107 protein-coding genes and 1 tRNA gene (1 of these 108 running past the window's edge) are annotated in these 115,343 nt (G+C 59.1%); 55 read left to right on the plus strand and 53 right to left on the minus strand.

Annotation, left to right across the window (positions count from 1 at the left end):
- Positions 1 to 181: 181 nt before the first annotated feature.
- Positions 182 to 1,405, minus strand: a complete 1,224-nt coding sequence (gene tyrS, locus EA797_RS15700; RefSeq protein ID WP_122167363.1) for a tyrosine--tRNA ligase — start codon at positions 1,403 to 1,405, stop codon at positions 182 to 184.
- 185 nt (positions 1,406 to 1,590) lie between these two features.
- Here tyrS and EA797_RS15705 point away from each other — a divergent pair, with 185 nt between their 5' ends.
- On the plus strand, positions 1,591 to 2,991 hold the full coding sequence (locus EA797_RS15705; protein ID WP_122166896.1) for a peptidoglycan DD-metalloendopeptidase family protein: 1,401 nt from the start codon (positions 1,591 to 1,593) through the stop codon (positions 2,989 to 2,991).
- Positions 2,992 to 4,083 (plus strand): anhydro-N-acetylmuramic acid kinase, encoded by a 1,092-nt coding sequence (locus tag EA797_RS15710; RefSeq protein ID WP_122166898.1) that lies wholly within the window; start codon positions 2,992 to 2,994, stop codon positions 4,081 to 4,083.
- Between the two features lie 77 nt (positions 4,084 to 4,160).
- Here EA797_RS15710 and erpA read toward each other — a convergent pair whose 3' ends face one another.
- Positions 4,161 to 4,511, minus strand: a complete 351-nt coding sequence (gene erpA, locus EA797_RS15715) for an iron-sulfur cluster insertion protein ErpA (RefSeq protein WP_122166900.1) — start codon at positions 4,509 to 4,511, stop codon at positions 4,161 to 4,163.
- A gap of 133 nt (positions 4,512 to 4,644) precedes the next feature.
- A complete protein-coding gene (gene argC / locus EA797_RS15720) occupies positions 4,645 to 5,679 on the minus strand; it encodes an N-acetyl-gamma-glutamyl-phosphate reductase (RefSeq protein WP_122166902.1) in 1,035 nt (344 codons plus the stop codon).
- A 134-nt stretch (positions 5,680 to 5,813) separates the two neighbouring features.
- On the opposite strand from argC, the gene hemJ reads away from it, so the two are divergent.
- From hemJ to EA797_RS15735, 3 genes are all read left to right on the plus strand, one after another.
- Positions 5,814 to 6,242, plus strand: coding sequence for a protoporphyrinogen oxidase HemJ (gene hemJ / locus EA797_RS15725; RefSeq protein WP_122166904.1), 429 nt, complete (start codon positions 5,814 to 5,816; stop codon positions 6,240 to 6,242).
- Between the two features lie 18 nt (positions 6,243 to 6,260).
- Complete coding sequence (locus EA797_RS15730; RefSeq protein ID WP_122166905.1) at positions 6,261 to 7,232, plus strand: NAD(P)H-dependent flavin oxidoreductase; 972 nt, start codon at positions 6,261 to 6,263, stop codon at positions 7,230 to 7,232.
- 111 nt (positions 7,233 to 7,343) lie between these two features.
- The gene (locus EA797_RS15735; RefSeq protein WP_122166907.1) at positions 7,344 to 8,267 is read left to right on the plus strand and encodes a DUF805 domain-containing protein; all 924 of its coding nucleotides are present in this window, start codon (positions 7,344 to 7,346) and stop codon (positions 8,265 to 8,267) included.
- Between the two features lie 7 nt (positions 8,268 to 8,274).
- Here EA797_RS15735 and EA797_RS15740 read toward each other — a convergent pair whose 3' ends face one another.
- Entirely contained in the window at positions 8,275 to 9,750 is a 1,476-nt protein-coding gene (locus EA797_RS15740) for an AAA family ATPase (RefSeq protein WP_122166909.1), read from the minus strand.
- Between the two features lie 78 nt (positions 9,751 to 9,828).
- Here EA797_RS15740 and EA797_RS15745 point away from each other — a divergent pair, with 78 nt between their 5' ends.
- On the plus strand, positions 9,829 to 10,170 hold the full coding sequence (locus tag EA797_RS15745) for a histidine triad nucleotide-binding protein (protein WP_122166910.1): 342 nt from the start codon (positions 9,829 to 9,831) through the stop codon (positions 10,168 to 10,170).
- Positions 10,171 to 10,229: 59 nt separating this feature from the next.
- A complete protein-coding gene (gene coq7, locus EA797_RS15750) occupies positions 10,230 to 10,877 on the plus strand; it encodes a 2-polyprenyl-3-methyl-6-methoxy-1,4-benzoquinone monooxygenase (protein ID WP_122166912.1) in 648 nt (215 codons plus the stop codon).
- A gap of 56 nt (positions 10,878 to 10,933) precedes the next feature.
- On the opposite strand, the gene speD is transcribed toward coq7, so the two are convergent.
- Complete coding sequence (gene speD / locus EA797_RS15755; RefSeq protein ID WP_122167365.1) at positions 10,934 to 11,728, minus strand: adenosylmethionine decarboxylase; 795 nt, start codon at positions 11,726 to 11,728, stop codon at positions 10,934 to 10,936.
- 248 nt (positions 11,729 to 11,976) lie between these two features.
- Positions 11,977 to 12,399, minus strand: a complete 423-nt coding sequence (locus tag EA797_RS15760; protein WP_122166914.1) for an OsmC family protein — start codon at positions 12,397 to 12,399, stop codon at positions 11,977 to 11,979.
- Positions 12,400 to 12,618: 219 nt separating this feature from the next.
- Between EA797_RS15760 and crp the strand changes: the two genes are divergently transcribed.
- The gene (crp, locus tag EA797_RS15765) at positions 12,619 to 13,263 is read left to right on the plus strand and encodes a cAMP-activated global transcriptional regulator CRP (protein WP_045430655.1); all 645 of its coding nucleotides are present in this window, start codon (positions 12,619 to 12,621) and stop codon (positions 13,261 to 13,263) included.
- A 56-nt stretch (positions 13,264 to 13,319) separates the two neighbouring features.
- On the opposite strand, the gene trpC is transcribed toward crp, so the two are convergent.
- From trpC to gabT, 7 genes are all read right to left on the minus strand, one after another.
- Complete coding sequence (gene trpC, locus EA797_RS15770; RefSeq protein WP_122166916.1) at positions 13,320 to 14,153, minus strand: indole-3-glycerol phosphate synthase TrpC; 834 nt, start codon at positions 14,151 to 14,153, stop codon at positions 13,320 to 13,322.
- Positions 14,153 to 15,196 (minus strand): anthranilate phosphoribosyltransferase, encoded by a 1,044-nt coding sequence (gene trpD / locus EA797_RS15775; protein WP_122166918.1) that lies wholly within the window; start codon positions 15,194 to 15,196, stop codon positions 14,153 to 14,155. Before trpD ends, trpC begins: the two co-directional genes overlap by 1 nt.
- Positions 15,196 to 15,789 (minus strand): aminodeoxychorismate/anthranilate synthase component II, encoded by a 594-nt coding sequence (locus EA797_RS15780; RefSeq protein WP_122166920.1) that lies wholly within the window; start codon positions 15,787 to 15,789, stop codon positions 15,196 to 15,198. Before EA797_RS15780 ends, trpD begins: the two co-directional genes overlap by 1 nt.
- 2 nt (positions 15,790 to 15,791) lie before the next feature.
- Entirely contained in the window at positions 15,792 to 17,276 is a 1,485-nt protein-coding gene (gene trpE / locus EA797_RS15785; protein ID WP_122166922.1) for an anthranilate synthase component I, read from the minus strand.
- Between the two features lie 179 nt (positions 17,277 to 17,455).
- Positions 17,456 to 18,157, minus strand: a complete 702-nt coding sequence (locus EA797_RS15790; RefSeq protein WP_122166923.1) for a phosphoglycolate phosphatase — start codon at positions 18,155 to 18,157, stop codon at positions 17,456 to 17,458.
- Entirely contained in the window at positions 18,154 to 18,828 is a 675-nt protein-coding gene (gene rpe, locus EA797_RS15795; RefSeq protein ID WP_122167367.1) for a ribulose-phosphate 3-epimerase, read from the minus strand. Before rpe ends, EA797_RS15790 begins: the two co-directional genes overlap by 4 nt.
- 109 nt (positions 18,829 to 18,937) lie before the next feature.
- Complete coding sequence (gene gabT / locus EA797_RS15800; RefSeq protein ID WP_122166925.1) at positions 18,938 to 20,218, minus strand: 4-aminobutyrate--2-oxoglutarate transaminase; 1,281 nt, start codon at positions 20,216 to 20,218, stop codon at positions 18,938 to 18,940.
- Positions 20,219 to 20,661: 443 nt separating this feature from the next.
- Between gabT and EA797_RS15805 the strand changes: the two genes are divergently transcribed.
- Entirely contained in the window at positions 20,662 to 21,690 is a 1,029-nt protein-coding gene (locus EA797_RS15805) for an alpha/beta hydrolase family protein (RefSeq protein ID WP_122166927.1), read from the plus strand.
- Between the two features lie 23 nt (positions 21,691 to 21,713).
- Here EA797_RS15805 and EA797_RS15810 read toward each other — a convergent pair whose 3' ends face one another.
- From EA797_RS15810 to EA797_RS15820, 3 genes are read right to left on the minus strand one after another with little or no spacing between them, the layout of a single operon-like run.
- The gene (locus tag EA797_RS15810) at positions 21,714 to 22,484 is read right to left on the minus strand and encodes a TerB family tellurite resistance protein (protein ID WP_122166929.1); all 771 of its coding nucleotides are present in this window, start codon (positions 22,482 to 22,484) and stop codon (positions 21,714 to 21,716) included.
- A complete protein-coding gene (gene murU / locus EA797_RS15815; RefSeq protein ID WP_122166930.1) occupies positions 22,485 to 23,150 on the minus strand; it encodes an N-acetylmuramate alpha-1-phosphate uridylyltransferase MurU in 666 nt (221 codons plus the stop codon).
- A complete protein-coding gene (locus EA797_RS15820) occupies positions 23,147 to 24,169 on the minus strand; it encodes an aminoglycoside phosphotransferase family protein (RefSeq protein ID WP_122166932.1) in 1,023 nt (340 codons plus the stop codon). Before EA797_RS15820 ends, murU begins: the two co-directional genes overlap by 4 nt.
- A 131-nt stretch (positions 24,170 to 24,300) precedes the next feature.
- Here EA797_RS15820 and EA797_RS15825 point away from each other — a divergent pair, with 131 nt between their 5' ends.
- The 11 genes from EA797_RS15825 (at position 24,301) to EA797_RS15875 (ending at position 38,474) form a co-directional block, all read left to right on the plus strand.
- The gene (locus EA797_RS15825) at positions 24,301 to 27,054 is read left to right on the plus strand and encodes an LPS-assembly protein LptD (RefSeq protein WP_122166934.1); all 2,754 of its coding nucleotides are present in this window, start codon (positions 24,301 to 24,303) and stop codon (positions 27,052 to 27,054) included.
- Positions 27,035 to 28,342, plus strand: a complete 1,308-nt coding sequence (locus tag EA797_RS15830; RefSeq protein WP_122167368.1) for a peptidylprolyl isomerase — start codon at positions 27,035 to 27,037, stop codon at positions 28,340 to 28,342. Before EA797_RS15825 ends, EA797_RS15830 begins: the two co-directional genes overlap by 20 nt.
- A 93-nt stretch (positions 28,343 to 28,435) precedes the next feature.
- Entirely contained in the window at positions 28,436 to 29,416 is a 981-nt protein-coding gene (gene pdxA / locus EA797_RS15835) for a 4-hydroxythreonine-4-phosphate dehydrogenase PdxA (RefSeq protein ID WP_122166936.1), read from the plus strand.
- Positions 29,417 to 29,648: 232 nt separating this feature from the next.
- The gene (gene rsmA / locus EA797_RS15840; RefSeq protein ID WP_122166937.1) at positions 29,649 to 30,446 is read left to right on the plus strand and encodes a 16S rRNA (adenine(1518)-N(6)/adenine(1519)-N(6))-dimethyltransferase RsmA; all 798 of its coding nucleotides are present in this window, start codon (positions 29,649 to 29,651) and stop codon (positions 30,444 to 30,446) included.
- A gap of 27 nt (positions 30,447 to 30,473) precedes the next feature.
- On the plus strand, positions 30,474 to 30,857 hold the full coding sequence (gene apaG / locus EA797_RS15845) for a Co2+/Mg2+ efflux protein ApaG (RefSeq protein ID WP_122166939.1): 384 nt from the start codon (positions 30,474 to 30,476) through the stop codon (positions 30,855 to 30,857).
- Complete coding sequence (locus EA797_RS15850) at positions 30,854 to 31,675, plus strand: symmetrical bis(5'-nucleosyl)-tetraphosphatase (RefSeq protein ID WP_122166941.1); 822 nt, start codon at positions 30,854 to 30,856, stop codon at positions 31,673 to 31,675. The genes apaG and EA797_RS15850 overlap by 4 nt, the downstream gene beginning before the upstream one ends.
- Complete coding sequence (gene glpE, locus EA797_RS15855) at positions 31,672 to 32,001, plus strand: thiosulfate sulfurtransferase GlpE (protein WP_122166943.1); 330 nt, start codon at positions 31,672 to 31,674, stop codon at positions 31,999 to 32,001. Before EA797_RS15850 ends, glpE begins: the two co-directional genes overlap by 4 nt.
- 273 nt (positions 32,002 to 32,274) lie before the next feature.
- Positions 32,275 to 34,197, plus strand: coding sequence for a PrkA family serine protein kinase (locus tag EA797_RS15860; protein ID WP_122166945.1), 1,923 nt, complete (start codon positions 32,275 to 32,277; stop codon positions 34,195 to 34,197).
- A gap of 145 nt (positions 34,198 to 34,342) precedes the next feature.
- Entirely contained in the window at positions 34,343 to 35,614 is a 1,272-nt protein-coding gene (locus EA797_RS15865) for a YeaH/YhbH family protein (protein WP_122166947.1), read from the plus strand.
- 10 nt (positions 35,615 to 35,624) lie between these two features.
- On the plus strand, positions 35,625 to 37,178 hold the full coding sequence (locus EA797_RS15870) for a SpoVR family protein (protein WP_122166949.1): 1,554 nt from the start codon (positions 35,625 to 35,627) through the stop codon (positions 37,176 to 37,178).
- An 84-nt stretch (positions 37,179 to 37,262) separates the two neighbouring features.
- Positions 37,263 to 38,474 carry a multifunctional CCA addition/repair protein gene (locus tag EA797_RS15875; RefSeq protein ID WP_122166951.1) on the plus strand — a complete coding sequence of 404 codons (1,212 nt, stop codon included), beginning with the start codon at positions 37,263 to 37,265 and terminating at the stop codon, positions 38,472 to 38,474.
- 36 nt (positions 38,475 to 38,510) lie between these two features.
- Here the strand turns inward: EA797_RS15875 and folK are convergent, their stop codons facing one another.
- Both folK and folB read right to left on the minus strand, forming a co-directional pair.
- Positions 38,511 to 39,047 carry a 2-amino-4-hydroxy-6-hydroxymethyldihydropteridine diphosphokinase gene (gene folK, locus EA797_RS15880; protein WP_122166953.1) on the minus strand — a complete coding sequence of 179 codons (537 nt, stop codon included), beginning with the start codon at positions 39,045 to 39,047 and terminating at the stop codon, positions 38,511 to 38,513.
- A complete protein-coding gene (gene folB, locus EA797_RS15885) occupies positions 39,038 to 39,391 on the minus strand; it encodes a dihydroneopterin aldolase (protein WP_122166955.1) in 354 nt (117 codons plus the stop codon). The genes folK and folB overlap by 10 nt, the downstream gene beginning before the upstream one ends.
- A gap of 75 nt (positions 39,392 to 39,466) precedes the next feature.
- On the opposite strand from folB, the gene plsY reads away from it, so the two are divergent.
- Positions 39,467 to 40,036 (plus strand): glycerol-3-phosphate 1-O-acyltransferase PlsY, encoded by a 570-nt coding sequence (gene plsY / locus EA797_RS15890; RefSeq protein ID WP_122167370.1) that lies wholly within the window; start codon positions 39,467 to 39,469, stop codon positions 40,034 to 40,036.
- Positions 40,037 to 40,049: 13 nt separating this feature from the next.
- On the opposite strand, the gene tsaD is transcribed toward plsY, so the two are convergent.
- Positions 40,050 to 41,075, minus strand: coding sequence for a tRNA (adenosine(37)-N6)-threonylcarbamoyltransferase complex transferase subunit TsaD (tsaD, locus tag EA797_RS15895; protein WP_122167372.1), 1,026 nt, complete (start codon positions 41,073 to 41,075; stop codon positions 40,050 to 40,052).
- 196 nt (positions 41,076 to 41,271) lie between these two features.
- Here tsaD and rpsU point away from each other — a divergent pair, with 196 nt between their 5' ends.
- The 26 genes from rpsU (at position 41,272) to EA797_RS16025 (ending at position 65,883) form a co-directional block, all read left to right on the plus strand.
- A complete protein-coding gene (rpsU, locus tag EA797_RS15900) occupies positions 41,272 to 41,487 on the plus strand; it encodes a 30S ribosomal protein S21 (protein WP_003283508.1) in 216 nt (71 codons plus the stop codon).
- 138 nt (positions 41,488 to 41,625) lie between these two features.
- Positions 41,626 to 43,557, plus strand: coding sequence for a DNA primase (gene dnaG / locus EA797_RS15905; RefSeq protein ID WP_122166957.1), 1,932 nt, complete (start codon positions 41,626 to 41,628; stop codon positions 43,555 to 43,557).
- A 67-nt stretch (positions 43,558 to 43,624) separates the two neighbouring features.
- Positions 43,625 to 45,481, plus strand: a complete 1,857-nt coding sequence (gene rpoD, locus EA797_RS15910) for an RNA polymerase sigma factor RpoD (RefSeq protein ID WP_122166959.1) — start codon at positions 43,625 to 43,627, stop codon at positions 45,479 to 45,481.
- A gap of 115 nt (positions 45,482 to 45,596) precedes the next feature.
- Positions 45,597 to 45,673, plus strand: a tRNA-Ile gene (locus EA797_RS15915).
- A gap of 203 nt (positions 45,674 to 45,876) precedes the next feature.
- Positions 45,877 to 47,667 carry an SLC13 family permease gene (locus EA797_RS15920; protein WP_122166961.1) on the plus strand — a complete coding sequence of 597 codons (1,791 nt, stop codon included), beginning with the start codon at positions 45,877 to 45,879 and terminating at the stop codon, positions 47,665 to 47,667.
- Between the two features lie 124 nt (positions 47,668 to 47,791).
- Positions 47,792 to 48,226, plus strand: a complete 435-nt coding sequence (gene trxC, locus EA797_RS15925; protein ID WP_122166963.1) for a thioredoxin TrxC — start codon at positions 47,792 to 47,794, stop codon at positions 48,224 to 48,226.
- Between the two features lie 270 nt (positions 48,227 to 48,496).
- Positions 48,497 to 49,216, plus strand: coding sequence for a beta-ketoacyl synthase chain length factor (locus tag EA797_RS15930; protein ID WP_244214152.1), 720 nt, complete (start codon positions 48,497 to 48,499; stop codon positions 49,214 to 49,216).
- On the plus strand, positions 49,192 to 50,001 hold the full coding sequence (locus EA797_RS15935) for a lysophospholipid acyltransferase family protein (RefSeq protein ID WP_122166966.1): 810 nt from the start codon (positions 49,192 to 49,194) through the stop codon (positions 49,999 to 50,001). The genes EA797_RS15930 and EA797_RS15935 overlap by 25 nt, the downstream gene beginning before the upstream one ends.
- Positions 49,982 to 50,245: a phosphopantetheine-binding protein gene (locus EA797_RS15940; RefSeq protein WP_122166968.1), complete on the plus strand. Its 264-nt coding sequence runs from the start codon at positions 49,982 to 49,984 to the stop codon at positions 50,243 to 50,245. Before EA797_RS15935 ends, EA797_RS15940 begins: the two co-directional genes overlap by 20 nt.
- 11 nt (positions 50,246 to 50,256) lie before the next feature.
- Positions 50,257 to 50,514, plus strand: coding sequence for an acyl carrier protein (locus EA797_RS15945; protein ID WP_122166970.1), 258 nt, complete (start codon positions 50,257 to 50,259; stop codon positions 50,512 to 50,514).
- Between the two features lie 81 nt (positions 50,515 to 50,595).
- Positions 50,596 to 51,174: a COG4648 family protein gene (locus EA797_RS15950; protein WP_122166972.1), complete on the plus strand. Its 579-nt coding sequence runs from the start codon at positions 50,596 to 50,598 to the stop codon at positions 51,172 to 51,174.
- Positions 51,171 to 52,850 carry an acyl-CoA synthetase family protein gene (locus EA797_RS15955; RefSeq protein ID WP_122166973.1) on the plus strand — a complete coding sequence of 560 codons (1,680 nt, stop codon included), beginning with the start codon at positions 51,171 to 51,173 and terminating at the stop codon, positions 52,848 to 52,850. The genes EA797_RS15950 and EA797_RS15955 overlap by 4 nt, the downstream gene beginning before the upstream one ends.
- A gap of 77 nt (positions 52,851 to 52,927) precedes the next feature.
- The gene (locus tag EA797_RS15960; RefSeq protein ID WP_122167374.1) at positions 52,928 to 53,674 is read left to right on the plus strand and encodes a glycosyltransferase family 2 protein; all 747 of its coding nucleotides are present in this window, start codon (positions 52,928 to 52,930) and stop codon (positions 53,672 to 53,674) included.
- Positions 53,671 to 54,612, plus strand: a complete 942-nt coding sequence (locus tag EA797_RS15965; RefSeq protein ID WP_122166975.1) for an LpxL/LpxP family acyltransferase — start codon at positions 53,671 to 53,673, stop codon at positions 54,610 to 54,612. The genes EA797_RS15960 and EA797_RS15965 overlap by 4 nt, the downstream gene beginning before the upstream one ends.
- The gene (locus tag EA797_RS15970; RefSeq protein WP_122166977.1) at positions 54,599 to 56,137 is read left to right on the plus strand and encodes an HAL/PAL/TAL family ammonia-lyase; all 1,539 of its coding nucleotides are present in this window, start codon (positions 54,599 to 54,601) and stop codon (positions 56,135 to 56,137) included. Before EA797_RS15965 ends, EA797_RS15970 begins: the two co-directional genes overlap by 14 nt.
- Positions 56,130 to 56,555: an acyl-CoA thioesterase gene (locus EA797_RS15975; protein ID WP_122166979.1), complete on the plus strand. Its 426-nt coding sequence runs from the start codon at positions 56,130 to 56,132 to the stop codon at positions 56,553 to 56,555. Before EA797_RS15970 ends, EA797_RS15975 begins: the two co-directional genes overlap by 8 nt.
- Positions 56,552 to 57,172 carry an outer membrane lipoprotein carrier protein LolA gene (locus EA797_RS15980; RefSeq protein ID WP_425275582.1) on the plus strand — a complete coding sequence of 207 codons (621 nt, stop codon included), beginning with the start codon at positions 56,552 to 56,554 and terminating at the stop codon, positions 57,170 to 57,172. The genes EA797_RS15975 and EA797_RS15980 overlap by 4 nt, the downstream gene beginning before the upstream one ends.
- Entirely contained in the window at positions 57,156 to 59,495 is a 2,340-nt protein-coding gene (locus EA797_RS15985; protein WP_122166981.1) for an MMPL family transporter, read from the plus strand. Before EA797_RS15980 ends, EA797_RS15985 begins: the two co-directional genes overlap by 17 nt.
- Positions 59,496 to 59,608: 113 nt before the next feature.
- Positions 59,609 to 60,862 (plus strand): NAD(P)/FAD-dependent oxidoreductase, encoded by a 1,254-nt coding sequence (locus tag EA797_RS15990; RefSeq protein ID WP_122166983.1) that lies wholly within the window; start codon positions 59,609 to 59,611, stop codon positions 60,860 to 60,862.
- Between the two features lie 10 nt (positions 60,863 to 60,872).
- Positions 60,873 to 61,394 carry a DUF3261 domain-containing protein gene (locus tag EA797_RS15995; protein WP_122166985.1) on the plus strand — a complete coding sequence of 174 codons (522 nt, stop codon included), beginning with the start codon at positions 60,873 to 60,875 and terminating at the stop codon, positions 61,392 to 61,394.
- On the plus strand, positions 61,394 to 62,581 hold the full coding sequence (locus EA797_RS16000) for a beta-ketoacyl-[acyl-carrier-protein] synthase family protein (protein WP_122166987.1): 1,188 nt from the start codon (positions 61,394 to 61,396) through the stop codon (positions 62,579 to 62,581). Before EA797_RS15995 ends, EA797_RS16000 begins: the two co-directional genes overlap by 1 nt.
- On the plus strand, positions 62,578 to 63,030 hold the full coding sequence (locus EA797_RS16005; RefSeq protein WP_122166989.1) for a hotdog family protein: 453 nt from the start codon (positions 62,578 to 62,580) through the stop codon (positions 63,028 to 63,030). The genes EA797_RS16000 and EA797_RS16005 overlap by 4 nt, the downstream gene beginning before the upstream one ends.
- Positions 63,027 to 63,755 (plus strand): 3-oxoacyl-ACP reductase FabG, encoded by a 729-nt coding sequence (gene fabG, locus EA797_RS16010; RefSeq protein ID WP_122166991.1) that lies wholly within the window; start codon positions 63,027 to 63,029, stop codon positions 63,753 to 63,755. Before EA797_RS16005 ends, fabG begins: the two co-directional genes overlap by 4 nt.
- Positions 63,755 to 64,981 (plus strand): beta-ketoacyl-ACP synthase, encoded by a 1,227-nt coding sequence (locus EA797_RS16015; RefSeq protein ID WP_122166992.1) that lies wholly within the window; start codon positions 63,755 to 63,757, stop codon positions 64,979 to 64,981. Before fabG ends, EA797_RS16015 begins: the two co-directional genes overlap by 1 nt.
- A 34-nt stretch (positions 64,982 to 65,015) precedes the next feature.
- Positions 65,016 to 65,456, plus strand: coding sequence for an excinuclease (locus EA797_RS16020; RefSeq protein WP_122166994.1), 441 nt, complete (start codon positions 65,016 to 65,018; stop codon positions 65,454 to 65,456).
- 133 nt (positions 65,457 to 65,589) lie between these two features.
- Positions 65,590 to 65,883, plus strand: coding sequence for a hypothetical protein (locus EA797_RS16025; RefSeq protein ID WP_122166996.1), 294 nt, complete (start codon positions 65,590 to 65,592; stop codon positions 65,881 to 65,883).
- 43 nt (positions 65,884 to 65,926) lie between these two features.
- On the opposite strand, the gene hemE is transcribed toward EA797_RS16025, so the two are convergent.
- The 11 genes from hemE to EA797_RS16080 all read right to left on the minus strand — a co-directional run bounded on the left by hemE (position 65,927) and on the right by EA797_RS16080 (position 81,369).
- Entirely contained in the window at positions 65,927 to 66,991 is a 1,065-nt protein-coding gene (gene hemE / locus EA797_RS16030; RefSeq protein WP_122166998.1) for a uroporphyrinogen decarboxylase, read from the minus strand.
- A 143-nt stretch (positions 66,992 to 67,134) separates the two neighbouring features.
- Positions 67,135 to 68,553 carry an FAD-dependent oxidoreductase gene (locus EA797_RS16035; RefSeq protein ID WP_122167000.1) on the minus strand — a complete coding sequence of 473 codons (1,419 nt, stop codon included), beginning with the start codon at positions 68,551 to 68,553 and terminating at the stop codon, positions 67,135 to 67,137.
- A 111-nt stretch (positions 68,554 to 68,664) separates the two neighbouring features.
- Positions 68,665 to 73,113, minus strand: a complete 4,449-nt coding sequence (gene gltB / locus EA797_RS16040; protein WP_122167002.1) for a glutamate synthase large subunit — start codon at positions 73,111 to 73,113, stop codon at positions 68,665 to 68,667.
- A gap of 174 nt (positions 73,114 to 73,287) precedes the next feature.
- Positions 73,288 to 74,775: an SPOR domain-containing protein gene (locus EA797_RS16045; RefSeq protein ID WP_122167004.1), complete on the minus strand. Its 1,488-nt coding sequence runs from the start codon at positions 74,773 to 74,775 to the stop codon at positions 73,288 to 73,290.
- Entirely contained in the window at positions 74,772 to 75,887 is a 1,116-nt protein-coding gene (gene aroB / locus EA797_RS16050; RefSeq protein ID WP_122167006.1) for a 3-dehydroquinate synthase, read from the minus strand. The genes EA797_RS16045 and aroB overlap by 4 nt, the downstream gene beginning before the upstream one ends.
- A 23-nt stretch (positions 75,888 to 75,910) precedes the next feature.
- Entirely contained in the window at positions 75,911 to 76,456 is a 546-nt protein-coding gene (aroK, locus tag EA797_RS16055) for a shikimate kinase AroK (protein WP_122167008.1), read from the minus strand.
- Positions 76,457 to 76,461: 5 nt separating this feature from the next.
- Complete coding sequence (locus EA797_RS16060) at positions 76,462 to 78,537, minus strand: type IV pilus secretin PilQ (RefSeq protein WP_122167010.1); 2,076 nt, start codon at positions 78,535 to 78,537, stop codon at positions 76,462 to 76,464.
- A gap of 51 nt (positions 78,538 to 78,588) precedes the next feature.
- Positions 78,589 to 79,116, minus strand: a complete 528-nt coding sequence (pilP, locus tag EA797_RS16065) for a type 4a pilus biogenesis lipoprotein PilP (protein WP_122167012.1) — start codon at positions 79,114 to 79,116, stop codon at positions 78,589 to 78,591.
- Positions 79,113 to 79,736, minus strand: a complete 624-nt coding sequence (gene pilO, locus EA797_RS16070) for a type 4a pilus biogenesis protein PilO (RefSeq protein WP_122167014.1) — start codon at positions 79,734 to 79,736, stop codon at positions 79,113 to 79,115. Before pilO ends, pilP begins: the two co-directional genes overlap by 4 nt.
- Entirely contained in the window at positions 79,733 to 80,305 is a 573-nt protein-coding gene (gene pilN, locus EA797_RS16075; protein WP_122167015.1) for a type 4a pilus biogenesis protein PilN, read from the minus strand. Before pilN ends, pilO begins: the two co-directional genes overlap by 4 nt.
- Positions 80,305 to 81,369: a pilus assembly protein PilM gene (locus EA797_RS16080; RefSeq protein WP_122167017.1), complete on the minus strand. Its 1,065-nt coding sequence runs from the start codon at positions 81,367 to 81,369 to the stop codon at positions 80,305 to 80,307. The genes pilN and EA797_RS16080 overlap by 1 nt, the downstream gene beginning before the upstream one ends.
- Positions 81,370 to 81,552: 183 nt before the next feature.
- On the opposite strand from EA797_RS16080, the gene EA797_RS16085 reads away from it, so the two are divergent.
- Entirely contained in the window at positions 81,553 to 84,000 is a 2,448-nt protein-coding gene (locus EA797_RS16085) for a penicillin-binding protein 1A (RefSeq protein ID WP_122167019.1), read from the plus strand.
- Positions 84,001 to 84,190: 190 nt separating this feature from the next.
- Here EA797_RS16085 and EA797_RS16090 read toward each other — a convergent pair whose 3' ends face one another.
- From EA797_RS16090 to rpmE, 3 genes are all read right to left on the minus strand, one after another.
- Positions 84,191 to 85,459, minus strand: coding sequence for a malic enzyme-like NAD(P)-binding protein (locus tag EA797_RS16090; RefSeq protein WP_122167021.1), 1,269 nt, complete (start codon positions 85,457 to 85,459; stop codon positions 84,191 to 84,193).
- A gap of 169 nt (positions 85,460 to 85,628) precedes the next feature.
- Complete coding sequence (locus EA797_RS16095; protein ID WP_122167023.1) at positions 85,629 to 86,423, minus strand: thermonuclease family protein; 795 nt, start codon at positions 86,421 to 86,423, stop codon at positions 85,629 to 85,631.
- Between the two features lie 23 nt (positions 86,424 to 86,446).
- Entirely contained in the window at positions 86,447 to 86,659 is a 213-nt protein-coding gene (rpmE, locus tag EA797_RS16100; protein WP_122167025.1) for a 50S ribosomal protein L31, read from the minus strand.
- Between the two features lie 222 nt (positions 86,660 to 86,881).
- Here rpmE and EA797_RS16105 point away from each other — a divergent pair, with 222 nt between their 5' ends.
- The 3 genes from EA797_RS16105 to EA797_RS16115 all read left to right on the plus strand — a co-directional run bounded on the left by EA797_RS16105 (position 86,882) and on the right by EA797_RS16115 (position 91,620).
- Entirely contained in the window at positions 86,882 to 89,104 is a 2,223-nt protein-coding gene (locus EA797_RS16105; protein WP_122167378.1) for a primosomal protein N', read from the plus strand.
- A gap of 116 nt (positions 89,105 to 89,220) precedes the next feature.
- Complete coding sequence (gene argS / locus EA797_RS16110) at positions 89,221 to 90,960, plus strand: arginine--tRNA ligase (RefSeq protein WP_122167027.1); 1,740 nt, start codon at positions 89,221 to 89,223, stop codon at positions 90,958 to 90,960.
- A complete protein-coding gene (locus EA797_RS16115) occupies positions 90,961 to 91,620 on the plus strand; it encodes an SPOR domain-containing protein (protein ID WP_122167029.1) in 660 nt (219 codons plus the stop codon). It abuts the gene before it with no gap.
- 280 nt (positions 91,621 to 91,900) lie between these two features.
- On the opposite strand, the gene EA797_RS16120 is transcribed toward EA797_RS16115, so the two are convergent.
- From EA797_RS16120 to trxA, 4 genes are all read right to left on the minus strand, one after another.
- On the minus strand, positions 91,901 to 92,872 hold the full coding sequence (locus EA797_RS16120) for a CDP-6-deoxy-delta-3,4-glucoseen reductase (protein ID WP_122167031.1): 972 nt from the start codon (positions 92,870 to 92,872) through the stop codon (positions 91,901 to 91,903).
- Positions 92,873 to 92,905: 33 nt separating this feature from the next.
- Positions 92,906 to 94,372 (minus strand): 4-hydroxy-3-polyprenylbenzoate decarboxylase, encoded by a 1,467-nt coding sequence (gene ubiD / locus EA797_RS16125; protein ID WP_122167033.1) that lies wholly within the window; start codon positions 94,370 to 94,372, stop codon positions 92,906 to 92,908.
- 123 nt (positions 94,373 to 94,495) lie between these two features.
- Complete coding sequence (gene rho / locus EA797_RS16130) at positions 94,496 to 95,755, minus strand: transcription termination factor Rho (RefSeq protein WP_122167035.1); 1,260 nt, start codon at positions 95,753 to 95,755, stop codon at positions 94,496 to 94,498.
- Between the two features lie 232 nt (positions 95,756 to 95,987).
- Positions 95,988 to 96,314 carry a thioredoxin TrxA gene (gene trxA / locus EA797_RS16135; protein ID WP_122167037.1) on the minus strand — a complete coding sequence of 109 codons (327 nt, stop codon included), beginning with the start codon at positions 96,312 to 96,314 and terminating at the stop codon, positions 95,988 to 95,990.
- A gap of 210 nt (positions 96,315 to 96,524) precedes the next feature.
- On the opposite strand from trxA, the gene ppx reads away from it, so the two are divergent.
- Positions 96,525 to 98,027, plus strand: coding sequence for an exopolyphosphatase (gene ppx, locus EA797_RS16140; protein ID WP_122167039.1), 1,503 nt, complete (start codon positions 96,525 to 96,527; stop codon positions 98,025 to 98,027).
- A 43-nt stretch (positions 98,028 to 98,070) separates the two neighbouring features.
- On the opposite strand, the gene ppk1 is transcribed toward ppx, so the two are convergent.
- Entirely contained in the window at positions 98,071 to 100,275 is a 2,205-nt protein-coding gene (gene ppk1, locus EA797_RS16145) for a polyphosphate kinase 1 (protein ID WP_122167041.1), read from the minus strand.
- A 19-nt stretch (positions 100,276 to 100,294) separates the two neighbouring features.
- Positions 100,295 to 101,308, minus strand: a complete 1,014-nt coding sequence (hemB, locus tag EA797_RS16150) for a porphobilinogen synthase (protein ID WP_122167042.1) — start codon at positions 101,306 to 101,308, stop codon at positions 100,295 to 100,297.
- Between the two features lie 308 nt (positions 101,309 to 101,616).
- Here hemB and elbB point away from each other — a divergent pair, with 308 nt between their 5' ends.
- Both elbB and EA797_RS16165 read left to right on the plus strand, forming a co-directional pair.
- Positions 101,617 to 102,279, plus strand: a complete 663-nt coding sequence (elbB, locus tag EA797_RS16160; protein ID WP_122167046.1) for an isoprenoid biosynthesis glyoxalase ElbB — start codon at positions 101,617 to 101,619, stop codon at positions 102,277 to 102,279.
- Positions 102,280 to 102,428: 149 nt separating this feature from the next.
- A complete protein-coding gene (locus EA797_RS16165; RefSeq protein ID WP_122167048.1) occupies positions 102,429 to 102,899 on the plus strand; it encodes a thioesterase family protein in 471 nt (156 codons plus the stop codon).
- A 37-nt stretch (positions 102,900 to 102,936) separates the two neighbouring features.
- On the opposite strand, the gene EA797_RS16170 is transcribed toward EA797_RS16165, so the two are convergent.
- From EA797_RS16170 to EA797_RS16190, 5 genes are read right to left on the minus strand one after another with little or no spacing between them, the layout of a single operon-like run.
- Positions 102,937 to 103,398, minus strand: a complete 462-nt coding sequence (locus EA797_RS16170; RefSeq protein ID WP_122167050.1) for a YaiI/YqxD family protein — start codon at positions 103,396 to 103,398, stop codon at positions 102,937 to 102,939.
- Between the two features lie 14 nt (positions 103,399 to 103,412).
- Positions 103,413 to 104,045 carry a LysE family transporter gene (locus EA797_RS16175; protein ID WP_122167052.1) on the minus strand — a complete coding sequence of 211 codons (633 nt, stop codon included), beginning with the start codon at positions 104,043 to 104,045 and terminating at the stop codon, positions 103,413 to 103,415.
- 50 nt (positions 104,046 to 104,095) lie between these two features.
- Entirely contained in the window at positions 104,096 to 104,857 is a 762-nt protein-coding gene (locus EA797_RS16180) for a TerC family protein (protein ID WP_122167054.1), read from the minus strand.
- A gap of 5 nt (positions 104,858 to 104,862) precedes the next feature.
- Complete coding sequence (locus EA797_RS16185) at positions 104,863 to 105,444, minus strand: mechanosensitive ion channel family protein (protein WP_244214139.1); 582 nt, start codon at positions 105,442 to 105,444, stop codon at positions 104,863 to 104,865.
- The gene (locus EA797_RS16190) at positions 105,441 to 107,351 is read right to left on the minus strand and encodes an ATP-binding cassette domain-containing protein (RefSeq protein WP_122167056.1); all 1,911 of its coding nucleotides are present in this window, start codon (positions 107,349 to 107,351) and stop codon (positions 105,441 to 105,443) included. The genes EA797_RS16185 and EA797_RS16190 overlap by 4 nt, the downstream gene beginning before the upstream one ends.
- 64 nt (positions 107,352 to 107,415) lie before the next feature.
- Between EA797_RS16190 and EA797_RS16195 the strand changes: the two genes are divergently transcribed.
- Positions 107,416 to 107,886 carry a TIGR02444 family protein gene (locus EA797_RS16195; RefSeq protein WP_122167058.1) on the plus strand — a complete coding sequence of 157 codons (471 nt, stop codon included), beginning with the start codon at positions 107,416 to 107,418 and terminating at the stop codon, positions 107,884 to 107,886.
- On the opposite strand, the gene EA797_RS16200 is transcribed toward EA797_RS16195, so the two are convergent.
- From EA797_RS16200 to EA797_RS16240, 9 genes are all read right to left on the minus strand, one after another.
- On the minus strand, positions 107,865 to 108,614 hold the full coding sequence (locus EA797_RS16200; protein ID WP_122167060.1) for an AlgP family protein: 750 nt from the start codon (positions 108,612 to 108,614) through the stop codon (positions 107,865 to 107,867). The two genes, EA797_RS16195 and EA797_RS16200, sit on opposite strands and share 22 nt — an antisense overlap.
- Positions 108,615 to 108,726: 112 nt before the next feature.
- Positions 108,727 to 109,191, minus strand: a complete 465-nt coding sequence (gene rsd, locus EA797_RS16205; protein WP_122167062.1) for a sigma D regulator — start codon at positions 109,189 to 109,191, stop codon at positions 108,727 to 108,729.
- A gap of 248 nt (positions 109,192 to 109,439) precedes the next feature.
- On the minus strand, positions 109,440 to 109,931 hold the full coding sequence (locus EA797_RS16210) for a disulfide bond formation protein B (RefSeq protein WP_122167064.1): 492 nt from the start codon (positions 109,929 to 109,931) through the stop codon (positions 109,440 to 109,442).
- Positions 109,932 to 110,048: 117 nt separating this feature from the next.
- Positions 110,049 to 111,287 (minus strand): heme biosynthesis HemY N-terminal domain-containing protein, encoded by a 1,239-nt coding sequence (locus tag EA797_RS16215; RefSeq protein ID WP_122167066.1) that lies wholly within the window; start codon positions 111,285 to 111,287, stop codon positions 110,049 to 110,051.
- On the minus strand, positions 111,284 to 112,570 hold the full coding sequence (locus tag EA797_RS16220) for a uroporphyrinogen-III C-methyltransferase (protein WP_122167068.1): 1,287 nt from the start codon (positions 112,568 to 112,570) through the stop codon (positions 111,284 to 111,286). The genes EA797_RS16215 and EA797_RS16220 overlap by 4 nt, the downstream gene beginning before the upstream one ends.
- 16 nt (positions 112,571 to 112,586) lie before the next feature.
- Positions 112,587 to 113,357 (minus strand): uroporphyrinogen-III synthase, encoded by a 771-nt coding sequence (locus EA797_RS16225; RefSeq protein ID WP_122167070.1) that lies wholly within the window; start codon positions 113,355 to 113,357, stop codon positions 112,587 to 112,589.
- Complete coding sequence (hemC, locus tag EA797_RS16230; protein WP_122167072.1) at positions 113,354 to 114,292, minus strand: hydroxymethylbilane synthase; 939 nt, start codon at positions 114,290 to 114,292, stop codon at positions 113,354 to 113,356. Before hemC ends, EA797_RS16225 begins: the two co-directional genes overlap by 4 nt.
- A gap of 157 nt (positions 114,293 to 114,449) precedes the next feature.
- Positions 114,450 to 115,196, minus strand: a complete 747-nt coding sequence (locus EA797_RS16235) for a LytR/AlgR family response regulator transcription factor (protein ID WP_122167074.1) — start codon at positions 115,194 to 115,196, stop codon at positions 114,450 to 114,452.
- Positions 115,197 to 115,216: 20 nt separating this feature from the next.
- Positions 115,217 to 115,343, minus strand: the 3' portion of a protein-coding gene (locus EA797_RS16240) for a sensor histidine kinase (protein ID WP_122167076.1). 932 nt of this gene lie beyond the right edge of the window; only the last 127 of its 1,059 coding nucleotides appear in the window; the start codon falls outside the window, past its right edge — the gene reads right to left on this strand; the stop codon is at positions 115,217 to 115,219.

A 115,343-nucleotide genomic window follows, 5' to 3' on the forward strand; every position in this document is an offset into this window, starting at 1 on the left:
ACCGCTTCCGATCAACCTGACCGAAGCTGCCAACAAAGCTCAACCACTACCTGTCAGCCCGGCGCATTCTACTCGAATTCGCCACCCGTGCAAGCCTTAAATTTCGCTAACTTCTTGATTTACAAGAGATTTCGCTAAAGGCCTGCGCCGGAGAAGGTGCGCATTATAGGCACTGCAATTCTCACGTCAACGGTTGTTTGACGTTTTCTTCCGGAATGAGCGAAACCCGTCCAAAAGACTTCTTCCCAGCCTGGCAGACGTGACTGGCGCCGAGCTTGAAAACAAAGGTTCGGTCTACCACCTCCCCGTCAACCCGGACGCCTCCTGACGCGAGAAGATCGCGGGCCACTGCTGCATTCCTCACCAAGCCTGAGCGATTCAATACCGAAGCGATAAGCAGGTCTTCGGCAGAAGACACATCGACCTGAGGGATGTCAGCCGGTAGCTCACCATCCTTCATTCTGTTGCCAGCAGAGCGATGCGCCGTCGCAGCCGCTTCCTCGCCATGGAATCGAGCAACGATCTCCTCAGCGAGTTTGATCTTGATGTCCCGGGGGTTGGCGCCGCGAACCACGTCGGCCTGAAACTCTTCGATTTCGGCCATCTCGCGAAAACTAAGCAATTCGAAATAACGCCACATCAACGCGTCGGGTATCGAAACCAGCTTGCTATACATGACACCCGGTGCTTCCTGAATGCCGACATAGTTTCCAAGCGACTTGGACATCTTCTTGACGCCGTCAAGCCCCTCAAGGAGCGGCATGGTGACTATGCACTGGGACTCTTGCCCATAGGAACGCTGCAATTCGCGCCCCATAAGGAGATTAAACTTCTGATCAGTCCCTCCCAGCTCGATATCTGCTTTCAATGCGACTGAGTCGTACCCTTGAACCAGCGGGTACAGGAACTCATGTATCGCGATTGGCTGGTTGGTGGAGTAACGCTTGCTGAAGTCGTCCCGCTCGAGCATCCGCGCCACCGTGTACTGCGACGCCAGCCGAATGAAATCTGACGGCTTCAGCTGATCCATCCAAGAAGAGTTGAAGGCGACCTCTGTTCTAGCAGGATCAAGAATCTTGAACACCTGAGCTTTGTAGGTTTCCGCGTTCTCCAAAACCTGGTCGCGGGTTAGAGGCGGGCGCGTGGCGCTCTTGCCGCTAGGGTCACCAATCATCCCAGTGAAGTCACCTATGAGGAAGATCACCTGGTGACCCAGGTCTTGAAACTGTCGCAGCTTATTAATAAGTACAGTGTGGCCGAGATGCAGATCCGGGGCAGTCGGATCAAAGCCTGCCTTGATCCTAAGCGGGAGGCTGCGCCCCAGCTTTTGTATCAACTCAGCCTCTACCAGCACTTCGTCAGCGCCTCGCTTGATCACTGACAATTGCTCTTGAACCGACTTCATTTGAGGCCCCGTAGCTGAAATAAAGGCGGCCAACCTTACAAGAAAGCTAGGAAAATTCAACGCTATCAAACGCCAACCAACACGCGAACAGCGGAACTCAAGGGTTGCCTCAGCTGGCCTTTGGTTATATTTTAGACAGATATTTTCTCTGTACAAAATATCGCCAGTCATTTTCAAGATATCTAATGATCAAATCCAAATCGAAAGCACCTCTCTACCCGAAGAGCCATCTCTTGGCTGCCAGCGGTGTAGCTGCGCTTCTGAGCCTGGCACTCCTTGTATTTCCATCCCGTGAAGTTGAGGCGAAGAAGACCTTTCTAGACCTTCGTCTCGACACTGCAGCAGAGCTAGCAGCCGTTCAAGAATTGCCGTTGACAAATTCTCAATCTGAAATCCCCTTCGAGCTGATACAGCCTACCGAAGAGGCGCAGGCACAATTCAACGAGCCTGTTGATGTGGATTCAGTTGAAGTCGAAGCGAAGTCTCTCGTGAAAGAGGTGGTTGTCGCCAATGGGGATACCCTATCAACGGTATTTGCTAAAGTCGGTCTTCCTCAAGCAACCGTGCACGATGTGCTCGCTAGCAGCAAGGAAGCAAAACAGCTAGCGCGCCTCAAGGTGGGTCAGCGCTTCGAGTTTGAACTGGACGATCAAGGCGATCTGGCTAAGTTGCGTAGCCCGTTGAACAAACTGGAAAATGTCCAGCTTGAGCGATCCGATGCGGGCTATGTATTCAAAAAAGAGCAGCTGAAGCCTGACGTCAACACTGCCTATGCCTACGGCCGAATCGACAGCAGCTTGTTTCTCGCCGCCAAGCGCGCAGGCCTCACCCATAACCTGACCATGGACCTAGCGAACGTCTTCGGCTACGACATCGACTTCGCCATGGATATACGCAAAGGCGATACCTTCGAGGTGGTTTACGAGCAAAAAACCATCGCTGGGGAGATGGTGGGAACCGGCAATATCCTCGCTGCTCGCTTCACCAACCGCGGCAAGAGCTACACCGCGGTTCGCTATACAAATAAGCAAGGCACCAGCAGCTATTACACCGCTGATGGACAGAGCATGCGCAAGGCGTTCATCCGCACGCCGGTGGACTTTGCCCGAATCAGCTCTCGATTCTCCAACGGTCGCAAACACCCGATACTTAATAAGATACGGGCCCATAAAGGTGTTGACTACGCAGCGCCACACGGGACCCCCATCAAGAGTGCTGGAGATGGGAAGGTTCTTCTTGCAGGCCGTAAGGGCGGATATGGAAACACGGTGGTCATCCAACACGGTAACCGCTATCGCACCCTTTATGCTCACATGCAGGGCTTCGCGAAAGGTGTGCGCAATGGAGCTTCAGTCAAACAAGGGCAGATCATCGGTTATATTGGCACCACCGGCCTGTCAACCGGTCCGCACTTGCATTATGAGTTCCAGGTAGATGGCGTACATGTCGACCCCCTTGGGCTGAAGCTGCCTATGGCTGACCCTATCGCAAAAAGCGAAACCCAACGCTTCCTCCAACTGAGCAAGCCCTTGATGGCTCGCATGGATGAAGAACGAGCCACAATGCTGGCGATGAAAGCTGAATAGATGCCGCTATACATCGGTGTAATGTCGGGTACCAGTCTGGACGGTCTGGATTTTGCTCTGATTGATCAGAATGACCGGACAAACCTGCTAGCCACACACTATGAGCCCATGCCCAAGGAGCTCCAACAGGATCTCCTTGGGTTGTGCTCCAGCGGCCCTGATGAGCTGGCCCGTGCAGCACTGGCGGAGCAGACTTGGGCGAGACTCGCAGCTGGGGGTATACGCAACCTCCTTCATAACGCCGCTATCGACGCAACGTCGATCCGAGCAATCGGCAGCCACGGCCAGACAGTGAGGCATGAGCCTCAGCGAGCCTTTACCATTCAGATTGGCAATCCGGCCCTTCTTGCGGAACTGACCGGTATTAGCGTCGTGGCTGATTTTCGTCGACGCGACGTAGCGGCGGGAGGCCAAGGTGCTCCGCTGGTTCCCGCCTTCCACGAAGCCATCTTCGGTGACGAGAGCCGTATTCGCGCAGTCCTGAACATTGGCGGATTCAGCAATCTCACCCTTCTTACCCCTCGCGAAGCGGCTCGAGGCTTCGATTGCGGCCCTGGTAATGTCCTCATGGACTCATGGATTCAGCGCCAGCAAGGGCAATCTTATGACCGGGAAGGCTCCTGGGCAGCCATTGGCCGGGCTAATGACTTGCTGCTTGATCAGCTGATAAGCGACAGTTTTTTCGCCGCACAAGGACCGAAGAGTACCGGGCGTGAACTGTTCAACTTGCCTTGGCTGGAAGCGCACCTTGCATCATTCCCGACTATCGAACCTGAGGATGTGCAAGCAACGTTACTTGAGCTGACCGCCCGGAGCATTTGCGAGTCACTCGTCGCAAGCCAGCCGGAGACGCAAGACGTACTTGTCTGCGGAGGCGGAGCGCACAACACCGTACTGATGCGCCGCCTGGCGACGCTACTGCCCAGCTGCGATGTGACAAGCACCAGCGCCTTCGGCATAGATGCGGACTGGATGGAGGCTATGGCGTTTGCCTGGTTAGCCCATTGCTGTGTAGAGGGAATACCGGCCAACCGGCCAGCCGTGACGGGTGCGCGCGGGTTGCGCGTACTCGGGGCAATCTACCCTGCCTGACCTCACAATGACGATCACGCAATCGCTACACGAAAAAACACCGCGCCTAGGCGCGGTGTTCTAGGCGCATAAAGTACCTAGATCGAGAAAGACTGACCGCAACCACAGGTCGTCGTGGCGTTTGGATTCTTGATGATGAAACGAGAGCCTTCCAAACCTTCTTGGTAATCGACTTCAGCGCCGGCGAGATACTGGTAACTCATCGGATCGACTACCAGACTCACGCCCTCGCGCTCGATGATGGTGTCGTCCTCTGCCAGATCCTCATCGAAGGTGAAACCATACTGGAAACCTGAGCAACCTCCGCCGGTGACGAATACACGCAGTTTCAACCGCGGATTGCCCTCTTCATCGACCAGACTCTTCACCTTGCTCGCGGCACCCTGACTGAACTGAATCGCGGTGGGCGTGAAGGATTCGACACTCATTTGGTTCTCCTGGCGCGGGAGCGCACATTACAGCGTTGACGCTGCATTATCGGCTTGTCCTACAAAATCGGTCAACTATTCATAACCACCCTGTCAGATGCCGGCCCACTCAGCAGCGGGCCGACATCTACGTTCACGGCAACAAGGCGGCGTTGCCGAGCCCAAGACGCTCGTCCATCCCAAAAACTATGTTCATGTTTTGCAGCGCCTGGCCCGAAGCGCCCTTAACAAGGTTGTCGATGACCGATAGCACGACCACTAGATCGCCGCCTTGAGGACGATGTACCGCAATACGACACACGTTGGCACCACGCACGCTGCGTGTTTCCGGATGGCTACCTGCCGGCATGACGTCGACGAATGGCTCATTTGCGTAGCGCTGCTCGTACAGGGCCTGCAGATCTAGAGATGTATCAGCGACCGTTGCGTATAGCGTGGCGTGAATGCCGCGGATCATAGGTGTGAGATGTGGCACGAACGTCAGCCCAACCTCGGTACCGGCCGCACGGCGTAGGCCCTGGGTGATCTCCGGCAAATGGCGATGCCCTTTGACGGCATAAGCCATCATGCTTTCGCCCGCTTCGGTGAAGAGCGACCCAATCTTCGCTGCCCGACCTGCGCCGCTCACCCCTGATTTGCAGTCTGCAATCAGCCTGGAAGCATCAGCCAGGCCTTTTTCCAAAAGAGGAATGTAGCCAAGCTGCGTGGCTGTCGGATAACAACCCGGCACGGCGATAAGCCTTGCGCGCTTGATCTGCTCGCGGTTCACCTCTGGCAGCCCGTATACAGCCTCAGGCAGCAGCGCCGGCGCACCATGAGGCTGGCCGTACCACTTCGCCCACTCATCGGCATCCTGCAAACGGAAATCGGCGGAAAGGTCGATAACCCGGGTCCCGGCATCAAGGAGCTCAGCTGCCAGTGCGTGAGCAACACCATGTGGCGTCGCGAAAAAAACCACATCACATGCGCCTAGCGCTGCGGTATCCGGATCGCTGAAAGCCAGCCCATCGTAATGGCCGCGCAGATTCGGGTACATGTCCGTGACTTTGACCCCCTTCTCAGAGCGAGAGGTGATCACAGCCACCTCGGCCTGGGGGTGCTGCGCCAAAAGGCGCAGCAATTCGACACCGGTGTAGCCTGTGCCGCCAACAATTCCGACCTTGACCATGAGCTGCCTCGCGCGTGGAACGATGATGACCGCCGATGATAAAGGCGCTGGCCCCTTAGGGCCAACCTCTCAGATGACGCGCGGATGTCCGTGCCACTACTATCATCTCCTACCCTGCCAACAAGGAACTTCGAATGCTCTATCTCTGGCTCAAAGCACTACACATCGTTGCGATAGTCTGCTGGTTCGCCGGGCTGTTCTACTTGCCGAGGCTTTTCGTCTATCACGCCATGAGCGAAGACTCTGTTAGCCGAGAGCGATTCCAGACCATGGAGCGCAAACTGTACCGAGGGATCATGATGCCTTCGATGATTGCCACGCTGATTTTCGGCATCGGCATGATCGCGATGAACCCAGGATTGTTCAGTACCGGGGGCTGGCTTCACGCCAAGCTCGCACTTGTTGTGCTGCTAATCGGTTATCACCATGTTTGCGGCGCGCAGATGAAGCGTTTCGCGCGTAATGAAAACAAGCGCAGCCACGTGTTTTACCGTTGGTTCAATGAAGTGCCGGTCCTGCTGCTATTGGCTATCGTCATCCTGGTAGTCGTCAAACCGTTCTGATGACATAAGGAACCGCTCATGCCATTACCTGCACTTCTCGCAGATCGATTGCGCCTGCCGCTAGTCGCGGCGCCCATGTTTCTAGTGTCGAACCCGGACCTTGTAGCAGCGTGCTGTCGCGACGGCATAGTGGGCAGCCTTCCTGCTCTCAATCAGCGTGAGAGTAGTGGTTTCAAGACCTGGCTAGAGGAAATAGAACAGCTTCTTTGCACTGTCGAGGCGCCTGCACCTTACGCAGTGAATTTGATCGTTCATCAGAGCAACCCACGGTTGCAGGCAGATTTAGCAATATGTGTGGAGCAGCGAGTTCCGATCATCATCACCAGTCTGGGCGCAGTGAAGGAAGTGGTCGATGCCGTCCATAGCTATGGCGGTCTCGTTTTTCACGATGTAACGACTCGACGCCACGCGGAAAAGGCCGCTGATGCGGGCGTCGATGGCCTCATTGCCGTAGCGGCAGGTGCCGGGGGACATGCCGGTACATGGAGCCCTTTTGCGCTGATCGCCGAGATTCGACAGTTCTTCGACAAGACCTTGCTATTGTCAGGCTGCATAAACCATGGTCGCGAAATACTTGCAGCACAACTGCTAGGTGCGGACCTCGCGTATATGGGCACCCGTTTCATTGCCACTCGAGAGAGTCAGGCGTCGGACGATTACAAACAGATGTTGCTCGATGCGCATGCTGCGGACATCGTCCATACAGCAGCCGTTTCTGGCGTACCGGCTAGTTTTCTGCGGCAAAGCCTGCAGAGGGCTGGCTATGATGAAGATCGGCTGAAAGCTAAAGGCGAGATGAACTACGGCGAAAAGCTAAAGCCTGTGAGCGAGGAGGCAAAAGCCTGGAAGACAGTCTGGTCGGCAGGTCAAGGTGTGGGTGAAATAAACGACCTGCCCAGCGTTCACGAATTGGTCACACGTCTCGACGGCGAGTACCGAGCCGCTCACACGCAGGTGGCACACGTATCGCAGCGATGGCTCAGGCAATAGTGATGCGGATCTCAGTTCGTAGCGATCCGGGGCTTGGCGCCCGGGCACCGCTTGTTGGCGTCACGGCGGGCCATTACCCTCGGAGCTCACCCTGCTAACAAGGATGTTTTAATGAGCGCCGAGCAATACAGAGTCGTCTTCGACGGCGAGCTCGTTCCTGGAATGTCTGTCGATGCGGTCAGAAGCAATCTGGCCAAGTTATTCAAAAGCGACTCCTCGAAGGTCGACCAGCTTTTCAACAATGGCCCCGTTAACATCAAGCGTGACCTCGGCGCAGCAGAAGCTGACCGGTACATTCAAGCGTTGGAGCGTGCGGGCGCAAGGGCGCGTAAAGAATTGGAAGCACCTCAAGGTATCGTTCTGACGCTTGTCGAGGAGGAGCCTAGCCAGATCAACACCGGCATTGCTCAAATGGAGTGTCCCAAGTGTGGCCACCTGCAGGCACCGTCCATCCAGTGCACCAGCTGCGGGGTCGTGATTGAAAAGTACCTGGCAAGACAGGCGCTGCAGGCGAATGAATCGGCACTAGCAGTAGATACTCTATCTGCGGGGCAACCTTATGCCCCACCTCGCGCGCAAGTCGGGGAGCCAATCTCCGAACATGGCGACCTGAAGGTATTCACCACCCAAGGCAGGATCGGGCGTCTACGCTACCTGGCATGGTCCATAAGCTTGATGACTGCGGCGCTGGGCCTGTGGATGATCGCCAGCATGACATTGGCTGTCTCCGTTGTAGCCGGCGCCATACTCATCGGAATTTTCGGCCTGGGCTTTCTTGTCGTAAGCGTGCAGATCGGCGTGCAGCGGCTTCACGATCTTGGGTGGTCCGGCTGGTTCATGCTGCTCAATCTAGTACCAGTCGTGGGAACGCTTTTTCCGTTAGTCATGCTGCTGATGCCAGGCAATCAGGGGCCTAACCGCTTTGGTGCGCCCCAACCGCCGAACAGCCGAGCGGTGAAGGTACTGGCCGCGCTCTGGCTGCTCGTGCCGGTCGGCGGCATTGTGGCCGCTATTGCCCTACCAGCACTTTCCTAGACTCAGGTCAGGCCGAGACTGTCCGCCCTGAAGCCCACTGGCGCAGGGCATCTAGCTTCTCGGCCATGACTACTGACAGCGGAGCGGTTGCGCGGATGCAATCCAATAACATGGACTGGTCGGGATCACGGGATTGCGCCTGCCCCGCATAGACAGCTGACACTACGACCTGCTCGATCTCAGCTCCAGAGAAACCATCGGCAGCACTTGCCAAGACTGCAAAATCGAAACCGTCGACCTTCAGCTCGCGACGCATCAGGTGAATACGGAAGATCTCGGCACGGGTAGGGCCGTCAGGCAGATCAACGAAAAACAGCTCGTCGAAGCGCCCCTTACGTAAAAGCTCTGGCGGTAGACGGTCCACGGCGTTGGCGGTTGCTACCATGAATACAGGTGCGTCACGCTCAGCCATCCAGGTAAGCAAGGTGCCCAGAACGCGCTGACTGACGCCGCCATCCATCTCCCCGGTCGCCAGGCCCTTCTCCAGCTCGTCCATCCACAAGACACAAGGCGCCATCTGTTCGGCAAGTTTCAGCGCTTCGCGCAAATTGCGCTCGGTCTCACCGAAGAACTTGTTGTACAAGCATGCGAAATCCAATCGCAGCAGAGGCAAACCCCAAAGTCCTGCCACCGCTTTGGCCGCCATGCTCTTGCCGCCGCCCTGTACACCCACGAGCATCACGCCACGTGGTTTATCTGCAGTACCAGCAGCCAGAAAGGCGGCCTGCCGCTCACTCAGCCAACGCCGGAAATTCTGCAGCCCTCCGACGTCCGCGAAGCGCGCCGTTTCGTACTCGAAACCAAGCACCCCCTGCATGTCCAGTAATTCGAACTTCTTGCGGTTAAGCTCCGGCAGATCGTCCTGCGTGATGGCGCCGTCATCGCAGATCAGGTTATGGGCCATACTGCGCGCCTCGGCATGGCTGAGACCTCGCAGATTTTTCACCACCTGCTGCAGCGTCCGGTTGTCGGTACGCACCCGCGATCCACGGTTCCGCTCGCTCCACACCGTCGCCTCTTCGCGCACGATGCTCAGCAACTCCTCCTCACTCGGCAAGCTCACGCTGAACCGCGCCGCATAGCGTTGAACCTCCGGCGGCAACTTGAATGCATGCGAAACCAGCACCAGCGTGGGTGCGGATAGGCCCTGCGCCATCGCGATTTCCTTTAGCAGTCGCACCAAGGTCGGGCTCTCAAGAAAAGGATGCAAATCGCAGAACACATAGAGGCTGCCAAGCGGATCATGTTTGACCCGCTTTAACGCGATTTCCGCAGAACAACTCTCGCCCGCATCCAACGCCTCGCCGCCAAACGCCAGATGCCTGAGGCCCTCAGTGACGGACCAGACGTGAAGCGTCAGACCTCGACTGACAGCCATGCCGGTCAACGTTTCCAGTACTCGTCCCTCATCCCAAGACTCGATCACTACCAATCGCGTCCTCGACTCGAGCACCAGGCCCAAGTCACGGATATCGTTCTTCATTGCTATGTCCTGTGCTAGCTGACCAGCCGGAAAATGGCCTGTTACACTGTTTAATCGTTCCAATGCTGGAGAAACGCCATGGATTGTCTGTTCTGCAAGATCGTGGCCGGGGAGATCCCTGCGCACAAGATTTATGAAGACGATCAGGTCATCGCCTTCAACGACATTGCGCCTCAGGCACCGGTGCATTTCCTCGTCATACCCAAGAAGCACATCGCAACTCTTCACGACCTGAGTGAAAATGACGACAAGGTGCTGGCGGGCCATATCCTCTTTACCGCTCAACGCCTCGCCGAAGCGCAAGGCTGCCAGGAAGGCTTCCGTGTCGTAATGAACTGCAACGACCTCGGAGGCCAGACGGTCTACCACATACATATGCACGTGCTCGGACAGCGTCAGTTGCATTGGCCTCCGGGCTGATCCCGACCATCCACGCCAACCTGTACATTATCGGCCGCTCCGCATCACCTGGAGGCGACATGCCCAATCAACGCGAATATTCACCTGCCGATCGGCTGCTGATGCAAGCCGATGCTGCACTGAGAACGCTGCTGCCCTTTAGCGGCCAACCCCATCGACCGACACCCGCAGTATTGAAGAACGAGACTGAGCTGAGTGACCGCGAAGCACGTCACGTTGCAGGTCTCATGCGTATCAATCACACCGGAGAGGTTTGCGCCCAGGCGTTGTATCAGGGGCAAGCGCTGACGGCACGACTGCCCAGGGTGCGTGAAGCTATGGAGCGCGCTGCTGATGAAGAGATCGATCATCTGGCATGGTGCGAGCAGCGTATCCATCAGCTGGGTAGTCATACCAGTGTGCTCAATCCAATTTTCTACGGACTCTCATTTGGAATCGGCGCTACTGCCGGTCTGATCAGCGACCGCATCAGTCTGGGTTTCGTTGCCGCTACGGAAGATCAGGTCTGCAAACATCTCGATGAGCATCTCGAGCAAATTCCGATCGAGGATGAAAAGTCTCGGGCCATTCTTGAGCAGATGCGTAAAGATGAGGCGCAACACTCCACTGCAGCACTCGACGCAGGCGGTTTACGCTTCCCTACACCCATCAAGTTCGGCATGGGCCTGATGGCAAAGGTAATGACGAAAACCACCTACCGGATCTGACCGATCCTTCAAACAAGAAGGGCGCCATCAAGGCGCCCTTCTTGTTTAAGTCGTGCTCAGCCCGGCATGTTTCGGGCATAGAAGATTTCCAGCATCTCGTGGCGCAGGCGGTCTTCAACCTGATCCCGCTGCTCAGGCGACAGATTGCTAGTGGCATCGCCGAACAGGTAATTCTCCAGTTCGAACTCCTTCAGCAGCATCTTGGTATGGAACAGGTTCTCCTGATATACGTTTACATCGGTCATCTGATAGGCCGAGCGCGTATCTTCGGAGAGATAGTTCTGAATTGAATTGATCTCGTGATCAATGAAGTGTTTCTTACCTTCGACATCACGCGTAAATCCACGCACACGATAGTCGACAGTCACGATATCCGAATCGAACTGGTGAATAAGATAGTTCAGCGCTTTAAGCGGGGAAATTACGCCGCACGTTGACACATCGATATCCACACGGAAGGTAGCGATTCCTTCCACAGGATGAATCTCGGGATACGTATGAACGGTGATGTGGCTCTTGTCGAGATGCGCCAGGATAGTATCAGGCAACGGACCGGGCGATTCCTCGATCTGGCTGTCCGTTGGCGTAACCGGCTGCTCGGAGATCAGAATGGTCACGCTAGCGCCCTGCGGCTCGTAGTCCTGCCGGGCAATATTCAAAATATTTGCGCCAATGATGTCCACAACATCGGTCAGAATCTGCGTTAGCCTTTCCGCGTCATACTGCTCATCGATGTATTGCACGTACGCCTGCTGGTCTTCCTGAGTTTCGGCATAGCAGATGTCGTAGATATTGAAGCTCAAGGACTTCGTCAGGTTATTGAACCCGTGGAGCTTGAGTTTACTTTTCACCATTGGAGACTCTCTTCGATGCGGCTCACCGCGTGATTGAGCATGCCCGTCAGATACGTCTGTACCTGCGTAGGACCGTAAACACCTCTTCGCAATTGCGACCTTGGCTGTGCTGTTCTAATGAAACGCCCCGTTGAAAACGGGGCGCGCATTATGCAGATTGGAGACGCTGGGTTCCAGTGTTTGCGCGCATCCTACAGAGTTTGCGCATCGCTTCTTCCTCATGCGAATGCGCGCCCGTCGACCAGTTACCCCAACTCGACGATCTCGTACTCATGAGTAATGGCTACTCCAGCACGCCCCAGCATGATGGATGCCGAGCAGTACTTCTCCGCTGACAACTCCACTGCCCGCTTGACCTGCGCTTCCTTCAAACCGCGGCCTTTGACGACGAAGCGCAGATGAATCTTGGTAAATACTTTTGGATCCTCATCGGCGCGCTCTGCCTCAAGAAATGCCTCACAGCTTTCCACCGGCTGACGGGACTTCTTAAGGATGCTTACCACATCAAAGTTACTACAGCCACCGAGGCCCAAAAGAAGCATCTCCATCGGGCGAACCCCGAGATTGCGCCCACCATTTTCTGGAGGCCCATCCATGACCACGACATGGCCACTGCCCGACTCGCCAAGAAACATAGCTTCGCCAGCCCATTGAATGCGCGCTTTCATCGACAGACTCCGGTAGAAAAGGAGCGCAGCTTATCACGCCAATTGGCAATGGCTGGATACCGCAATCCGACGAAATGAATGCTCCGAAGTTGATATTCGTGTCGCAGTTTTGTTGTCGATCCAGACGGGTCTGTTAAGCTCCCCATGCCTGTTTACTTGAACTCAGTCATACATAATAAGAACTGCCTTTTAATTGGACACATCTTCCGGGACTAAAGCATGGTCGCTATTACACTCACGCCCAAGATCAAGAACATCGACAAACTACTCGCGCATTGCCATCGGCGGCGCTATACCGCCAAGAGCACCATCATCTATGCAGGTGATCGGAGCGAAACTCTATTCTTCATCGTTAAAGGTTCGGTCACCATCCTGATCGAAGATGATGACGGTCGCGAGATGATCATTGCCTATCTCAACTCTGGAGATTTCTTCGGTGAGATGGGGCTGTTCGAGAAAGAAGGTTCTGAGAAGGAACGCAGTGCATGGGTCCGCGCCAAGACAGAGTGCGAAGTGGCGGAGCTGAGTTATGCCAAGTTCCGTGAACTGACGCAGCAAGACCCAGACATTCTTTATGCACTCGGCAGCCAGATGGCCGAGCGCCTGCGCAACACAACGCGCAAGGTGGGCGACCTGGCGTTCCTCGACGTAACCGGCCGCGTGGCACGCACCCTGCTCGATCTGTGCAAGCAGCCCGACGCCATGACGCACCCCGACGGCATGCAGATCAAGATCACCCGTCAGGAGATCGGCCGAATCGTTGGCTGTTCGCGCGAGATGGTCGGCCGTGTTCTCAAAAGCCTCGAGTCCCAAGGACTCGTGCATGTGAAGGGCAAGACCATGGTGGTCTTCGGCACCCGCTAAGGTGAGCATCAATGAAAAAGCCGGCGCATGCCGGCTTTTTCATTTGTTCAGATCAATCAGTCTGGATCAGCCACCGGCCGCACCGTTGCGCGCCCCGGAAAAAACAAGCGCTGCAACTCGACTCCGGGCTGCTCAGCCCGCATGAATGCCTCACCAACCAGGAACGCGTGCACTTCGTTAATTTCCATCAGCTCGACATCGGCCCGATGAAGGATGCCGCTTTCGGTTACCACAAGGCGGTCACGGGGAATACGTGGCAGCAGGTCAAGCGTGGTCTCCAGGCTCAATTCAAAGGTGTGAAGGTTACGGTTGTTGATACCGACGAGCGACGTTTCAAGACGCAGAGCCCGTTCCAGTTCCGCGCCATCATGCACTTCTACCAGCACATCCAGCCCCTGGGCCTTCGCTACCTCGGCCAGCTCGGCCATCTGCCCATCTTCCAACGCTGCAACGATCAACAGGATGCAATCCGCACCCAGCGCCCTCGCCTCGATCACCTGATAGGGATCAACCATGAAGTCCTTGCGGATCACCGGCAGTTTGCAGGCAGCACGAGCCTGCTGCAGATACTCGTCGGCGCCTTGGAAGAAATCGATATCAGTGAGTACGGACAGGCAGGTCGCCCCTCCGGTCTCATAGCTCCTGGCGATCTCGGCAGGCACGAAATCCTCTCGCAGTACGCCTTTGCTGGGTGAGGCTTTTTTGACCTCGGCAATGACGGCCGGCTTCTTGCTGCGAACCTGCTCCTCGATACGCTTTGCGAAACCGCGAACAGGGTCCGCAGATGCCGCCATTGCTTCGAGCTCCGCCAGCCCCATACGGCCGCGGCGCTCGCTCACTTCCTCACGCTTGCGCGTGATGATTTTTTCCAGAACCGTCGGCACGCTCATTAAGAACTCTCCTGCTTGAACACCACGGTAAAGGACACCAACTCTTCGAACTTGTCCCGCGCCAACCCCGTATGCAAGGCATCGTGGGCGATCTCGACTCCCTGTTTCAGGCTGCTTGCAACATCTGCAGCGTAGAGTGCAGCGCCAGCGTTGAGCACGATCAGGTCAGCGGCCTTTTGGCCGTTCTCGGTCTTGCGCCGGCCCAACGCATCGCGAATCAGCACCAACGAGCTCTGCGCATCTTCCACATTGAGCCCGATCAGGCTCTGGCTTTTGATACCGAAGTCCTCAGGCTGAATTCGGTACTCGCTGATCTCGCCTCCTTTCAGTTCGGCTACGAATGTCGGCGCAGCCAGACTGATTTCATCCAGCCCGTCTTGCGCATGTACGACCAACACATGCTCGCTTCCCAGGCGGGCCAGTACTTCGGCCATGGGTCGGCAAAGCTCTTTGCTGAACACGCCCAATACCTGATGCTTGACCCCCGCAGGGTTGGACATCGGCCCGAGAATATTGAACAGGGTGCGCAGACCCAGCTCGCGGCGCGGCGCAGCGGCATATCTCATCGCGCCGTGGTGTGCAGGGGCGAACATGAAGCCGACGCCAACCGCATCCACGCTGCGCGCAACCTGCTCAGGGGTTAGATCAAGGTAGACGCCTGCTGCTTCGAGCAGATCGGCGCTACCGCTCTTGCCCGATACCGCTCGGTTGCCATGCTTGGCCACCTTGCCACCGGCAGCGGCGACTACAAACGCGGCTGCTGTCGAGACATTGAAAATGTTCATTCCATCGCCGCCAGTGCCGCAGGTGTCCACCAGACGGTGGGTGTCGAAATGCACCGGCGCGGCCAGTTCGCGCATTACCTGCACGGCACCGACGATCTCGTCGATGGTTTCGCTCTTCATGCGCATCCCCATGAGGAACGCGCCGATCTGCGCATCAGTGCACTGACCGGTCATGATCTGGCGCATGACGGCCTTCATTTCCTCAGTGCTCAGATCCAGCTGGCCGACGATGCGGTTGAGGGCTTCCTTGATATCCATCAGCGCACGCCTCCGGTCTGCTTCAGAAAATTGGCGAACAGTTCGTGGCCCTGCTCGGTGAGGATCGACTCCGGGTGGAACTGCACGCCCTCGATGTTCAGCGTCTTGTGACGCAACCCCATGATCTCGTCAACGGCGCCGTCATCCTTGACCGTCCAGGCCGTAGCTTCAAGACATTCGGGCAGGGTTTCACGCCTGACCACCAACGAGTGATAGCGGGTAACGGTGAGCGGGTTGTTCAGGCCGGCGAACACGCCGTCATTCTCGTGGATCACAGGACTGGTCTTGCCATGCATGACCTGCCGGGCACGCACCACATCACCACCAAAAGCCTGGCCGATACTCTGATGACCGAGGCAGACGCCGAGAATCGGCAGCTTGCCAGCGAAATGGCGAATCAGCTCAAGCGAAACGCCCGCCTCGTTCGGGGTGCAAGGGCCTGGAGAGACCACGATGCGTTCGGGATTGAGGGCTTCGATTTCAGCCACGCTCAACTCGTCATTGCGCACCACTTTGACGTCCGCGCCCAGCTCGCCGAGATACTGCACGACGTTGTAGGTAAAGGAATCGTAGTTATCGAGCATCAACAGCATGATCAGTTCTCCTGCTGGTCGCGTTCGGCCAGAGCGACCGCGCGGAACATGGCGCGGCGTTTATTCAGCGTTTCTTCCCATTCCAGCGCGGGCTGCGAATCGGCCACGATACCCGCGCCTGCCTGCACATGAAGTTCGCCGTCCTTTATGACCGCGGTGCGGATGGCGATCGCAGTATCCATGTTGCCGTTCCAGGCCAGATAGCCGACTGCACCGCCATAGACGCCGCGTTTCACCGGCTCAAGCTCGTCAATGATTTCCATGGCGCGTATCTTCGGCGCGCCGGAAAGCGTACCCGCCGGCAGAATCGCACGCAGTGCGTCCATCGCCGTCAGCGGTGCCTTGAGCTGGCCAGTGACGTTGGAGACGATGTGCATGACGTTGGAATATCGCTCGATGACCATCTTTTCGGTCAGCCGTACCGAGCCGTTTTCCGCAACGCGCCCCACATCGTTGCGCCCAAGGTCAATGAGCATCAGGTGTTCGGCCAGCTCCTTGGCGTCGCTGAGCAGGTCTTTTTCCAGCGCCAGATCGGCTTCCTCGTTCGCGCCGCGCGGGCGGGTGCCGGCGATGGGACGGACCGTGACCAGCCCTTCCTCGACGCGCACCAATACTTCCGGCGACGAGCCCACCACGTGGAAATCGCCGAAATTGAAGAAGTACATGTAGGGCGTTGGATTGAAGCAGCGCAGTGCGCGGTAGAGATCGATCGGCGCAGCCTTGAAGGGAATCGACATGCGCTGCGAGATCACCACCTGCATGCAATCCCCGGCAAGGATGTACTCCTTGATGCGGTTAACCGCCTGCTCGTAGTCCTCGCGACTGAAGCTGGAGCGGAACGTCGGCTCGATGCCGCCGCCCTTCTCGAAATCCAGCCCGAGCCGTGGGGTGATCGACTGACGCAGCTTTTCGCGCAGGGCTTGCAGCTTCGCCTGCCCCGACTCGTAAGCGTCCGGCTGGGACGGATCGACCAACACAATGCAGTGCAGCTTTCCGGCGAGGTTGTCGAACACCACCACGGCGTCCGATACCATCAGCAGGATATCCGGCGTTCCCAGCGGATCGGGGTTGGGACAGGTCGCCAACTTGCGCTCGACATAGCGCACACTGTCGTAACCAAAGTAGCCCACCAGCCCACCGTTGAAGCGGGGCAAACCGTCAACGGGCGCGACGCGATAGCGCTGCTGGAAAGTCTCGACGAACGCCAGCGGATCCTCAACCTCGCAGCGCTCGGTTTCGACGCCATCGGTGCTTACGCTGATGCAATGGTCCTGCACCCGCAGCACGGTGCGGCACGGCAGACCGATAATGGAATAGCGGCCCCACTTCTCGCCGCCCTGCACAGATTCGAGCAGGTAGGAGTTGGGCGCGTCGGCGAGCTTCAGATAAAGCGTCAGGGGTGTATCGAAATCGGCGAGCGTTTCGAAGGACAGAGGAATGCGGTTATGGCCTTCAGCGGCCAAACGCAGAAATTCTTCGCGGGTCATATCAGCCTCGTGGTCGGAGGGGGCAACTTGGGTCGAATGCAAACGTACCGGCCGAGCCGGCAGGAAATGTCAGGCGCGCCAGCGCCAACGGGCAAGGGCCTTGATGACATTCATCCATTGTTTGCGAGTGACCACCACGATCTGATCTCGTCTGCGGGGTTCAGGGGACAGAGGCCACACTAGCGCAGCCCCGGAGCCGAAGCAACCAGCTCGCGCAGGTCGTCAAGCACCAGTGATGGCTCCTCATTGGCGATGGGCTCGCCGTGGTTGTAGCCATAGCTGAGCGCGACGCACGCAACGGCAGCCGCTTTCGCCGCACGCACATCGTTGCGCGAGTCGCCGACGAACAGCGAAGCGCCCGGTTCAACCCCGGCCTGATCCATCACCCACAATAACGCAGCCGGGTCTGGCTTCTGCTGGGGCAAGGTGTCCCCGCCAACCAGCCATTGGAAGTAACCTGTAAGCCCCTTTTCTTCCAGCAGGGGCTCGATGAACTGTGAAGGCTTGTTGGTGATGATCGCCAACTTCACATCACGCTCACGCAACCAGTCCAGGCATTCGCGAACACCGGGATAAACAGATGTCAGCTCGTGCCCACCGGAATAGGCTTGCATGAAAAGCGCCAGCGCTTCATCGGCCAACTCGTCGGCCACGTCATCATGCTGCAGCTGGCCCGCCAGCGCACGGCGCACCAGCACACGCGAACCATTGCCGACCCAGTCACGCACCTGCGCGACCCCCACAGGCTGGCGACCGAGCAGCATCAGCATCTTGTCCACCGCGGCGGCCAGATCCGGCACCGAGTCCAACAGCGTGCCGTCCAGATCGAACATCGCCAAACGAGGGAGTTTGCCGTCGAAAAGCTGTTCAAGGCGAGTCATGGGCGGGCCCGCGCCAGCTCAGCGCGCATCTGGTCGATCACCGCCTTGTAGTCGGGCTGGTTGAAAATGGCCGAACCGGCAACGAAGGTATCAGCACCGGCGGCAGCGATTTCGCGGATGTTCTTCGGGTTGACGCCGCCGTCGATCTCCAGCCGAATCTCACGCCCGCTGGCATCGATCAACGCCCGGGCTTCGCGCAGTTTGTCCAAGGTGTTGGGGATGAACTTCTGCCCGCCGAAACCGGGGTTGACGCTCATCAACAGGACCATATCGATCTTTTCCATGACGTACTTGAGCACATCCAGTGGGGTAGCAGGATTGAAGACCAGACCGGCCTTGGCGCCTCCTTCCTTGATCAGTTGCAGGGAGCGGTCGATGTGCTCGGACGCTTCGGGGTGGAAAGTGATGTAGCTGGCGCCCGCTTCGAGGAAGTCGCCAATCATGCGATCCACCGGCTTGACCATCAGGTGCACGTCGATGGGTGCGGTGACGCCATGCTTACGCAGTGCTGAACAAACCATCGGCCCAATCGTCAGGTTGGGGACGTAATGGTTGTCCATCACATCGAAGTGAACGATGTCCGCGCCCGCAGCGAGCACGTTGTCCACCTCCTCACCCAGGCGGGCGAAATTGGCGGAGAGAATGGAGGGGGCGATGGCGAACGGCTGCATGACGACCTCGGGTAGCTCGGGCGGAATGCCGCGCATTGTACCCGAGGGTCAGGGCAGCGGCGCGTCTGACATCCATTGCAGATGCAGACGCGCTATACGCTATAGCCGATCAGGTCAGCTCATCGAAGCACTCACCAATGATGGCGAGACCACGCTCGAGCATGTCGTCCTCCACAGTAAGAGGCACCAGCACGCGCAGCACGTTGTAGTAAGTGCCGCAGGAAAGAAGAATCAGGCCCTTGTCACGCGCCTTGGCGACAATCTGGGAAGTGAGCGCCGCCGCCGGACGCGCATGGTCGCCCTCCTCGAACAGCTCGATCGCGATCATCGCGCCGAGGCCGCGAACCTCGCCGACTTCCTTGTGTCGCGCCTGAATCGCCTTGAGGCCGCTGGTGAGTTTCTCGGCTACCGACTTGCAGCGTTCGAGCAGCTTCTCCTCCTCGAAGACCTCCATGACCGCCAGCGCCGCGGCGCAGGACAGCGGATTGCCGGCGTAAGTACCGCCCAGCCCGCCGGGAGCAATGGCGTCCATGATCTCGGCCTTGCCACAGACACCAGCAATCGGGAAACCACCGCCAACTGATTTGGCGAAGGTAGTGATATCGGCGACAACGCCCATCTGCTCCATGGCGAAAAAAGTGCCGGTACGGCCAGCGCCGGTCTGCACCTCGTCGGCGATCAGCAGGATGCCGTGCTCATCGCAGAGCGCGCGCAGGCGGGACATGAATTCCTTCGGCGCAACGTTGAAACCGCCTTCGCCCTGCACCGGCTCAATGATGATCGCGGCAATGTCACGCGGCTCGGCGTCGTTCTTGAAGACGCGCTCGATGCTGGCGATCGAGTCATCGACGCTGACGCCATGGATCGCGCACGGATAGAGCGCACGGAAGATGCCGCCAGGCATCAGTCCCATGCCCGCGGAATACGGCGCGACCTTGCCGGTCAGCCCGAGGGTCATCATGGTCCGGCCGTGATAAGCGCCGGTGAAAGCAATCACCCCGGCTCGACCGGTCGCGGCGCGGGCGATCTTCACCGCATTCTCAACCGCCTCAGAGCCGGTAGTGACCAGCAGCGTCTTCTTGGCGAAATCACCTGGCACCCGAGCGTTGATTTTCTCGCAGAGTTCGACGTAGGGCTCGTAAGCCAACACCTGAAAGCAGGTATGGGTGAGCTTGTGCAGCTGCTCTTCCACCGCCTTGACGATCTTCGGGTGCAGGTGCCCTGTATTCAGCACGGCGATGCCGCCGGCGAAATCGATGAATTCGCGGCCTTCGACGTCAACCACGCTGCTGTTTTTCGCATGGTCGGCGAAGATCGGATGGATCTGGCCGACGCCACGGGGAACGGCGGCAACACGGCGTTGCATCAGAGATTCGTTGGTCTTGCTCATAGGCTCCTCGGTAGCCGCTCATCGTCGGCAAGGATCGGAAAGAACGCCAGGAGCGAGCGCGGCAGCATACGATGATCGACTGCTGGGCCATCCGGAGCGTTCGGATTACAGTAAAACTCCGTGCATTATTTTGCACGCCCGTTTTTAAGCCCAGTTGGTCAGATTGTCGGGCGCAGACGTTCCTCTTCCTGGGCAAGATAGCCTGCATCCGCTGAGTCGACCTTATGCCATCGCTGACTTTCGCAAGAGCGCTCGTGCCTGCTTCTCCGCTCTGCCAGCAGCTAGGCTGCTGATCGTGACAAACAAGTGGGCTGCCACGTATCCAGCATCGATCAGACTTCGAACCTCACGAGAACGACAGATGCGCCGAAACTCTAAAAAGCGCATCCATAAAGCGATCCTCATGACCATTAACCCAAGCGGATGCACAGTCAGGAAGCCCAATGCCCCAACTTCGATTTTCAGCTTGCCTGGTGGTCGGCTTTGCCATCATTAGCGCACCACTGGCAAGCATCGCGGAAGAGCCGGCCGCGACGGAATCACCAGCCCCATCAGCTCCGGTAATGCCTGAGCGTCCTTCCACGCCGTCCCGCAGCGAAGCCATGGCCGCAGATCTGGTGCGTCAGCTATCCGCCGGCGAATTCATCAGCTTGAAGGAGGGAGATGTTGATTTCGTAGCGCTTTGGCGGCCTGCGAATGTCGGCTCACCAAAAGGGGTCGTCATCCTGCTACCGGGCGATGGCGAGAGCGCCAACTGGCCAAGCGGCATAGGACCTCTGCGCCGGGGCTTGCCCGACCACGGCTGGCACACCTTGAGCCTTAGCCTCCCGGATTCACCTACCCTCACTCCGCCTCCATCCGCTAGCGACGCAGCGGAGCAGGCGCCAGAAGCACCAGGTGACGAAACCGACGCGCAAGCCGAGCGAGCTGATGCAACCGATGCACCCAATGAAGCAGGCTATTTACCGGAAGAGACAGCAGCGCCTCCCGCTGAACCACCGCTGGAACCCGATGATGAAGAAGTGCCTACTGACGAGCAAAGCCCTCAACCAGACCAGTCCGAGCGAATTGCCGAACGCATCGAAGCGGCTCTGGCATTTGCACGTAGCAAGCAGCCCAAAAGAATCGTGCTTCTTGGCCAACGCACTGGAGGGTACTGGGCGGCGCGCTTTCTTCAACAGCAGGGCCCATCTGATATCCAGCATCTGATCATGGTACGACCGCAGCAGCCGGAGGGTCAGGATGAACCCCTTGCACAGCTGGCCCCAACGCTCAAGGTGGCCACGGGGGACTTCTACTATAAGGATGGACTCGGCAGCCAATCTGCAGCGCTAGAGCGGTTGAATGCGAGCCGACGCCTCGATCATCCCGCTTATCGACAGGTGGGTTTGCCGCCGCACACAGGCGACCGCCAGGTCGATCAGGAGCAGCTGATACGACGTGTCCGCGGCTGGCTGGACAAGGAAATGTAGTGCAGGGGCGCTCGCAAGCTGCGTTAGCGAAAGCCCCGCCGCTCCCGAATCAAGGTATAGGCATTGTGCAATTCGCGAGTTCGCTCAGTCGCTTCGCGAACCTCTACCGCCGTTGCCCCGGCTCCAGCCTGCTTGTCCGGATGGTGCTTGCTGAGCAGCCTTCGATATGCCCGCTTGATCGCTTGCGGCTCGGTGTCTGGGCGCACATCGAGCAAACGCAATGCTTGCTCGTAAGCACCGCCCAGGTTGCTAGGCGCGCCCTGCCGCCGGCTGGCGTGATGGTCCTGGGCGGCAACCGCTACCGAGTCCCAGCCCATCCACTTCCCCCAGAGCATTATCAATTCGTGCTCCCGGGCATCGATGTGCCCTTGCGCCCTCGCCATCCGCCAGCAGGCCTGCAGGATTGCCTTCGCCTCACTCTCGCGCCCACGCATGCGCTGCAAGGGTTCACGCAGGCCGTCCCCGCTGGACTTCCCGCGGTAGAACGCATCTATCGCAGCCCGCTGCTGGTCAGGCGTCAACCGTAAACGCTGCATTTCGCTGCGCGCGGCCTGGATGTGTGCCTCGCTGATCCGGCCGCTGCTCTTGGCCAATCGCCCCAGCAGAAAGAACAGCAGCTCGCTGCCCTGCATCACGGGTTTGGCACGGCCCAGCCGCTGGCGCAAACTCGCCCATGAATCGATGCCCAGACGGCGATCCAGTACCTGCCCGATCAAGGCGCCAAGCAAGGCCCCTGGAATGCTTGCCAGTAACCAGCCTGCGAGGGCGCCTAATATCGTGACCGGCCAGAACATCTATTTTTCCGCCTCCAGCATGCGCTCAACCTCAGCGAGACGCTCGTGCGTGCCGACATCGATCCAGCGCCCGCAATAGTGCTCACCGCCGACCTGCCCGATGGCCATGGCCTTCCGTAGCAAGGGCGCGAGTTTGAACGCGCCGGGAACACATCCGTCGAACAGTTGGGGGGCAAGTACAGCGATGCCGCTGTAGGTAAGCGCTTCGCTAGGATCGTCTCGCACATAGCCCTCTATCAGGCTGAAATCACCGCTGGGATGGTGCTCGGGATTGTCCACCAGCACCAGGTGCGCCAAGCCCTTAAGCGGGCGTCTGAGATTCTGGAAGTCATAATCCGTCCAGATATCACCATTGACCACCAGAAAGGGCTCGTGCCCCAGCAATGGCAGCGCACGGTGGATACCACCACCGGTTTCCAGCGGCTCGCCTTCAGGCGAATAAGCGATGCGTACTCCCAGTCCGCTGCCGTCACCTAGATAGGCTTCGATCTGCTCGCCCAGCCAAGCATGGTTGATTACCAGCTCATCGAATCCCGCGTCGGCCAGCGCGCGGATGTGGTATTCGATCAGCGGCATCCCTCCGGCCCTCACCAGCGGTTTTGGCGTGTGTAGCGTTAGGGGACGTAGGCGCTCACCCTTTCCGGCCGCCAGAATCATTGCCTTCATGATGGAGCCTCTTCACTAGGCAACCGCTGCAGCAACAGCTTCAGGTCAGCCAGCTCGGGGCGACGAGCGAGTACCGTATCGAGATAGGCAAAGAAACGTGGCACATCAGCCAGGTAGCGCGGCTTGCCATCACGGTGACAAATGCGCGCGAAGATGCCGATTACCTTGAGGTGGCGCTGCAAGCCCATCAGATCGCTGGCACGGTGAAACGCTTCGAAACTGTCCTGCACTGGTATGCCCCGGGTGCGAGCAGCGTCCCAGTAGCCCTGTAGCCAGCCAGTCACCCGATCTTCAGGCCAGCTGAGAAAGGCATCCTTGAACAACGAGGTAATGTCGTAGGTGACCGGGCCGATCACTGCATCCTGAAAATCCAGTACCCCGGGGTTGGGCTGGCTGACCATCAGGTTGCGCGGCATGTAGTCGCGGTGCACCAGCACGGTTGGCTGCGCCAGCGCCGAGTCGATCAGCACGTGGCAGGTTTTCTCCCATAACTGCTGCTCGTCGGCCGTGAAGCTGTGGCCCAGATGCCCTTGCACGTACCACTCAGGGAATAGCTGCAGCTCGCGGCGCAGCAGCGCTTCGTCATAACAAGGCAGTACCCCTGGATTTGCGTTCGCCTGGAACGTCAGCAGTGCCGAGATGGCATCCGCGAACAACTCATCAGCATTATCGCTGTTGATCACGTCCAGGTAGGTCTGCCGCCCGAGATCGCCGAGCAGCAGGAATCCCTGTTCTAGGTCGGCGCAGAGAATCTCCGGGACGTGAACGCCCGCGTCAGCAAGTATTGAGGCGATCTCCACGAAGGGCCGACAGTTCTCCTGTGGCGGTGGCGCGTCCATCACAATGAAGCTGCGCTGCTCTGCCTCCCAGCGGAAATACCGTCGGAAACTGGCATCGCTGCTGGCTGCGACCAAAGACACCTCCGGCACTTCGCCCCAGCCACGGCGAGTGAATAGCTCTTGCACAGTTGGCTGCAGCCAAGCGTTGAGGTCCAGCAGACGTTGATCATGTTGCGGCATTTCAGGGGCTCTCCACGGCGCTAGCCGATAGGCGGGTCATGCTTTATTATCCAGCATCTTTTTCAGCCCATCGAGAGGCGTGCGGCCCAGCCCGGCCGATGGCTCGCCGTAGCACGGACCAATAAAACAAGATGGCAGTCAAATATCCCGCTTTTCGTAAAAAATTCCCTCTATTGGTTACCGGCAGTTTGCTCGCGCTGCAACCCGTAGCGACGCCTCTGGTTTTTGCGGCCGAACAGTTCGCCTGCCAACCTGGCGCTGGAGGCGGCTGGGACTGTGCTTCGGATGCCGCCAGCCCCGCGCTGCCGCCTCGGCCGGTCCATCGCGGAAGTGCAGCGAGTGAAGAGTCTGCTCCTGCACCGCGCGCCACCAAGGCCGAACGCCCGGTGGCCACGACCAAGTTGGTCACCGAGAGCAGGGGCCGCGCCCTGGCATCCCGTAGCGCCGACTACAGCCACCTGGATTGGGTGCCGCGTGATCAACTGACCAACGCGCAGCTGGCCGAGACAGGCCCTTACTGCGCTGGCACCTATGTTGAACCGAACCGGCCCGGTCAGTTCGACAATACGCCGATGAGCGAGGCCCCGACCTACGTTTCGGCAAAAGCCACGCGCTACGAGCAGCAGCAGGAAGTCGCGACCCTTGCCGGTGAAGTGGTTCTGCGTCAGGGCAGTATCCAGGCGGAAGCCGACGAAGCCAGCCTTTACCAGCTGGAGAACCGCGGCGAGCTGAAGGGTAATGTCCGCTTGCGCAACCGTGGTTCCTTGTTGGTAGGTGATCGCGCCGAGCTGTTCCTCGACACCGGTGAAGCTCAAGTCGAAAACGCCGAATACGTGGTTCACGAAGGCAAGGTCCGCGGAAGCGCGGAATACGCGAAACGCACCGACGACGCGATCATCCGCCTGAAGGACGGGACTTACACCCGATGTGAGCCAGGCGACAATGACTGGTATCTGCAGGGCAACAACGTCACCCTCAACCCGGCGACTGGTTTCGGCTCAGCGACCAACGTGACGCTACGGGTCAAGGGCGTACCGGTGTTCTATACGCCTTACATCTACTTCCCGATTGATGACCGTCGTCAGTCCGGCTTCCTCGCACCGAGTATCAGTTCCTCCAGCGATACCGGGCTGTCGTTGGTGACGCCCTACTATTTCAACCTGGCGCCCAATTTCGACGCCACGCTCTACCCGAATTACATGACCGATCGTGGCCTGCTGATGGAAGGTGAGTTCCGCTACCTGACCCGCAGCAGCGAAGGGCAGTTCGGCGCTGCCTACCTGAACGACAGCAACGATGATCGCAAGCTTCAGTCGGAGTCCGAAGACAAGCGATGGATGTATAGCTGGCAGCATCGCACTGGGCTGGATAGTCGCTGGCTCGCTGAGGCCGACTACACCGATATCAGCGATCCCTATTATTTTCAGGACCTCAGTACGAACCTGAACATAAACCAGGCGGATCACCTGGACCAACGCGGTACCCTTACCTATCGCGCGCCGTCCTACACGGCCCGCCTCAATGTGCATGCTTACGAGCGCGCCACCATTGCTGACGTGACCCCGTACGAGCGCCTGCCTCAGCTGACACTGGACGGTGCTCTGCCGTTTCAGCCGGGCGGGCTTCGGTTTGCCTATAACACCGAATTCGTCAGTTTCCAGCGCAGCCTGCGCAGCGGCAACTTCATCAATGACGACGGTAATCCTGAACGCTGGTACGACGATCGCCTCGCCGGCCTGACTCGCGCCGAGGGTGAACGGCTGCACCTGGAGCCTGGGGTCAGCCTTCCGCTGGACTGGAGCTGGGGCTTCATCAAGCCTTCGGTGAAGTACGCATACACCAAGTACGACCTGACGCTGGACAACACCGGCCGCAGCCAGGTGACCGACTTCAACGGATCGCCTGATCGCAGCGTGCCGATTTTCAGCGTCGACAGCGGCCTGTACTTCGACCGCGACACCCAGTGGTTCGGCAAGGACTACCGCCAAACACTCGAACCACGCATGTTCTACCTGTACGTTCCCGAGGAAGATCAAGACGACATTCCGGTTTTCGATACCGGCGAGAACACCTTCAGCTATTCATCGCTCTGGCGGGACAACCGCTTTTCAGGCAGGGACCGTATCGGTGACGCCAATCAGCTCTCGCTGGGCGTGACCAACCGCTGGATCGAGCCGAACGGACTGGAGCGGCAGCGTTTCAGCATTGGCCAGACTGTCTACTTCCGTGACCGTAAAGTTCAGCTGCCGGACCTTCAGGACCGCCCGGGCTCCACGTCGGATGTATCTCCATACGCCCTCGAATACATGTTCCGCTTCAACCGTGACTGGCACTTCACCTCGACCTTCAACTGGGATCCGGACGAAGGCCAGACTCAATCGGGCAGCGCGATGTTCCATTACCAGCCGGCCAACGATCCACGCAAGATCGTCAACCTGGGTTATCGCTACCGCAACGACACCGTGCGCTTCGACCAAGCCACGGGCCGGTGGACGTATGGCGGCGATTACGGCACTCCCGGAACGCCCGAATACATCAAGGATTACTACAAGATCAACCAGCACGACATTTCCACAATCTGGCCAATCGTGCCGCAGTGGAGCGTGATCGCACGCTGGCAGCATGACTACAGCCGCAACCGTACATTGGAAGCCTTCGGCGGCTTCGAGTACGACAATTGCTGCTGGAAACTGCGCTTGATCAACCGCTACTGGATCGATTACGACGAAACCAGTCTCAACCCATCGCAGAATGATGAGCCGGACAACGGCATCTTCCTGCAAATCGTCCTCAAGGGACTCGGCGGCGTGTTCGGCAGCTCCACCGAGACATTCCTCGACGAAGGCATACAAGGCTACCGTGAACGTGAAGATCAAGCTTTCTGATTTCCTGCGCCCTCTTCTGGCGGGTGCGCTACTGCTAGGCAGTGTGACTGCCGTTACCACCGCAGCGGCCGAGGTTCGGCAGCTCGACCGTATCGTCGCGATCGTCGACAACGACGTGATCATGCAGAGCCAACTGGACCAGCGTATTCGCGAGGTCCAGCAGACCATCGAGAAACGTGGCGCCGAGATGCCGCCGGCGGACGTGATGCAACAGCAGGTTCTCGAGCGATTGATTACCGAGAACTTGCAGCTGCAGATCGGCGAACGCTCTGGTATCCGCATTTCCGACGAAGAGCTGAACCAGGCCATGGGCACCATTGCCCAGCGTAACAACATGACTCTCGACCAGTTCCGGGCTGCCCTTGAGCGTGACGGCTTGAGCCTCGATACGGCCCGCGAGCAGATTCGCCGCGAAATGGTCATCAGCCGAGTACGGCAGCGTCGGATCGCAGAACGCGTTCAGGTATCGAATCAGGAGGTGGAAAACTTCCTGGCATCCGACCTCGGCAAAATGCAGTTGTCTGAGGAATATCGACTGGCGAATATTCTGATCCCTGTCCCGGAATCAGCTGACTCGGCGACCATCGAAACGGCTGAGAAGCTGGCAATGGACACCTACCAGCAGCTTCAGCAAGGCGCCGACTTCGCCACGCTCGCCGCCTCGCGCTCGGCCAGTGAGAACGCACTCGAAGGCGGCGATATGGGTTGGCGCAAAGCAGCGCAACTGCCGCCACCGTTCGATACCGAAGTCAGCGCCATGTCGGTTGGCGATGTGACTCAGCCTGTGCGTACACCGCCCGGCTTCATCCTCCTCAAGGTACTCGAGAAGCGTGGCGGTGATACCCAGGTGCGTGACGAGATTCATGTCCGCCATATCCTGATCAAGCCCAGCCAGATCCGCAGCGAAGAGGAAAGCCGTCGCCTCATCGAGCGGCTACGCGACCGAATTATTGCCGGCGAAAGCTTTGCCGATCTGGCGAAAAACTTCTCCGAAGACCCAGGCTCCGCGCTCAACGGCGGTGATCTGAACTGGGTAGACCCCAGTTCGCTGGTTCCGGAATTCCAGGAAGTCATGGCCAACACACCTGGCGGACAGTTGTCCGAGCCGTTCAAGACGCCTTACGGCTGGCATATTCTTGAAGTGCTAGGCCGCCGCGCCACCGACGCCAGCGAAGAAGTACGCGAGCAACAGGCGCTATCCCTTCTTCGCAATCGCAAATACGAAGAAGAGTTGCAGAATTGGCTGCGCCAGATTCGCGACGAAGCCTACGTCGAAATCAAGATCTGATCGCCACGGCCGCGCTGGCCGAGCATCCGATTTGCCTCAGCGGGCCGGCCATGCGGCTGGCCCGTTTCATTTCACCAGCCTGACGATACCAACATGACCGCCAAACGCTTCGCCCTCACTCCCGGCGAACCCGCCGGTATCGGTCCTGACCTCTGCCTGCTGCTTTCGCGCGACCGCCATCCCCACGCATTGATCGCCGTTGCCAGCAGCGAACTGATGCGAACCCGCGCCTTGGAGCTCGCACTGAATATAGATTTGCTCCAAGTCGAGCCCGGTAGCTGGCCAAGCGAGGCCGCTCCAGCGGGCAGCCTTTATGTCTGGGATACGCAACTCGTCACACCAGCGGTATCCGGTCAGCTCGATGCGCTCAACGCAGGCTACGTATTGGAAACCTTGAAGCGCGCAGGCAATGGATGCCTCGATGGGGCATTTGCGGGCATGATCACCGCCCCTGTACATAAAGGCATCATCAACGAGGCGGGTATCCCCTTCTCGGGCCACACCGAGTTTCTCGCCGAGCTGACCAATACCCATCAGGTAGTGATGATGCTGGCAACGCGAGGCCTGCGGGTCGCGCTGGTGACAACGCATCTTCCGCTGAAGGATGTCCCCGCCGCCATCACGGCAGAACGCCTGCAGCGTGTAACCCGCATCCTTCACAAGGATCTGGTGGAGAAGTTCGGTATCGCCAAGCCACGCATCCTCGTCTGCGGACTCAACCCGCACGCCGGCGAAGGCGGGCATCTAGGCCGGGAGGAGATAGACATCATCGAACCAACACTGGAACTGCTCCGGGGTGAAGGCATCGAGCTGGTCGGCCCGCTACCCGCCGACACCTTGTTCACGCCCAAGCATCTGGATAGCTGCGATGCGGTACTGGCGATGTATCACGATCAGGGCTTGCCTGTGCTCAAGTACAAGGGCTTTGGCGCGGCAGTCAACGTCACCCTCGGCCTGCCGATCGTTCGCACCTCGGTCGATCACGGGACGGCTCTTGATCTCGCAGGGACCGGGCGAATTGATATCGGTAGTCTGCAAGTGGCATTGGAGACGGCTTATCAGATGGCAAGATAGTCGTGGGCAAACAGGCATCTGAGTTAACACGCTGGCGCGCTCACCCGAGCATCACTTAGGACAGCATCGACGGCACTCGCTCGTGTGCCAGCGAAGGCCTGGCTTTTCCCCGGTCCTAGAGTCCGATATACGGCAATGGCAAAAGCAGCAACCACCCCAGCCTGTTAAACTGCGAACCTTTTCTTCAGCCTCGAAGCGTCATGCTTCCGGCTGCACCTGGGTACTGCTGTCCATGTCCGAGAACTATCAACACCGGGCGCGCAAGCGTTTCGGCCAGAACTTCCTCCACGATGCCGGCGTGATTCATCGAATCCTGCGCGCCATCCATGCCAAACCGGGTGAGCGCATTGTCGAGATCGGACCGGGCCAGGGCGCTTTGACCGAAGGCCTGCTGGATAGCGACGCTCATCTGGACGTGGTCGAGCTCGATCTGGACCTGATACCGATCCTTCAGCAGAAGTTCGCCGAGCGAGAGAACTTCGCCCTCAATCAGGGCGATGCACTGAAATTCGACTTTTCGCAGTTGAGCCAGGAGCTCGCCAGCCTGCGCATCGTCGGCAATCTGCCCTATAACATCTCGACCCCGCTGATCTTCCACCTGCTTGCACATGCATCTCTAATTCGCGACATGCATTTCATGCTCCAGAAGGAGGTGGTCGAACGTCTCGCGGCGGAGCCGGGCGGCGGTGACTGGGGAAGGTTGTCGATCATGGTGCAGTACCACTGCCGAGTCGAACATCTGTTCAATGTCGGGCCGGGGGCATTCAACCCTGCCCCGAAAGTCGAATCCGCCATTGTTCGCCTAGTCCCTCACGAGGTACTACCGCACCCGGCGCGCGACCACCGCCACCTGGAAACGGTGGTCCGCCAAGCTTTCAATCAGCGTCGCAAGACACTGCGAAACACCCTCAAGGGCCTACTGGACGCAGATGCCATCGCGGCCGCAGACGTAGATGGCAGCCTTCGCCCGGAACAGCTGGACCTGGCAGCGTTCGTAAGATTGTCAGATCAACTTTCCGCCCGTAGCTGAAGGCGAAGCCCACCCGCAGGAGGCAACATGCCTGAAGACCGCCGCTACTGGATTGATGTCAGCGTCAGTCCGACCTATCTGGCAGACCAGTCGCAACCGGAACAAAATCGTTTTGCCTTTGCCTACAGGGTAACGATAGAAAACAAAGGTCAGCTGATTGCTCAGCTGTTGTCTCGCCATTGGGTCATCACCGACGGCGACGGTCAGGTGCAGGAAGTTCGAGGCGATGGCGTAGTGGGTGAGCAGCCGGTGATTGCGCCAGGCCAGCGACATGTCTATACCAGTGGGACCTTGATGGCATCACGCGTCGGCACCATGCAAGGCAGCTACCAGATGCTCGCCGAAGATGGACACCGCTTTGACGCTACCATCGCGCCTTTCCGGCTGGCCGTCCCCGGAGCTTTGCATTGACTACCTATGCCGTCGGCGACCTGCAGGGTTGCCTTGAGCCGCTCAAATGCCTGCTGAACCGCGTCGACTTCAGCCCTTCGCGGGACTGCCTGTGGCTCGCTGGGGATCTGGTCAATAGAGGCCCACAATCGCTTGAGTCCCTGCGTTTCGCTCGTGATCTTGGAAGCTCGGGCGTTACCGTTCTAGGCAACCATGACCTCCATCTGCTCGCCGTCGCGCATAAGGTCGAGCGAATGAAGAAGTCAGATACGCTCCAGCCGATCCTCGACGCACCCGACCGGGCCGATCTGATTTTCTGGCTTCGACAGCAGAAGCTCATTCATCACGATGCCGAACGCGAAGTCACCATGGTGCATGCAGGTATTCCACCGCAGTGGTCTGTTAGCAAGTCCCTTCGCCGCGCAGCGGAAGTTGAGCAAGCGCTTCGCGACGATGCCACGCTGCAGCCTTTCCTCGATGGTATGTATGGCAACCAGCCCGCCAAATGGAACAAGGATCTACATGGCGTGCCGCGGCTTAGGTTGATCACCAATTACTTCACCCGCATGCGTTTCTGCAAAGCAGACGGGACACTCGACCTTGAAGCAAAGGAGGGTCTCGATTCGGCGCCGGACGGTTTTGCGCCCTGGTTCAGCCATCCGACCCGTAAGGCCCGAGGCGCAAAGATCATCTTTGGGCATTGGGCGGCACTGGAAGGTCATTGCGACGAGCCAAACGTGTATGCGCTGGACACCGGCTGCGTGTGGGGCAACTCCATGACATTGATGAACATCGATAGCAACGAACTGCACCACTGCGACTGCGAGGCCAATCCATGACCGACTTCAAACGCATATCTCCGGAGCAGGCCCAGGCCCTGCGCGACCAAGGTGGTGTGGTGGTCGACATCCGTGACGCACACAGCTACGCGAACGGTCACATCACAGGATCAACGCACCTGGACAACCAGTCCCTGCCAGACTTTATTGCTGCTGCGGATCTCGATCATCCACTGATCGTCACCTGCTATCACGGCAACTCGAGCCAGAGCGCTGCTGCTTACCTGATTCATCAGGGTTTCTCCGATGTGTACAGCCTCGATGGCGGCTTCGAGTTGTGGCACCAAACCTTCCCGCAACACGTCGATCGAGACGATCAGCAATAAAATAAAAATTCTTCGCTCAGACGCCGCGTAAACCGCGGCCTTGCGCGTTTCATCCGACGAAACGCAGCGGTAAATATCCCCCTCTTCCCTTGAATTTGCTGAATCCGAACTATCCTTCAGTTCAGGCCATCCACACAGGTAATGCCGTCCATCGGCCAACGGCCTCAGGTTTCGACCATCAGGTGTTCGGGGGAACTCCACAGGCCGAGAAGTCGGCCGTACCTGAATGCATGATGACAACACCGGCTCCGAGCATCGTCCGAGGTGAAGTCAATGAGCATTTTCAGCCATTTCCAGCAACGATTCGAAGCAACTCGCCAAGAGGAATATTCGCTCCAGGAATACCTCGACCTGTGCAAGGAAGACCGGGGCACCTACGCAACTGCAGCCGAGCGCCTGTTGATGGCCATTGGCGAACCCGAGCTGATCGACACTTCGAACGACTCGCGACTGTCGCGGATTTTTTCCAATAAGGTCATTCGGCGATACCCGGCGTTCGAAGACTTCCATGGCATGGAAGATTGCATCGATCAGATCGTCTCCTACTTTCGCCATGCCGCTCAGGGGCTGGAGGAAAAGAAACAGATCCTCTATCTATTGGGGCCGGTAGGCGGCGGTAAGTCGTCATTAGCCGAGAAGCTCAAGCAGCTGATGGAGCGCGTTCCGTTCTACGCGATCAAGGGATCACCCGTATTCGAGTCGCCGCTGGGGCTGTTCAACCCAGCCGAAGACGCGCAGATTCTGGAAGAAGATTACGGTATCCCCCGGCGCTACCTCAGCTCGATCATGTCGCCCTGGGCCACCAAGCGCCTGCAGGAGTTCGGCGGCGACATCAGCCAGTTCCGCGTGGTCAAGCTGTATCCATCGATCCTCAATCAGATCGCGATCGCCAAGACCGAGCCGGGCGATGAGAACAACCAGGACATCTCGGCTCTGGTCGGCAAGGTGGATATCCGCAAGCTTGAGGAATTTCCGCAGAATGACGCCGATGCCTACAGCTACTCGGGTGCACTGTGCCGGGCCAACCAGGGCATGATGGAATTCGTGGAGATGTTCAAAGCGCCGATCAAAGTGCTGCATCCACTGCTGACCGCCACCCAGGAAGGCAACTACAACAGCACCGAAGGGCTCGGTGCGATTCCCTACAACGGCATTCTGCTGGCCCACTCTAACGAGTCGGAATGGCACACCTTCCGCAACAACAAGAACAACGAAGCCTTCATCGACCGAATTTACATCGTCAAGGTGCCGTATTGCCTGCGTGTAAGCGACGAGATCAAGATCTACGACAAACTGCTATTCAACAGTTCCCTTTCGAAAGCTCACTGCGCGCCCGACACGCTGAAAATGCTGGCGCAGTTCTCGGTGCTCAGTCGCCTGAAGGAGCCGGAAAACTCCAACATCTACTCCAAGATGCGGGTATACGACGGCGAGAACCTGAAGGACACCGACCCCAAGGCCAAGTCCATCCAGGAATATCGCGATACAGCCGGCGTTGACGAGGGCATGAACGGGCTTTCCACCCGCTTCGCCTTCAAGATCCTGTCCAAGGTGTTCAACTTCGATCCGCACGAAATCGCGGCAAACCCGGTGCATCTGCTTTACGTACTGGAGCAACAGATCGAGCAGGAACAGTTCCCGGCCGAGGTACGCGAGCGCTATTTGCGTTTCATCAAGGAGTACCTGGCGCCGCGCTACGTAGATTTCATCGGCAAGGAAATCCAGACCGCTTATCTTGAGTCCTATAGCGAGTACGGCCAGAACATCTTCGATCGTTACGTGCTCTATGCGGACTTCTGGATTCAGGATCAGGAGTATCGCGATCCTGAGACTGGCGAGATCCTCAACCGCGCCGCACTGAACGAGGAGCTGGAGAAGATCGAGAAGCCGGCCGGCATCAGCAATCCAAAAGACTTCCGCAACGAGATCGTCAACTTCGTACTACGCGCCCGCGCCAACAACAACGGCAAGAATCCGTCATGGCTGAGTTACGAGAAGCTGCGCGTGGTGATCGAGAAAAAGATGTTCTCCAACACCGAAGACCTGCTGCCAGTCATCAGCTTCAACGCCAAGGCAAGCAAGGAGGATCAGAAGAAGCACAACGACTTCGTCGTGCGGATGGTCGAGCGCGGCTATACCGAGAAGCAGGTTCGTTTGCTTTCGGAGTGGTACCTGCGGGTGCGCAAATCGCAGTAGAGCAATCAAGCGGCAAGCTTAGAGCGACAAGCCGTTCCTTCGCGCCGATGATCCGGCAATCCGGTGATCCGGCGCGAAACTGATTTTCCGCACGGCCAGCTTCCAGCTTGTAGCTCAGAGCTTGTGGCTGGCCCCGGAGGGGCCCATGAGTTATGTGATCGACCGCCGTCTGAACGGCAAGAACAAAAGCACGGTCAATCGCCAGCGTTTTTTGCAGCGATACCGAGGGCACATCAAGAAAGCGGTTGAAGAAGCCGTCGGGCGTCGCTCCATTACTGACATGGAGCATGGCGAGCAGATCAGCATTCCCGGCCGTGATATCGACGAGCCGATCCTGCATCACGGCCGTGGTGGTCGGCAGACCATCGTCCATCCCGGCAACAAGGAATTCATCGCCGGTGAGCGCATACCCCGCCCGCAAGGTGGCGGCGGCGGGCAAGGCGCTGGCCAGGCCAGCAATAGCGGCGAAGGCATGGACGACTTCGTGTTTCAGATCACCCAGGAAGAGTTTCTGGACTTCATGTTCGAGGATCTGGAGCTTCCGAATCTGGTCAAGCGGCACCTGACCGGCACCGACACCTTCAAGACCGTTCGCGCCGGGATCAGCAATGAGGGCAATCCGTCACGCATCAATATCGTTCGCACCCTGCGCTCCGCTCACGCTCGCCGGATTGCGCTGTCAGGCAGCAGCCGCGCCAAGCTGCGGGAGGTAAAAGCCGAGCTGGCGAGGCTCAAGCTAGAAGAGCCTGCCAACTTCACAGACATCCAGGCAGCAGAGGAAGAAATCGAACGGCTCAGCGCGCGCATTCATCGCGTGCCGTTTCTGGACACCTTCGACCTCAAATACAACCTGCTGGTCAAACACCCAAACCCGAGTTCCAAAGCGGTGATGTTCTGCCTGATGGACGTCTCCGGCTCCATGACACAGGCCACCAAGGATATTGCCAAACGCTTCTTCATCCTGTTGTACCTGTTCCTCAAGCGGAACTACGACAAGATCGAAGTCGTGTTCATCCGCCATCACACCAGTGCCAAGGAAGTCGACGAGGAAGAGTTCTTCTACTCCCGGGAAACCGGCGGCACCATCGTCTCGAGCGCATTGAAAATGATGCAGGAGATAATGGCCGAGCGGTATCCAGCCAACGAGTGGAACATTTACGCCGCACAAGCTTCCGACGGTGACAACTGGAATGACGACTCACCTGTATGCAGGGACATCCTGATCAACCAGATCATGCCGTTCGTCCAGTATTTCTCTTACGTGGAAATCACCCCGCGCGAACATCAGGCGCTGTGGTACGAATACAACCAGGTGGCCGAGGCCTTCGGTGACTCGTTCGCCCAGCAGCAGTTGGTAACCGCGGGAGACATCTATCCGGTGTTCCGCGAGCTCTTCCAGCGGCGCATGGCTAGCTGAGGTACGCAGCATGAAACGACAGCCCATTTCCACAGGCTCGGAATGGACCTTCGAGCTGATCCGCACCTACGACCGCGAGATCGGACGCATTGCCGAGCGCTATGCGCTAGACACCTATCCCAACCAGATCGAGGTCATCACCGCCGAGCAGATGATGGATGCCTACGCATCGGTAGGCATGCCGCTGGGCTATCACCACTGGTCCTACGGCAAGCATTTTCTCAGCACGGAGAAATCCTACACCCGCGGCCAGATGGGCCTGGCCTACGAGATCGTGATCAATTCCGACCCCTGCATCGCGTACCTGATGGAAGAGAACACCATCACCATGCAGGCGTTGGTGATCGCTCATGCCAGCTACGGCCACAACAGTTTCTTCAAGGGCAATTACCTCTTCCGGACCTGGACAGATGCCAGCTCGATAATCGATTACCTAGTGTTTGCCAAGCAGTACATCATGCAGTGCGAGGAGCGCCATGGGATCGACGCCGTAGAGGATCTACTCGATTCCTGTCATGCCCTGATGAACTATGGCGTTGACCGTTACAAGCGCCCCTATCCCATTTCCGCTGAAGAGGAGCGGCGCCGGCAAAAGGATCGTGAAGAACACTTGCAAAAGCAGATCAACGATCTCTGGCGGACCATTCCCAAGCTTGGCGACAAAGGTGACGAGCGTCAGCAGGATCAGCGTTTTCCGGCCGAGCCACAGGAGAACATCCTCTACTTCGTCGAGAAACACGCACCGCTTCTGGAGCCATGGCAGCGCGAAGTGGTGAGGATCGTGCGAAAGATCGCGCAGTACTTTTACCCACAGCGCCAGACCCAAGTCATGAATGAAGGCTGGGCCACGTTCTGGCACTACACGCTGATCAACGATCTGTACGACGAGGGCCTGGTGACCGACGGCTTCATGATGGAATTTCTGCAGTCGCACACCAGCGTGATCTATCAACCCGGCTTCGACAGTCCTTACTACAGCGGCATCAACCCTTACACACTGGGGTTCGCCATGTACCAGGACATCAGGCGCATCTGCGAACATCCTACGGACGAGGACAAGCACTGGTTCCCAGACATCGCTGGCCGTGATTGGCTGACCACCGTTAAATTCGCCATGAACAACTTCAAGGATGAAAGCTTCATCCTGCAATTCCTTTCGCCCAAGGTGATACGCGACCTCAAGCTATTCAGCATCCTCGACGACGACCACAAGGACGAACTCCTGGTGCCAGCCATTCATGACGAAAGCGGATATCGCACAATCCGTGAATTGCTGGCAGCGCAATACAACCTTGGCAACCGAGAACCGAATGTGCAGGTCTGGAGCGTCGACCGCCGCGGAGATCGCTCGCTCACCCTTCGCCACCAGCAACACGACCGCAAACCCCTGGGCGGCTCAACCGACGAAGTGCTCAAGCACTTGCATAGGCTCTGGGGGTTCGACGTACATCTGCAATCGATGCAAGACGACAAGTTGATCGCAACGCACCATATGCCACCACGGGTCGAGCCGGATCCCGAAGCCAAGTTTCCCGGCATGAATCTGGCCCTTCCGCCGATCTGAACCAGCCGCCCCTCGGCACTGGCCCAAGCATTACGGCTTGCCGCCACGGGGCTTTGGTTTATCCTCCGCCGCAACGGAGGTTACATGCAAATCTATAAAGTCGGCGGAGCAGTACGTGACCGGTTACTGGGGCGCCCTGTGACCGAAGTGGATTGGGTGGTGGTGGGATCGAGCGCCGAGGAAATGCAGGCGGATGGATATCGCCCGGTGGGCGCAGATTTTCCGGTGTTTCTGCACCCAGCCACGGGCGAGGAATATGCGCTCGCCCGAACGGAGCGCAAGAGCGGTCGTGGTTATGGCGGATTCACCTTCTACGCCAGCCCCGACGTCACGCTGGAAGAGGATCTTACCCGCCGGGATCTGACCATCAATGCCATGGCCGAGGATGAACACGGCCACGTCATCGACCCCTTTGGGGGCCAGACCGACCTCGATGCCCGTCAGCTGCGGCACGTTTCCGCGGCGTTTGCTGAGGACCCGCTTAGAGTGTTGCGCGTCGCCCGTTTTGCTGCACGTTATGCCGACCTCGGATTTAGCGTCGCACCTGAAACGCAGGCTCTGATGCGTCAGCTCGCGACCTCTGGCGAGCTCCAGGCGCTGACTCCAGAACGCAGCTGGAAAGAGATTTCACGCGCGTTGATGGAGCCCAGCCCAGACGTATTCATCGAGGTATTGCGTGACTGCGGTGCGTTTGAAGAGCTGTTCCCGGAGGTTGAGGCGCTGTTCAACAAGCCGGACGAGGTCGAAAAATCTACAACGTGCATGGGCCAACAGGTTCTTCGAGCTCTGCGTCAATGCGCGATTAACGAGCAGCCTCTCGCTGTGCGCTGGGCCTGCATGCTTAAACATTTAGCCCAAATCGAGCAGCCCGATTCACCACGAGGCAGAGGTCGCTTACACCTGATTGAAGCGCTCAACACACGCTTCAAGGTCCCGCGAGATTGCCAGGAACTGGCCTTATTGACAGGTGAGTTTCATGAGCATGCCCAGGATTGCCTGCAGCTTCCTGCCGAGACGCTGCATGACATGCTCCAACACTTCGACATCTACCGTCGTCCTGAGCGGTTCGAGCAATTTATTGCTGCCTGTGAGATGGATGCGACGAGCCGGTCAGGCAATGAACCTCAGAACTATCCGCAGGCCCACTATCTACGCGGTGCTGCCAAAGCAGCCCGCGCAGTACAAGCGAAGCCGTTGATTGATCAAGGTTACAAAGGAGCAGATCTGGGGGAGGCGCTCAAGCGCGAGCGCCTGGCGGCAGTGCGGCATTATCAGCGCAATCACCTGGAGAACTAGATTCGCCTGAAAACTGACGAATCAAACGATTGCCGCCTAGCCCTTCCCATGGCTCAGGATCAGCATGGGCGGTGTCAGTTCCTGGCCTTTCCAGCGAAACGGCACCGGCCACAACTGCTGCTCGATCGTCGATGTCTGCCATAAATCAGCGAAGCTGCGCCCCGCCCGCGGATGGCTCAAGTCTGGTACCAACAGCGACAGCGGCCACAGCACGAAGGCGTTCTTCAACGTCTCCGGCCGCGGCAGCTCAAGGCCGTGGTAATTGCCCATGAGATCGCCGTACATCAGCACATCGATATCCAGCGGCAAGCCCTTTCGATCTGGGGCATAGCGGCCATTATCTGCCTCGATAAACTTGAGGCGACGGTCCAGTTCGGTCAACGACAGTGCCGTAGTGCCGGATACGACCAAGTTGTAGAAATTGTCACCCTTATAGCCAACCGCAAGGCTTTCGAAGACTGGTGAACAATGCATGTCGCCGAGCATTTGCTCCAGCGCATCGAGCCCGGCCGTCAGATTCTGTTCCCGGCGCGCGTTGCTGCCGAGCCCCAGCAATACGCGAGTCAGCGACATCCGCGTTCGATCTCCACACCTAGCGCCTTAGCGCGCATATTCACGCCCGGCTTGGTCACACGCAGCCGCAGCCAGGGAATTCCGAATTGGCTCATGAGAGCGGAAGCTAGCCGCTCAGCAAAGGTTTCGACCAGCTCGAAGCGCGACGCCTGAGCAAAATGATCGATGGCGGCGGTCACCTGCGCATAGTCCAGCGCCTTATCCAGCTCGTCGTTCACCGCAGCCGGACGGACGTCCCAACCCAAGGCTAGATCCAGGCGCAAGCACTGCCGAATCCCTCGCTCCCAATCATAAGCGCCAATCAGCGTATCCACTTCCAGCCCTTCGATGAAAACTGTATCCACGCAACGTCCTCCCACGGCACGACAACTCAACGACGGGCCGTTAGACTCAGGAGCTCCCTGCCCCGGATGGATGCCATGTTCTGGCAATTAGTACTGCTCGCCTATCTGACCGGCTCGCTGTCATTCGCCATTCTACTCAGTCGCCTGGCCGGCGCGCCTGACCCGAGGGCTGGCGGTTCGGGAAATCCCGGCGCCACCAACATGCTCAGGCTGGCCGGAAAAGGGCTCGCCATCAGCACGCTGATAGGCGACCTGCTCAAGGGGTATCTGCCTGTTCTGCTCGCCGCAATGCTCGGCCTGACCATCGAGCAGCAGGCTTGGGTCGGGCTTGCAGCAGTGTTGGGACACCTCTATCCACTCTACTTTCGTTTCCGTGGAGGCAAGGGCGTCGCCACCACGGCCGGCACACTGCTCGGGCTGCATCCACCAACCGCAGCGTTGGCCCTCATCATCTGGCTGGTTGTTTTCAAAGTGAAGCGCACCAGCTCACTGGCTGCACTCGCCGCGCTACCGCTCTGCCTGCCCCTGCTTGCCTGGCAACAGCCGGAAGCGCTACTGCCCATGACACTGCTGGCCGCGCTTATTGTCTGGCGTCACCGGAGTAATCTGCGTGATCTGTCAGTAGGCAAAGAGCGGCACTTCTAATCTCAGCCGGCATTCATATCGCCGGCAGCGTTTCCATCGGCCAACGTGCCTGCACCGAAATTTCAGGGCCATCGGTCTGGCCAGCCAGTAAACGCTGGCATCCGGCATACGCAATCATTGCTCCGTTATCTGTGCAGAAGCGGGGACGCGCATAAAACACCTGCCCGTTCAGCTCAGCGAGCATCGTCTCCAAGCTACTGCGCAATGCGGTATTGGCGCTCACGCCGCCAGCTATAACCAAGCTCTTCAAGCCCGTTTGCTTCAGTGCACGTCGGCACTTAATGGTCAACGTTTCCACCACAGCCTGCTGGAAGGCCAGTGCGACATCGCAGCGGGTCTGCTCACCGTCGTCACCAGCGTTCCGGCAGCTTTGCCAGGTTGTCAGGGTGGAAGTCTTGAGCCCGCTAAAGCTGAAGTCCAACCCTGGCCGATCTGTCATAGGGCGGGGGAAAACAAAGCGCCCGGCAGTACCCCGCTCGGCCAGCAAGGCTATCTCCGGGCCACCGGGGTAACGCAGCCCCATGAGTTTCGCTGTCTTGTCGAAGGCTTCACCGGCCGCATCGTCAACCGACTCTCCCAGCAGCTCGTAGCGACCTATCCCATCCACCCGGACCAGTTGCGTGTGCCCACCCGATACAAGTAGAGCCACGAAAGGGAACGCCGGAGGCTGCGCCTCGAGCATTGGCGCCAGCAGATGCCCTTCCATATGATGCACACCCACTGCAGGCACGCCCCAGGCAAATGCCATCGCCTGTGCACACGAGGCACCAACCAGCAAGGCACCAACCAGACCGGGGCCGGCGGTATAGGCCACTGCATCGATCTGGCTCGATTCACGGCCCGCTTCGGCAAGCACTTGGCGAATCAATGGCAGCATTCGTTTGACGTGATCTCGCGACGCCAGCTCCGGCACTACGCCGCCGTAGACCCGGTGCAGATCGATCTGACTGAACAGTGCGTCTGACAAGAGCCCTAGCTCGCTGTCATAGAGCGCGACCCCGGTCTCATCACATGAAGTTTCCAGCCCCAGCACCAGCATGGGCACGACCCTTTCAAAGAAGCGAATGAAGCCGCGCATAATAATCGCCGTGGCCAGCGACCGACCAGCGCTTTTCGATCAGGGGGCTTTGCATTCCGGGCGGCAAGGCGTTAACATCCGCAACCCTTAAAACCAGCGTGCTCGCCTATTTGCCGAAGCGCGTTGTAACCGGTAAACAAGTGAAGGTACGTCCTGGATGCCCAACGTTAAAGTTAAAGAGAACGAACCATTCGACGTAGCTCTGCGTCGCTTCAAGCGTTCTTGCGAAAAGGCCGGTGTTCTGGCCGAAGTCCGCAGCCGTGAGTTCTACGAAAAGCCAACTGCCGAGCGCAAGCGTAAAGCTGCTGCCGCAGTTAAGCGTCACGCCAAGAAAGTGCAGCGCGAACAGCGCCGCAGCGTTCGCCTGTACTGATCCAGTACAGCTGACGCTGCATCAAGCCCGGCCAAAGCCGGGTTTTGCATTTGAAAAAGACTCCGCTTCGCCGGCCGGCGAATGGTCGGAGTTTTTTTCATTCCGGCCTGAACACTGCGAGCGTATTCTCATACCCCTATGGCCGGCTTGATCCCGCAATCCTTCATTGATGATTTGCTCAACCGCTCCGACATTGTCGAGGTGGTGAGTTCACGTATTCAACTGAAAAAGGCGGGCAAGAATTACACGGCGTGCTGCCCGTTCCACAAAGAGAAGACACCCTCCTTCAGCGTCAGTCCGGACAAACAGTTCTACTACTGCTTCGGCTGCGGCGCGGGCGGCAATGCGCTCGGCTTCATCATGGATCACGACAGCCTGGAATTTCCCCAGGCAGTCGAAGAGCTGGCCAAGCGCGCCGGCATGGAAGTTCCGCGCGAGGAAGGCGGGCCCGGCCGTAAGCCCCGCCAGCCTGTGGACTCCCCTCTCTACCCGCTGCTTGAATCCGCCGCCGATTACTACCGACAGTCGCTCAAGAGCCACCCGGCACGCAAGGCCGCGGTCGAGTACCTGAAAGGCCGTGGCCTCTCAGGCGTCATCGCGAGGGATTTTGGCCTTGGCTTCGCGCCGCCCGGCTGGGACAACCTTATGAAGCACCTGGGCGGCGACCCACTTCAACAGAGGGCGATGATCGACGCCGGGCTACTGATCGAGAACACTGAAACAGGAAGAAGCTACGACCGCTTTCGTGATCGGGTGATGTTTCCGATTCGCGACAGCCGCGGGCGTGTCATAGCCTTCGGAGGCCGTGTGCTTGGCGATGATAAGCCCAAGTATTTGAATTCTCCCGAGACACCGGTCTTCCATAAAGGCCAGGAGCTCTATGGCCTTTACGAAGCCCGAAAAGCCAACCGCGATCTGGATGAAATCATCGTCGTGGAAGGCTACATGGACGTGATCGCGCTGGCCCAGCAAGGGCTGCGCAACGCCGTCGCCACATTGGGTACAGCCACCAGCGACGAACACCTCAAGCGACTGTTTCGCATCGTTCCCAGCGTGCTGTTCTGCTTCGACGGCGACGGCGCGGGCCGCAAGGCGGCGTGGCGCGCACTGGAGTCCACCTTGCCCAACCTGCAGGATGGTCGACGTGCACGCTTCTTGTTCCTACCCGAAGGCGAAGACCCGGACAGCCTGGTACGCCGTGAAGGGACCGACGCGTTCATGGCGCGCACCCAGCAACAAGCTCAACCGCTGGCCGACTACTTCTTTCAGCAACTCAGCGATGAAGCAGACCCGCGCTCCCTCGAGGGCAAGGCTCACCTGGCCACCCTGGCGGCCCCACTCATCGAAAAGATTCCCGGTACAAACTTGCGTGCACTGATGCGACAGCGCCTGGGAGAAATCACCGGTCTGCACAGCGAAGCACTTCAGCAGATGAGCGCCGCGCCCTCGAGCGCTGCGCCGGAATACGACGACAGCATTTATTACGACGCAGGCTCAGGACAAGACGAAGGCGACTATTACGCGCCACCCGAGGCCATTCCGCCCAAGCGCAACGGCAAAAAAGAATGGAAAAAGGACTGGAAAAAACCGGGCGAGCGTCCAGACTTCAAATCACGCGCACCGCGAACGCCAGCGACGGTTGAACCACCTGCCCTGACTACGCTGCGCACACTGCTGCATCACCCCGAACTCGCTCAGAAGGTGGAAGATGCGAGCCATTTCGCAGCAGAAGACGACACCTATGCGCAACTTCTAGTGGCCTTGCTCGGCACGCTACAGAAAAATCCCAAATTACGTAGCCTTCAGCTCATCGCACGCTGGCATGGAACCGACCAAGGGCGTCTTTTACGTGCACTTGCCGAGAAAGAATGGCTAATCTCGGCCGATAACCTTGAACAACAGTTTTTCGACACCATAACTACCCTGGCCGCCAGACAGCGCGAACGCAGCCTAGAGACTTTGCTGCGCAAAGCACGCCAGGGTGAACTGAGCGCAGAGGAGAAAGATCAGCTGCGCAACCTGCTAAATCGCAACTCAGCACCCGCAATATCGACCTCAACTGGCGCGTGAGGTCCTTGCTCAGCTATAATGCTCAGCTTGTTTTCAGCCCGCCAGAACCGTCAGTGGATAGGGTTATATGTCCGGAAAAGCGCAACAGCAGTCCCGTCTCAAAGAATTGATCCAGCGTGGCCGTGAGCAGGGTTACCTGACTTACGCCGAGGTCAATGACCACCTACCGGAGGATATTTCCGATCCGGAACAGGTGGAAGACATCATTCGCATGATCAACGACATGGGTATCAATGTATTCGAGGTTGCCCCGGATGCCGATGCCCTGTTGCTGGCCGAAGCCGATACCGATGAAGCTGCAGCAGAAGAGGCCGCTGCGGCACTCGCCGCTGTTGAAACCGACATCGGCCGCACCACCGACCCTGTGCGTATGTATATGCGCGAAATGGGCACCGTCGAACTGCTAACCCGCGAAGGCGAGATTGAAATCGCTAAACGCATAGAGGAAGGCATTCGCGAGGTGATGAGTGCAATTGCCCACTTCCCTGGTACCGTCGACGGCATTCTTGCCGATTACGAGCGAGTAACCACCGAAGGCGGCCGACTCTCTGACATCCTCAGTGGCTACATCGACCCTGACGACGACGGCGCTGCCGGCCCGCAGGAAGAAGTCGAGCCTGTCGCTCCGCAAACGGCTGCCAAACCGGCCGGTGACGACAAGGACGATGACGAGGAGGACGATTCAGACAGTGAAGAGGAAGAAGGTGACGGCGGCCCGGATCCGGAAGTCGCGCGGGTTCGCTTCGGTGCCGTTGCAGAACAGCTGGAAGTAGCCAAGAAAGCGCTGAAGAAGCATGGTCGCGGCAGCCAGCAGGCAACCGATGCTCTGCAGGAGCTGGCCACGCTGTTCATGCCGATCAAGCTCATCCCCAAGCAATACGATGCACTGGTTGACCGTGTACGTGACGCCCTGAGCCAGGTTCGCGCCCAGGAACGCGCCATCATGCAGATCTGCGTCCGCGATGCACGCATGCCTCGCGCCGATTTCCTTCGTCAGTTTCCAAACAATGAAACCGACTTGGGCTGGGCCGACAAACTCGCCAACGGCAAAGGCAAATATGCCGAAGCCATTGCTGAGCGCAAGGAAGACATCCAGCGCTGCCAGGAGAAGCTGCTCGCGCTGGAAGAAGAATGCGCACTGCTGATTACTGACATCAAGGACATCAACCGTCGCATGTCCATCGGTGAAGCCAAGGCTCGCCGAGCGAAGAAAGAGATGGTCGAGGCTAACCTGCGTCTGGTTATCTCCATCGCCAAGAAGTACACCAACCGCGGCCTGCAGTTCCTCGACCTGATTCAGGAAGGCAACATCGGCCTGATGAAGGCGGTGGACAAGTTCGAATACCGTCGCGGCTACAAGTTCTCGACCTATGCCACCTGGTGGATTCGCCAGGCGATCACTCGCTCCATTGCGGACCAGGCGCGGACCATCCGCATCCCTGTGCACATGATCGAGACGATCAACAAGCTCAACCGCATCTCTCGTCAGATGCTGCAGGAAATGGGCCGCGAGCCCACGCCTGAAGAGCTTGGTGAGCGTATGGAAATGCCCGAGGACAAGATCCGCAAGGTGCTGAAGATCGCCAAAGAGCCAATCTCCATGGAGACGCCGATTGGTGACGACGAAGACTCGCACTTGGGCGACTTCATCGAAGATTCGGCCATGCAATCGCCGATCGACGTGGCCACCGTAGAGAGCCTCAAAGAAGCCACTCGCGAAGTTCTCTCCGGCCTGACCGCAAGGGAAGCCAAGGTACTGCGCATGCGCTTCGGCATCGACATGAATACCGATCATACCCTTGAGGAAGTCGGGAAGCAGTTCGATGTCACCCGTGAGCGGATCCGTCAGATAGAAGCCAAGGCGCTACGCAAACTGCGCCACCCGACGAGAAGCGAGCACCTACGCTCCTTCCTCGACGAGTAAACCAAACCCCCGGCCCACGCCGGGGGTTTTGCATTCAGCGCAGATAAAACAACAACGTACGCTCGCTTCCCTTGGCGCCCACGCAACACCACCGGTATAATCCGCCGGCCTCTGAGGGCCTATAGCTCAGTTGGTTAGAGCAGAGGACTCATAATCCTTTGGTCCACGGTTCGAGTCCGTGTGGGCCCACCAACTCCAAAGCCGCGCACTGCGCGGCTTTTTCGTTTTCGCAAGCCTGACGCCCGTACGCCAGAGCCTAGCTACCACAATTTATTTACTAATAACCAAAACACATATAAACAAGCTAAAACGATTCTAGACTCTCTAAGCAACGCCCTCTATCGTGCGCGCAAAGTTGCTATCTGCATGCGCTTGCTGCCAAGTTAAGGACGTTGATGCTCTTCGAATCGCTGCCGCTCTTGTTTGTTTGTGCCTTGTTGCTGTGGGTGCTTGTGTCTTTTGTGCGGGAGACGTGGAGCCCCGATATCGTCGTGGCGATAGCGGTCGCCGTGTTGATCGCAAGCCAACTGCTGACGCCCGCCGAAGTGCTGGGCGTGCTGTCGAACTCTGCGCCAGTCACTATCGCCTGCATGTTCGTGATATCCGCAGCCCTCGAGCGCACGGGCTGCATTGATGCTCTGGGTAATTGGCTGGGTGACCTGGTCGGCACCAGCCCGACTCGGGTGTTGGGCGGCTTGACGATTACCGCGCTGGTCATATCGGCTTTTCTCAACAACACACCGGTCGTGGCGATCCTGACGCCGGTTGCGATTTCACTGGCCAAGCGGGCCGGCACGACACCTTCCAAGCTGCTGATCCCCCTGTCCTACGCCACCATCCTTGGCGGCACCCTGACGATGATAGGGACCTCCACCAATATTCTGGTCGATGGTGTTGCACGCAAGGCGGGCCTACCACCGTTCGGCATGTTCGAAATCACCGGCGCCGCACTGATCCTCGCGGCCGCAGGCATGCTCTATATGCTGACCATTGGCAAGCGGCTGCTGCCGGAGCGTGACACCCTTTCCAAGCTGCTCGGGCCGCGTCTTGATCGGACCTTCATGAGTGAGTTGCGAGTCCCGCAGGGTTCCCCAGTGATCGGCAAGAGCATCGCCGAGGCCAACCTCAACGGAGGCAGCGGGCTGCAAGTGCTGCAGGTCAACCGCGGCGTACACCTGCACAGCCGACCTGAACATGACTTCAGCCTGCAGGCTGGTGATGTGCTGGTCATTCATGGGCAAGTGAAGGATGTGGTCGAGCTCAGGGGTAGCGGTCATCTGAGCTTCAACCGCGACGATGCCTTCGAGACGATCAGCAGCGATGACGAAGTGCTCGCCGAAGCCATCGTCGGTCGCAATTCCCGGTATAGCCACAGGCCGATGCGCGACCTCGACCTCAGAGCGCGCTACGGGATCAACGTGCTGGCCGTGCATCGCCAGGACGAGAACATCCAGGGCAACCTCGACGATTTCCAATTGCAGTTTGGCGATGTGATGCTCGTGGAAGGTACGCCCGCGCAGATCAAGCGCTTTGCCGACAATGGTGAGCTGATCAGCCTCAATGCCGTGCAGGAGCGCTCATTCCGCCGGGACAAGGCCCCTATCGCTATCGGCGCCACGTTAGTAGTCATGCTGCTGGCTGCGTTTGGTGTGATGCCGATCGAGGGCCTGGCGATCATGGGCGCCGCGGCGGTACTGGCGACCCGCTGCCTGGATGTCGAGGATGCCTACAAGGCAGTGGACTGGAAGATTCTCAGCCTGATCTTCGGCATGCTCGCCATTAGCGTGGCGATGAACAAGGTAGGATTGGTCGAGTTGATCGTCTCCAGCGTCGTTGACCTGACGCCCTGGGCAGGCCCGCTGTTTATGCTGGGGTTCATCTACCTGTTCACGTCGGTACTGACAGAGATTCTTTCGAACAATGCCGTGGCGGTGCTGGTGACACCAATCGCCATCGGGCTTGCTCATCAATTCGGCATCGACCCCCGTGCGTTTGTGGTCGCGGTGATGTTCGCGGCCAGCGCCAGCTTCGCCACGCCTATCGGCTACCAGACCAACACATTTGTCTATAACGCGGGCGGTTACCGTTTCACAGACTTCCTGAAAGTCGGTATACCGCTGAACATCCTGTTGTGGGTCGTTGCCACGCTGGTGATTCCTTTGTTCTGGCCGCTCACACCCCTTTGAGCACTGGCGAATCGGCCTTCAGTGATAGCCGCCAGGCCACGATTTCTTGATACACATCCGGCCCGGTGCTTGATATCACGCAGCGAGGCTCCACATTTATGAAATACCGCCGTGGAGCCCCACCATGACCAACTCTTTGATCGTTCCCTGCGCGCATTGCGCAAGCCTTAACCGCATTCCTGCCGATCGCCTGCGGGACGCTCCGCATTGCGGTCGCTGCAAATCCAGCGCATTGCTGAACGCGCCTTTCGACCTGCAGCAAAGCCAGTTCGCAAATCAGATCAAGGGCAACTTGCCGCTACTGGTTGATGTCTGGGCCAGCTGGTGCGGCCCTTGCAGAACTTTCGCGCCGACCTTTACGCAAGCGGCAGCTGAACTGCACGGACGTTGCAGGCTGGCAAAGCTGGACAGCGAGGCAAATACGCAGCTGTCGGCACAGCTCGGGATTCGTTCGATACCGAGCCTGATTCTGTTCAAGAATGGTCAGGAAGTTGCTCGTCAGAGCGGCGCCTTACCGCTGCCACAGCTATTGGCGTGGCTCAAGCAATACAGCATATGACCAGCCTCAGCTGACAGGGAAGTCGTGCTGCCCAGGGCACACGGCTGAGCAGTGAGATCACCGCAACTCAACCTGTCACAGACAGGTGAAGTGATATACGGTTCCGCTCAACGGGCGTACCTTTTATCCGGATAGTTCAAGCAACGTTTGCCTCGGTCCGGGCACGATTGGATAATGCCGCCATTTTCACGGCAGACATTACCGATAGTCGCTGCACAGGGACGTCGACACGCCAATAACAAGGCTCGGGATGAGCCGGTGAGTTCTCGCGTGATTCAATTCGATATAGATCAATGGCAGGCCTGGGCGCCGGGTTTGGCGTGCGCTGAAGATTGGGCGACTTGGGCTCGAGATCCGTTCGACCCGCAAACGAGTGACGCGCAACCTGATGTGAGCTTTCTGCCGGCGATGTTGCGCCGACGGTTGAGCCGCCTGGCGCGCATGGTATTCGCCGTAGCCATGCCCCTGGCTGCTGGAAAGCCGTCAATGCCACTGGTTTATGCCTCGCGCCATGGCGAAACGGCCCGAACCTTCGCCATCCTCAACGATCTGGCCAGTGGCGAGCCAATGTCGCCGACACAGTTCAGCCTTTCTGTCCACAACGCGATCATTGGCCTGTGGTCCATCCAGCAGCATGACACAAGCGAAATGACATCCTTGGCAGCCGAAGGTGACGGCCTCGAGCACGCGGTACTCGAAGCGTCGATGCTTCTCGCCGAGGGCGCTCCGGCCGTGCTGGTGGTCATCGCCGAGGACGAGACGCCAGGCGTCTATGCTCCATGGATCAACGACGTCCACTTTCCCTACGCCGTGGCGTTGCTGCTGAAACCGGGTAGCACCTGGCAGTTAAGCCTCAAGACCGCTGACGAGCGAACGCTTCCGACACAGCGACCGCATGCCATCGAGCTGCTCGGCGCGATGCTGAACGGCCAGACCAACCTCGAGCATCAATGGGAGAGACGCCAATGGAACTGGCAGCAGACTCACTGAGCAACCGCCCTACCCCCCCTTGGTTGTGGCGTCTGATCGCGACCGGATTGTCGTTCGCACTGTTCGGGCTGGGCGGGCTTTGTCTGCGGGTGGTTGTGTTCCCGCTGCTTGCCCTACTGCCCGGTGACGCGATAGCCCACCGTGGTCGTGCGCGTAAAACGGTGAGCAGGCTGTTCTGGCTGTTCGTTCAGTTCATGTATCGAAGCGGGGTGCTGACCTACGAGGTGCAAGGCGCGGAGCGTCTCGGTCGTCCTGGTCAGTTGGTAATCGCCAATCATCCTTCGTTGATCGATGTGGTGGTGCTGATTGCCCAGATCCGCGACGCCAACTGCGTGGTCAAGCAGAGCCTGTGGGAGAACCCGTTCACCCGTGGTCCGATCCGCGCAGCGCAGTACATCAGCAATAACGGCAGCGCCGAGATGCTCGATGAAGCAGCCGAGGCATTGCAGCAAGGCCAGACGCTGATCATTTTTCCCGAAGGCACCCGAACTACGCCTGGCCAGGCGCCCCAATTTCACCGAGGCGCGGCATCGATTGCGCTACGCGGCGCGCGACTGGTCACGCCGGTGGTGATCACGGTATCGCCGACCACTCTGACCAAGGCCGAGCCCTGGTACCGCATTCCGGCGAGACGTTTCCATTTTCACCTGCGTGTTGGTGAGGACATCGACCCGCAGGTATTTGCCGCACGGGGAGCGGCGCCCATCGCCTCGCGGCGACTAAACGACCATCTGCATCGACACTTCATAAAGGAGCTCGCACTCGATGAGCCAACTACAGCTTGAAATCAAGCAACTGATCATCGACGCCCTGGGTCTGGAAGACCTCGGCCCGGACGACATCGGAGCCGATCAGCCACTGTTCGGCGAGGGACTCGGGCTCGATTCGGTCGATGCGCTGGAGCTGGGGCTAGCGATTCAGAAGCGCTTCGGCATCAAGATCGACGCCGACGCCAAGGACACCCGCAAACACTTCGCCAGCGTCGACAGCCTGGCCGCCTACGTTAGCGCCAGCCGCGCCGTCGCCTGAGGACGCCCACCATGAACAACCGTACCGAGATATTCCAGACCCTTCGCGATGCCATGGTCGAGCTTTTCGAGCTCGATCCGGAGCGCATCAGCCTCGAAGCCAACCTCTATCAGGATCTGGAAATCGACAGCATTGACGCGGTCGACCTGATCGATCACATCAAGCGTCAGACGGGCAAGAAGATTGCCGCCGAGGAATTCAAGTCGGTGCGCACCGTGGGCGATGTGGTTGAGGCCGTTTACCGCCTGGTCAATCCCGAAACCGCTTGAGCCACATTCCGGACGCCTGGCATTGCCTGACGATAAATAAGCCGGCCGATGCCAGTTCGCGTTCGCAGACGGACACTACCCATGCAATCACCCGCACGAACAGGCAAGGCGAACGCCAGCCAGCTGCTTGGACTCGCCTTGCTGCTGGCCGGTCTCGCTTACCCATTCGTGGTGTATCTGGGCCTGGAGCACCTTTCGCCACGGCTATTCGCCGTACTGCTCGGCGCACTGTGGCTGGCCAGGTTGCTGAGCGGCAAGCAGACACCTCTCAACCGCACACTGGCAGTCATCGCCCTGCTGTTCTGCCTGCTCCTGGGCCTGGCGGGCGAGCCTGCGCTGCTGCGTTGGTACCCGGTGCTGATCAGCCTCGCACTTCTGGGCCTTTTTGCCGGCAGCCTCATGTCCGGAATGCCGATCATCGAGCGACTCGCGCGACTGAGCGAGCCTGAGCTTCCCGCTGCGGCGGTGCGCTATACACGGCAGGTGACCTGGGTCTGGGTAGGGTATTTCATCATCAACGCCAGTATTGCGGGCGGTCTTGCGCTGTGGGCGCCGCTTAGCTGGTGGACGTTGTACACCGGGCTTATCGCCTATCTCCTGATGGGGCTGCTGTTCGCCGGTGAGTGGCTGGTACGCCAGCGAGTCAGGAAGGATAAATGAACTGGATTTCCCTGGAATACTTGCTGGATCAGGCGCCCAAGTCGCGCATGGTCGCAGTGGACCCCGTCCTTGAGCATGCCGAACTGCGCCTGCGTGCGCTGCGCCTGGCGGCCGGACTGCGTAATCGCGGTATCGTCAGGCTCGCCGTGCATCTGGAAGATGCCGGGGAACTGGCCGTAGCACTGCTCGGCGCCTGGCGTGCAGGGGTCACCGTATTGCTTCCGGCAGATCTGCAGCCGGCCAGTCGCACGCGCCTTGGCCATCAAACCGACCTCTGGCTGACGGACCATGACGGCGATGCCACGATTGCCGATCTGCTGGCCGAGCCGTTAGAGGGGGCAAAACTGGATCTCGACCAGTGCCGCTTGCTGCTGTGCACCTCCGGCTCCAGCGGCGAGCCGAAACTGATCGAGAAGCGCGTGCGCCAGCTCGCCAATGAAGTGGAAACACTCGAAGCCACTTGGGGCGCCGATCTTGCCCATGCCTGCGTAATATCCAGCGTTACGGCACAGCACATCTATGGATTGCTGTTCCGAGTACTCTGGCCATTGTGTGCCGGGCGCCCATTCCTGCGACGCGCGCAGCCCTTCTCCGAAGATATTCAGCGCGCCAGCCGCGAGCATACGAGTTTTTGCTGGGTAGCCAGCCCGGCGCTGCTCAAACGCATGGGTGAAAATCTTGACTGGCACGCCATGCGCAGCGTGCGCCTGGTGTTCTCCTCAGGTGGCCCTCTCGAGGCCGATGCCGGGAAACGTCTGCAGGAAAAGCTCGGTCAGCTACCGATCGAGATATACGGCAGCTCCGAGACGGGCGGCATCGCCTGGCGTCAGGGCGGCAGTCTGTGGCAGCCATTTCCTCCCGTATTACTGACCCAGGACGCACAAGGCGCGCTACGCATAGCCTCGCCGTTCCTGCCGCCAGGACATGTCGAGCAGACAGCCGATGCAGCACGTATCGCGGACGATGGACGTTTCGAGCTGCTGGGGCGACTGGACCGAATCGTCAAGCTTGAAGAGAAACGCATCTCGCTACCGATGCTTGAGATAGCCATGGCGGCCCATCCCTTCGTCAGCGAAGCACGGCTGGGCGTAGTCAACGAAAACCGTGCCTATCTTGCCGCGCTTATCGCGCTCAGCGAGGCCGGGCTGCACGCTCTGCGCAACGGCGGCCGACGCGCATTGACCGAAACCCTGCGCAAGCATCTGGCCGATCACTGCGAGGCATTGGCACTGCCTCGGCGCTGGCGCTTGCTGACCCGACTGCCCCACAACAGCCAGGGCAAGCTGCCACAAGCGCACGTCGACGCACTGCTGCAGGCGCCACGGCCTTTGCAGCCTGAGCGGCTCGGTACTGTCGAGGAAGCGGGTCAATGGCAGCTCCAGTTGGCGATACCGCCCGACCTGGCACATTTCACTGGCCACTTTCCCCATACGCCCGTTCTGCCCGGCGTGGTGCAGATTGACTGGGCCATCGGCCTGGCGCGCGAGCTGATGGAGGACCTGCCACCGTGCTTCAAGGGTATGGAGGTGCTGAAGTTCCAGCAGCTCGCCCGGCCAGGTGACCAACTGAACCTGACCCTGCGCTTTGACCGCGAACGCAACAAGTTGCACTTCGCTTACCGCAATGGCGAGGCAGCCTGCTCGTCCGGCCGTATTCTGCTGGGAGACAACCAGTGACCACCCTCGCTCCTAATGCATCCGCAGCAGTCGCACCACCCGCCGAACCCAGCGCTCATCAGCAGCTTTCGTTGCTCATCGACGACGACTGGTTCAAGCCCTGCGCGGTAGTGCCTGTCTACAACCATGAAAGAAGCCTGCCAGCGGTTCTCAGCACTCTACTAGCAGACGACCTGCACTGCATTCTCGTGGACGATGGCTCCAGCGCCGCCGCGGCAGAGGTCATCGACAGGCTGGCACAACAGCAGTCGGTCCATCTTGTGCGTCACGCTCAAAATCAGGGCAAGGGCGCTGCGGTTGCATCCGGATTGCGGGAGGCCCATCGACTGGGCTTCAGTCATGCCCTGCAGGTCGATGCAGACGGGCAGCATGATTTAGGCACGGTTCCGCTGTTTCTCGACCGCGCCAGCCAGGCCCCGGACGCCGTCATCTGCGGTTATCCGCAATACGATTCCAGCGTGCCCAAAGGCCGGCTCTATGCGCGCTACCTGACCCACATATGGGTCTGGATCAATACGCTGTCTCTTTCGATCCGCGACTCGATGTGCGGCTTCCGGGTTTACCCGCTGCGCCAGACGTTGGCATTGCTCGACTCGACCGATCTTGGCAAGCGAATGGATTTCGACACCGAGATTCTGGTGCGCTTGCACTGGCGCCAGCAACCCATGGTCTGGCTTCCAACCAGCGTCCACTATCCGGCCGATGGGATTTCGCACTTTCACCTGTGGCGAGACAACGTATTGATTTCCTCGATGCACGCGCGCCTGTTTGGCGGCATGCTGCTGCGTGCGCCAAAGCTGATATGGAGCAGGTGGCACGGATGAGTCGGGACGGCACAAATGGCGCCCACTGGGCCGGGCACCGCGAGCGCGGCAGCTTTGCGTTGATGAGACTTACGGCATGGGCCGTTCGAGTGCTTGGCCGCAAGCCGATGGTGCCGTTGCTTTACATGATAGTGCTGTATTTCTACCTGTTTGGCCGAAGTGCACGCCATAGCGCCTGGGCTTATCAACGTAATCTCGCCAACTGGAGCGGACGCGCCGAGCTGACGCCGAGCGCAGGCTCGGTGTATCGCCAGTTCATCGCCTTCGCCGACACACTGCTGGACAAGCTTGATGTATGGGGGGGCCGTCTGTCGCTGGATCGACTGGTTCTGCATGACGATGCCAACCTGCATTCCGTCTTGAAAGCCCCACGCGGGCAGCTGCTGGTTGGCTCGCATCTGGGCAATCTGGAGATCTGCCGTGCGCTGGCGGAGTTGGGCCGCAAAGTAGAAATGAACGTACTGGTCCACACCCGCCACGCCGAGCAGTTCAACCGACTGCTGAGCGAATCGGGCGCAAACAACCTCCGGCTGATCCAGGTCAGCGAGCTGGACCCGGCGACCATGATGGAGCTTTCGCAGCGACTGGACGCAGGCGAATGGCTGGCAATCGCCGGTGATCGCGTCCCGCTTCATGGCGCACGCATCGCGACTGCGGATTTCCTTGGTCAGCCAGCGAATTTCCCACAGGGTCCCTGGCTGCTGGCGGGGTTGTTGCAATGCCCGGCGAATCTTCTGTTCTGCCTGAAACATGGGCAACAATTTCATGTACACCTGGAGTCCTTCGCAGAATGCATACAATGGCGCCGCGGCGAACGCGATGCAGTGGTGCAGCAGTGGGTGCAGCGCTATGCGGACCGCCTGGCGGCTCGTTGCCTGGAAGCCCCTTTGCAATGGTTCAATTTCTACCCTTTCTGGAACACTCATGAACAACGCTGAGGCTGTGATCTTTGGGGAGCACCACCTGCGCATTGAAGATCTGCTGGCGGTTGCCCAAGGCAGAGCACCCGCGCGCCTGCAGACCGATACGGCCTTTCGCGAGCGGATCGCCCGAGGTGCTCAGTTCCTCGACTCTCTGCTCGATCGCGAAGGGGTGATCTACGGTGTAACCACCGGCTACGGCGATTCCTGCGTGGTGGCAGTACCCTTGCATCAAGTCGAGGCGCTTCCGCAGCACCTGTTCACGTTTCACGGGTGCGGCCTGGGCAAGCTGCTCGACGCCGAAGCGACGCGCGCAGTGCTCGGTGCGCGTCTGCGTTCGCTGACCCACGGCATGTCGGGCGTGCGGATCGAGCTGCTCGAACGCATGCAGGCGTTTCTCGAGCACGACGTGCTGCCGCTGATCCCGGAAGAAGGCTCGGTAGGCGCCAGTGGTGATCTGACGCCGCTGTCCTATGTCGCCGCGACACTGGCTGGCGAGCGAAATGTCATGTATCGCGGCGAGCGCGTCAGCGCGGCGCAGGTGCATCGGCAGCTCGGCTGGACGCCGCTGACCCTGCGCCCCAAAGAGGCGCTGGCGCTGATGAACGGCACCGCGGTGATGACCGGGCTGGCCTGCCTCGCCTACGCTCGCGCCGATTACCTGCTAAAGCTGGCGACCCGCATCACCGCGCTTAATGTCGTTGCGCTGGAAGGCAATCCAGAGCATTTCGACGAGCGCCTGTTTGCCGCCAAACCGCACCCGGGGCAGATGCAAGTGGCTGCATGGATTCGCCAGGATCTGGCCATCGACGCACCGACCCCGCCTTTGCATCGCCTTCAGGACCGCTATTCGTTACGCTGCGCGCCGCATGTGCTCGGGGTACTGGCCGACAGCCTGGGACTGCTGCGGCAATTCATCGAGACGGAATTGAACAGCGCCAATGACAACCCGATCATCGACGCCGATAACGAACGCGTTCTGCACGGCGGGCACTTCTACGGAGGCCATATCGCCTTCGCGATGGACAGTTTGAAGAACCTTGTCGCCAACGTCGCCGATCTGCTCGACCGTCAGCTCGCCTTGCTGGTCGACACTCGCTACAACCACGGCTTGCCCAGCAATCTGTCCGGCGCACCTGAAGCCACGGCAATGATCAACCATGGCTTCAAGGCGGTGCAGATCGGCGCCAGCGCCTGGACAGCAGAAGCCCTGAAGAACAGCATGCCGGCCAGTGTTTTCTCACGCTCTACCGAATGCCACAACCAGGACAAGGTAAGCATGGGAACCATCGCCGCACGCGACGCCCTGCGCAGTCTGGAGCTGACCGAGCAGGTGGCAGCCGCCACGCTGATTGCGGCGAACCAGGGCGTCTGGCTGCGCCAGCGTCAGCCGGGCACGCGAGCATTACCGGCACCGCTCGCGCTGATGCATGAAGCACTCGCAGAAGACTTTTCACCACTCATCGAAGACCGGGCGCTGGAAAGCGAACTGCGCCTGTGCCTCGAGCGAATTCGTGCCCAGCACTGGGGGCTTTATGCGTAAAGAGGGTGTGCTGCAGGCCGAGGCGGAGATACTGGTGCCGTTCTTTGACGTCGACTCGATGGATGTCGTCTGGCATGGACACTACGTCAAATATTTCGAAGTCGCGCGCTGCGCTCTGCTCGACCATATAGGCCACAACTATACGCAGATGAGGGACGCAGGCTTCGCATGGCCGATCATAGACATCCAGCTGCGCTACGTGCGCGGCGCACGCTTCAATCAGCGCATCGTTGTCCGCGCTGATCTTGTGGAGTGGGAGAATCGTCTGAAAATCAACTACCTGATCAGCGATGCCGAAACGGGCGAACGCATGACGCGCGGCAGCAGCGTGCAGGTTGCGGTAGAGATCGCCAGCCGCGAGATGCTGTTGGCCTCGCCGAAGGTCTTCGTCGACGCTGTGGAACGAGCCTTAAAATGATGAGGCTGTTCAAGCTGACCGCCCGAACGCTGTTTTCCATGGGCATGCTATTTTCCATGACTGTCGCTCGCGCCGACGCCTTCGATCTGGCGCAACTCAGCCGCCAGCTGAGCGAGCCTGAAGTCGTGCGGGGCAGCTTTGTTCAGGAGAAATATCTGCGCGCACTTCCTCAACCGCTCGTCAGCACCGGCACCTTCGTGCTGGCGCGGGACCGCGGTCTGCTCTGGTTGCTGCGCGAGCCTATGCAGCAGGACTATCGCATCAGTGGCACGGGCATCGCCCGACGAAACGGCAGCGGTTGGCAGCAGAGCGATCAGCCGACTCCTGCGGCTCGCCAGAACGATCTGTTCCTCGCCGTGCTGCATGGAAATACCGAAGCCCTGCAGCGGGATTTCGAACTGGAACTCAACGGCGATTCGCACACATGGGCGTTAACTCTGACGCCGCGCTCGAAACTGCTTGGGCAGATCTTTACCCGCATTCTAATTCAGGGCAGCGCCACGGCCGAACGCGTCGAATTGCTCGAGGCACAGGGCGACAGCACCTTGATGCTGCTGACCGACATCCAGATCGACGACCAGCTGGACCCAAGCGAACTGCATGACCTCGCCAACTGACAAAGCGCTCAGGCTACCGTCCTGGCTTTCCTCTCTGTTCTTCCTGGCGCTGCTTGGGCTCATTGCGCTGACGGCCTGGCAGTGGCGCGACGGGCCGCCGGTCAACGCCAATCTTCTGCAGCTATTGCCCAGTGGCGCGCCCGGTGAACTGGAGCAGTTGGCCGAGAAACGCGTGCAGGAACCGCTGAACCGCGACCTGATGTTGCTCATCCACCATCCGGACGAAGAATCGGCTCTCTCACTGGCTGCCGAAGTCTCGGACAGGCTCAGGGCAACCGGTCTGTTCGCGGAAGTTCGCCGCTCCGTGCAGACTGACCTGCCAGCGTTGCGTCAGCAATTGCTCGATCAGCGTCTGGTCCTGCTCGATCGAGCCAGTCGGGAGGCCCTGATCGCCTCGCCGGCAGAGTTCATCGCACAGCGGCTGGAGCGCTTGTACAGCCCATTCGAAGGCACAAGCCTGATCCCGGTCGAGCAAGACTGGTTCGGCCTTGCCGATCTGACGCAACGGCAGCTACCGCAGCCCGGCCATATCCATCCGCGTCTCGACGGGTTGCTGGTGGCCGAACACAAAGGACAGCACTGGGCCGTGATTCACGCGCAAACGCACGGTGATGCGTTCGATGATCAGCTTCCGCTTCAGGTCGACAATGAAGTCACTGCGGCTCGTCAGCTGGTTGAGGCACAGCAGGGCGAACTGCTGGCGGCAGGCGGGATGCTGCATGCCGCTCATGCTCAGCGCCAGGCGCGCGAGGAAGCGAGCCTGATCGGCAGCGTATCGCTGGTCGCCACGCTTGCACTGTTGCATCTGCTGTTTCGCACGCCACGGGTGTTACTGGTTGCGCTGCCAGTAGTGGTAGGTGCGCTCAGTGGCGCCGCAGCCTGCATCGCACTGTTCGGGAGTATCCACGTGCTGACGCTCGTACTGGGCGCGAGCCTGGTTGGAGTGAGCATCGACTTTCCCCTGCATTACCTATCCAAGAGCTGGACACTACAACCGTGGCAGGCGTACCGAGCCTTGCGTCTGACTCTTCCAGGCCTGGCACTGGCGCTGGCGACCAATGTCATTGGCTACCTGGCCATGGCTTTCACTCCATTCCCGGCGCTGGGTCAGGTTGCGGTGTTTTCCGCCGCTGGGTTGCTCGGGGCCTTTGCCTGCGCCACCTGTCTGTTGCCAGCGCTCCTGGATGCCCCTCTGGAGCCTTGGGCAGCGCCACTGGGCTGGGCCAAACGTGGGCTGGAGGTCCGCCAAGCTCTGCTGCGGCGGGTTCCGGCGCCCTGGCTGCTGGTCGCATTCGTAGTGTTCTGCATCGCGGGAATCAGTCAGGTCTCCTTCACCGACGATCTACGCCAGTGGACCAGCCGCGCGCCTGTGCTACAGCAGCAGGCACAGCAGATCGGACGGATCACAGGTTTCGAGCCCACCAGCCAGTATTTTCTGACTCATGCCGACAATCCTGACGAGCTGCTAGCGCGGCAGGAGGCACTGAGCGCACGCCTCGATGAGCTGGTTGCCGACCAACAGCTGCACGGTTACCTCGCACTTAGCCAGCTGATCGCTCCAGCGGCCTCACAGGAAATCCTCCACCTGGCGCTGCCGCGCTTGCTCGAAGCCAGCCAGCCGCTGTTGGATCTAGGGGTGAGCACTGCCATGCTGCAAGCTGAACTCGCCGAATTGCTGGCTGAGCCGGTCGTCAGCCTCGATCAGGTGCTTGCAGGGCCGCTCGCCGAGCCCTGGCGCCCGTTATGGCTGGGTGCTCTACCCGACGGCTCGGTTGCCGGACTGATCACCCTGCAAGGCCTTCGCGACAGTGCGGCCCTGCAGGGCCTGGCTGAGGGCATTGGCGAAACCCAGCTCATAGACCGACCAGCCGAACTCAATCGGCTGTTTGCCGAAACTCAGCGCCACGCCGCTCTTCTCAAGCTGCTCTCCGCCGCGCTTATCTTTGCCCTTCTGTGTTTACCGTTCGGTTGGCGAGGTGCATTGCGTTGCCTGACCGTTCCGTTGTTGGCAGCCATGGGAAGCCTGGCGTGCCTTGGCTGGCTGGGCCAGCCCCTGACCCTCTTCGGTCTTTTTGGACTGCTGCTGGTCACCGCGATCGGTGTGGACTACGCCATCCTCATGCGCGAACGCATCGGCGGCACTGCGGTGAGTCTGGTTGGCACCCTGCTGGCCGCAGTGACCACCTGGCTGTCGTTTGGCCTGCTGGCCTTGTCGAGCACCCCAGCAGTGAGCAACTTCGGCCTCGCGGTGGGGCTCGGACTGATGTTCGCGTTCCTGCTGGCACCGTGGGCCGCAGAACCGGAGCGGCAACCCATATGCTGACGTGCGACTGCCCCGCGTGTGGCGGTCGCACAACTGGTCGCGCACTGCTTCAATCGAATGAAAGTATTTCCCGCCGGCGATAGCCGGATTCTGCCACCTGTCGAGTCGAATACATGAAGGCATCCTCGCACCTGGAAAACCGTAGCGTCGTTGTCATAGGAGCGGGGCCATCCGGGGCTATCGCAGCCGCCCTGCTGAAGCGTAAGGGGCACGATGTGCTGATCATCGAACGGCAGCAGTTTCCACGCTTTTCGATTGGTGAAAGCCTGCTGTCGCACTGCCTCGATTTCATCGAGGAAGCCGGCATGCTAGAAGCCGTGCAGGCTGCCGGCTTCCAGACCAAGCACGGCGCCGCCTTCGGCTGGGCTGAGCGCTATACGGAATTCGATTTTCGCGACAAATTCACCGAAGGGCACGGCAGCACCTACCAGGTTCAGCGCGCTGACTTCGACAAACTACTTGCCGACCAGGCCGAACTGCAGGGCGTTGAGATCCGCTATGAGGAGGAAATCATCGCCGCTGACTTCTCGGCTGCACGTCCCCGACTGCAGGTGCGCTGCCAGGACGACCGCGAATATTCGGTAGAAGCGGACTTCGTTCTGGACGCCAGCGGCTATGGCCGCGTCCTACCGCGCCTACTCGAACTGGAGGCGCCATCGAGCTTTCCGCTGCGTCGCGCGGTCTTCACCCACATCGAAGACAACATCGACGATCCGCATTTCGATCGCGAAAAGATCCTCATCACGACCCATCCCGAATTGCGCGATGTCTGGTACTGGACGATTCCATTCAGTAACGGCCGCTGCTCGCTGGGTGTAGTCGCCAGCGCTGAACGTTACGAGGATCGCCCTCTGGATCTGGACGCCTGCCTCAAGGAGTTGGTACTCGAGGCGCCCAACCTCAAGCGGATTCTCAAGCACGCCAAATGGGACACCCCGGCCCGCCTGATCGGCGGCTATTCGGCCAACGTCAAGACCCTGCATGGCCCGGGTTTCGCTCTGCTTGGCAATGCCGCCGAGTTTCTTGATCCGGTGTTCTCTTCCGGCGTGACCATCGCAATGCGCTCGGCGAGCATGGCGGCCTCGGTTTTACACCGCCAGCTGACGGGCGATGCGGTTGACTGGGAGACCGAGTTCGCCGCGCCGCTCAAACGCGGCGTGGATACCTTCCGGACCTATGTGGAGGGCTGGTACGACGGCAGCTTTCAGGACGTTATCTACTACGAGCGCGCCCAGCCGGAAATCCGCCGGATGATCAGTTCGATTCTAGCGGGCTACGCCTGGGATGCCCGCAACCCGTATGTCGCCGAGCCCAAACGCCGTTTGCGCGTGCTGGCCGAACTGTGTGCCTCCCAGGAGACGGCGTGAGGGTTCAGCCATGAGGCCGTTGAGGCGTCATGTGCCCCGGCTGGGCTGGCTTTTCCTGGCACTGCTTCTGGCCGCCTGCGCGCGGCAGTTGCCGCTGCCAGCGCAACCCCCGCAGCTGGAGCTGCCGATGCAACTGCATGTGCAGCGCCGAAGCGCAGAGCAAACACAGGACTGGCTGCTGGTTATCCAGCGGGAAGAGGATGCATTGCGCTGGTCGCTGCTCGACCCGCTGGGCATTCCGCTGGCGCGCCAGCTGTTATCGGACGGCCGCTGGAAAGCCGACGGGCTGTTACCGCCTAACGCCGAGGCGCGTGAATTGTTCGCCGCATTGCTGTTCGCGCTCAGTCCAGCCGAGGGGTTGGGCGAACTCTATGCCGACAGCCACTGGACCGCCGATGGAACCCGCTCACTGAAAAACGGCGCGTCAGACTGGCGGGTACGGTATGGAAAAAACGACCGTTTCGATCTCGACGTCGGAGCAACGCTGACCTATGGTGTCGCCCCCATCGCGACAGCCGGAGCCCGCCACTGATGACCGCCTACCTGAATGCCCTCGGGGTGATCTGCGCACTCGGCCGCGGCCAGGCCGAGGTCGCACGTCGCCTGTTGGCAGGCGACGTCTCAGGCATGCAGCTCTATCCGCAGCTTGTCGCGGGGCGCCAACTGCCGGTGGGGGCGGTCATGGGCGAACTGCCCTCGCTAGAAGGAGCCGCACCGCGCCACGTCACACGCAACAATCAACTGCTTCTGGCTGCCGTCGAGCAGATCGATAGCGAACTCCGGGAAGCGATGGCCCGCTTTGGCCCAGCGCGCATCGGCGTGGTCCTGGGCACCAGTACTACCGGCATTCAGGAAGCAACGCTGGGCATCACCGGGTTGGTACGCGAGGGACAACTGCCTGCCAGCTACCATTACGGCCATCAGGAGCTTTGTGCACCGGCAAGCTTTCTCAGTGAGCGACTGCTGCTCAGCGGGCCCAGCTATTCGATCTCTACCGCCTGCACCTCTAGCGCGCGTGCACTTCTCAGCGCAAAGCGGTTATTGGAGGCTGACATCTGCGATGCGGTCATCTGTGGCGGGGTCGACACCCTCTGCGACTTGACCCTGCAGGGGTTCAGCTCACTGGAAGCCACCAGTGAACACATCTGCAATCCCTTCTCGGTCAACCGCGACGGCATCAATATCGGAGAGGCGGCGGCGGTCTTCCTGATGACCCGTGAACAGGCTCCGATCGCTCTGCTCGGCGCAGGCGCCAGCTCTGATGCCCACCACATTTCGGCGCCTGACCCACAGGGCCTGGGCGCCATGCATGCCATGCGCAAAGCACTGAACAGCGCGGCGACGCAGCCCGACCAGATCACTTATCTGAACCTGCACGGAACCGCAACCCGACACAACGATTCGATGGAAAGCCAGGCGGTCACCGCCGTCTTTCAGCACGCCGTTGCCTGTTCATCGAGCAAAGCGCTTACCGGCCACACCCTGGGCGCCGCCGGTGCGCTGGAGGCGGCTTTCTGCTGGCTCGCGATGTCCGAGCACAATCCTGCAAAGCTGCTGCCGCCACATCGCTGGGACGGGCAGCAGGATGCAGAGTTGCCGCAGCTGAACCTGATCGCGCCTGGAGTGCAGATGAAGGCGACTGGCCCGCGACGAATGATGAGCAACTCATTTGCCTTTGGCGGCAACAACATCAGCCTGATCCTGGGGGACGCAACGTGATCGATTGGCCAATAGCCGGGCTGCTGCCTCACGCAGGCGACATGATCCTGCTCGACGCGGTCGAGGCGTTCGATAGCGATAGCATCGAGGCACGGCTGCAGGTCAAACCCGCTGGCCTGTTCAACCTGCCTGACGGCAGCCTGCCAGCCTGGGTAGGCGTCGAAATCATGGCTCAGACGGTGGCAGCGTTTGCCGGCTGTCAGGCACGTCAAGCCGGACTGCCGGTAGAGCTTGGCTTTCTGCTTGGCACCCGCAGCTTCCAATGCAATGTCGCGTATTTCCCTGCCGGCAGCCTGCTGCGTATCCGTACGACTCGCTCACTGCAGGATGACAACGGAATGGGGGTGTTCGAGTGCCATCTCGACGGGCCGGGCATTCATGCCGAGGCGCGTCTCAATGTGTTCCGCCCGCCCGAAGTGGCGAGCTATCTGCAAGAGCCCACGCCATGAGCAACAGTATTTTAGTCACCGGTTCAAGCCGCGGCATTGGCCGCGCTATCGCGTTGCGCCTCGCTCGTAGCGGCCATGACGTCGTCCTGCATTGCCGTTCGCGCATGGATGAAGCACTGGCCGTTCAGGCGGAGATCCAGGCAATCGGACGCGATGCGCGAATCCTGAAGTTCGACGTCGCGGATCGCAGCGCTTGTCGCCTCGCACTAGAAGCCGATATAGAGTCATACGGTGCCTACTATGGGGTTGTCTGCAATGCCGGCCTTACCCGTGACGGCGCCTTCCCAGCACTGACCGAGGATGACTGGGACCTGGTGATGCGGACCAACCTGGATGGCTTCTACAATGTCCTGCATCCACTGACGATGCCGATGATCCGCCGCCGACAGCCCGGACGCATCGTCTGTATCACATCGGTTTCCGGCCTGATCGGCAATCGTGGGCAGGTAAACTACAGCGCATCCAAGGCCGGCGTGATCGGCGCTGCCAAAGCGCTGGCCGTAGAGCTCGGCAAGCGTCGCATCACCGTCAATTGCGTCGCACCTGGCCTGATCGATACGGACATGCTCGATGAAGATTTGCCTATCGAGGAGATGCTCAAGATGATTCCCGCTCAGCGCATGGGCACTCCGGATGAGGTGGCCGGTGCGGTCAACTTCCTGATGTCGGAAGAGGCCAGTTACATCACTCGCCAGGTGCTGGCGGTTAACGGCGGGCTGTGCTGATGAAACGCGTCGTTGTTACCGGAATGGCCGGCATCACTTCACTGGGCAGCGATTGGGTAACCATCGAAGCTAACTTCAGCGGCAACCGCAGTGGCATCCGCTACATGCACGAATGGGATAGATTCACCGAGCTCAATACCCGCCTGGCGGGCCCGGTGGACGACTTCGTGGTTCCGCCGCACTGGACCCGTAAACAGCTACGCAGTATGGGCCGTGTATCGCGCCTCTCAGTAAAAGCCGCGGAGCAGGCGCTCACGCATGCTGGCCTGCTGGATGACGCTTCGATTCGTGACGGCCGTATGGGGGTAGCCTGCGGCTCATCCACCGGCAGCACTGAAGAGATCAAAGCATTCGGCAACATGCTGCTCAATTCGGTTGCCGACGGGCTGAACGCCAATTCCTACATCCGCATGATGCCGCATACCACCGCGGCCAATATCAGCATCTTCTTCGGCCTCACCGGGCGGGTGATACCCACCTCCAGCGCCTGCACAAGCGGTAGCCAGGGGATCGGCTATGCCTACGAAGCGATCAAGTTCGGCCGCCTGCCGATGATGCTCGCTGGTGGCGCTGAGGAACTATGCGCCACTGAAGCCATGGTGTTCGACGCGCTTTATGCCACCAGCCTGAAAAATGATGCCCCACAGACATCGCCACGCCCCTATGACGCCGCACGCGATGGCCTAGTGATAGGCGAAGGTGCCGGCATGCTGGTGCTGGAGGAGTTGGAACACGCCTTGGCTCGGGGAGCCGCCATCCACGCGGAATTGATTGGCTTCGGAAGTAACGCTGATGGCCAGCACGCGACCAAGCCGGAGCAGGCAACCATGCAGCGAGCCATGGAGCTCGCGCTGGAAGATGCGGCGCTGCCGCCGGGCGCGATCGGTTACGTCAACGGCCATGGCACCGCCACCGAACAGGGCGACATCGCCGAGACCCTGGCGACTCGATCGCTGTTCGGATCAGGTATGCCGATCAGCTCGCAGAAGAGCTTTCTCGGCCATACGCTGGGTGCCTGTGGCGCCCTCGAATCTTGGTTCAGTATCGAGATGATGAACAGTGATCGGTACATCCATACGATGAACCTCGATGCAATAGACCCGCGTTGCGGCGAACTCGATTACCTCGTCGACGCGCCGCGCATCATGCAGCACGAGTACGTGATGAATAACAATTTTGCCTTTGGCGGCATCAACACCTCGTTGATATTTCGCCGCTGGAGCTGAGCTGGTTCAATCAAAACAACGGAAGGAGAACGCAATGAAGAAAAATACATGGATCAGCGCTGCACTCGTGCTCTGTGCCCTACCAGGAATCAGCCAGGCACGCGATACCACCCATTACCTTCCGTTTGACCAGGTTGTGGCTGAAGCCAGCGCTTCCGGCAAGTTGGACGGCAGTGTGAAGTTCTACTTGAGCGGCAAGACGCCGAAGGGCGCAGAGGTCGTTCGCCGCGACGTATCCACCAGCAAGAAGACCAACGCTTTCAACAAGACGGATGAAGGCGCGTGCAGCTGGGCCCTGCAATCTGCGCTTATCAGCATGCAGCAGGCTGCCAAGGCGGCAGGCGCGAATGCGGTGGTAGACATTGCCAGCAACTACAAGCACGTCGAATACAAGGACAGCGAAAAGTACGAATGCCATGCCGGCGCAATCATGGCTGGCGTCGCCATCAAGGGCAACTTGGCGAAGGTCAAGTAATCCCATGGCGCTCGGTGAGCCGAGCGCCATTGTTCACAGGTCGCATTCCGACCGTCGCCAGGCCGCACCACTCCCGAACCAATAACTGGACCCGCGAGTCAATATTAGACCCGCCACCGATTCAGGAGTCGTCATGTTCGGAAAGTCATCGCACAAATTCGAAATCAATTACATCTTCCAGAACGACCCTAGGCACCACATTATCGAGTCGGAAGAGGAAGGTATGTCCCAGGGCAGCGCTGCGCGACATCTTCTCGAACTGCACAACGGGGATGCTGAAAACAGTCTCGTGATGCCCGAAGCAGGCGCCGACGAGGCGAAGATTCTGGAACAAGCCGAAGTCATCGGCATTACTGACATTCGTGTGACCAAGCTGGTCCACGAGCATGAGCCCGGCACCACTCCGGGCCACTACCAACAGCCTTGAATGAAAAAGAGCCGCGTAATGCGGCTCTTTTCATTCGTGCAGATCAGACGTGATATTGCGCAGACAGCTCGTGCACGGCCTCGATGAAGGCGCCCGCGTGAACGGGGTCGACTTCAGGCGTGATGCCGTGCCCAAGATTGAATACATGCCCGTCGCCGTGACCGAAGCTGGCGAGGATACGCCCCACCTCAGCCCGGATGGCGTCCGGCTTGGCGAACAGGACGCTTGGGTCCATGTTGCCCTGAAGCGCGACCTTGTTGCCCACCCGCCCACGCGCATTGCCGATATCGCAGGTCCAGTCGAGACCCAGTGCTTCAGCTCCAGTATCTGCCATTGACTCCAGCCACAGTCCGCCGCCTTTGGTAAACAGAATGACGGGCACACGTCGACCATCGTTTTCACGGATCAGCCCGTCGACGATTTTCTGCATGTAAGCCAGCGAGAATTCCTGGTACGCGGCCGCTGACAGGCTCCCCCCCCAGGAGTCGAAGATCTGAACCGCCTGCGCGCCCGCCATGATCTGGCCGTTGAGGTAGCTCGTTACCGACTGCGCCAGCTTATCCAGTAGCGCATGCATCGCCTGAGGGTTCTCATAGAGCATCGCTTTGGACTTGCGGAAGTCCTTCGATGAACCCCCCTCGACCATGTAAGTGGCCAAGGTCCAGGGGCTTCCGGAAAAGCCAATAAGCGGGACGCGGCCATTGAGCTCACGGCGGATGGTGCGCACTGCCTGCATCACATAGCCAAGATCCTTCTCTGGATCAGGGATTGGCAGCGCCTCGATATCAGCCATGCTGCTGACGACTTTCTTGAAGCGCGGCCCCTCGCCTGTTTCGAAATACAGGCCCAGGCCCATGGCGTCCGGTACGGTGAGGATGTCCGAAAAGAGAATCGCCGCATCAAGCGGATAACGATCCAGTGGCTGCAAGGTGACCTCGCAGGCCAGCTCTGGGTTCATGCACAGGCTCATGAAGTCGCCGGCCTTACTGCGGCTGGCCCGGTACTCCGGCAAGTAGCGTCCGGCCTGACGCATCATCCACACCGGGGTGACGTCGACAGGTTGCTTGAGCAGTGCGCGGAGAAAGCGGTCGTTCTTCAAAGCAGTCATGTCTGGGTTCCAGCTGAAAAGTGGCGGCATTGTCGCAAAGCGGAAAACAAAAGGCACGGCGAGAGCCGTGCCTTTTATCTATAGGCTTGATTCCGATCAGGCATGTGACCAGTGCTTGGGGCCTGGTCGGGAGCAGGCGCCGATCAGACTTCCAGGTAGTCGAGAATACCTTCTGCAGCCTGACGACCTTCGAAAATAGCCGTCACCACCAGATCTGAGCCCCGCACCATATCGCCTCCGGCAAATATTTTGGGGTTACTGGTCTGGTGCTTGTACTGGCCCATCTCCGGCGCGACCACACGCCCTTGATTGTCGATCTGAACACTCTGCCCTTCGAACCAGTCAGCCGGGCTCGGACGGAAACCGAAGGCAATGACTACCGCATCGGCCGGCAACACCTCTTCTGAGCCTGGAATAGGCTCGGGGCTGCGACGGCCACGCGCATCCGGCGCGCCAAGACGGGTCTCGACTACCTTCACGCCTTCGACCTTCCCTTCCCCGACAATAGCGATGGGCTGGCGGTTGAAGAGAAACTTAACGCCCTCTTCCTTGGCGTTCTTCACTTCTTTGCGCGACCCCGGCATGTTCGCCGCATCACGCCGGTATGCACAGGTCACGCTCTTGGCGCCCTGGCGGATGGAGGTGCGGTTGCAGTCCATCGCCGTGTCGCCACCGCCTAGAACCACAACCTTCTTGCCCTTCATGTCGACGAAATCTTCCGGCGACTTTTCGAAACCAAGGTTGCGATTGACGTTGGCGATCAGGAAATCCAGCGCATCGTGCACACCAGGAAGGTCCTCACCCGGGAAACCGCCTTTCATGTAGGTGTAGGTTCCCATGCCCATGAACACCGCATCGTACTCGGCTAGCAGCTGGTCGATCGTCACGTCCTTGCCGACCTCGGTATTCAGGCGGAACTCAATGCCCATGCCGGTGAATATTTCACGGCGACGGCTAAGCACGGATTTCTCGAGCTTGAACTCGGGGATGCCAAAGGTCAGCAGTCCACCGATTTCCGGGTTCTTGTCGAATACCACAGGAGCGACGCCGCTACGCACCAGCACGTCGGCACAACCAAGGCCGGCCGGACCGGCGCCGATGATCGCCACCTTCTTGCCGGTCGGCTTGACCTTCGACATATCGGGCCGCCAGCCCATTGCGAAGGCGGTATCGGCGATGTACTTCTCCACAGACCCGATGGTGACCGCGCCGAACCCGTCATTCAGCGTACAGGCGCCTTCGCACAGGCGATCCTGGGGGCATACACGGCCACAGACTTCCGGCAGCGTGTTGGTCTGATGTGCCAGCTCAGCCGCCGCGAGAATGTTCCCCTCGGAAACCAGCTTGAGCCAGTTGGGAATGTAGTTGTGGACTGGGCACTTCCACTCGCAATAGGGGTTGCCGCAACCCAGGCAGCGATGAGCCTGCTCACAAGCCTGCTGCGGCTTGAAGGGTTCGTAGATCTCGACAAATTCCTTCTTGCGCTGGCGCAGCAGCTTTTTCTTCGGATCCTTGCGCCCGACTTCGATGAACTGGAAGTCGTTATTCAGACGTTCAGTCATTTCAAAACCTCTTTGCGGCAGCCGCAAGCTCAAGGCTGCTAACTGCGTGACAATCACGGAGCGGGGCCGGCCTCTGGCCTAAAGCCGAGGCACGCCGCTTGAATCTGCTTTTTATTGGGGGTTGGCCCGAGTGGTCGACAGCAGCGTCGCCAGGTTGGCTGCTTTGGGCTTGACCAACCAGAAGCGGCGCAGGTAGTCGTCGAGATTGTCCAGAAGCGTCTCGCCCCATGCACTGCCGGTTTCAGCCACGTACTCGCGCAGCACCTCTTGCAGATGGCTCCGATGAGCCTCCATCGACTCTCCGGTGATGCGCTGCAGGTTGACTAGTTCGTTGTTAACCCGGTCGACAAAGCTGTTGTCCATGTCCAGAACATAGGCAAAGCCGCCGGTCATCCCGGAGCCGAAGTTATAGCCAGTCTTGCCGAGGACGCAGACGAAACCGCCCGTCATGTATTCGCAGCAATGATCGCCCGTGCCTTCCACGACCGCATGCGCGCCGGAGTTCCGTACCGCAAAGCGCTCACCCGCAGTACCAGCAGCAAACAACTTGCCGCCAGTGGCGCCGTACAGGCAGGTATTACCGACGATGGCCGAATGCTGCGACTCGAAAACACTGCTCTTGGGCTGGGTGATCACAAGCTTGCCGCCAGTCATGCCCTTGCCGACATAGTCGTTGGCATCACCTTCCAGATACAGGTGCAGGCCACCGGCGTTCCAAACGCCAAAGCTCTGACCTGCAGTGCCTTTGAAGCGGAAGGTGATCGGCGCATCCTTCATGCCCTGGTTGCCATGCAGCTGAGCGATCTCGCCGGATACTCGCGCCCCGATGGACCGGTCACAGTTACAGATATCGAGCTCGAAGTCGGCACCGCTCTTTGAGTCGATGGCCGAACGCGCAAGCTTGACCATTTCCTCAGCCAGCAAGCCCTGATCGAAGGGCGGGTTTTTCTCGACCTGACAAAATTGTGGTTTGTCCGCCGGAATGTGATCGCTGCCGAGCAGCGGTGACAGATCCAGATGGTTCTGCTTGGCGGTTTCACCGGGCAGCAATTCGAGCAGATCGGTACGCCCTATAAGCTCTTGCAGGCTGCGCACGCCCAACCTTGCCAGCCACTCGCGGGTTTCTTCTGCCACGAAGGTGAAGAAATTGACCACCATGTCGACCGTGCCGATGAAATGGTCTTTGCGCAGCTGTTCGTTCTGCGTTGCCACGCCCGTGGCGCAGTTATTCAGATGGCAGATACGCAAGTACTTGCAACCCAAAGCGATCATTGGCGCGGTACCGAAGCCGAAGCTTTCGGCACCGAGGATCGCAGCCTTCACCACATCGAGGCCGGTCTTCAGACCACCATCGGTCTGCACTCGTACCTTGCCGCGCAGATCGTTGCCGCGCAGGGTTTGATGGGTCTCAGCCAAGCCAAGCTCCCAAGGCGAGCCTGCATAGCGGATCGACGTCAACGGTGAAGCGCCCGTACCGCCGTCGTAGCCGGAAATGGTAATCAAATCGGCGTAAGCCTTGGCGACACCGGCTGCAATGGTGCCAACGCCAGGCTCAGCCACCAGCTTGACTGAAACCAGCGCCTTGGGATTGACCTGCTTGAGGTCAAAGATCAGCTGCGCGAGGTCTTCGATGGAATAGATGTCGTGGTGTGGAGGCGGTGAAATCAGCGTAACGCCAGGCACCGCATAACGCAGCTTGGCGATCAGACCGTTGACCTTGCCACCAGGCAGCTGACCTCCCTCACCGGGCTTCGCACCTTGAGCGACCTTGATCTGCAGCACTTCGGCATTGACCAGATATTCAGGGGTGACACCAAAACGGCCCGTCGCCACCTGTTTGATCTTCGAGCTGCGCTCGGTGCGGTAACGCGAAGGATCTTCCCCACCTTCACCAGAGTTAGAGCGCGCACCGATGCGATTCATCGCAGCTGCGATCGCCTCATGGGCTTCGGGTGACAGTGCCCCAAGTGAAATACCCGCTGAGTCGAAACGCTTGAGGATTTGATCGAGCGGCTCGACTTCTTCAAGCGCCAGCGGTTGATCAGAGACCTTCAACTTGAGCAGGTCGCGCAGCATCGCGGCCGGACGTTGGTCAACCAGCGCGGTGTATTCCTTGAAACGGTGGTAATCACCTTCCTGGACCGCGACTTGCAAAGCTGCAACCACATCCGGGTTGTAGGCGTGGTATTCGCCGCCGTAGACGAACTTCAGCAGGCCGCCCTGCTGGATCGGCTTGCGCACGCTCCACGCTTCCACCGCGAGTGCTTTTTGCTCCGCCTCAAGATCAACGAAGCGCGCACCTTTGATACGACTGGCTACACCACGGAAACTCAGATCGACAACCTCGTCTGCGAGGCCGATCGCCTCGAAGAGCTGGGCACCGCGGTACGACGTGATGGTGGAAATGCCCATCTTCGAAATGATCTTCAGCAGGCCTTTGGAGATGCCCTTGCGGTAATGCTTGAAGACCTCATATAGATCCCCCAGCACCTCACCCGTACGGATCAGATCGCCAAGCACCTCGAACGCTAGGAACGGATAAACCGCCGTGGCGCCGAAGCCGAGCAGTACTGCGAAATGATGTGGATCACGGGCGGTCGCGGTTTCAGCCAGGATGTTGCAATCACTGCGCAGCCCGGTTTCGATCAGGCGGTGGTGGACCGCACCGACCGCCAGAGCCGCATGAACCGGCAGCTTGCCGGGCATGATGTTGCGGTCGCTGAGGATCAGCATGACCTTCCCGCCACGCACGGCTTCTTCAGCCTGATCGGCGATATTCCGCACCGCAGCTTCGAGGCCGATGGATTCGTCGTAGTTGAGATCTATCAGCTCCCGCCCGAAGCCTGGGCGGTCGAGCTCCATGATCGTCCGCCACTTGGCCGGCGAGATCACGGGCGTGGTCAGGATCGCGCGATTAGCGTGATCCGCTGTCTCTTCGAAGACGTTGCGCTCGGCACCCAGGCAGGTCTCGAGCGACATGACGATGGATTCACGCAACGGGTCGATGGGCGGGTTGGTAACCTGCGCGAACTGTTGGCGGAAATAGTCATATGGCGAACGCACGCGCCGCGACAGCACGGCCATAGGTGTGTCATCACCCATGGACCCCACGGCTTCCTGCCCCTGCTCGGCGAGCGGACGCAGCACCTGATCACGCTCCTCGAAGGTGACCTGGAACATCTTCATGTATTGCTTGAGCTGGTCCGCATCGTAGAACGCCGACCCATGGTCGTTATCGTCGAGCGTTGACTGGATGCGCAGCGCATTTTGCCGCAGCCACTTCTTGTAGGGGTGCTGTGATTTCAAGCGGTTATCGATGTCATCCGTATGCAGTACCTGACCGGTCTGCGTATCGACCGCCAGAATCTGACCGGGCCCCACGCGCCCCTTGGCAATGACGTCTTCGGGTTTGTAGTCCCAGACACCCACCTCAGACGCCAGGGTGATGTAGCCGTTCGTGGTGGTTACCCAGCGCGCAGGACGCAGGCCGTTACGATCAAGCAAGCAGATCGCGTGGCGGCCATCGGTAAGCACCACACCTGCGGGACCGTCCCACGGCTCCATGTGCATGGAGTTGAATTCGTAGAATGCACGCAGATCGGGGTCCATGGTTTCGACGTTCTGCCAGGCCGGCGGAATGATCATGCGCAGCCCACGGAACAAATCCATGCCGCCGGTGACCAACAGCTCCAACATGTTATCCATGCTCGAGGAATCGGAACCTGTGCGGTTGACCAGCGGATCCAGGCTTTCCAGATCCGGCAACAATTCATTGGCAAATTTCAGGCGGCGCGCCTGAGCCCAGTTGCGGTTACCGGTGATGGTGTTGATTTCGCCATTGTGGGCAAGGAAACGGAACGGCTGAGCCAACGGCCATTGCGGCATCGTATTAGTGGAGAAGCGCTGGTGAAAAACGCAGATGGCTGTTGCCAGTCTCTCGTCGCCGAGATCCGGATAGAACTGCGCCAGATCAGCCGGCATCATCAGGCCTTTGTAGATGATGTCCTTGTCGGAAAAGCTGCAGACGTAGAACTCTTTGTCACCAGCCAGCGCGACCTCTGCACGGCGGCGGGCAAAGAACAGCCTGATGCCGAAATCACGCTCGGACAGCCCTTCGGCCGAGACGAACACCTGCTCGATGCGTGGCAGACGCTCGAGAGCCAACCGGCCGAGGACAGCGGTATCGATCGGCACTTCGCGCCAACCGACAAGAGTCAGCCCCTGGGCCGCGATCTGCTCGTTGAGACTGGCGCGGCCCGCGTCCGCCTTGGCCGCATCCTGGCTGAGGAACACCATCCCGACGGCATAGAGTTCAGGCAGATCGGCACTGAAGTGCTGTCTAGCCATGGCGCGCAGAAAGGCGTCGGGCTTCTGCATCAGCAGGCCGCAACCATCGCCAGTTTTTCCGTCGGCGTTGATGCCGCCACGGTGAGTCATGCAGGTGAGGGATTGAATGGCAGTCTGAAGCAGGTGATGGCTTGCCTCGCCCTGCATGTGGGCGATCAGACCGAAGCCGCAGTTATCCTTGAACTCTTCAGGACGAAACAGACCTGCTCTCATAGGCACTCCACCAGCTAAATGCGTTGTAAATCAACCCCTTATTGACGGCGCACAGAATCGCCCCGTCATACACGTGGGCAAAAGGGGGAGCAGTTTACAAAGCCCGGTAGAACGACACAATTTTATTTTTGCAAGCCCCATAACAGTGCATCACGCACCTTTATGGGGCGTATTTTATCGAGCGCCCGCCATTTCTTGCTGAACACTAGCGAAGCTGCGCACCCAAGGCTTGCCCTCTTTCAACGAAGCCGGCATCGCGGCAATCGCTTGCAAAGCAGCCTGGCGACTAGCGAAGTTACCGTAAGTCACAACGTACAGAGGCTTGCCCTCGTGTTGCTTGACGAAATAACGGAATCCTTCTCCGTGCTGCTTAACCAACGCCTCGGCATTGGCTTGAGTGCGCGTCCCCAGTATCTGCACTAGGTAATTAGCCTTTGGCTGGCCGGCATACCAGTTTGCAGGGGTATTAACAGGCTCCGGTTTCACTTCCGCCGGCTTGGCCACTGGCTCAGGTGCCTTTGGCTGAGGGGCGGCAGCTGCCGGCCGCTCATTCTTCACGATAGGTGCCGGCACCTCGGCAGGAGGCCGCGCCGTTACAGGTGACGGCTCCTCAGCGATCATCGGCAAGTCTTCATCAGGTGCGGTCGCATCGTCGGCCTCCGCACCGCCAGCGGCCGCGAGGGGCTCGCGAATAACTGGCCGATCTGGCTGAACAGTGGGCGCTACTGGAGGCGCATTTTCGGACTGGGACGCAACGGTGCCTCCAGAGTCAAGCGGCAACTGCGTGGTCGTTGGCGCAACCGGCTCGTCATCGGTATCGCGCATCAACAATGCAACCGCGACGACTAGCACGACCGCAGCCAACGCCAGCAAATGCTTCATTGGCAGAGGTAGCGCCAAGCCAGCCGACTTCCGTTTACCCTTTGATTGCTGCATCGCATCCAGGAGCTCATCCCGGGCCGCCTGATTGATTGCACCAGGCCATCCGCCTGACACCTCGTGGATACGTGACAGCTGGTCTTCGGTGAAACTGTCGAGCCCAGCGCCGGCGCCCTCCAGCCGCAACGCCAGGTACTCCCGAGTCTCGTCTTCCTCATAGGGTTGCAGTGCAATTACATGGAAGCGCTCTTCACCCTCCACTAGCGCCTCCAGCCGCGCAACCAGCGCATGTTCACCGAACAGGAAGACATGCGGACGCCCCTCTGGGCTACCCTGGGCTAACCGCAGTAGCGTTTCGACGGCAGCTCCAGTCAGTCGCTCGGCATCGTCTACCAGCAGATAAACTTCCTGACCGGTTAGCGCCAGTTGAATAATCTGCCCCATGATCGAGTCGAAGTCGGCCCGCTGAATGCCGAGAGCCTGCGCGATCTGCTGCAAAAGAATATTGGAATCAAGCGTCTCTACAGGAGAAATAACGACGCTTTGAACCGCTTGTTTATTGCTGCTTGCAACAAGAGCTTGGCGCACGAGGGTCTTGCCGCTTCCCTCCGGCCCCGTGACCACGAGCAGCAACTGACTGTAACGAGCAAGATGATGCAACTGCCCCAGCACTGGTTTGCGCTGCGCTGGAAAAAACTTGAAGCCAGGCACGCGGGCAGCGAAAGGGTCATGACTGAACCCGTAGTGGTTCAGGAAGGAATCGTCAGCAGACAAACTGGTCATGGAAATCTCTTAGGTTCTGACTCACGCGCAAGCGCGTCGTAATTGGCGTTCAACGTGGCCTCCAATAGCTCCTGAGGAAAGTCGCTAGTAACAGTCGCTTCGCCCAGTCGCTTGAGCAGCACCAATCGCAACTGCCCGTCCAACACTTTCTTGTCTACCGCCATGTGACGAAGAAAATCCGCAGCGCACATGTTCGCAGGAGGCACGACGGGCAGCCCAGCACGCGACAGCAAGCGAACACCTCGATCCCGTTCACTCGCCGTGATCCAGCCTAGCTGCCGTGACATCTCGAGTGCCATGACTGTGCCCGCTGAAACAGCCTCCCCATGCAGCCACACGCCATAACCCTGATGGGTCTCAATGGCATGGCCAAAAGTATGGCCAAGGTTGAGTGTGGCTCGAATGCCCGACTCGCGCTCGTCCGCACCAACCACTCGGGCTTTAGCCTCGCAGGATCGCCGTATGGCCTCGGTAAGGGCTGCCTGATTCAAACCGCGCAGATCGCCAATGTTATCTTCTAGCCAGCCAAGAAAGGGCTCATCACAGATGAGTCCGTATTTGATGACCTCAGCCAGGCCCGCCGAGAGCTCGCGAGGCGGCAGTGTTGCCAGCGTGGCAGTATCAATCAGGACCGCGTTCGGCTGATAAAAAGCCCCGATCATGTTCTTGCCGAGAGGATGATTGATGCCCGTCTTGCCACCTACCGACGAATCGACTTGCGAAAGAAGGGTTGTAGGAATCTGGATGAAATCTACGCCGCGCTGGTAGCTGGCTGCAGCAAAGCCCGCCATATCTCCGATTACGCCTCCACCCAGCGCGATAACCGTAGTCTTCCGATCATGCCTAGCGCTCAGTAACGAATCGAAGATCAGCTGCAATGTTTTCCAGTTTTTATGCTCCTCACCATCAGGAAGCACCACGGATGTGACGGTAAATCCCGCCAGACTTTTGGTCAGCCGTTCGAGATAGAGAGGCGAAACGGTCTCGTTGGTGACGATTGCGACCTGCTTGCCGCGGATGTACCGGGGCAACAGCTCATCGCTATCAAGCAAGCGCTCGCCAATAAAAATCGGATAGCTGCGCTCGCCAAGATCGACATGAAGAGTCTGCATAGGAGCCCCACAGTAAAAGGGGGTTAGGATAGCGCAGATCGAGTCAGGCTTTCACGAGGCGCCAGCGATTGAAGCTGACTCAGAATTTCCTGCACGACAAGACGTGGGGGGCGTTCATCTGTCTGGATGATGATATCCGCAATATCCCGATAAAGCGGGTCACGCACGGCCATCAAACCAGTGAGGATTTCGCGCGGATTCGGCTTTTGCAAGAGCGGACGATTACGATCCCGAGAGGTTCGATCAAGCTGCTGCTCGACCGATGTACAGAGATAGATTACGCGCCCGCCAGATCGTAAGACCTGGCGATTATCCGGCCTCAACACCGCACCACCACCGGTGGCCAGAACCACGCCGCGCATCGAGCACAACTCTGTGATCGCGACATGCTCCCTTTCGCGGAAACCCTGTTCACCCTCGACATCGAATATCAGCGGAATGCTGGCACCGGTCCGCTGCTCGATTTCCTTGTCGGAATCCCGAAACGGAAGCCGAAGCTCCTTAGCGAGCAAACGTCCGATGGTGCTTTTACCGGCGCCCATCGGACCTACGAGGATGATGTTTTCCAATGGTTTCAGCGGTTTACCGCAATAGCTTGGTGATTAAGAATTCTAGGCGTTAAGAATATGAGCAGCTCAGATTTCGCGTCAGACACGACGTCACGCTTGAACATACGCCCAAGGTACGGCAGATCGCCCAGGAAGGGAACCTTATCAACCGACTTGCTTTGTGTATTAGAGAACACACCACCGATAACGACGGTTTCGCCATCATTGACTAGTATCTTAGCGTTCACTTCATTTTTTCGGATTGTCGGCGTTCCGTTAACGTCATTGGCAAAATCAGGCTCATCCTTGGTAACCCTAACCTCCATGATGATCCGGTTGTCGGGAGTTATCTGTGGCGTAACCTCAAGAGAAAGTGCCGCCTCTACAAAGGTGGTCGACGTTGCGCCGCTGGAACTCGCTTCCTGGTAGGGTATTTCAGACCCCTTCAAGATTTTCGCGGTTTCCTTGTCCGCAGTCATGACCTTCGGCTGAGATACAACCTCGCCGTTTCCGGACTTCTCCATAGCGGAGAGCTCGAGATCCAAAATTAGATTGTTAGTTATATACCCGATGCCAATACCAGACGTTGCGTTCGCCACGCCTAGATCAACAAACGGGACGTTGCCGTTACTTTCTTCGCCGGTATTCCCGCCTTCGTCACCGAACTGGTCATTGCCATACACCGCGCCGCGCCCATTTGCGAATAGCTGCGTACCGCCCCAACGAACACCCAAACTTTTATCATAGTTGACGTTAGCCTCTACAATGCGGGCCTCAATCATCACTTGCCGGACAGGAATATCGAGCTGCACTACGATTCGGCGCAGTTCGTCCAGGCGCTCCTGAGTCTGATAGGCGATTATATTGTTCGTCCGGTCGTCAACAGCGATCGAACCCCGGTCTTCACTCGTACCGTCTTTATTGGCTACTGATTGAAACAAGCTGGCTATATCGGCGGCTTTCGCATAGTTGACCTGCACGACTTCACGACGCAACGGAGCAAGCTCTGCGATCTGGCGCTGAGCTTCGAGCTCCTGCCGTTCACGAGCAGCAATCTCATCCGCCGGCGCTACCAGTAGCACGTTACCCACCTGACGCTTATCGAGCCCCTTGGTCTTCAACACGAGATCTAGCGCCTGATCCCAAGGAACGTTCTGCAAACGCAGCGTGATATTGCCTTGTACGGTGTCACTGGCAACCAGGTTGAGATCCGTAAAGTCTGCAATCAGCTGCAGCACCGAACGCACATCAATGTCTTGGAAATTTAGCGAAAGCTTCTCACCGGAATAGGTGAAATGCTCAGCCTTGCGCTTCTCAGCATCCGCTTCGCTCAGCGGCTTGACGCTGATAGTCAGTTTGTCGTCGGTTTGATAGGCCAGATAGTCGTATCGTCCGGTCGGCTCAATGGAGATGCTTGCGCCATCGGCCTTGCTACTCGAATCGACGAATTTGACCGGCGTCGCGAAGTCTTGCACATCCAACCGGACACGAAGCGACTCTGGAAGTTGTGTCTTTGCAAAAGAGACGCGGATCTTTCCGCCCTGCTCTTCTATGCTGGGGCTGATCGATGGATCCGAAAGCGTAATTACAACGTTGCCCGCACCGTCCTCACCGCGGCGGAAGTCAACGTTGCTGATCGACTTGCCTTGAGAAACTGCAGCAACTGGCGATACTTTGGGCGCATCGGCGACCGGAGTCGCTACGGCCGCAGTGGACGGCGCGCCAGCCTCACCAAGGACGACGAACAGGTTGTTGCCATCTACCCGGGTCGAGTACGGCACAAGCGATGTGAGATTCACGATAAGGCGCGTACGCCCCTGAGCCTCTACAACGGTGACACTTCGCGCATTGCCTACCCCGAGCTCCTGGTTCTTCGAAGCAAGCTTACTAGTGACACCAGGCAGATCCAGCGCAATACGCGCTGGCTGGTCAAGCGTATACCCGCGCGGGGTGGGTACCGGCTCGTCGAATGCCAGTTTCAGCTCGACGCGGTCGCCCGGAAGCGATGCCACATCCAGTGAGTTCAGGTTTGCAGCCAGAAGCGCAGGCGAGATGAATGCTGCCAGCATGGACAACCCGAGACGAGAGAGAGAGGTATTCATAAAAGGCTTCCGTTGTGCTGACCGGGATAGATTTTCCATATTTGCCATGACTCAAGAGCGCTCTTTCAAGGTCAGGCTGCGCGGGCGCTCAAGCCACCCACCCTCTCCGTCCGGAACGATTTCCAGCACATCCACTTCGGCTTCGCTGATCTCAACGATTCGGCCATGGTTGCGCCCCAGATAATCACCGACCTTCACTCGATGAACGCCATCACCGCCTTTGATCAAGGCGTACTTACCAGCGCCATTGGTCAATGTACCGACCATGACGAAATTTTCTATGTTGAACTCTTCGAGAAACTGCTTGATACGAGCCTCGTCGGGACGAACATCTTTTGAACCCCTTTGTCGCTGAGTCAGATCTATCTTCATCGGCGGCTGGAAAGGATGGCGTAGCGATGCTGCGCTATAGGTAAATGCCTCGTAGGGCAGAAACGACGGGAGAGGCTCGATCGAACCCTTCGGCTTGGCTCGCTCCTCATCCATGTAAGCGCGCAAATCGTCGAAATCGGTCGCGCCACCGCATCCTGATAAAAGGGCCAAGCCTAGGCCAAGCGTAACGAGTCGGGTCTTATTCATTTCTGCAGCCCCTTATCGTTGTAGCGATAGGTCTTGGCCAGGATGTTCATATGAAGCTTGGAAGAGGAATCCTTACTCTGCGGCTTTATTTCGAAGTCGTGCAGGGTCACGATTCGCGGCAGGCTCGACACGCCGCTTACGAACGTCGCTAGATCGTGATACGCGCCAACCACTTTGATCTGAATAGGCAACTCGATATAGAACTGCTGTGTCACTTCCGGCTGCAGTTTGATTTCCTCGAATTCCAGCCCGCTGCCCAGACCGGTGCGGGTGATATCCTCGAGCAGACCGGGCACTTCAGTGTCGCTAGGCAACTGGCGCAACAGGGCACCGAAGGATGCCTCCATCTCGACCATCTGCGCTTTGTACGACTCGAGGTTTGCAGCCTGAAATGCCTTCGATGAGAATTGCTGCTTCAGATTAGCCTCTTCCGCTGCCTGCTGATCGAGGCTAGCTTGCAAGTCACTGAGATAGAAGTAATACCCCCCCCCAAGCAGCAGAGCCATCAACAGCATTCCCGCGATGACCTTCACTGCCGCGGGCCATGACCCCAAGTTGTTCATGTCCAGATCGGACAAGTCGATGCTGCGGAGGCTCTCCATAGAGTTCGACAAACTCATGGCCTTTCTCCTTCAGCGGCAGCCGTCGGCTGTGTCTGTTGCACTGTCAGCTGAAACACGTTTTCTTGTTCAACCGCACCAGCGGTGATCGCTTTCACTTCGTTCAGGTTGGGCGCATCGAGCCACTCTGATCCATCAAGGTTACGCATCAGGTTTGAGACCCGGTTGTTGGACTCAGCACCGCCGACAATCGCGATGTTCTTACCAGTCATTTTCAGCTCTGTGAAATACACACCATCAGGAAGCGTTCGTACCAGCTGATCGAAAACTCGCCCAATGATTGGGCGGTTGCCCTGCAGGTCTTGAATGATCTTCATCCGTTCCAGCAATTGCTGCCGACGCTCTCTCAATTCCTTTATCTCAACGATCCTTGCATCCAGAACGGCGATTTCCTTACGAATGAAATCGTTACGAGCGTTCTGCCGCTCGATGGCATGAGTGAAGTATTGATCCGCGAGAAACAACAGCCCCACTGCAATGACGGCCACGCCTGCAAGTGATACGAGAAAACGCTGCTTGCGCTCTTCCCGCAGCTGCTCGCGCCAGGGTAATAGGTTGATACGAGCCATTAGTCGAAACTCCTCAGGGCCAACCCACAGGCAATCATGAGGGACGGCGCATCACTGGCAAGCGCACCAGCATTGACCTTGCTGCTAAGGGCCATATCGGCAAACGGGTTGGCTACTAGAGTCTGAGTTCCGATTTTTTGCTGGATAAGGCGATCCAGTCCCGGAATTGACGCTGTACCGCCAGCTAGCAAGATGTAGTCAACATCGTGAAATTGCCCTGCGGCGAAGAAGAATTGCAGTGAACGAGACACCTGTTGAACCACCGCTTCTTTGAACGGCTGCAACACTTCGCTGTCATAGTCATCAGGGAGGCCTCCCTGCTTTTTAGCGAGGCCAGCTTCTTCCATTGACAGGCCGTATCGGCGCTGAATCTCTTCAGTCAACTGCCGACCGCCGAACAGTTGTTCACGTGTATAAATAGTGCGACCGTTATGCAGAACGCTCAGCGTGGTCATGGTCGCACCGATATCAACAAGTGCGACGGTAAGCTCGTCATGACCGGCACCCAACTGGGGCGCCAACAACCCATAGGAGCGCTCCAGGGCATAAGCCTCCACGTCGACGACTTTAGCGGTTAGCCCCGCCAAGGCAAGCGCCGCCTCACGGATCTCGACGTTTTCCTTGCGGCATGCGGCAAGCAGAACTTCAACTCGCCCCGGCGCGCGAGCAGCCTCACCCTGAACCTCAAAGTCGATCGCGACTTCTTCAAGCGGATATGGGATGTACTGATCTGCTTCGATCTTGAGCTGATTTTCCAGCTCGTCGTCACTGAGCCCGCCATCCATCTCGATGATCTTGGTGATGACGGCCGAGCCGGATACCGCTACAGCAGCTGATTTTACGCCCGTCTTCGCCTTGGTCAGCAGCCGAGTCAGCGCCTGACCGACTCCCTCCAGCTCTGCGATGTTCTTTTCGACCACGGCATTTGGTGGAAGGGGCTCGACCGCATAGGACTCAACCCGATAACGGGAGCCCGAACGGCTTAATTCGAGTAGCTTGACGGACGTCGAACTAATGTCGATCCCAAGCAGCGTGTTCGCTTTCTTAGTGAAGAGCCCTAGCACGGCCGAATTCCTTCTTTATCCGCTACTTACGGATTAATTATGTATGTCCGCATTAGATAACAGCCTTGACAGAAGCGCAAATGGCTCCCCAGCAAAAAAACCGCTTATAATGTGAACCGTTTTTCCTTTCAGCATCGTCTGCCGCAACAACCTCATTTCCCACCCTGGATATAACGAACCCCAATGCGTTTTCTGAAGTTTTTTTTGTGGTCGTGCCTGACTATTTTCTGCGGACTTCTACTTAGTCTCAGTGGGGCCTATCTCTATCTGAGCCCGAACCTGCCATCGGTAGATTCGTTGCGCAGCATTCAGCTTCAGATCCCGCTGCGCATCTACAGCAATGATGACAAGCTCATTGCCGAGTACGGAGAGATGCGCAGGAATCCCATCGCATTCACAGACATACCCGAGGATTTCATAGCCGCGCTGCTGGCCGCCGAGGACGACAATTTCGCCAATCATTATGGCGTCGAAGTCTCCAGCCTGATGCGCGCTGCCACGCAAATATTGAAAAGCGGACATATTCAGACCGGTGGCAGCACTATCACTATGCAGGTTGCGAAGAATTACTTCCTGACTAGCGAACGGAGCTTTTCCCGCAAGATCAATGAAATTCTGCTCGCCCTTCAGATCGAGAGGGAGCTGAGCAAGGACGAGATCCTCGAGCTCTACGTCAACAAGATATATCTGGGCAATCGCGCATACGGTATCGAGGCAGCAGCGCATGTTTACTATGGCAAATCCATACGCGAACTGAATCTGGCGCAGATGGCCATGATCGCCGGACTCCCGAAAGCCCCCTCCGCTTTTAATCCACTGGCCAATCCGCAGCGGGCTAAAGAACGGCGAGACTGGATCCTTGGAAGAATGTATCGCCTGGGAAGGATCGATGAGGCACGTTATCAGCAAGCGCTGGCGGAGCTTGTGGACGCGTCCTATCACGGCTCGTCACCCGAACTCGATGCGCCTTACATCGCCGAGATGGCCCGTGCCGAATTGGTGGGCCGGTTCGGCAGTGCTGCATACACCGATGGCTTCCGCGTCCGTACTACGGTCACGAGCGACCGTCAGATCGCAGCTAATGAGGCGCTCGCTCTAGGCCTGATCGAGTACGACCAACGTCACGGTTACCGCGGCCCGGAAGGCCACATGAGCACCACTGACCGTGCAGCCTGGCTCAAAGAACTTGGAAACTACCGTGGCCAGGGCAATCTTGCCCCAGCGGTGGTCAGTGCAGTTTCCAATGACGCGATCAAGGCATTGCTTCGTGACGGCAGCGAACACAGCGTCAGCTGGGACAGCATGAAATGGGCCAGGCCACACATCAATACCAACAGCCTGGGCCCACAACCGAAAGCGCCGTCAGACGTCGTCAAACCGGGAGATGTGATACGCGTACAAGCTGTAGGTGAGGAATTCCGTTTCGCTCAGGTGCCGCAAGCACAAGGAGCACTGGTATCCCTCGACCCGCACGACGGATCGATCGAAGCGCTAAGCGGCGGGTTTTCCTTCGGGCAAAGCAATTACAACCGTGCCATTCAGGCTAAACGCCAGCCAGGCTCAAGCTTCAAACCTTTCATTTACAGCGCAGCGCTAGACGCTGGGTATACGCCCGCCACCCTCGTTAACGACTCTCCAATCGTGTTCATCGAACAAGGTCAGGATCGAATCTGGCGCCCAAAAAACGACAACAATACTTTCTTGGGCCCTATCCGCCTGCGTGAAGCGCTGTACAAATCGCGCAACCTGGTTTCGATCCGCCTGCTGCAGACCCTCGGCATTCCGCATACGCTCGAATACATAAAGCGCTTTGGATTCAAGTCCGAAGACCTGCCACCGAATCTGTCGTTAGCATTGGGAACAGCAACACTGACGCCAATGGAAATCGCGACCGGCTGGACAGCATTCGCAAATGGCGGCTACAAAATCGAGCCCTACTTGATCGAGCGAATCGAGGATCGGGACGGGAAAGTGATCTTCACAGCTAATCCCGCGCGGGTGCCAGAGCGGACAGCGGCGAGCGCAGAGACTCCCGATGAAGGCGAAGCAGCTGCCGTCAGCTACGCACAGAACGACACGGCGCTCATCGACCATTCTGCACCGGACGCTGAGCGCAGGTACGCCGAGCAGATCATTGATGAGCGTACCGCCTACATCATGACCAGTATGCTGCAGGACGTGATCAAACGCGGCACGGGCAGGAAAGCCCTATCCATGGGGCGCGGTGACCTCGCTGGCAAGACAGGTACTACCAACGAGTCCAAGGACAGCTGGTTCTCCGGCTATAACGCCGACATGGTAACCACGGTATGGGCAGGGTTCGACCAACCCCAAAGCCTGGGTAGACGAGAGTATGGCGGGACCGTAGCGCTCCCGATCTGGATGAAATACATGAGCGCGGTGCTCGACGGAGCACCCGAGCATGCGCCTGCAGAACCGGAGGGAATCCTCACGTTACGCATAGATCCCAGGACCGGCCGCGCGGCAGCGCCTGGCACCCCTGACGCCTACTTTGAAGTCTTCCGAAGCGAAGATTCACCGCCCAGCATGGACGGTGAGATGACACCAGGCTCGGTCTTGCCGGACAGCCCGTTGCCTGAGTCCGAAGCCGCACCGATGGATCTGTTCTAAACGACTCCAGCGCCATCTATACAGGGTATGAAGTTCGCCCTGGCGACCTGAGCTCGGTTTTCCATGCCCAGCTCGGTAATAAGTAGTTCGACTGAACACCCGAGGTGTTCTTTCCCTATATATGAAAAACCCCAGCAATGGCTGGGGTTTTTTATATCCAGCGCCCGCGATTGCCGGGCGACGGTTTCAATCAACCGTTGAATACGTCGTCGACCGACTTCAGTGGGTAGTTGGAGGGGTACGGCAAGGTCGCTACTCCACTTTCGATCGCAGCCTTAGCCACAGCATCGGACACCAGCGTAATCAGGCGCGGATCCATAGGCTTAGGAATGATGTACTCACGACCGAACTCCAGGTTGTCCACACCATACGCCGCCGCCACTTCTGCCGGCACAGGAAGCTTGGCCAGCTCGCGTAGCGCCTCCGCTGCCGCAATTTTCATCTCTTCATTGATGCGTTTGGCGCGTACGTCCAATGCGCCACGGAAGATGAAAGGGAAGCCCAGCACGTTGTTGACCTGGTTCGGGTAATCCGAGCGACCAGTCGCCATGATCACATCGGAGCGCGTCGCGTGCGCCAGTTCCGGGCTGATTTCCGGATCGGGGTTGGAGCAGGCGAATACCACCGGGTTTGCCGCCATACGCTTGAGTCCTTCAGCGCTCAACAGGTTAGCTCCCGACAGGCCGACGAACACATCTGCTCCATCAAGCGCGTCATCCAGTGTGCGCTTGTCCGTCTCGTGGGCAAATACCGCTTTGTACTGGTTCAGATCATCGCGACCGGCATGAATGACGCCCTTGCGATCGATCATGAAAATATTCTCGATCTTCGCGCCCATGCTCACCAGCAACTTCATGCAGGAGGTGGCCGCAGCGCCCGCGCCGAGGCAAACGATCTTCGCCTGCTCCAGCGTCTTTCCAGCGATCTCCAAGGCATTCAACATCCCCGCCGCGGTCACGATGGCAGTACCGTGCTGATCATCGTGAAACACAGGTATGTCACATTGCTCGATGAGTGCCCGCTCGATCTCGAAGCACTCAGGCGCTTTGATGTCTTCGAGATTGATGCCACCAAAAGTAATGGAAATGCGCTTGACCGTATCAATGAAGGCTTGAGGGCTTTCGGCATCCACTTCGATATCGAATACGTCGACCCCGGCGAAGCGCTTGAACAGGACGCCCTTGCCTTCCATAACCGGCTTGGACGCCAGAGGCCCAAGATTGCCTAGACCCAGAATGGCAGTGCCATCTGAAATCACCGCAACCAGATTGCCCTTACCGGTGTATCGGTACGCAAGCTCGGGGTCGCGCGCGATCTCCCGCACCGGCTCCGCTACGCCCGGACTGTAGGCCAACGACAGATCGCGAGCGGTGGAGGTTGGCTTGGTCAACTCGACGCTCAGCTTTCCCGGACGGGGCTGGGAGTGATAGTCGAGAGCGGCAGTTTTCAGGTCAGTCATGAGGCAATTCCGCTTATTTTACTGGGACAGACAGGGGGCCGAGCATACGCCAAGACCGATCGTCGTCACAAGCTGAGGGGAAAAGCTGACTGTCAAGTGCTGGCCGTACGACTTTCAGCCTATAGGCTCGACCGCACTCACAGCACAACCGAACCCCTCGCGATTGCTGTTATTGCCGCAAGGTGAGCATCGAAGAATGGCTGATCTTCAGTAGCCAGCGCGCCTGCCGCGACAAATCCGCACGACCTTTGCGATCAATCACCCAACCGCGCGCTTCGAGCGTCTTTCCAGGCAGATCCTTGAACGAGCCACCAAGACTGGCCGCGATGTCATGACTTATGTGTAAGACAGTCGACCCGTCCAGCTCCAGCCATACCCCGCCACGGTTGGTTTCAACACGTTGGACCGTTGCCTTGATGACTGCAAATCCTCCTCTGCGTAGCTGCGAGGCGGAGATTACCGGGGATTCACGCCAGACACCCCGGCCAGCTGAGCGTGCTTGATGCTCAACTCTGCTGTGGCAGCCAACCAGTTGCGTATTGGGCGCGATAGCGACGAAAAAACCCAAACCCTCGGCAAGGAGTAGCGCTTCCAGATTTCTGCCCTGGTCGTCGTATGCGTGAGCCAAGAGGCGGCCGTAACGGTCGTTGGCTTGCAAACCTGGTTGCAGCCCGACCTGCCAATTGCTAGCGCTGACCAACGCTTTTAGATTGACCTTTGCAGCATTGGCATAAGGCTCCACTCGACGCCCCTTGCGCCCGACCTCCGGAGCATTAAGACCAATCAGACGGACCTTGCGCCCATCGACCAGGCGCAGCGTATCGCCATCAATGACCGCTGCCACTTCTACTCGCTGCAGGGGACCTTTGGCAGGGCATAGCGCCTGGGCAGGCAGACTGGTGAGTACGAAAACGAAAAAGGCGCCCACCAGGGACGCCTTTTTCAGATGCTCGGAAAACCTCATTGGCATTCCGTCGCGGCGACAGCTTACTTGGCGCCGAACACACCGAAACGCTGCTTGAAGCGGTCAATACGGCCGCCGGTATCCAGCACTTTTTGCTTGCCGGTGTAGAACGGGTGGCACTCGGAGCAAACGTCGATGCTCATGTTCTTGGCCAGCGTCGAACGTGTCTTGATAACGTTGCCGCAGCTGCAAGTGGCTTCGATTTCAACGTAGTTAGGATGGATATCGGCTTTCATGGAAAAATCCTCGAGGACCTGTGCCGCCACCCGACCCTATGTCGAGTACCGCACGGAAGGGCGCGAATAATACCAGAGCCCGTTAGCGATGCAAAGGCAGCTGGTCGCCAGAAGACGTGCCCCGCTCGCATGGACGCAAGCTCCCGAGTGGATTGCAGCGCAGCCGAGCCTGCTGTTGTGCAGGATCGTTTAAGATCGCCGTTCGCCGCCAAGGACATTCGCGTGCTCCAACCCATACTTCGCCTTGCTCTGCCCTCTCCCCTGCGCAGGCTCTTCGATTATCTGCCGCCCGTGGGCATTGCCGTTTCCTCACTGAAGCCGGGAATGCGACTGCGGGTCCCCTTCGGCCGCCGCGAGATCGTTGGCGTGCTGGTAGAAATCGTCGATCACAGCGATGTACCACCGGCGAAGCTCAAGCCAGCACTGGAGGCGCTCGACTCGCAGCCCCCCCTTCCACCGGAGCTGTTCAAACTCTGCTTATGGACCGCGCAGTACTACCAGCACAGTCTGGGCGATACGTTCAGCTGGGCATTGCCGGTATTGCTGCGTCAGGGTGAGCCGGCTGAGACGAGGCAGGAACGCTTCTGGCACGCGGCAAAAGGGGCCAGGCCAGAAGATCCGCGACTTAGTCGCGCTCCGCGTCAGCGCGAAGCCCTGAAGACTATCGCGCAGCATCCGCATGGAGTGGCGCACTCACTGGTCAGCCAATTGCAGCTCAGCAAGGACAGCCTCGACCAGCTCCTGCAAAAAGGCATGCTGCGAACGGAGACCCGCCGCAGCCACGACATCAAGCGACATCAAGGCAGCTGGTTGCTTCAACCCGAACTGCCGTTGAATCAAGAACAGCGAGCCGCCTTCGAAGCCATCAACGCAGGGCTGGACGGCTTCCAGACATTCCTGCTGGCGGGCGTAACCGGAAGCGGCAAGACGGAAGTCTATCTGCAGCTGATCCACCAGGTCCTCGAAGCCGGCAAGCAGGCGTTGGTCCTGATTCCAGAGATCAACCTCGGGCCCCAGACGCTGGCACGCTTCGAAAAACGCTTCAACGCACGCATCGCTCTGCTGCATTCAAACGTCAATGACCGTGAGCGTCTCGATGCGTGGCTAGCGGCGCGAGATGGCGAAGCGGACATCATCATCGGTACGCGCTCAGCGCTGTTCACTCCGATGAAGAACCCAGGCCTGATCATTCTCGATGAAGAGCATGACGCTTCTTATAAACAGCAGGAAGGCCTGCGATATCACGCCCGTGACCTGGCGGTAGTCAGGGCACGCCAGGAAAATTTGCCGATCTTGCTGGGCTCCGCGACGCCCTCCTTGGAAAGTTTGCAGAATGCCCACAGCGGCCGCTACGCGCTGCTGAAACTGACCCAGCGCGCTGGTGGCGCGCAGGCGCCCCGCTTCCTGCGACTGGATGTCAAGAGCCGACCGCTGGACTCAGGGATTTCGGGCCCGCTGCAGCAGGCCATGGCCCAGACGCTCGCCGCAGGACAGCAGGTACTGGTGTTTCTAAACCGTAGAGGCTTCGCCCCGTCACTGCTTTGCCACGACTGCGGATGGATCAGCCAATGCCCTCGCTGCGATGCTCGGATGACGCTGCACCAACGCCATAACGAATTGCGGTGTCATCACTGTGGACACGCAGAACGCCCTCTGCACAGCTGCCCCGACTGCAACAAGCTCGATCTTCGACCGGTGGGCGCAGGTACCGAACGCGCTGAAGAGCGACTGGGCACCATATTCCCTGACTACCCAGTATTGCGGATCGATCGTGACAGCACTGCTCGCAAAGGCTCGATGGAACAACTCCTGACAACCATCAACCGTGGAGAGCCCTGCCTATTGGTCGGCACCCAGATGCTTGCCAAAGGGCATCACTTCCCGCGGGTCACGCTGGTTGCCATTCTCGATGCGGACGGCGGGCTATTCTCGGCCGACTTCCGTGCCAGCGAACGAATGGCGCAATTGATCGTGCAGGTGGCTGGCCGAGCGGGGCGCGCCGAGGAGCCTGGCAAGGTGATCATCCAAACTCATCTGGCTGATCATCCACTGCTTGTTCAGCTCACGGAGCAAGGCTACTTCGCTTTTGCCGATCAGGCGCTGAGCGAGCGACGCGCTGCGGGGCTACCGCCTTTCAGCCATCTCGCTCTGCTGCGTGCCGAAGCGCAGAAGCCGGGCCAGGCGGAGGACTTCCTCGACCAGGCCTGCAGCCAGGCCGAGCAGCTCCTCGAACAGTTGGGCATCAGCGGAGTCGAGCTGCTCGGTCCAGTGCCCGCACCGATGGAGCGCCGCGCGGGACGCTTCCGGGCTCAACTTCTATTGCAGGGCAACGCCAGGGCGCCGCTACATAAGCTGATGGGCGTATGGATTCCACTAGTGGAAGCGCTTCCAGGCAGCCGCACGGTCCGTTGGTCCCTGGATGTCGACCCCATCGACCTGTTCTGAACGCGTGCAATCGAGAGCTCATCCCGCAACTAAGCGCCTAAAGCCTTGAAGGTTCGCCCCCCGCGCCCCGATAATGCCCAGTTTTCGACCAAAGCCTCCGGGCCGAAGAGCACAAGATGAAAGACAGTATTCGCCACCTGATTCAGCAAGCCTTGGCCCGCCTTACCGCTGAAGGGGTGCTGCCTGACGGCTTGAGCCCAGCTATTCAGGTGGAGAACACTCGCGATAAGACTCACGGTGACTTCGCCAGCAACATTGCCATGATGCTGGCCAAGCCAGCCGGAATGAAGCCCCGTGACCTCGCGCAAAAGCTCATCGATGCTTTACCGACTGACAGTTCGGTCAGCAAGGTGGAGATCGCAGGCCCAGGCTTCCTCAACTTCTTCCAGAACAGCGCGGCGCTGGCTCAACGCCTCGACGCAGCCCTGACAGACTCGCATCTCTGTGTAAGCAAAACAGGTCCCGCACAACGCGTCGTCGTTGATCTTTCCTCGCCAAATTTGGCGAAGGAGATGCACGTTGGCCACCTGCGCTCGACCATCATCGGCGACGCCGTCGCGCGGGTTCTGGAGTTTCTAGGCGATGACGTGATCCGCCAGAATCATGTGGGCGACTGGGGCACTCAATTCGGCATGCTGCTGGCTTTTCTTGAGGAAAACCCGTCAGCCGCCGAAGCCGAGCTGTCCGACCTGGAGCAGTTCTACCGTGCAGCGAAACAACGCTTCGACGAATCCGAAGCGTTTGCCGAGCGTGCACGGGAGCTCGTGGTGAAGCTGCAAGCGGGCGACGCTGACTGCCTGCGGCTGTGGAAGCAGTTCAACGAGATCTCTCTGTCCCATTGCCAGAAGGTCTACGACCGCCTCAACGTCAAGCTGACACCTGACGATGTGAAAGGTGAAAGCGCGTATAACGCCGAGCTGGGCGATATCGTCCATGCACTCAAAGGGAAAGGCTTACTGAGCGAGAGCAATGGCGCCCAATGCGTCTTTCTCGAAGAGTTCAAGAACGCCGAAGGCAACCCCCTGCCGGTAATCGTACAGAAAGCCGGTGGCGGCTATCTGTATGCCACCACCGACTTGGCATCCATGCGTTACCGCAGCCAACAGCTAAAAGCGGATCGCGCACTCTATTTCGTCGACCAGCGTCAGGCGCTGCACTTCCAAATGGCGTTCGAAGTAGCCCGCCGTGCAGGCTTCGTACATCCGGACATGCAGCTCGAGCACATGGGCTTCGGCACCATGAATGGCGCCGACGGCCGCCCGTTCAAGACCCGCGACGGCGGGACGGTGAAACTGGTCGACCTGCTCGATGAAGCCGAACAGCGCGCCTATAGCCTGGTCAAGGGCAAGAATCCGGAGCTGGATGAAACCGAATTACGGCAGATCGCACGTGCGGTGGGCATAGGCGCCGTCAAATACGCCGACCTCTCCAAGCATCGCACCAGCGATTACAGCTTCAACTTCGAGCAGATGCTCAGCTTCGAAGGTAATACCGCGCCCTATCTACTTTATGCCTACACCCGTGTCGCCAGCGTGTTCCGCAAGCTCGGCACTGACATGGACGCGTTGTCCGGCGAAATTCACCTGGATGCCGAGCAGGAGCAAGCGCTAGGTGCGAAGCTCGCCCAGTTCTCGGAAGTGCTTAATGGTGTGGGGGAGAAAGGTGTCCCACATCTACTGTGCAGCTATTTGTACGATCTAGCCGGCCTGTTCTCGAGCTTCTATGAGCATTGCCCAATCCTCACAGCGGAAAGCGAAACCGTGAAACAGAGTCGCCTGCGCCTTGCTGCTCTGACCGGCAAGACCCTCAAACAGGGTCTGGAGCTGCTTGGCTTGGAAACACTGGAGCGGATGTAAGTGGCAGCCAAGAAGAAACCTGCCCCCAAGCGCGGCGCAAGCCGTTATCAGGCACCAGCGCGCAAGCCAGTTCCTGGCTGGGTCTGGCTGGCATGTGGCCTGGTCATCGGCGGGTTTATCGTATTCCTGATGAGCCTCGAACCCGGCGGCGACGAGATCAAGCGCACCAAGGAAACGGCAAAGCCCAAGGAGCAGCCGAAACGTTCAGCGCCTGCTTCGGGCCAGCCGGTAAAACCGAAGTACGATTTCTATACGTTGCTGCCAGAATCAGAAGTGATCCTGCCGCCCGAAGCGCCGAAACCTGAGCAGCCCAAGCCGGTTACCCCGGAAGAGGCCGCCAAGATCGACGCTGCACGCGCGGAAGCCGCGCTGAATGGCCAGGTCCCTCCACCTCCACCGACGGTAGCCAAGGCACCGGTCACGCAGTTCTTCCTGCAAGCCGGTTCTTTCCGTAAGAAACCCGAAGCCGAGAAGGTCCGCGCGCAGATCATTCTGTTGGGTCAGGATGTTCGAGTCGAAAACGTCACCGTGCGTGACGAGGACTGGTATCGCGTACTGGTGGGCCCTTACGCCAACCGAGACCAACTGGCCCAGGCCCAAAAGGCACTGGCCGCCAGTGGCTATAACAACCTGCTGCTACAGCAGCGCCAGGTACGTTAATTCAAGCGCCGAGTGCTGCGGCGCCAACCTGGTTGGCGCCGCGCAACGCTAGTGTCTGAAGAGACCGCGCCTCATGCAGCAGATCATCATCAGCGCAACCAACTCTCGATCAACGCCCAGGGGCTGACCGGCGCGGTAAGGCGCTCTGCTCAGCCATTACCTGCTCTTGAAAAACTAACGACTCAGCTGGACGCAAGCCATTCGCCAATAAGGATGAAGCAGGCCACGCTTGCCAATGAGCTCAACACCCTACTGACAACAGCTAAGAACTCAGCCCTGCTTACACGTCACGGGGGGCATAGGCGAATACGTCCGCCCGCATCTGCGTCGCATCCATTCCTGCCTCGACCAGCGCGTCCAGCGTGCCGTATATCATTGCAGGTGAACCACTGGCGTAGACATGCACCGGCTTCAGATCTGCGATGTCTTCGCAGACAGCCTCATGCAACAGCCCACACCGGCCCGGCCATCCGCGGACGTCGCTGACCACCTGATGCAGGTAGAGATTAGGCATCTGCTGCCACTCTTCCCAGTGGGCAAGCTGATAGAAATCATCAGGACGTCGCACGCCCCAGTAGAGATGAACCGGATGGGCGAAACCCTCGGCTCGGCAGTACTCGATCAGGCTGTTCATTTGCGCCATACCGGTGCCCGCGGCTATCAGAACCAACGGGCCGTTGGGCAACTCTGCCAGGTGCGTATCGCCAAACGGCATCTGTACCGTCGCCATCCCCTTGCGCCGGATGAATGCCAGCAGCTCGATAGCCGACGTTTCACGCGCCAGGACGTGAAGCTCAAGCTCACGCCCACGGCCAGGGGCGGACGCCAGCGAAAAGGCGCTGAACTCGCCATCCTCTCGCTCAAGCAACAGGTATTGCCCGGCGTGATAGCGCGGCAGCTTGCCCGCCGGCGCCTGTAGGAGCAGGCGAAACACATCGCCTCCGACCGCCTCGCAGCTGATCAGCTGACAGCTGAGCGTACGCACCGGGAGTTCCCCGGGCGCAAGGACGCCGTCCCAGAGCAACACGCAATCCTCTTCAGGCTGCGCCAGGCAAGCGAACACTTCGCCGTGATCATGGCTCTCACCACGCTGCCGCACTCGTCCATTGACGAGCAGGGCGGCGCAGATCAAGCAATTGCCGTTTCGGCAAGCTTGCGGACAGTCATAGCCAAGGCGCCGGGCCGCGTCGAGGATCAGCTCGCCACGCTCGACTTCAAGTACCGCGCCAGAGGGTTGCAGCGTAACTTTCATCTGATTAAAACCTGAGATTGCGGCTGCCGGTCATCAGTCGATGTCCAGCTCGGCCCAGAGTTCGTCTACCCGGCGCTTGACCGCCTCGTCCTGAACGATGGCGCGCCCCCATTCCCGGCTGGTTTCGCCCGGCCATTTATGGGTCGCGTCGAGCCCCATCTTGCTACCAAGGCCGGAAACCGGCGAGGCGAAGTCGAGATAGTCGATGGGGGTATTCTCGATCAGCACTGTATCGCGCTTGGGATCCATGCGTGTGGTGATCGCCCAGATCACATCATTCCAGTCACGAGCATTGATATCGTCATCGGTGACGATGACGAACTTGGTGTACATGAACTGGCGTAGGAAGCTCCAGACACCCAGCATCACGCGTTTGGCGTGGCCGGGATACTGCTTCTTCATCGTCACTACCGCCATGCGGTAGGAGCAACCTTCCGGTGGAAGATAGAAATCGGTGATTTCGGGAAACTGCTTCTGCAAGATCGGCACGAACACTTCGTTAAGCGCGACGCCCAATATCGCCGGTTCATCCGGCGGACGACCCGTGTAGGTGCTGTGATAGATCGCATCGCGACGCTTGGTGATGCGCTCGACGGTAAACACCGGGAAGCGATCGACCTCGTTGTAGTAGCCCGTGTGATCGCCATAGGGCCCCTCGTCTGCCATCTCGCCTGGCTGGATGAAACCCTCGAGCACTATTTCGGCGCCTGCCGGCACCTGCAGATCGCTACCTCGGCACTTGACCAGTTCGGTTCGACTCCCGCGCAGCAGGCCGGCAAAGGCGTACTCCGAAAGCGAATCGGGAACTGGAGTCACGGCGCCGAGGATGGTGGCCGGGTCAGCTCCGAGCGCAACCGCTACCGGGTACGGACGGTCGGGAAATTTCTCACACCATTCACGAAAATCCAGTGCACCCCCCCGATGGCTGAGCCAGCGCATGATCACCTTGTTGCGCCCAATCACCTGTTGGCGGTAAATCCCAAGGTTCTGCCGCTCCTTGTTAGGGCCCTTGGTGATAGTCAGCCCCCAGGTGATCAACGGCCCAGCATCACCCGGCCAGCAGGTCTGCACCGGCAATGCGGACAGGTCGACGTCGTCGCCTTCCAGCACCACTTCCTGGCAGGGAGCGTCCTTGAGGACTTTGGGCGCCATGCTGATGACCTTTTTATAGATCGGCAGCTTGCTCCAGGCATCCTTCAGCCCTTTCGGCGGCTCAGGCTCCTTGAGGAAAGCCAGCAACTTGCCGATCTCGCGCAGCTCCGAAACTTCTTCGGCACCCATTCCGAGCGCGACCCGCTTCGGGGTGCCGAACAGGTTGCCGAGCACCGGCATGTCGAATCCGGTCGGGTTCTCGAAGAGCAACGCCGGCCCCTGCCTGCGCAGGGTGCGGTCGCATATCTCGGTCATTTCCAGAACAGGGGAAACGGCGGCCGAAACACGCTTGAGCTCGCCGCGTTTTTCCAAACCGCTGATAAAGTCGCGCAGATCACGATACTGCATGCTTGAGCCTCATGTGGGCCGGCAGGACTGGGGCCGCAGAGTTTAGCCTTGACCTTGGCGATTCCAAAACCTGCAGACAGACAAAGGCCGGGTTTCCCCGGCCTCGGTGACACAACCAAACGCTTACTTACGCTTCATAGACATGAAGAATTCGTCGTTGGTCTTGGTGTCCTTGAGCTTGTCCAACAGGAACTCGATCGCTGCGCTCTCATCCATCGGATGCAACAACTTGCGCAGAATCCAGATACGCTGCAGTTCTTCTTCGCTGGTCAGCAACTCTTCGCGACGAGTACCCGAACGGTTGATGTTGATGGCCGGGAACACCCGCTTCTCGGCGATGCGGCGATCGAGCTGCAACTCAAGGTTACCAGTACCCTTGAATTCCTCGTAGATCACCTCGTCCATCTTCGAACCGGTTTCCACCAGCGCGGTGGCGATGATGGTCAGGCTGCCGCCTTCTTCGATATTACGTGCCGCACCGAAGAAGCGCTTTGGCTTCTCGAGGGCATGGGCATCGACACCACCGGTCAACACCTTGCCGGAGCTCGGGATCACGGTGTTGTAGGCGCGGGCCAGACGTGTGATGGAATCCAGAAGGATGACCACATCCTTCTTGTGTTCGACCAGGCGCTTGGCCTTCTCGATCACCATCTCGGCGACCTGCACGTGACGCGTCGGCGGCTCGTCGAAGGTCGACGCCACAACCTCGCCGCGCACGGTGCGCTGCATTTCAGTCACTTCTTCCGGACGCTCATCGATCAAGAGGACGATCAGATGGCACTCGGGGTTGTTACGGGTAATGTTGCTGGCGATGTTCTGCAGCATGATCGTCTTGCCCGCTTTCGGCGGTGCGACGATGAGGCCGCGCTGGCCCTTGCCGATCGGGGCGCAGAGGTCGATTACCCGGCCGGTAAGGTCTTCAGTGGAGCCGTTACCGGCTTCCATCGTCAGGCGCTTGTTAGCGAACAGCGGGGTCAGGTTCTCGAAGAGAATCTTGTTCTTGGCGTTTTCCGGGCGATCGAAATTGATCGTATCGACCTTGAGCAACGCAAAGTAGCGCTCGCCTTCTTTAGGCGGGCGGATCTTGCCGACGATGGTGTCGCCGGTACGCAGGTTGAAGCGGCGGATCTGGCTCGGCGAGACATAGATGTCATCAGGGCCGGCAAGATAGGAGGAATCCGCGGAGCGCAGGAAGCCGAAGCCATCCTGAAGAATCTCCAGCACGCCATCACCGGAGATTTCCTCACCGCTTTTCGCGTGCTTTTTCAGCAGAGAGAAAATCACGTCCTGCTTGCGCGAACGGGCCATGTTGTCGATGCCCATCTGTTCGGCCATTTCCAGCAGTTCGGTGATGGGCTTTTGCTTAAGTTCGGTCAGATTCATAGAGAGAGATCAGAAGGGATGAAGAAAGCGATTAGCTTGAGAAGCCGCGCAGCAAGAGACGAACAGGTTCGTTGTGCTTTTTGAGGCTGAAGTGCGTCGGCGACGGCATGCAGAGGGCGACGGAAGAAGCGTCGCGAGGCCGAATTTAGCATCGTGCAGGCGAAGCGTCCACCCTGCAGTCATAAAAAAGCCCCCGCAATTTGCGAGGGCTTTTAAAAAGAGCCTTACCGGATCAGATATTGCTGTCGAGAAACGCCGCTAGCTGCGACTTCGACAGGGCACCAACCTTGGTTGCCTCGACGTTGCCATTCTTGAACAGCATCAGCGTCGGGATACCGCGAACGCCATATTTAGGAGGCGTTTCCTGGTTCTCGTCGATATTCAACTTGCAAACCTTCAAACGGCCTTCATATTCCTTGGCGATCTCATCGAGTACGGGAGCGATCATCTTGCAAGGGCCACACCACTCGGCCCAGTAGTCGACCAGCACGGGGCCGTCAGCCTGAAGCACGTCCTGCTCGAAACTGCTGTCGCTGACATTGTTGATGTATTCGCTCATGGAATGTTCTCCAGGGTCAAAATCGGAAGTGACGCCATCATAGCCCGGCTTGAAGGGGACCGAAAGTCGCAGTCTGTCGCTTGGGTAATAGACAACGACTATGGAACGGAGAGTCAGGCCGGCTGACCGAAGTGCGGCTAAGCAGCGCTGCGCGTTGGCGTATGAAGGCGATCATGTCAGGATGTCGGGGTTTTGCACAGAGACCGCCCCATGCGCCCACTAGCCGTCGAACCCTCCCCAATGATCGCTGCACTGGATCTTGGCTCGAACAGTTTCCATATGGTCCTGGCCCGGACCAGCAACGGTGAAATGCGCATCCTCGAACGGCTTGGCGAAAAGGTCCAGCTCGCAGCCGGTATAGATGAAAACCGTCAGCTCGACGACGCCGCCATGCAGCGCGGCCTGGACTGCCTGCGCCGCTTCGCGCAGCTGGTCAACCACCTGCCGCAAGGCGCTGTACGCGTGGTAGGCACCAATGCGCTACGAGAAGCCCGCAACCGTGCACAGTTCATTCGCCAGGCCGAGACAATCATCAACCATCAGGTCGAGGTGATATCCGGTCGTGAGGAAGCGCGACTGATCTATCTAGGGGTCTCGCATACCTTTCCCGCGTCGACCGGAAAGCGGCTCGTAGTGGACATTGGTGGCGGCAGCACGGAATTCATCATTGGTGAGGGGTTCGACTCGCTGTTGCGTGAAAGTCTGCAAATGGGTTGCGTGAGCTTTACCCAGCGGTTCTTTCGAGACGGCAAGGTTACCCCCGCCCGTTACGCACAGGCTTACACTGCCGCCCGGCTGGAATTGATGAGCATCGAGCACGGATTGCGCCGGCTCGGCTGGCAGGATGCAGTGGGTGCGTCCGGTACCATTCGAGCCGTCGGGTTGGCCATCAAGGGTGCAGGACTTGGAAATGGCGAAGTCACGGCCGAAGGCATCGGCTGGCTGAAACGCAAGCTGTTCAAGCTCGGCGATGTGGAAAAGCTGGAGATGGATGGCATCAAGCCAGATCGCAAGGGCATCTTCCCTGCCGGCCTGGCAATCATCGAAGCAATATTCGATGCTCTGGAGCTGACCAGCATGGCCCACTCAGAGGGCGCGTTGCGCGAAGGCGTACTTTACGACCTCATCGGCCGACATCATGACGAGGACATCCGGGACCGCACACTGAGCTTTCTCATGGAGCGCTACCACGTAGACGCCGAGCAGGCGTCACGCGTCGAGAGCAAGGCGCTGGAAGCCTTCGATCAGGTGTCGTCAGACTGGGGCCTGGATGAGGACTGGCATCGCGAACTGTTGAGCTGGGCCGCACGGATTCACGAGGTGGGTCTGGATATCGCGCACTACCACTACCACAAGCACGGCGCCTACCTGATCGAGCACTCCGACTTGCCGGGCTTTTCGCGCCAGGATCAGCAGATGCTGGCACTGCTGGTACGCGGCCACCGCCGCAACATACCCAAGCAAAAGTTCGAAGAAATGAGCGAAGACGGCGTGAAGCTGACCCGCCTTTGTGTGTTGTTGCGCTTCGCCATCCTTTTCCACCACATTCGCGGACCGCAGCAGGCCCCGGCATGCATGCTCAAGGCTAGCGACGACGCTCTGGACGTGGCATTCCCCGACGGCTGGCTGGAGCAGAATCCATTGACCCAGGCCGACTTCGCCCTCGAAGCGGACTGGCTCTCGCGAATCGACTTCACATTGACGGTGCGCTGATGGTGTTCAGCCGCCTGCCAGTGCAGGCGGCTTCGTAGAGGCTCTAGCGGGCGGCTGCGCTACCGAGCCGCTCAAGCAGGGCGTTCTGTATGTTCCGTGCGTTCTGGTTGCCACTAGGACTGTTGCGCAAGTAGCTGCCGTCCGGCTGCAGCACCCAGCTCTGCGTGTTGTCGGTCAGAAAGCCTTCCAGCTCCTTCTTCACCCGGGTTATCAGCTTCTTGCCTTCTACCGGGAAGCATGTCTCGACGCGACGGTCGAGGTTACGCTCCATCCAGTCCGCACTGGACAGGTAGAGTTTCTCATCCCCCCCGTTGAGGAAGTAGAAGACCCGGCTGTGCTCAAGGAAGCGGCCGATGATGGATCGCACGTGAATATTGTGCGAAACCCCAAGAATGCCAGGGCGCAGACAGCACATGCCACGGACGATGAGATCGATGCGCACTCCTGTCTGGCTGGCCTTGTACAGAGCGCGGATCATCTTAGCGTCGGTCAGCGAGTTGACCTTGAGAATGATATGCGCCGGCTTGCCCTCGCTGGCGTGCTGCGTTTCCTGTGTGATCATGTCGAGCAGCGCCTTCTTCAAGGTGAAAGGCGCGTGCAGCAGTTTTTTCATGCGCATGGTCTTGCCCATGCCGATCAGCTGGCTGAACAACTTCGATACGTCTTCACAAAGCGCGTCATCCGACGTCAGCAGGCTGTAATCGGTGTAAAGACGCGCATTCCCGGCGTGATAGTTGCCGGTTCCAAGATGCGCGTAACGCCGCAGCTCTCCATTCTCGCGGCGCAGGATTAGCATCATCTTGGCGTGTGTCTTGTAACCCACGACGCCATAGATCACCACGGCGCCAGCCTGCTGCAGGCGACTGGCCAGTTGCAGGTTGGACTCCTCGTCAAAGCGAGCGCGCAGCTCGATTACCGCTGTAACTTCCTTGCCATTACGTGCCGCTTCCACAAGCGCATCGACGATTTCGGAGTTGGCGCCCGAGCGATAGAGCGTCTGCTTGACCGCCAGTACGCAGGGATCCTTTGCCGCTTCGCGCAGCAGGTCCACCACAGGGGTGAATGACTCATAGGGGTGCAGCAGCAGGATGTCCTGCCGACCGACGACGCTGAAGATGTTCTCGCTGTTCTGCAACAGCTTTGGAATGGCCGGGGTGAAGGGCGTGTATTGCAGCTCGGGATGGCTTTCCAGCCCCGTGATGCTGAACAGTCGGGTCAGGTTGACCGGCCCGTTGACCCGGTACAGCTCACTTTCGCTAAGACTGAACTGCTTGAGCAAAAAGTCCGCGAGATGCTTCGGGCAGGTGTCCACCACCTCCAGCCGTACCGCATCGCCATAGCGCCGGGAAATCAGTTCGCCACGCAGCGCTCGGGCCAGATCCTCAACATCTTCCGTATCTACGGACAGGTCGGCATTACGCGTCAGGCGGAATTGATAGCAGCCTTTGACCTTCATGCCATGGAACAGGTCGTCCGCGTGAGCATGAATCATGGACGAGAGGAACACATGATTCGCTCCCGCCCCACCCACCTCTTCCGGTACCCGGATGACCCGCGGCAACAATCGCGGCGCCGGGATGATCGCCAGTCCCGAGTCACGCCCAAAGGCGTCGATACCTTCCAGCTCGACGATGAAGTTCAGGCTCTTATTGACCAGCAGCGGGAACGGATGAGTGGGGTCCAGCCCGATCGGGGTAATGATCGGCGCGATCTCGTCACGGAAGTAGCGACGCACCCATGTCTTGATCTTTGCTGTCCAGTGGCGTCGGCGGATGAAGCGCACCTGATGCTTGGCCAGCTCCGGCAACAACACCTCATTGAGAATGGAGTACTGGCGGTTGACCTGGTCATGGACCAGCTCGGAAATACGCGCCAGCGCCTGATGCGGCTGCAAGCCATCAGCGCCGGCTTGCTCGCGGGCGAACGTGACCTGCTTTTTCAAGCCAGCGACACGAATCTCGAAGAACTCATCGAGGTTGCTGGAAAAAATCAGCAGGAACTTGAGCCGCTCCAGCAATGGGTAGGACTCGTCCAGCGCCTGCTCCAGCACGCGGATATTGAATTGCAGCTGGGACAGCTCGCGGTGGATGTACAGACTATTGTCATCCAGGTTCGGCGGCGCCACCGGCGGCGCCGGTGCATCCTCAACCTTCTCAAGCTCAGGAGCTGTTTGCACAAGCTCCTCGAGGGGTTGCGCCTCAACGGCGGCCATCTGCAATTCGTTTTCGCTGAGTCCCTGATTGGTCATCGATCTGCCTCGGGCGGGCTCATCGGCCCTGTTTTAATTGCTGTGCCGCCTGCTTGGCGAAGTAGGTGAGGATGCCATCGGCGCCCGCACGTTTGAAGGCGGTCAGTGATTCGAGAATCACTGCATCGCTCAGCCAGCCGTTCTGTATGGCGGCCTTGTGCATCGCATATTCACCACTGACCTGGTAGACGAACGTCGGGACGCGAAAGGCATCTTTGACTCGCCACAGGATGTCGAGATAGGGCATACCGGGCTTGACCATGACCATGTCCGCGCCTTCGGCCAAATCTGCACCAACCTCATGGAGTGCTTCGTCCCCGTTGGCAGGGTCCATCTGATAGGTGTTCTTGCTGCCCTTGCCCAGATTCGCGGCCGAGCCTACCGCATCGCGGAAGGGGCCATAGTAGGCGCTGGCATATTTCGCCGAGTAGGCCATGATCCGCACATTAGGGTAGTCAGCCACTTCGAGCGCCTCGCGGATCGCCTGAATTCGCCCGTCCATCATGTCTGACGGGGCGACTACCTGAGCGCCGGCCTCGGCGTGGGACAGCGCCTGCCTCACCAGTGCATCGACCGTGATGTCGTTCTGCACGTAGCCATGCTCATCGAGAATGCCGTCCTGACCATGTGTGGTAAACGGGTCCAGCGCAACGTCGGTGATGATTCCGAGCTCGGGGAAGCGCTCTCGTAGCGCGCGAGTGGCACGCTGCGCGATTCCATCGGGGTTCCAGGCCTCGGCGGCGTCGAGGGATTTCTTTTCCAATGGCGTTACCGGGAACAACGCCAATGCCGGAATACCCAGCGCAACAAGCTCGGCCGCCTCTTCCAGCAGCAGATCGATGGACAGACGCTCCACCCCGGGCATCGATGGGACCTGCTCACGGCGATTTTCACCATCGAGAACGAAGACCGGCAGAATCAGATCGTCCACGCTCAGCAGATTTTCACGAACCAGCCGGCGGGAAAAATCGTCACGACGGTTACGGCGCAGGCGAGTACCGGGAAACAGTCGATTGGCAGGGACGAAACTCACAGCGAACTCCTGGCCCGCAGTGCGGGCGAATATGACGTTTATAAGCCGACTTCGTGACTGAATGATGACAGAAACAACCCAGTCGACAGGTAACCGCAGCCATTGTGGCCACCGATGAGAGCGTCGGCCAGTGCTTTAATCAAGAGTAGAGCGGGCTCAAGCGCACCGGCTAGAGCCGCGCAAAAGCGAACGTCGGGCGCCGCCAGGCCTCCAATGAACAGGAGGTGGCTTAGCGAGAACCCACCACGCATCAGCATCCAAGCCATTGCCCGACGTCCGTCGGGCCGTTGATCGACCAGGAGTACCCCATGAACAAAAAAGTCGCCGTCATTCTCTCGGGCTGTGGCGTTTACGACGGTTCGGAGATCTACGAAAGCGTAATCACCTTGCTGCGGCTGGATCAGCGTGGTGCCACCGTTCAGTGTTTCGCTCCAAACATTGCGCAGATGCACGTGATCAATCACCTCACGGGCGAAGAGATGCCCGAAAACCGTAATGTTCTGGTCGAGTCGGCCAGGCTGGCGCGCGGCGAGATCAAGGACCTGAGCGAAGCCCGCGCGGAGGACTTCGACGCCCTCATCATGCCAGGCGGGTTCGGCGCCGCGAAAAACCTGTCCGACTTCGCCACCCAAGGCGCTGCCTGCCAGGTCCTGCCAGCGGTCTTGGAACTGGCGCAGTCCTTTGCTAGCTCAGGCAAGCCGGTGGGCATGATGTGCATCGCGCCAACCATGGCTGCGCATATATTCGGGCCAGGCGTCGTCTGCACACTAGGCAACGATGATGACCCAGCCGCTGCTGCGTCTCGTGAGATGGGCGTCGAGCATCAGGCCTGTGAAGTGACCGAAATCATCGAGGATTCGAAGAACAAACTGGTTACTACGCCGGCGTACATGCTCGCCCAATCGATCAGCGATGCGGCTTCCGGTATCTACAAGCTGGTCGACCGTGTACTTGAGTTGACCAACAAATAGTCTAGGGGCCGTTACTCGATCCCGGGGTACGTCCCGGGATTTCTGAGTATCGGTGGCTATACAGCCAATCCTACCGACGCTCCCGCCGACCTACTGGCCAATCCGCCGACATTCCTGCAGTTTGAGCCGATCTGCCAGGAAGCCGAGCCATGACCCCGCCTCGAATCGATACCATCGAAGAACAGCAACACGCCGTGCGACAGTTGTTCGAGCGCATACCCTTCAACGAATATTTAGGCATCGAACTGGATGAGGTCTCTCGGCAGCGCGTGGTGATGCACCTGCCGATGAAGCACGAGCTGATCGGCAACTTTTTCCACGGCATCCTGCATGGGGGCGTGATCGCTTCACTGCTTGACGTTGTTGGCGGCGCCATGGCGATGATCGGCGCGTTCGAGAAGCACCAGCACCTGACGACGGAAGAGCGCGCCCTACGCTTGTCGCGACTCGGCACCATTGATCTGCGCATCGACTATTTGCGCCCCGGGCGGGGCAGTCGCTTCAGTGCAAGTGCGACCTTGCTCCGCTCTGGCAACAAAGTGGCCGTGGTTCGCTCAGAACTGCATAACGAAGAAGATGTACTGATCGCGGTTGGCACCGGCACCTATCTCTGCGGCTGACGACGATTCGGTCAAAGGCGCCCGTTCGGCAGCTTCGCTAAAGGTTCCGGGCGCGAGCGAGCTGGGTCAACAAGCGATCAAGCGCATTGGCGAAGGCTTGCCGATCCCGATCACCGTAAGCGCCCTGCCCGCCACCAGTCTGGCCCTGTTCGCGCAAATCGGTGAACAGATTGCGTACCGCCAGCCGATCACCCATGTTGCGCTCATCGAACTCGCGACCCCGCGGATCGAGCGCTGCGACGCCCTTCTTGACGAGGCGATCAGCCAGCGGGACATCGCTGCAGATCACCAACTCGCCAGGCTGGGCATTTTCTACCAGATAGTCATCGGCAGCGTCCGGGCCACTTGGCACGACGATCAGACGGACACAGGCGAAGGCCGGTTTGATCTGGCTCTGGCCAGCGACAAGGACGATCTCGAATTTCCGTTTGAGGGCGAATTTGATCAGCTGCTCTTTGGCCGCTTTAGGACAAGCATCGGCGTCGACCCATACACGCATGGACTCAGTGATGTTCACACCACGGCCCGCCGCACGGTAGCGAGTAGCGCCGCTGCGCCGGCAAACATGGCCGCAAAGCTACGGTTGACCAGACGCTGCTGACGCGGGGTGCGCAGCAAACGCAAAACCCTGGCGGCCAACCCCGTATATCCGGCCATGACGATGAGATCAACCGCCACCATGGTGGCACCCATGTGCAGATACTGGATCACCAAGTCTCGCTGCGGATCGAGAAACTGCGGCAACACCGCGAGAATGAACACGATCGCCTTGGGGTTACTGGCGTTGATCAGGAAACCGCGGAATACCAGCGACAGGGGGCGCGCGATAGCCCGCGGCCCGGCGCTTTCATCGATCATTGAAGGAACCGCCTGCCACTGCTTGAGCGCGAGCCACAGCAGATAACCGACACCGAACCACTTGATCAGGCTGAACGCCAGCGAAGATGTCGCCAGAACCGCACCGACACCCGCCGCCACGACGGCGATCTGTAGCGCCAAAGCGATCTGAAGCCCGAGAGCGTTCCAGTAGCCGCGCCAGAAGCCGTACTGCAACCCACAGGACATCGAGGCAATCGCCCCGGCTCCAGGCGAAAGGCTGATGATCCAACAGGCAACCAGGAAGGCCAGCCAGGTCTCGAACGTCATACTGGATCCTCCAGAAGCCGCTGTTCCGGACAGGAGCAGCGGCTACACGATTACTCGGGAATGTCCTTGCCGAGCTTGACCGGCTCTTTCAACTTTCGATTCATCGCCTTGCGCATGCGAATGTTGATCGCCTCGACTCCGAGCGAGAACACCATCGCGAAGTACACGTAGCCCTTGGGCACATGGGCACCGAACGCCTCTGCCACCAGCAGCGTGCCAACCACGATGAGAAACGAGAGCGCCAGTATCTTGAGCGTCGGATGCCTGTCGATGAACTCACTGATCGTGCCCGCTGATAGCATCATCACGCCGACGGCAATGACGATTGCCGCGATCATCACCTGCACGTTGTCCACCAGCCCTACGGCGGTGATGACAGAGTCCAGAGAGAAGACGATATCGATCACTGCGATCTGCAGAATGATGCCAACGAAGCCCGCCTTCACAGCACCGGACGTGGTGCCATCCTGCTGCTCTTCACCCTCGACACTGTGCCAGATCTCCATCGTGCTCTTGAACAGCAGGAACAGACCACCGAAGAACAGAATCAGGTCGCGGCCGGATACGCCATGCTCGAAGACCGTGAACAGGGTATCGGTCAGCCGCATGACCCAGGCGATGGAGAGCAACAAGAGGATCCGCGTCCCCATTGCCAACGCCAGTCCAAAGAAGCGTGCCTTGGGCTGCTGCTCCTTCGGAAGGCGACCGACCAGAATGGAGATGAAGATGATGTTGTCGATACCCAGGACGATTTCCAGGGCGGTCAGGGTCAGAAACGCGACCCAGATTTCGGGGCTGCTAAGCCATTCCATGGGTGTTACTCGTGTGAGCTGTGGTGGGGTGTCTGGATCTCGGTCCCGCGCCAGCGACGCAGAACCTTCTGAAAGAACAAGCTGTTCGGGACCTGAACGATGGCGCCGGCACCACTTTCGCAGGACTCTTCCAGTGTGGTGTAGAGCAGGTTTATGTCAATGACCCGCCCTTTGACGATGGGCTTGTCGGAACTCTCGACCAGCTCCACCAGATCGCCCAGACGGAAGGGGCCAACGGTCATGATCAATACGGCGCAAAGCAGGTTGGATAGCACGCTCCAGATAGCGAAGAAGGCTACTGCCGCAACGGCCACGAACCCGGAGAAAGCGGTCCAGATGACCGTGGCTGAAACGCCGACGCGCTCGAGCACCATGATCAGCGCGCCACCAATGATGAACCAGCGAATCCCGCCACGCAGCGGCAGAAGCAGTTCCGGCGGAAGCGGGTAGCGGCTGCCCAGCCGAGAGAGGCCACGCACGACCATCCGCTGAAGAACATAGGCGACCAGCAGAATCAGCATTATCTGCAGGCCGAGCAATAGCTGATCGCTCCAACGCTGCGAGAAAAATAACCATCGTTCGCTCACGGGCTGGCCTCGAGTTGACTCTGTAGCTGTTCGAGCGCCTCCAGCGCCTCCAGCCAAGCCTCTTCGAGCTCACCCTCGCGCACCTTCAGCTCCGCCTGCTTGGCCAGCAACTCGCGTAGCTCATCCTTGCGTGACGACTCGTACACTTCCGAGTCGGCAAGGCGTGCTTCAAGCGGTGCGAGCTTTGTGTGCACGTCAGCCAGCGTTTTTTCGAGCTTCTCAGCCTGCCTTTTCAAGGGAGCCAACTGTTGGCGCAACGCAGCTGCAGCCTGACGAGTGGCCCTCTTGTCGGTCTTGTCGCCAGCAGATTCGACGGAGCTCTGCGGCTGCTGGCGAGAACGATAGTCAACCAGCCAACGCGCGTAATCCTCAAGATCACCCTCGAACGCTACGACCTGGCCGTCGGCCACCAGGAGAAATTCGTCCGTGGTGCTCTTGAGCAAGTGTCGATCGTGGGACACAACGAGCACCGCACCCTCGAAGTCCTGCAAGGCCAGCGTCAGCGCCAATCGCATCTCGAGATCAAGATGGTTGGTCGGTTCATCCAGAAGCAGCAGGTTCGGCTTGCCCCAGGCGATCAGCGCCAGCGCCAGCCGCGCCTTCTCACCACCCGAGAAGTTCAGTACTGCTTCGTCGCAACGATTTCCGCGGAAATCGAACCCACCAAGGAAATCTCTCAGAACCTGCTCACGCTCGCCGGGCGCAATACGCTGCAAATGCAACAACGGGCTCGCCTTGGCATCCAGGGCGTCGAGCTGGTGCTGCGCGAAGTAGCCGATAACCAGGTTTTCGCCGCGCTGCAGCCGTCCGTTCAGGGGTTGTAGCTCATTGGCCAGCGTTTTGATCAGCGTGGACTTGCCCGCGCCGTTGGGGCCGAGCAAGCCGATGCGGGCACCCGGGACAAGCTGCAGCTTGACCTTGTCCAGCACCACCTTGTCGCCATAGCCAAGGCTGCCCTTTTCAAGATCCAGCAACGGACTGGAGACCTTGTCCGCCTCACGAAAAACGAAGTCGAACGGCGAATCGATATGAGCCGGCGCCAGCTCCTCAAGTCTTTCCAATGCCTTGATACGGCTTTGGGCCTGGCGAGCCTTGCTGGCCTTGGCCTTGAAGCGACGGATGAAGTCCTCCATGTGCTCGCGCTGGGCCTGCTGCTTTTCGAAGGCTTGCTGCTGCTGAGCCAAGCGCTCGGCGCGCGCCCGCTCGAAGGCCGAATAACCGCCGCGATAGAGCGTAAGTTTGCGCTGCTCGACATGCACGACGTTACCAACCACCTCGTCGAGGAAGTCGCGGTCGTGAGAGATCAGCATCAGCGTGCCTGGGTAGCTCTTCAGCCAGGCTTCAAGCCAGAGGATGGCGTCCAGGTCGAGGTGGTTGGTCGGCTCATCGAGCAGCAACAGGTCAGAGGGGCACATCAGCGCCTGAGCCAGATTGAGACGCATACGCCAGCCGCCGGAGAAGCTACTGACAGGCAGATCCATCTGCTCATTGGCGAACCCGAGCCCGGCGAGCAACTTACGTGCGCGCGCATCAGCGGTGTAACCGTCGGCGTTGTCCAGTTCGGTATGCAGGCGCGCCAGGGCAGTACCGTCATGTGCCGCCTCTGCAGTGACCAGGGCAGCCTGGACACGGCGCAGCTCCGTATCGCCATCGAGGACATAATCCACCGCAAGGCGATCGAGCGTGTCGATCTCCTGGCGCATATGTGCGATCCGCCAGTCGGGCGGTATCTGGCAATCGCCACCGTCCGGCGTGAATTCGCCAAGCAATAGCGCGAATAGGCTGGATTTTCCGGCGCCATTGGCACCGACAAGCCCGACCTTCTGGCCAGGATGGAGGGTTAGCTCGGCGCCTTCCAGCAAACGCTGGGGGCCACGCTGTAGAGTGAGATTCTGAAGTCGGATCATAATGGCGGCGGAGTTTATCAGGTCGCCCGGAAATCCATCCGGCTGCTCAGGAAAAAAAGCCCCGATGAAGCATGACGATCTCTGGAATTTCGCCCTCGCCTGTTACTCGCAACCGGGCGTCGAAGAAGCCTGTCTGGATTTACAAGCTGCCGGAGGGGACGTCTGTCTGCTACTGACGTGCGCATGGCTCGAATGCCGCGGAACCGCTCATGACGATGCACGTCTCCAACTACTACAGCAAATCAGTGAGGACTGGCGAACTCTAGTAATCGCCCCGCTGCGCACGCTGCGTCAGACATGGCGTGAGCCTGCTGCCGCGGATGCCGATCTGGCTGAGCTGCGAAAACGGGTGAAGGCGCTGGAACTGGACGCCGAACGCGTCCAGCTTCTGCGGCTACAGTCAGTTACGCAGCACTGGTCAATCGCCAGTGGTTCGGCCGACTGGATAGGCCGAGCCTGCGCCAGCCTCGGACCAGCCACGTTCCGGCCAATCGAGACGCTGCGCGCGGCGGCTCAGCTCGTAGCAGGCGATTGATTTGCAGCGGGGCGCTTAGGTGCAGCAGGCTTACGGGGCGAAGGCTTTTTCGCCGCGCCTGGCTTTGTCGACGCCGCCGCGGCGGCCGGTTTCGCAGGCGCCGTATCGGGCTTTGTCGTCTGCGCCGTGTTCACCTCAGGCTTGGCCGCCTGAGTTTTGGTGTCGTTCTTGGCAGCAGGCCGAGCACGACCGGTAGTTGCGCCGGCTGCCCTTGCGGGTGATTTGCCCGCAACCTTCTTGCCAGCAGAGCCTGTGGATTGAGCAGCGGGCCTTGCGCTCCGAGCGGACGCTTTCTTGGCTACTGGAGCGCGAGAAGCGGCAGGCTTGGCACGCGCGGCAAGCGCTTGGGCGGCGGCCTGTTCAACCCTGGTGACGCCCTGAGCAAGCTGCATGCTCTGCTCGGCATCACGCTTCAATTCAGACAGATACGACAGCGTCTCGCTCTGCCGGCTCTGCAATACGGCAAGCATGTCGTCCAACTCGGCCAGCCGGCTGCGGGCCTTGGTCTGTGACTTGGATTTACCAGCGTTACCGGCTTCATCCAATTTGGCGCGGGCCTTGATGATCTTTTCCTGGGTCCTCCCACGCTGTTTCTCGAGCTTGGCCAGGAGCATTTCCGCGTCCTGCTGCGCCTCGCTGCAGGCTTTCTGCAGATGCTCCACCAGACTGTTGGACAACTGCTGGAGTAGATGCAGGGGAGTAGTAACCGAGGGTTTCTTTGCGGGCATAACGGCGCCTCCAGGCGGGATGAGAGCAACCTTTACTGTGCATTCAGCAGGGCTGGCCGCAGACCGCGGCAAAGCAGCGACGAGAGACGCTGCGGTTGCCCTGGGGGATCATTCAGGCGGTGGCGGCGGGCTGCTTATGTGCGGTGTGCAGCACTTCGATGAGGCAATCTTCCAACTCGAAACGCTCGTGCAATAGTTGCCCAAGACGCTTCAACTCATCAGGCAAACCGGGACTGTTCAAACAGTCACCCTTGTCACAACGATCATTGAACGCGACCGCCACTTCAGTAATGGCTTCGATCCGAGGATAGATCTGGCGGGCAAGGTCCAGGCCACGCTTGTCACCGAAGGCTTCGGCCTCATTGAGCAGCTGCTCATATATCTCGAAATGGCCGGCCGATACGTAATCAAGCAGGATTTCGCAAAATTTCTGCAAAGCGGCGCGACTTGCAGCGGCGTCGCGGACATGCAGCTCGTCGAATGCGTTGATCAGTGCATGGCGCTCTTGCAGCCAGCGATCAATCAGCAGGTGTACACCTCCCCAGCGTTCCTGGGCGTTCCGACAGCTCTCGAGCATGATGACCTCACTTCCCTAATCGATGATGCCTGTTGCGCCTTCCGAGACGTTTTTGTCTTGGTATATCGGCCTTGGGTGAGTGGCAGCGACTGGTAAGAAATCTACGCCGCCCGAGCAGACTAAGCTGCGGCGATCGAAGCATCAAGCAGCAGGATCAAAATCATCCGGACAGCGAGGTCAGCATTGCTTCGCGCTGGTCGATTGACCGCCAAGCGCAGCGATCATTCGATCGCTGCGACAAATAATCGCTAGTCGCGGCGCAGCAGCTGCCAGAAGCAGAACAAGGCCATGGCGATGAAGGCCAGCAAGGTCCACTCCGGAATGCTCATACCCAATAGCGTCCAGCTAACTTCGGCGCATTCGGCTGTGCCATGGAGGACAAGCCGGACGATGTCCTGAAACGGCAGCGCATCCATCATGTACTCGAGGCTGGGCAGGCAGCTTGGCAGCTGATCTGCCGGCATGTTCTGCAGCCAGATCTGGCGTATGGCAGTGGCGCCACCAGCGACCGCGAACAGCAGCGCCAGTACTGAATAAGCACGGCGGCCACCCTTTTGAGGCCCATGAATGGAGGCGGCCAGACAGACCAGCCCGAAGCCAATCACGCAAACGCGCTGAACGATGCACAATGGGCAGGGCGCCAACCCGACGACATGCTCGAGATAGAGCGCCGCGATCATCATCAGCGAGCAGCCGATGAAGGCCAGAAGGAACAGCGAACGAGGACTGGCCAGGTTCATGGTGACTCCGCAGACAGAGAAAGTTCGCTACGGTAGTGCTGCTCGCCATTGGCTGCAAGCCAAAGGCATTTAAGCGCAGAGGAGCGGGACGCTTGTCACGTCCCGCTCAAGCGACTGCTAGGGATTACCGACTGTTTGCAACCCGGTCTGGCTGGTCTGACCGAGTAGCCCGAGGCCTTCCTGAAACAGGCGATTGCTGCGCTCGTTGTCACCCAGCTGCGCCAACAGGCGCGCCAGCTCGGCACAGGTTTCGGCGCGATGTTCGAAGCGCAGACTGGCTTCGAGATAATCGCGTGCCTTACCCCACAACTCATTGCGCAAGCTGAGGCGGCCCAGTGCAAGCAATAGCTCAGCATTTTCGGGGTGAGCGTTCAGCCACCCTTCCGCGTGACTTAGCTGACGCGCTGGTTCACGACCGCGAACACGGCCATAACGCTCCACCAAACGGTCATCGAACTGCTTCTTGAGCGCGGCATAAAGCACCTCTTCCGCCTTCTCCTCAGCACCCAGTCGGCTCAATCCATCGGCATATGCACGGACCAGCAAAGGCTCGTTACGCAGTTTTCCGGGCACCGTTTGCCAGCATTGGTTAAGTGCTTGCTGCGGATCCTCGGGTGTGGCGGTTGCAGCCACGCCGGCCTGCTCCACGGCAGCGGTCCAGGCGAGCAGCTCGAGTTCATCGAGTTTCGCCGGTGGTAAGACCCGATGCTTGCGCAGCTCCGGCATCAACCGGCACAAAGCCGGCCAATCTTTCAACTGTACGTAGAGTTGCTGTAACAGGGTCAGCACATGGGTGTGGCGAGGATGCTCGTTGTGCAGCGTGTTCAGCGACGCTCTAGCTTCCGCGTACTGAGCGCGATCGATCTGAAGCTGAGCCCGGGTCAAACCAACTGCCAAGCCTGCCTCCGGCTCACGCTCCTGCGCTTTACGCAGCAGCTCCTCGCTTTGCTCGTACTCCCCGAGTTCGCTAGCAGCCCGAGCAGCCCCGAGGTAGTGCACCAATGGCTGGCGATCATGCTCCGCCGCCGTCCGCAAATGGGTCAACGCATTGCTCCACTGCCCCTCGGCAAGCTCACGCAGACCTGAGCGCGAAGCCTTGGCGACGCGGCGTGCGCGGTGGCGACGCGACCAGGGGTTGACCAGTGCGCCAGAGGCATACAACAACCCAAGCACCCAGTGCACCACCATGGAGAGCAGCCAAAGACAACCAATCAGCGCCAGAAATACCCAGAAGCTCGACTCATAGCGAAAGCGGTCATAGCTGATCAGGACATATCCGGTGTCTTGATAGATGGCCCATCCGAGAAAACCAACGGCTGCCAACAGCAGGACGACGACAATGGCGAATCGCTTCATGTGCGCAGGTCCCCATCGGCTGTCCGCTCGGAATCAGCCTGCGGCTCCGACTCGTCGGCTGGCGCGGTGTTTTCTCCACTGTCGTCAGATTCGCGCTGGCCCTGGCTGAGCGTACCGTTCTGAGCCGACTCGCGCTTTTGCACGTAGGTCTGCATGGCCTCTAACGCCGGCGCCAGGTCTGGCAGCGTCACCGAGACTTGACGCTCTGCCAGCTGCTCAAGGCGTTCCCGCAGCCCTCGGCTCTGACCGTTCTCTTCACTGAAGTGATCCTCGATCAAGCGAGCGGCCTGATCCAACGACTGCCGATAGATCTCCTCGTTGCTATTGAGCACGGCCCACTGAGCCTGCTCGATAGCCAGAGAGAGCGCCAGACGCACCTGTGCGAGGCTTTGCCCAGCCAGCAGAGGTTTGACATCTGTGCCTGCGTTGAAATCGATCCGCACGTAACGAGTCAGCTCGTTCAGCCAATGCTTCCAACGGCTTTCACCCTGCCCCTCTGACTGGCCCGGACCGTTTTCGAACTCAGGAGCCAGACCGCTCAACTGGTTAGCCTGGCCGCGCAACGCGCCCAGCTGCAGGAACAGGCCGGTGCGATCCAGTTCCGGAAGACTGCGCAGCGCTTCAAGACCTTCAAGCAATTTCTGACGAGTGCCGTAGGCGCCCGGATCGTCCTGCTTGCGCAGGATCAGGTCTGCTTCTGCGATAAGCGACTCGGCACTGTTCACGTCTTCCATCGCAGACAGGCGCAGCATCGCCATGCGCAGCAGGTGTTCAGCCTCAGCCAGACGCCACTGCTCACGGCTGGCGCCCAGCACCTGCTCTACTCGCCCTGAAAGGCGCTGTTGATCACTTTGCAATTCCGCTAGCAGGCGTCGACGCTCCTCCAGCTGTTCGGCTGAAGGCAACTGCTCAAGACGACCAAGCCGACTGGCCATCTGCTGTGTGCGATCGCCCAGACCTCGCGACTCATCACGAGCAGCCTGAAGCGCTTGGAGCTGCTCCTGTTCCCGCTCAGCCAGCTGCTGAGTCTGCAGCACGCTGTAACCGCCAGCGGCGAGGCCTAGTAGCCCCGCTACCAAAGCGACACTGGCCAGGGCCTTGCCACCGCGATGGGGGCCAGACGCTACAGCAGGCGGCGGCTTCGGTGGATCCCTTGGCGGTTCTTTGGGACCCTTCTGGTCTTTCGCGTCTTTCGGAGATTCTTTATTGACGGGCTTTTTGGGGACGACAGGGTCGTTGCCCGTAGATTGCTGCGGTGCCTTATCGGGATCTACTTCGCTCACGTTTCCATCCTTTGCATCAGAAGGCGGGCTCGGGATACTCCCGCAGCGCCGCCAGCAAAGCCGCGGTTCCGGCACCACGGCAGTCCACTATTCTTTTGGCGCCCAATTGCGCGGCCATCTGTGCCACGCGCGGGCTAGGTACGAACAAGGGTAGCTCAACCACATCGCGCCAATCCGCCGCTGCCAGCTCGCGCAATGACATCAAACCTTGTCCACTGCTGACCACCACCGCATTCAGCCGTTCCGAGCGAAGGGTCCGCAGAAGCGTTCCGGACGGATAACCGGGAAGATAGCGCCGGTAAAGCTCCAGACTTTCCACTTCCACGCCACGAAATCGAAGGGTCTCGGCGAGGTGCTCGCGACCGCCCTCACCGCGAAGTATCAGTACTTTTGGCTCGGGCACCTCAAGGGCCCCGGCCAATTGAGGCAAGGCCAATAATGCTTCGCTGTCGTCACCAATTGCGGGCCAACTTACATTCAATCCTCGTTGCTGAAGGATTGCGCCAGTCGCAGCGCCTACAGTGAACCAGGCTTGGTCCGGCGGTGATTGCGTCCGGTAGCGATCAAGCGCCTTAAGGGCCAATCTGGCCGCCGGTTTGCTGACCACCACTACTGCGCAATAACGATCCAGCGCCTGCAAAGTCGTACGCTGTTCAGGCTTCTCAGCCACAGGCTCTATCGCAAGCAATGGCAGGCTCGCACTCTGTATGCCGTGCTCAGCCAGCGCGGCAGCCGTCGCGACGCATTCTTCAGCAGGGCGCGTCAGCAATAGCCGCCAAGCGCTCACGCCCTGCCTGCCTCGCCGTATATATCTTCAAGAATCTTGCCGGCACCTTGCTGCAGCAGTTCTTCCGCGATTCGAACACCAAGTGCTTCTGCCTCGGCTCCGGGGGCACGCCCCTCGGCGCGCAACAGCTGGGTGCCGTCTGGCTGTCCAACGAGGCCACGCAACCAGAGCTGATCGCCTTCAAGCACGGCGTAGCAGGCAATCGGAACCTGACAGCCTCCGTTGAGATGGCGGTTCAATGCCCGTTCGGCAGTTACCCGAAGCGCCGTCTCTGGATCATTCATGCATTGCAGGAGCTGATGCAGCTCGGTATCACCGGTACGACATTCGATGCCGACCGCGCCCTGCCCGCCCGCCGGCAGGCTGTCTTCGACACTGAGACTGAAGCGGATGCGTTCACCGAAGCCAAGACGGATCAAACCGGCGGCCGCGAGGATGATGGCGTCGTATTCGCCGGCATCGAGCTTGGCCAGGCGGGTATTCACATTGCCGCGCAGGAACTGGATCTTCAGATCGGGACGACGAGCCAACAGCTGCGCCTGGCGCCTCAGGCTAGAGGTGCCGACTACCGCCCCCGGAGGCAGTGCATCGAAGTTCTCGTAGTGATTGGAGACAAAGGCGTCGCGGGGGTCCTCACGCTCGCAGATGCAGTACAGACCGAGTCCTTCAGGGAACTCCATCGGCACGTCTTTCATCGAGTGCACGGCAATGTCCGCTTCGTTTTCCATCAGGGCCGTTTCCAGCTCCTTGACGAACAGACCCTTGCCGCCGATCTTGGCTAGCGGCGCATCGAGCAGCTTGTCGCCGCGACTGACCATCGGGACCAGACTTACCCTCACATCGGGGTGTGAGGCTTCCAGACGGGCCTTGACGTATTCGGCCTGCCAAAGGGCCAAGGCACTTTTGCGGGTGGCGATGCGAATTTCGCGTGACATGAGCAATTCCAGACGAATGAACTGCCGGCGATGATAACAGGCCGGGCCTCGCGGCCGGGTTGGCCCGAATCAAGGAAAGACCACAACGACCAAGCCCAGCGCCCGCGGACAGCGGGACTGGATTGGATTGGAAGTGGTCGCCAGAAGCGGGCTAAGGTCAGAGCGCCTGCATCAGTTTGCGCACACCGGCGACATGCCGTCGGCTGACAGTCAGGGGTTCACCCTCCAGGCCTTTGAGAAACAGCTGGAAATGGCCAAGCGGCGTACGCTGCAAACGCTCGATACGGTCGCGGTAGACCAATGCATTGCGATGAATGCGTACGAAACGCTCACCGAATTCATCCTCCAATGCTTTCAAAGGCTCATCTAGAAGCACCTCACCGCCTTCATGTCGCAAGGTCACATACTTGTGATCGGCGATGAAATAGATCACCTGCGGCAGCGGGATCAACTCGATACCTTTGCGGGTGCGGGCGCTGATGTGGCTACGTGGCCCGGTGCCGGAGACGGCAGCCGGCCGGGTAAGCGCAGCCAGCTGAACACGATTGGGCCGCTCGGCCTTCTTCAGGGCTTCGGCCAGATGCTCCGGACGAACCGGCTTGACCAGATAACCGACCGCGCTGACCTGGAAGGCATCCAGAGCGAATTCGTCATGGGCCGTGCAGAAAATCACGGCAGGGGGAGCGTCACGCTCGCACAATTTGGCAGCGACCTGAAGACCATCCAGCCCTGGCATACGGATATCCAGCAACACAACATCGGGGCGCAGTTCCTCGATCAGGGACAGCGCCTCCTCGCCGTTGGAGGCGGAAGGTTCCAGGACACGATAGCCGTCAAGGTCACCTACCAGTCGGCTGAGGCGCTCGCGGGCTAGAGGTTCGTCATCGACAATCAGCACATTCATATAGTTCTGGCTTCCTGCTTCTATGTCGCACACGGATAGCGTAGACAGGTGTAGTGACGGGCGTTACGCCGCTTCACGCTGAGACTCGCTGCGGGACCGAAAAGTGCCGTTAGTCGTGCGTCTATATTGTGCAGTGCCTGCTGAGTG

The organism is Stutzerimonas zhaodongensis, assembly GCF_003696365.1.
In the GTDB taxonomy this organism is placed as follows: Bacteria; Pseudomonadota; Gammaproteobacteria; order Pseudomonadales; family Pseudomonadaceae; genus Stutzerimonas; species Stutzerimonas zhaodongensis.

Bases quoted from the DNA above. Each gene is read 5' to 3' on its own strand.
- tyrS (WP_122167363.1), bottom strand. From the start codon at position 1,405: ATGAAGTCGGTTCAAGAGCAATTGTCAGTGATCAAGCGAGGCGCTGAC.
- EA797_RS15705 (WP_122166896.1), top strand. From the start codon at position 1,591: ATGATCAAATCCAAATCGAAAGCACCTCTCTACCCGAAGAGCCATCTC.
- EA797_RS15710 (WP_122166898.1), top strand. From the start codon at position 2,992: ATGCCGCTATACATCGGTGTAATGTCGGGTACCAGTCTGGACGGTCTG.
- erpA (WP_122166900.1), bottom strand. From the start codon at position 4,511: ATGAGTGTCGAATCCTTCACGCCCACCGCGATTCAGTTCAGTCAGGGT.
- argC (WP_122166902.1), bottom strand. From the start codon at position 5,679: ATGGTCAAGGTCGGAATTGTTGGCGGCACAGGCTACACCGGTGTCGAA.
- hemJ (WP_122166904.1), top strand. From the start codon at position 5,814: ATGCTCTATCTCTGGCTCAAAGCACTACACATCGTTGCGATAGTCTGC.
- EA797_RS15730 (WP_122166905.1), top strand. From the start codon at position 6,261: ATGCCATTACCTGCACTTCTCGCAGATCGATTGCGCCTGCCGCTAGTC.
- EA797_RS15735 (WP_122166907.1), top strand. From the start codon at position 7,344: ATGAGCGCCGAGCAATACAGAGTCGTCTTCGACGGCGAGCTCGTTCCT.
- EA797_RS15740 (WP_122166909.1), bottom strand. From the start codon at position 9,750: ATGAAGAACGATATCCGTGACTTGGGCCTGGTGCTCGAGTCGAGGACG.
- EA797_RS15745 (WP_122166910.1), top strand. From the start codon at position 9,829: ATGGATTGTCTGTTCTGCAAGATCGTGGCCGGGGAGATCCCTGCGCAC.
- coq7 (WP_122166912.1), top strand. From the start codon at position 10,230: ATGCCCAATCAACGCGAATATTCACCTGCCGATCGGCTGCTGATGCAA.
- EA797_RS15760 (WP_122166914.1), bottom strand. From the start codon at position 12,399: ATGAAAGCGCGCATTCAATGGGCTGGCGAAGCTATGTTTCTTGGCGAG.
- crp (WP_045430655.1), top strand. From the start codon at position 12,619: ATGGTCGCTATTACACTCACGCCCAAGATCAAGAACATCGACAAACTA.
- trpC (WP_122166916.1), bottom strand. From the start codon at position 14,153: ATGAGCGTGCCGACGGTTCTGGAAAAAATCATCACGCGCAAGCGTGAG.
- trpD (WP_122166918.1), bottom strand. From the start codon at position 15,196: ATGGATATCAAGGAAGCCCTCAACCGCATCGTCGGCCAGCTGGATCTG.
- EA797_RS15780 (WP_122166920.1), bottom strand. From the start codon at position 15,789: ATGCTGTTGATGCTCGATAACTACGATTCCTTTACCTACAACGTCGTG.
- trpE (WP_122166922.1), bottom strand. From the start codon at position 17,276: ATGACCCGCGAAGAATTTCTGCGTTTGGCCGCTGAAGGCCATAACCGC.
- EA797_RS15790 (WP_122166923.1), bottom strand. From the start codon at position 18,157: ATGACTCGCCTTGAACAGCTTTTCGACGGCAAACTCCCTCGTTTGGCG.
- rpe (WP_122167367.1), bottom strand. From the start codon at position 18,828: ATGCAGCCGTTCGCCATCGCCCCCTCCATTCTCTCCGCCAATTTCGCC.
- gabT (WP_122166925.1), bottom strand. From the start codon at position 20,218: ATGAGCAAGACCAACGAATCTCTGATGCAACGCCGTGTTGCCGCCGTT.
- EA797_RS15805 (WP_122166927.1), top strand. From the start codon at position 20,662: ATGCCCCAACTTCGATTTTCAGCTTGCCTGGTGGTCGGCTTTGCCATC.
- EA797_RS15810 (WP_122166929.1), bottom strand. From the start codon at position 22,484: ATGTTCTGGCCGGTCACGATATTAGGCGCCCTCGCAGGCTGGTTACTG.
- murU (WP_122166930.1), bottom strand. From the start codon at position 23,150: ATGAAGGCAATGATTCTGGCGGCCGGAAAGGGTGAGCGCCTACGTCCC.
- EA797_RS15820 (WP_122166932.1), bottom strand. From the start codon at position 24,169: ATGCCGCAACATGATCAACGTCTGCTGGACCTCAACGCTTGGCTGCAG.
- EA797_RS15825 (WP_122166934.1), top strand. From the start codon at position 24,301: ATGGCAGTCAAATATCCCGCTTTTCGTAAAAAATTCCCTCTATTGGTT.
- pdxA (WP_122166936.1), top strand. From the start codon at position 28,436: ATGACCGCCAAACGCTTCGCCCTCACTCCCGGCGAACCCGCCGGTATC.
- rsmA (WP_122166937.1), top strand. From the start codon at position 29,649: ATGTCCGAGAACTATCAACACCGGGCGCGCAAGCGTTTCGGCCAGAAC.
- apaG (WP_122166939.1), top strand. From the start codon at position 30,474: ATGCCTGAAGACCGCCGCTACTGGATTGATGTCAGCGTCAGTCCGACC.
- glpE (WP_122166943.1), top strand. From the start codon at position 31,672: ATGACCGACTTCAAACGCATATCTCCGGAGCAGGCCCAGGCCCTGCGC.
- EA797_RS15860 (WP_122166945.1), top strand. From the start codon at position 32,275: ATGAGCATTTTCAGCCATTTCCAGCAACGATTCGAAGCAACTCGCCAA.
- EA797_RS15865 (WP_122166947.1), top strand. From the start codon at position 34,343: ATGAGTTATGTGATCGACCGCCGTCTGAACGGCAAGAACAAAAGCACG.
- EA797_RS15870 (WP_122166949.1), top strand. From the start codon at position 35,625: ATGAAACGACAGCCCATTTCCACAGGCTCGGAATGGACCTTCGAGCTG.
- EA797_RS15875 (WP_122166951.1), top strand. From the start codon at position 37,263: ATGCAAATCTATAAAGTCGGCGGAGCAGTACGTGACCGGTTACTGGGG.
- folK (WP_122166953.1), bottom strand. From the start codon at position 39,047: ATGTCGCTGACTCGCGTATTGCTGGGGCTCGGCAGCAACGCGCGCCGG.
- plsY (WP_122167370.1), top strand. From the start codon at position 39,467: ATGTTCTGGCAATTAGTACTGCTCGCCTATCTGACCGGCTCGCTGTCA.
- tsaD (WP_122167372.1), bottom strand. From the start codon at position 41,075: ATGCTGGTGCTGGGGCTGGAAACTTCATGTGATGAGACCGGGGTCGCG.
- rpsU (WP_003283508.1), top strand. From the start codon at position 41,272: ATGCCCAACGTTAAAGTTAAAGAGAACGAACCATTCGACGTAGCTCTG.
- dnaG (WP_122166957.1), top strand. From the start codon at position 41,626: ATGGCCGGCTTGATCCCGCAATCCTTCATTGATGATTTGCTCAACCGC.
- rpoD (WP_122166959.1), top strand. From the start codon at position 43,625: ATGTCCGGAAAAGCGCAACAGCAGTCCCGTCTCAAAGAATTGATCCAG.
- EA797_RS15920 (WP_122166961.1), top strand. From the start codon at position 45,877: ATGCTCTTCGAATCGCTGCCGCTCTTGTTTGTTTGTGCCTTGTTGCTG.
- trxC (WP_122166963.1), top strand. From the start codon at position 47,792: ATGACCAACTCTTTGATCGTTCCCTGCGCGCATTGCGCAAGCCTTAAC.
- EA797_RS15935 (WP_122166966.1), top strand. From the start codon at position 49,192: ATGGAACTGGCAGCAGACTCACTGAGCAACCGCCCTACCCCCCCTTGG.
- EA797_RS15940 (WP_122166968.1), top strand. From the start codon at position 49,982: ATGAGCCAACTACAGCTTGAAATCAAGCAACTGATCATCGACGCCCTG.
- EA797_RS15945 (WP_122166970.1), top strand. From the start codon at position 50,257: ATGAACAACCGTACCGAGATATTCCAGACCCTTCGCGATGCCATGGTC.
- EA797_RS15950 (WP_122166972.1), top strand. From the start codon at position 50,596: ATGCAATCACCCGCACGAACAGGCAAGGCGAACGCCAGCCAGCTGCTT.
- EA797_RS15955 (WP_122166973.1), top strand. From the start codon at position 51,171: ATGAACTGGATTTCCCTGGAATACTTGCTGGATCAGGCGCCCAAGTCG.
- EA797_RS15965 (WP_122166975.1), top strand. From the start codon at position 53,671: ATGAGTCGGGACGGCACAAATGGCGCCCACTGGGCCGGGCACCGCGAG.
- EA797_RS15970 (WP_122166977.1), top strand. From the start codon at position 54,599: ATGAACAACGCTGAGGCTGTGATCTTTGGGGAGCACCACCTGCGCATT.
- EA797_RS15975 (WP_122166979.1), top strand. From the start codon at position 56,130: ATGCGTAAAGAGGGTGTGCTGCAGGCCGAGGCGGAGATACTGGTGCCG.
- EA797_RS15980 (WP_425275582.1), top strand. From the start codon at position 56,552: ATGATGAGGCTGTTCAAGCTGACCGCCCGAACGCTGTTTTCCATGGGC.
- EA797_RS15985 (WP_122166981.1), top strand. From the start codon at position 57,156: ATGACCTCGCCAACTGACAAAGCGCTCAGGCTACCGTCCTGGCTTTCC.
- EA797_RS15990 (WP_122166983.1), top strand. From the start codon at position 59,609: ATGAAGGCATCCTCGCACCTGGAAAACCGTAGCGTCGTTGTCATAGGA.
- EA797_RS15995 (WP_122166985.1), top strand. From the start codon at position 60,873: ATGAGGCCGTTGAGGCGTCATGTGCCCCGGCTGGGCTGGCTTTTCCTG.
- EA797_RS16000 (WP_122166987.1), top strand. From the start codon at position 61,394: ATGACCGCCTACCTGAATGCCCTCGGGGTGATCTGCGCACTCGGCCGC.
- fabG (WP_122166991.1), top strand. From the start codon at position 63,027: ATGAGCAACAGTATTTTAGTCACCGGTTCAAGCCGCGGCATTGGCCGC.
- EA797_RS16015 (WP_122166992.1), top strand. From the start codon at position 63,755: ATGAAACGCGTCGTTGTTACCGGAATGGCCGGCATCACTTCACTGGGC.
- EA797_RS16020 (WP_122166994.1), top strand. From the start codon at position 65,016: ATGAAGAAAAATACATGGATCAGCGCTGCACTCGTGCTCTGTGCCCTA.
- EA797_RS16025 (WP_122166996.1), top strand. From the start codon at position 65,590: ATGTTCGGAAAGTCATCGCACAAATTCGAAATCAATTACATCTTCCAG.
- hemE (WP_122166998.1), bottom strand. From the start codon at position 66,991: ATGACTGCTTTGAAGAACGACCGCTTTCTCCGCGCACTGCTCAAGCAA.
- EA797_RS16035 (WP_122167000.1), bottom strand. From the start codon at position 68,553: ATGACTGAACGTCTGAATAACGACTTCCAGTTCATCGAAGTCGGGCGC.
- gltB (WP_122167002.1), bottom strand. From the start codon at position 73,113: ATGAGAGCAGGTCTGTTTCGTCCTGAAGAGTTCAAGGATAACTGCGGC.
- EA797_RS16045 (WP_122167004.1), bottom strand. From the start codon at position 74,775: ATGACCAGTTTGTCTGCTGACGATTCCTTCCTGAACCACTACGGGTTC.
- aroB (WP_122167006.1), bottom strand. From the start codon at position 75,887: ATGCAGACTCTTCATGTCGATCTTGGCGAGCGCAGCTATCCGATTTTT.
- EA797_RS16060 (WP_122167010.1), bottom strand. From the start codon at position 78,537: ATGAATACCTCTCTCTCTCGTCTCGGGTTGTCCATGCTGGCAGCATTC.
- pilP (WP_122167012.1), bottom strand. From the start codon at position 79,116: ATGAATAAGACCCGACTCGTTACGCTTGGCCTAGGCTTGGCCCTTTTA.
- pilO (WP_122167014.1), bottom strand. From the start codon at position 79,736: ATGAGTTTGTCGAACTCTATGGAGAGCCTCCGCAGCATCGACTTGTCC.
- pilN (WP_122167015.1), bottom strand. From the start codon at position 80,305: ATGGCTCGTATCAACCTATTACCCTGGCGCGAGCAGCTGCGGGAAGAG.
- EA797_RS16085 (WP_122167019.1), top strand. From the start codon at position 81,553: ATGCGTTTTCTGAAGTTTTTTTTGTGGTCGTGCCTGACTATTTTCTGC.
- EA797_RS16090 (WP_122167021.1), bottom strand. From the start codon at position 85,459: ATGACTGACCTGAAAACTGCCGCTCTCGACTATCACTCCCAGCCCCGT.
- EA797_RS16095 (WP_122167023.1), bottom strand. From the start codon at position 86,423: ATGAGGTTTTCCGAGCATCTGAAAAAGGCGTCCCTGGTGGGCGCCTTT.
- rpmE (WP_122167025.1), bottom strand. From the start codon at position 86,659: ATGAAAGCCGATATCCATCCTAACTACGTTGAAATCGAAGCCACTTGC.
- argS (WP_122167027.1), top strand. From the start codon at position 89,221: ATGAAAGACAGTATTCGCCACCTGATTCAGCAAGCCTTGGCCCGCCTT.
- EA797_RS16120 (WP_122167031.1), bottom strand. From the start codon at position 92,872: ATGAAAGTTACGCTGCAACCCTCTGGCGCGGTACTTGAAGTCGAGCGT.
- ubiD (WP_122167033.1), bottom strand. From the start codon at position 94,372: ATGCAGTATCGTGATCTGCGCGACTTTATCAGCGGTTTGGAAAAACGC.
- rho (WP_122167035.1), bottom strand. From the start codon at position 95,755: ATGAATCTGACCGAACTTAAGCAAAAGCCCATCACCGAACTGCTGGAA.
- trxA (WP_122167037.1), bottom strand. From the start codon at position 96,314: ATGAGCGAATACATCAACAATGTCAGCGACAGCAGTTTCGAGCAGGAC.
- ppx (WP_122167039.1), top strand. From the start codon at position 96,525: ATGCGCCCACTAGCCGTCGAACCCTCCCCAATGATCGCTGCACTGGAT.
- ppk1 (WP_122167041.1), bottom strand. From the start codon at position 100,275: ATGACCAATCAGGGACTCAGCGAAAACGAATTGCAGATGGCCGCCGTT.
- elbB (WP_122167046.1), top strand. From the start codon at position 101,617: ATGAACAAAAAAGTCGCCGTCATTCTCTCGGGCTGTGGCGTTTACGAC.
- EA797_RS16165 (WP_122167048.1), top strand. From the start codon at position 102,429: ATGACCCCGCCTCGAATCGATACCATCGAAGAACAGCAACACGCCGTG.
- EA797_RS16170 (WP_122167050.1), bottom strand. From the start codon at position 103,398: ATGCGTGTATGGGTCGACGCCGATGCTTGTCCTAAAGCGGCCAAAGAG.
- EA797_RS16175 (WP_122167052.1), bottom strand. From the start codon at position 104,045: ATGACGTTCGAGACCTGGCTGGCCTTCCTGGTTGCCTGTTGGATCATC.
- EA797_RS16180 (WP_122167054.1), bottom strand. From the start codon at position 104,857: ATGGAATGGCTTAGCAGCCCCGAAATCTGGGTCGCGTTTCTGACCCTG.
- EA797_RS16190 (WP_122167056.1), bottom strand. From the start codon at position 107,351: ATGATCCGACTTCAGAATCTCACTCTACAGCGTGGCCCCCAGCGTTTG.
- EA797_RS16195 (WP_122167058.1), top strand. From the start codon at position 107,416: ATGAAGCATGACGATCTCTGGAATTTCGCCCTCGCCTGTTACTCGCAA.
- EA797_RS16200 (WP_122167060.1), bottom strand. From the start codon at position 108,614: ATGCCCGCAAAGAAACCCTCGGTTACTACTCCCCTGCATCTACTCCAG.
- rsd (WP_122167062.1), bottom strand. From the start codon at position 109,191: ATGCTCGAGAGCTGTCGGAACGCCCAGGAACGCTGGGGAGGTGTACAC.
- EA797_RS16210 (WP_122167064.1), bottom strand. From the start codon at position 109,931: ATGAACCTGGCCAGTCCTCGTTCGCTGTTCCTTCTGGCCTTCATCGGC.
- EA797_RS16215 (WP_122167066.1), bottom strand. From the start codon at position 111,287: ATGAAGCGATTCGCCATTGTCGTCGTCCTGCTGTTGGCAGCCGTTGGT.
- hemC (WP_122167072.1), bottom strand. From the start codon at position 114,292: ATGTCACGCGAAATTCGCATCGCCACCCGCAAAAGTGCCTTGGCCCTT.
- EA797_RS16235 (WP_122167074.1), bottom strand. From the start codon at position 115,196: ATGAATGTGCTGATTGTCGATGACGAACCTCTAGCCCGCGAGCGCCTC.